88 protein-coding genes and 4 pseudogenes are annotated in these 86043 nt (G+C 62.3%); 52 read left to right on the forward strand and 40 right to left on the reverse strand.

Annotation, left to right across the window (positions count from 1 at the left end; translation table 11 throughout):
- Positions 1–87 precede the first annotated feature (87 nt).
- The 3 genes from AC0L15_RS09065 (at position 88) to AC0L15_RS09075 (ending at position 3254) form a co-directional block, all read left to right on the forward strand.
- Complete coding sequence (locus AC0L15_RS09065) at positions 88–1050, forward strand: L-threonylcarbamoyladenylate synthase (protein ID WP_473496258.1); 963 nt, start codon at positions 88–90, stop codon at positions 1048–1050.
- A 19-nt stretch (positions 1051–1069) separates the two neighbouring features.
- Entirely contained in the window at positions 1070–2500 is a 1431-nt protein-coding gene (locus AC0L15_RS09070; protein WP_473496259.1) for an FAD-binding oxidoreductase, read from the forward strand.
- Positions 2501–2684: 184 nt separating this feature from the next.
- Complete coding sequence (locus tag AC0L15_RS09075; RefSeq protein WP_023799370.1) at positions 2685–3254, forward strand: DUF6101 family protein; 570 nt, start codon at positions 2685–2687, stop codon at positions 3252–3254.
- Positions 3255–3454: 200 nt separating this feature from the next.
- Here the strand turns inward: AC0L15_RS09075 and ubiA are convergent, their stop codons facing one another.
- Complete coding sequence (gene ubiA / locus AC0L15_RS09080) at positions 3455–4438, reverse strand: 4-hydroxybenzoate octaprenyltransferase (RefSeq protein ID WP_473496278.1); 984 nt, start codon at positions 4436–4438, stop codon at positions 3455–3457.
- 162 nt (positions 4439–4600) lie between these two features.
- Between ubiA and purD the strand changes: the two genes are divergently transcribed.
- Positions 4601–5878 carry a phosphoribosylamine--glycine ligase gene (purD, locus tag AC0L15_RS09085; RefSeq protein WP_473496260.1) on the forward strand — a complete coding sequence of 426 codons (1278 nt, stop codon included), beginning with the start codon at positions 4601–4603 and terminating at the stop codon, positions 5876–5878.
- Between the two features lie 38 nt (positions 5879–5916).
- On the opposite strand, the gene AC0L15_RS09090 is transcribed toward purD, so the two are convergent.
- Together AC0L15_RS09090 and AC0L15_RS09095 are read right to left on the reverse strand one after the other, a co-directional pair.
- Positions 5917–7020 (reverse strand): glycoside hydrolase family 25 protein, encoded by a 1104-nt coding sequence (locus AC0L15_RS09090; protein ID WP_473496261.1) that lies wholly within the window; start codon positions 7018–7020, stop codon positions 5917–5919.
- A gap of 169 nt (positions 7021–7189) precedes the next feature.
- Entirely contained in the window at positions 7190–7420 is a 231-nt protein-coding gene (locus tag AC0L15_RS09095; RefSeq protein ID WP_128179850.1) for a hypothetical protein, read from the reverse strand.
- A gap of 204 nt (positions 7421–7624) precedes the next feature.
- Between AC0L15_RS09095 and AC0L15_RS09100 the strand changes: the two genes are divergently transcribed.
- From AC0L15_RS09100 to AC0L15_RS09110, 3 genes are all read left to right on the forward strand, one after another.
- Positions 7625–9394 carry an acyl-CoA dehydrogenase gene (locus AC0L15_RS09100; RefSeq protein WP_473496263.1) on the forward strand — a complete coding sequence of 590 codons (1770 nt, stop codon included), beginning with the start codon at positions 7625–7627 and terminating at the stop codon, positions 9392–9394.
- Positions 9395–9448: 54 nt separating this feature from the next.
- The gene (locus tag AC0L15_RS09105; RefSeq protein ID WP_473496264.1) at positions 9449–10201 is read left to right on the forward strand and encodes a crotonase/enoyl-CoA hydratase family protein; all 753 of its coding nucleotides are present in this window, start codon (positions 9449–9451) and stop codon (positions 10199–10201) included.
- A gap of 79 nt (positions 10202–10280) precedes the next feature.
- Positions 10281–10589 (forward strand): type II toxin-antitoxin system RelB/DinJ family antitoxin, encoded by a 309-nt coding sequence (locus AC0L15_RS09110; protein WP_473496265.1) that lies wholly within the window; start codon positions 10281–10283, stop codon positions 10587–10589.
- Between the two features lie 79 nt (positions 10590–10668).
- On the opposite strand, the gene pdxH is transcribed toward AC0L15_RS09110, so the two are convergent.
- Positions 10669–11286: a pyridoxamine 5'-phosphate oxidase gene (gene pdxH, locus AC0L15_RS09115; protein WP_023799362.1), complete on the reverse strand. Its 618-nt coding sequence runs from the start codon at positions 11284–11286 to the stop codon at positions 10669–10671.
- Positions 11287–11327: 41 nt separating this feature from the next.
- Here pdxH and AC0L15_RS09120 point away from each other — a divergent pair, with 41 nt between their 5' ends.
- The 6 genes from AC0L15_RS09120 to AC0L15_RS09145 all read left to right on the forward strand — a co-directional run bounded on the left by AC0L15_RS09120 (position 11328) and on the right by AC0L15_RS09145 (position 16423).
- Complete coding sequence (locus AC0L15_RS09120; protein ID WP_473496266.1) at positions 11328–11804, forward strand: RT0821/Lpp0805 family surface protein; 477 nt, start codon at positions 11328–11330, stop codon at positions 11802–11804.
- A gap of 97 nt (positions 11805–11901) precedes the next feature.
- A complete protein-coding gene (locus tag AC0L15_RS09125; protein ID WP_473496267.1) occupies positions 11902–12822 on the forward strand; it encodes a DnaJ C-terminal domain-containing protein in 921 nt (306 codons plus the stop codon).
- A 266-nt stretch (positions 12823–13088) separates the two neighbouring features.
- Positions 13089–13838 carry a hypothetical protein gene (locus AC0L15_RS09130; RefSeq protein WP_473496268.1) on the forward strand — a complete coding sequence of 250 codons (750 nt, stop codon included), beginning with the start codon at positions 13089–13091 and terminating at the stop codon, positions 13836–13838.
- A gap of 83 nt (positions 13839–13921) precedes the next feature.
- The gene (locus AC0L15_RS09135; RefSeq protein WP_473496269.1) at positions 13922–14806 is read left to right on the forward strand and encodes a DUF1194 domain-containing protein; all 885 of its coding nucleotides are present in this window, start codon (positions 13922–13924) and stop codon (positions 14804–14806) included.
- A 156-nt stretch (positions 14807–14962) separates the two neighbouring features.
- Positions 14963–15781, forward strand: a complete 819-nt coding sequence (fabI, locus tag AC0L15_RS09140; RefSeq protein WP_091596015.1) for an enoyl-ACP reductase FabI — start codon at positions 14963–14965, stop codon at positions 15779–15781.
- Between the two features lie 54 nt (positions 15782–15835).
- Positions 15836–16423 (forward strand): histidine phosphatase family protein, encoded by a 588-nt coding sequence (locus tag AC0L15_RS09145; protein WP_287245102.1) that lies wholly within the window; start codon positions 15836–15838, stop codon positions 16421–16423.
- Between the two features lie 38 nt (positions 16424–16461).
- On the opposite strand, the gene AC0L15_RS09150 is transcribed toward AC0L15_RS09145, so the two are convergent.
- The 5 genes from AC0L15_RS09150 to AC0L15_RS09170 form a co-directional block, all read right to left on the reverse strand.
- A complete protein-coding gene (locus tag AC0L15_RS09150) occupies positions 16462–17244 on the reverse strand; it encodes an anti-sigma factor family protein (protein WP_128245611.1) in 783 nt (260 codons plus the stop codon).
- Positions 17222–17857 (reverse strand): RNA polymerase sigma factor, encoded by a 636-nt coding sequence (locus AC0L15_RS09155; protein ID WP_473496270.1) that lies wholly within the window; start codon positions 17855–17857, stop codon positions 17222–17224. The genes AC0L15_RS09150 and AC0L15_RS09155 overlap by 23 nt, the downstream gene beginning before the upstream one ends.
- Before the next feature lie 144 nt (positions 17858–18001).
- A complete protein-coding gene (locus AC0L15_RS09160; protein ID WP_287245097.1) occupies positions 18002–18676 on the reverse strand; it encodes a response regulator transcription factor in 675 nt (224 codons plus the stop codon).
- 88 nt (positions 18677–18764) lie between these two features.
- Entirely contained in the window at positions 18765–20507 is a 1743-nt protein-coding gene (locus tag AC0L15_RS09165; protein ID WP_287245095.1) for a sensor histidine kinase, read from the reverse strand.
- A gap of 410 nt (positions 20508–20917) precedes the next feature.
- Complete coding sequence (locus tag AC0L15_RS09170; RefSeq protein WP_031254973.1) at positions 20918–21181, reverse strand: DUF1344 domain-containing protein; 264 nt, start codon at positions 21179–21181, stop codon at positions 20918–20920.
- 291 nt (positions 21182–21472) lie between these two features.
- Here AC0L15_RS09170 and aroC point away from each other — a divergent pair, with 291 nt between their 5' ends.
- Positions 21473–22597: a chorismate synthase gene (gene aroC / locus AC0L15_RS09175; protein ID WP_287245094.1), complete on the forward strand. Its 1125-nt coding sequence runs from the start codon at positions 21473–21475 to the stop codon at positions 22595–22597.
- Between the two features lie 114 nt (positions 22598–22711).
- Entirely contained in the window at positions 22712–23812 is a 1101-nt protein-coding gene (gene ribB, locus AC0L15_RS09180; protein ID WP_287245093.1) for a 3,4-dihydroxy-2-butanone-4-phosphate synthase, read from the forward strand.
- Positions 23813–23872: 60 nt separating this feature from the next.
- On the opposite strand, the gene AC0L15_RS09185 is transcribed toward ribB, so the two are convergent.
- On the reverse strand, positions 23873–25096 hold the full coding sequence (locus AC0L15_RS09185; protein ID WP_287245089.1) for an MFS transporter: 1224 nt from the start codon (positions 25094–25096) through the stop codon (positions 23873–23875).
- 120 nt (positions 25097–25216) lie between these two features.
- On the opposite strand from AC0L15_RS09185, the gene AC0L15_RS09190 reads away from it, so the two are divergent.
- The 6 genes from AC0L15_RS09190 to dxs all read left to right on the forward strand — a co-directional run bounded on the left by AC0L15_RS09190 (position 25217) and on the right by dxs (position 30579).
- On the forward strand, positions 25217–25861 hold the full coding sequence (locus AC0L15_RS09190) for a TetR/AcrR family transcriptional regulator (protein WP_287245087.1): 645 nt from the start codon (positions 25217–25219) through the stop codon (positions 25859–25861).
- 181 nt (positions 25862–26042) lie between these two features.
- Positions 26043–26969: a histone deacetylase family protein gene (locus AC0L15_RS09195; protein ID WP_128179928.1), complete on the forward strand. Its 927-nt coding sequence runs from the start codon at positions 26043–26045 to the stop codon at positions 26967–26969.
- Positions 26970–26972: 3 nt separating this feature from the next.
- Positions 26973–27224, forward strand: coding sequence for an exodeoxyribonuclease VII small subunit (locus AC0L15_RS09200; protein WP_023799340.1), 252 nt, complete (start codon positions 26973–26975; stop codon positions 27222–27224).
- Positions 27225–27334: 110 nt separating this feature from the next.
- Positions 27335–27601 (forward strand): DUF2277 domain-containing protein, encoded by a 267-nt coding sequence (locus tag AC0L15_RS09205; protein ID WP_023799339.1) that lies wholly within the window; start codon positions 27335–27337, stop codon positions 27599–27601.
- A 10-nt stretch (positions 27602–27611) separates the two neighbouring features.
- On the forward strand, positions 27612–28532 hold the full coding sequence (locus tag AC0L15_RS09210; RefSeq protein ID WP_287245084.1) for a pirin family protein: 921 nt from the start codon (positions 27612–27614) through the stop codon (positions 28530–28532).
- Between the two features lie 106 nt (positions 28533–28638).
- The gene (gene dxs, locus AC0L15_RS09215; protein WP_287245081.1) at positions 28639–30579 is read left to right on the forward strand and encodes a 1-deoxy-D-xylulose-5-phosphate synthase; all 1941 of its coding nucleotides are present in this window, start codon (positions 28639–28641) and stop codon (positions 30577–30579) included.
- A gap of 245 nt (positions 30580–30824) precedes the next feature.
- On the opposite strand, the gene AC0L15_RS09220 is transcribed toward dxs, so the two are convergent.
- From AC0L15_RS09220 to AC0L15_RS09260, 9 genes are all read right to left on the reverse strand, one after another.
- Positions 30825–31202, reverse strand: coding sequence for a DUF3307 domain-containing protein (locus tag AC0L15_RS09220; protein WP_287245079.1), 378 nt, complete (start codon positions 31200–31202; stop codon positions 30825–30827).
- Between the two features lie 28 nt (positions 31203–31230).
- The gene (locus AC0L15_RS09225) at positions 31231–33036 is read right to left on the reverse strand and encodes an adenylate/guanylate cyclase domain-containing protein (RefSeq protein WP_473496272.1); all 1806 of its coding nucleotides are present in this window, start codon (positions 33034–33036) and stop codon (positions 31231–31233) included.
- A gap of 34 nt (positions 33037–33070) precedes the next feature.
- Complete coding sequence (locus AC0L15_RS09230) at positions 33071–34372, reverse strand: NAD(P)/FAD-dependent oxidoreductase (RefSeq protein WP_287245662.1); 1302 nt, start codon at positions 34370–34372, stop codon at positions 33071–33073.
- Between the two features lie 30 nt (positions 34373–34402).
- Complete coding sequence (locus tag AC0L15_RS09235) at positions 34403–34858, reverse strand: DoxX family protein (protein WP_287179825.1); 456 nt, start codon at positions 34856–34858, stop codon at positions 34403–34405.
- 36 nt (positions 34859–34894) lie between these two features.
- The gene (locus AC0L15_RS09240) at positions 34895–35671 is read right to left on the reverse strand and encodes an HvfC/BufC N-terminal domain-containing protein (RefSeq protein ID WP_287245075.1); all 777 of its coding nucleotides are present in this window, start codon (positions 35669–35671) and stop codon (positions 34895–34897) included.
- Positions 35658–36686 (reverse strand): MNIO family bufferin maturase, encoded by a 1029-nt coding sequence (gene bufB / locus AC0L15_RS09245; RefSeq protein ID WP_287245072.1) that lies wholly within the window; start codon positions 36684–36686, stop codon positions 35658–35660. The genes AC0L15_RS09240 and bufB overlap by 14 nt, the downstream gene beginning before the upstream one ends.
- 32 nt (positions 36687–36718) lie before the next feature.
- Positions 36719–36988, reverse strand: a complete 270-nt coding sequence (locus AC0L15_RS09250; protein ID WP_091595987.1) for a BufA1 family periplasmic bufferin-type metallophore — start codon at positions 36986–36988, stop codon at positions 36719–36721.
- Between the two features lie 217 nt (positions 36989–37205).
- The gene (locus AC0L15_RS09255) at positions 37206–38291 is read right to left on the reverse strand and encodes a patatin-like phospholipase family protein (RefSeq protein ID WP_287245070.1); all 1086 of its coding nucleotides are present in this window, start codon (positions 38289–38291) and stop codon (positions 37206–37208) included.
- Between the two features lie 51 nt (positions 38292–38342).
- A complete protein-coding gene (locus tag AC0L15_RS09260) occupies positions 38343–39173 on the reverse strand; it encodes a 3-hydroxybutyrate dehydrogenase (RefSeq protein ID WP_287245068.1) in 831 nt (276 codons plus the stop codon).
- A gap of 147 nt (positions 39174–39320) precedes the next feature.
- On the opposite strand from AC0L15_RS09260, the gene AC0L15_RS09265 reads away from it, so the two are divergent.
- The 4 genes from AC0L15_RS09265 (at position 39321) to AC0L15_RS09280 (ending at position 42897) form a co-directional block, all read left to right on the forward strand.
- On the forward strand, positions 39321–40235 hold the full coding sequence (locus AC0L15_RS09265) for a LysR family transcriptional regulator (RefSeq protein ID WP_128172043.1): 915 nt from the start codon (positions 39321–39323) through the stop codon (positions 40233–40235).
- A gap of 202 nt (positions 40236–40437) precedes the next feature.
- Positions 40438–40938, forward strand: a complete 501-nt coding sequence (locus AC0L15_RS09270; RefSeq protein WP_287245066.1) for a cupin domain-containing protein — start codon at positions 40438–40440, stop codon at positions 40936–40938.
- Positions 40939–41030: 92 nt separating this feature from the next.
- On the forward strand, positions 41031–42233 hold the full coding sequence (locus tag AC0L15_RS09275; RefSeq protein ID WP_287245660.1) for an MFS transporter: 1203 nt from the start codon (positions 41031–41033) through the stop codon (positions 42231–42233).
- Positions 42234–42411: 178 nt separating this feature from the next.
- Positions 42412–42897: a DUF302 domain-containing protein gene (locus AC0L15_RS09280; RefSeq protein ID WP_287245063.1), complete on the forward strand. Its 486-nt coding sequence runs from the start codon at positions 42412–42414 to the stop codon at positions 42895–42897.
- 266 nt (positions 42898–43163) lie between these two features.
- Here AC0L15_RS09280 and AC0L15_RS09285 read toward each other — a convergent pair whose 3' ends face one another.
- A complete protein-coding gene (locus AC0L15_RS09285) occupies positions 43164–44027 on the reverse strand; it encodes a LysR family transcriptional regulator (protein WP_287245061.1) in 864 nt (287 codons plus the stop codon).
- Between the two features lie 98 nt (positions 44028–44125).
- Here AC0L15_RS09285 and AC0L15_RS09290 point away from each other — a divergent pair, with 98 nt between their 5' ends.
- The gene (locus AC0L15_RS09290; protein WP_287245059.1) at positions 44126–44788 is read left to right on the forward strand and encodes an FMN-dependent NADH-azoreductase; all 663 of its coding nucleotides are present in this window, start codon (positions 44126–44128) and stop codon (positions 44786–44788) included.
- Between the two features lie 120 nt (positions 44789–44908).
- Here the strand turns inward: AC0L15_RS09290 and AC0L15_RS09295 are convergent, their stop codons facing one another.
- A complete protein-coding gene (locus tag AC0L15_RS09295) occupies positions 44909–45310 on the reverse strand; it encodes a GFA family protein (protein ID WP_287245058.1) in 402 nt (133 codons plus the stop codon).
- A 172-nt stretch (positions 45311–45482) separates the two neighbouring features.
- Between AC0L15_RS09295 and AC0L15_RS09300 the strand changes: the two genes are divergently transcribed.
- The 4 genes from AC0L15_RS09300 to AC0L15_RS09315 all read left to right on the forward strand — a co-directional run bounded on the left by AC0L15_RS09300 (position 45483) and on the right by AC0L15_RS09315 (position 48471).
- Positions 45483–46277, forward strand: coding sequence for a TlyA family RNA methyltransferase (locus AC0L15_RS09300; protein ID WP_473496274.1), 795 nt, complete (start codon positions 45483–45485; stop codon positions 46275–46277).
- Entirely contained in the window at positions 46274–47515 is a 1242-nt protein-coding gene (locus AC0L15_RS09305) for a class I SAM-dependent RNA methyltransferase (protein ID WP_287245055.1), read from the forward strand. Before AC0L15_RS09300 ends, AC0L15_RS09305 begins: the two co-directional genes overlap by 4 nt.
- Before the next feature lie 85 nt (positions 47516–47600).
- Entirely contained in the window at positions 47601–47972 is a 372-nt protein-coding gene (locus tag AC0L15_RS09310) for an antitoxin Xre/MbcA/ParS toxin-binding domain-containing protein (protein ID WP_287245053.1), read from the forward strand.
- Positions 47965–48471, forward strand: coding sequence for an RES family NAD+ phosphorylase (locus AC0L15_RS09315; protein ID WP_287245051.1), 507 nt, complete (start codon positions 47965–47967; stop codon positions 48469–48471). The genes AC0L15_RS09310 and AC0L15_RS09315 overlap by 8 nt, the downstream gene beginning before the upstream one ends.
- Here the strand turns inward: AC0L15_RS09315 and AC0L15_RS09320 are convergent.
- The 3 genes and pseudogenes from AC0L15_RS09320 to AC0L15_RS09330 all read right to left on the reverse strand — a co-directional run bounded on the left by AC0L15_RS09320 (position 48468) and on the right by AC0L15_RS09330 (position 51056).
- Positions 48468–48736: pseudogene (locus tag AC0L15_RS09320) on the reverse strand (AbrB/MazE/SpoVT family DNA-binding domain-containing protein). The gene AC0L15_RS09315 and the pseudogene AC0L15_RS09320 sit on opposite strands and share 4 nt — an antisense overlap.
- Positions 48737–48779: 43 nt before the next feature.
- Complete coding sequence (gene tldD / locus AC0L15_RS09325; RefSeq protein ID WP_287245050.1) at positions 48780–50192, reverse strand: metalloprotease TldD; 1413 nt, start codon at positions 50190–50192, stop codon at positions 48780–48782.
- 243 nt (positions 50193–50435) lie between these two features.
- Positions 50436–51056: an invasion associated locus B family protein gene (locus tag AC0L15_RS09330; protein ID WP_287245048.1), complete on the reverse strand. Its 621-nt coding sequence runs from the start codon at positions 51054–51056 to the stop codon at positions 50436–50438.
- Between the two features lie 375 nt (positions 51057–51431).
- Here AC0L15_RS09330 and coxB point away from each other — a divergent pair, with 375 nt between their 5' ends.
- The 11 genes from coxB to rnhA all read left to right on the forward strand — a co-directional run bounded on the left by coxB (position 51432) and on the right by rnhA (position 60533).
- Positions 51432–52310, forward strand: coding sequence for a cytochrome c oxidase subunit II (gene coxB / locus AC0L15_RS09335; protein WP_236387989.1), 879 nt, complete (start codon positions 51432–51434; stop codon positions 52308–52310).
- A 37-nt stretch (positions 52311–52347) separates the two neighbouring features.
- A complete protein-coding gene (ctaD, locus tag AC0L15_RS09340) occupies positions 52348–53997 on the forward strand; it encodes a cytochrome c oxidase subunit I (protein WP_023799325.1) in 1650 nt (549 codons plus the stop codon).
- 76 nt (positions 53998–54073) lie between these two features.
- Positions 54074–55018, forward strand: coding sequence for a heme o synthase (locus tag AC0L15_RS09345; RefSeq protein WP_287245046.1), 945 nt, complete (start codon positions 54074–54076; stop codon positions 55016–55018).
- Positions 55019–55020: 2 nt separating this feature from the next.
- Positions 55021–55182 carry a hypothetical protein gene (locus AC0L15_RS09350; RefSeq protein WP_077381685.1) on the forward strand — a complete coding sequence of 54 codons (162 nt, stop codon included), beginning with the start codon at positions 55021–55023 and terminating at the stop codon, positions 55180–55182.
- A gap of 7 nt (positions 55183–55189) precedes the next feature.
- Entirely contained in the window at positions 55190–55831 is a 642-nt protein-coding gene (locus tag AC0L15_RS09355) for a cytochrome c oxidase assembly protein (RefSeq protein ID WP_287245044.1), read from the forward strand.
- 1 nt (position 55832) lies between these two features.
- The gene (locus AC0L15_RS09360) at positions 55833–56714 is read left to right on the forward strand and encodes a cytochrome c oxidase subunit 3 (RefSeq protein ID WP_287245043.1); all 882 of its coding nucleotides are present in this window, start codon (positions 55833–55835) and stop codon (positions 56712–56714) included.
- An 82-nt stretch (positions 56715–56796) separates the two neighbouring features.
- Positions 56797–57183, forward strand: coding sequence for a DUF983 domain-containing protein (locus AC0L15_RS09365; RefSeq protein WP_287245042.1), 387 nt, complete (start codon positions 56797–56799; stop codon positions 57181–57183).
- The gene (locus AC0L15_RS09370; RefSeq protein WP_287245040.1) at positions 57180–57935 is read left to right on the forward strand and encodes an SURF1 family protein; all 756 of its coding nucleotides are present in this window, start codon (positions 57180–57182) and stop codon (positions 57933–57935) included. Before AC0L15_RS09365 ends, AC0L15_RS09370 begins: the two co-directional genes overlap by 4 nt.
- A gap of 89 nt (positions 57936–58024) precedes the next feature.
- Complete coding sequence (gene ispH, locus AC0L15_RS09375) at positions 58025–59035, forward strand: 4-hydroxy-3-methylbut-2-enyl diphosphate reductase (RefSeq protein ID WP_287245038.1); 1011 nt, start codon at positions 58025–58027, stop codon at positions 59033–59035.
- Positions 59036–59040: 5 nt separating this feature from the next.
- Complete coding sequence (locus tag AC0L15_RS09380; RefSeq protein ID WP_287245036.1) at positions 59041–60003, forward strand: homoserine kinase; 963 nt, start codon at positions 59041–59043, stop codon at positions 60001–60003.
- Positions 60000–60533 (forward strand): ribonuclease HI, encoded by a 534-nt coding sequence (rnhA, locus tag AC0L15_RS09385; protein WP_287245035.1) that lies wholly within the window; start codon positions 60000–60002, stop codon positions 60531–60533. Before AC0L15_RS09380 ends, rnhA begins: the two co-directional genes overlap by 4 nt.
- 53 nt (positions 60534–60586) lie before the next feature.
- Here the strand turns inward: rnhA and AC0L15_RS09390 are convergent, their stop codons facing one another.
- From AC0L15_RS09390 to AC0L15_RS09400, 3 genes are all read right to left on the reverse strand, one after another.
- Positions 60587–61066, reverse strand: coding sequence for a DUF2938 domain-containing protein (locus AC0L15_RS09390; RefSeq protein ID WP_128245673.1), 480 nt, complete (start codon positions 61064–61066; stop codon positions 60587–60589).
- 117 nt (positions 61067–61183) lie between these two features.
- Positions 61184–61684 carry a peroxiredoxin gene (locus AC0L15_RS09395; protein ID WP_287245033.1) on the reverse strand — a complete coding sequence of 167 codons (501 nt, stop codon included), beginning with the start codon at positions 61682–61684 and terminating at the stop codon, positions 61184–61186.
- Between the two features lie 122 nt (positions 61685–61806).
- Positions 61807–62613 (reverse strand): protein-disulfide reductase DsbD domain-containing protein, encoded by an 807-nt coding sequence (locus tag AC0L15_RS09400; RefSeq protein ID WP_473496275.1) that lies wholly within the window; start codon positions 62611–62613, stop codon positions 61807–61809.
- Positions 62614–62825: 212 nt separating this feature from the next.
- Here AC0L15_RS09400 and AC0L15_RS09405 point away from each other — a divergent pair, with 212 nt between their 5' ends.
- The gene (locus AC0L15_RS09405) at positions 62826–63434 is read left to right on the forward strand and encodes a YqgE/AlgH family protein (RefSeq protein WP_287061465.1); all 609 of its coding nucleotides are present in this window, start codon (positions 62826–62828) and stop codon (positions 63432–63434) included.
- A 127-nt stretch (positions 63435–63561) separates the two neighbouring features.
- Here AC0L15_RS09405 and AC0L15_RS09410 read toward each other — a convergent pair whose 3' ends face one another.
- The 3 genes from AC0L15_RS09410 to AC0L15_RS09420 all read right to left on the reverse strand — a co-directional run bounded on the left by AC0L15_RS09410 (position 63562) and on the right by AC0L15_RS09420 (position 66575).
- A complete protein-coding gene (locus tag AC0L15_RS09410) occupies positions 63562–64587 on the reverse strand; it encodes a transglycosylase SLT domain-containing protein (RefSeq protein ID WP_287245027.1) in 1026 nt (341 codons plus the stop codon).
- A gap of 439 nt (positions 64588–65026) precedes the next feature.
- Positions 65027–65836, reverse strand: a complete 810-nt coding sequence (locus AC0L15_RS09415; protein ID WP_287245025.1) for a class I SAM-dependent methyltransferase — start codon at positions 65834–65836, stop codon at positions 65027–65029.
- 187 nt (positions 65837–66023) lie between these two features.
- The gene (locus AC0L15_RS09420) at positions 66024–66575 is read right to left on the reverse strand and encodes a nuclear transport factor 2 family protein (RefSeq protein WP_287245022.1); all 552 of its coding nucleotides are present in this window, start codon (positions 66573–66575) and stop codon (positions 66024–66026) included.
- Between the two features lie 109 nt (positions 66576–66684).
- Here AC0L15_RS09420 and AC0L15_RS09425 point away from each other — a divergent pair.
- Positions 66685–66795: pseudogene (locus tag AC0L15_RS09425) on the forward strand (LysR family transcriptional regulator); the annotation flags it as partial.
- Between the two features lie 39 nt (positions 66796–66834).
- Here AC0L15_RS09425 and AC0L15_RS09430 read toward each other — a convergent pair.
- The gene (locus AC0L15_RS09430; protein ID WP_287245019.1) at positions 66835–67713 is read right to left on the reverse strand and encodes a LysR family transcriptional regulator; all 879 of its coding nucleotides are present in this window, start codon (positions 67711–67713) and stop codon (positions 66835–66837) included.
- Between the two features lie 149 nt (positions 67714–67862).
- Here AC0L15_RS09430 and AC0L15_RS09435 point away from each other — a divergent pair, with 149 nt between their 5' ends.
- Positions 67863–68126 (forward strand): DUF4242 domain-containing protein, encoded by a 264-nt coding sequence (locus AC0L15_RS09435; RefSeq protein ID WP_128245646.1) that lies wholly within the window; start codon positions 67863–67865, stop codon positions 68124–68126.
- A gap of 148 nt (positions 68127–68274) precedes the next feature.
- Complete coding sequence (locus tag AC0L15_RS09440; RefSeq protein WP_287245016.1) at positions 68275–69297, forward strand: oxygenase MpaB family protein; 1023 nt, start codon at positions 68275–68277, stop codon at positions 69295–69297.
- Between the two features lie 145 nt (positions 69298–69442).
- Here the strand turns inward: AC0L15_RS09440 and AC0L15_RS09445 are convergent, their stop codons facing one another.
- The 5 genes from AC0L15_RS09445 to thrC form a co-directional block, all read right to left on the reverse strand.
- Positions 69443–69850, reverse strand: coding sequence for a DoxX family protein (locus tag AC0L15_RS09445; RefSeq protein ID WP_031254957.1), 408 nt, complete (start codon positions 69848–69850; stop codon positions 69443–69445).
- A 274-nt stretch (positions 69851–70124) separates the two neighbouring features.
- Positions 70125–73013 (reverse strand): EAL domain-containing protein, encoded by a 2889-nt coding sequence (locus AC0L15_RS09450; protein ID WP_287245014.1) that lies wholly within the window; start codon positions 73011–73013, stop codon positions 70125–70127.
- Between the two features lie 2 nt (positions 73014–73015).
- Positions 73016–73612: a GNAT family N-acetyltransferase gene (locus AC0L15_RS09455; RefSeq protein WP_287245011.1), complete on the reverse strand. Its 597-nt coding sequence runs from the start codon at positions 73610–73612 to the stop codon at positions 73016–73018.
- A 15-nt stretch (positions 73613–73627) separates the two neighbouring features.
- The gene (locus AC0L15_RS09460; protein ID WP_473496276.1) at positions 73628–74920 is read right to left on the reverse strand and encodes a M16 family metallopeptidase; all 1293 of its coding nucleotides are present in this window, start codon (positions 74918–74920) and stop codon (positions 73628–73630) included.
- Positions 74921–74934: 14 nt separating this feature from the next.
- On the reverse strand, positions 74935–76332 hold the full coding sequence (gene thrC, locus AC0L15_RS09465) for a threonine synthase (protein ID WP_473496277.1): 1398 nt from the start codon (positions 76330–76332) through the stop codon (positions 74935–74937).
- Positions 76333–76459: 127 nt separating this feature from the next.
- Between thrC and AC0L15_RS09470 the strand changes: the two genes are divergently transcribed.
- Positions 76460–77134: a hypothetical protein gene (locus AC0L15_RS09470; protein ID WP_027152380.1), complete on the forward strand. Its 675-nt coding sequence runs from the start codon at positions 76460–76462 to the stop codon at positions 77132–77134.
- Between the two features lie 39 nt (positions 77135–77173).
- Here AC0L15_RS09470 and AC0L15_RS09475 read toward each other — a convergent pair whose 3' ends face one another.
- Entirely contained in the window at positions 77174–77863 is a 690-nt protein-coding gene (locus AC0L15_RS09475) for an HAD family hydrolase (RefSeq protein ID WP_027152381.1), read from the reverse strand.
- Between the two features lie 175 nt (positions 77864–78038).
- Between AC0L15_RS09475 and AC0L15_RS09480 the strand changes: the two genes are divergently transcribed.
- A complete protein-coding gene (locus AC0L15_RS09480) occupies positions 78039–79172 on the forward strand; it encodes a site-specific DNA-methyltransferase (protein ID WP_023799298.1) in 1134 nt (377 codons plus the stop codon).
- A gap of 36 nt (positions 79173–79208) precedes the next feature.
- On the opposite strand, the pseudogene AC0L15_RS09485 reads toward AC0L15_RS09480, so the two are convergent.
- A pseudogene (locus AC0L15_RS09485) lies at positions 79209–79340 on the reverse strand (type II toxin-antitoxin system VapC family toxin); the annotation flags it as partial.
- A gap of 251 nt (positions 79341–79591) precedes the next feature.
- Between AC0L15_RS09485 and AC0L15_RS09490 the strand changes: the two are divergent.
- Positions 79592–80014, forward strand: coding sequence for a hypothetical protein (locus AC0L15_RS09490; protein ID WP_287245007.1), 423 nt, complete (start codon positions 79592–79594; stop codon positions 80012–80014).
- Positions 80015–80332: 318 nt separating this feature from the next.
- A complete protein-coding gene (locus AC0L15_RS09495; protein ID WP_287245006.1) occupies positions 80333–81124 on the forward strand; it encodes a transporter substrate-binding domain-containing protein in 792 nt (263 codons plus the stop codon).
- A gap of 73 nt (positions 81125–81197) precedes the next feature.
- On the opposite strand, the gene AC0L15_RS09500 is transcribed toward AC0L15_RS09495, so the two are convergent.
- Together AC0L15_RS09500 and mutY are read right to left on the reverse strand one after the other, a co-directional pair.
- A complete protein-coding gene (locus AC0L15_RS09500; RefSeq protein ID WP_236388011.1) occupies positions 81198–81809 on the reverse strand; it encodes an HAD family hydrolase in 612 nt (203 codons plus the stop codon).
- Positions 81810–81854: 45 nt separating this feature from the next.
- Entirely contained in the window at positions 81855–82991 is a 1137-nt protein-coding gene (gene mutY, locus AC0L15_RS09505; protein ID WP_287245003.1) for an A/G-specific adenine glycosylase, read from the reverse strand.
- A gap of 55 nt (positions 82992–83046) precedes the next feature.
- Here mutY and AC0L15_RS09510 point away from each other — a divergent pair, with 55 nt between their 5' ends.
- The 3 genes and pseudogenes from AC0L15_RS09510 to AC0L15_RS09520 form a co-directional block, all read left to right on the forward strand.
- Positions 83047–83547, forward strand: a complete 501-nt coding sequence (locus tag AC0L15_RS09510) for a DUF721 domain-containing protein (RefSeq protein ID WP_287245000.1) — start codon at positions 83047–83049, stop codon at positions 83545–83547.
- Between the two features lie 130 nt (positions 83548–83677).
- Positions 83678–84424, forward strand: coding sequence for a DsbA family protein (locus AC0L15_RS09515; RefSeq protein WP_287244999.1), 747 nt, complete (start codon positions 83678–83680; stop codon positions 84422–84424).
- Between the two features lie 117 nt (positions 84425–84541).
- Positions 84542–85954 (forward strand): annotated as a pseudogene (locus AC0L15_RS09520) (AAA family ATPase); the annotation flags it as partial.
- Positions 85955–86043 lie beyond the last annotated feature (89 nt).

Here is an 86043-nt window from a genome sequence, read left to right on the forward strand (position 1 = left end):
CAATTCGCTTCCGCCCGGACTTGCCCCGTGAACGTCACCGTATTACGCACCGACATCGTAAGGTCCCGCTTCTGTAAGGTGATGAGAGTGGCTGAGATACTTGCCGCCGGCGAGGCGATGGAGCGGGCGCTGGCGCTGCTCGAAGGGGGCGATGTCGTCGCCATTCCGACCGAAACCGTCTACGGGCTGGCCGCCGATGCCACCAATGGTGTTGGCGTGGCGCGCATCTTCGAGGTCAAGGGCCGGCCGCGCTTCAATCCGCTGATAGCTCATGTCGCCGATCTGGCGATGGCCGATCGCATCGCGCTGTTCGATCCCGTGTCGAAAAGGCTGGCGCAGACATTCTGGCCGGGACCGCTGACGCTGGTGCTGCCGCAGCGGCCCGGCAACGGCATTCATCCGCTGGTCACCGCCGGGCTCGATACGGTCGCGCTGCGCATGCCGAAAGGCTTTGGCGGCCAACTGATCGCCAGGCTCGGACGCCCGCTTGCAGCGCCCAGCGCCAATTCCTCAGGCAGGATCAGCGCAACGACGGCCGAGGCCGTGGCCGCCGATCTCGGTCCAAAAATCAAGCTGGTGGTCGATGGCGGCGCGACGTCGGTCGGGGTCGAATCGACAATCGTGAAGATAGAGGGCGGAAAGCTGCGGCTGCTGCGGCCGGGCGGCATTGCCGCCGAAGAGATCGAAGCGACCGCCGGCATGAAGCTGCTGCGCGGCGCGGCGGGCATCGAGGCCCCGGGCATGCTCGCCTCGCATTACGCGCCGGGTGCTGCAGTGCGGATCAACGCCGCAAAAGTCGCAAAGGGCGAAGCCTTGCTGGCGTTCGGCCCGCGCCGCGCCGAAGGCTGGCAAGGCGCAGCCGCCTTGCGCAACCTGTCAGAGACCGGCGACCTGCGCGAGGCCGCGGCCAACCTCTTTGCCCATATGCAGGATCTCGATCGCAGCGGCGCCAACACAATCGCCGTCGAGCCGATCCCCTCCGACGGGCTGGGCGAGGCGATCAACGACCGGCTTTCGCGTGCCGCCGCCCCTCGTGACAAGATCGATTGAGCACCATAGTTTCCCATCCATGAACGACATCTCAAGGGATATCGACCCCGCCCTCATCGACCGCTTTGCGGCAATCGTCGGCGACAAATATGCGCTTCGCGACCAGCAGGATATCGCGCCTTACCTCACGGAGAGGCGCGGTCTGTGGCATGGCCGGACGGCGCTGGTGCTGAGGCCCGGCAGTGTCGACGAGGTCAGCCGCATCATGCAGCTGGCAACCGAGACGGGAACGCCGGTCGTGCCGCAAAGCGGCAACACCGGGCTGGTCGGCGCGCAGGTGCCGGACTCGTCCGGCCGCCAGATCGTGCTGTCGCTGTCGCGGCTGAACCGCATCCGCGAGATCGACGTCCTCTCCAACACGGTCACCGTCGAGGCCGGAGTCATCCTGCAGACGCTGCAGGAAGCGGCCGATGCCGCCGACCGGCTGTTTCCGCTGTCGCTTGCCGCGCAAGGCTCCTGCCAGATCGGCGGCAATCTCTCTTCCAATGCCGGCGGCACCGGCGTTCTCGCCTATGGCAATGCGCGTGAGCTGTGCCTTGGCGTCGAGGTGGTGCTGCCGACCGGCGAGGTGTTCGACGATCTGCGCAAGCTGAAGAAGGACAACACCGGTTACGATCTAAAAAACCTGTTCATCGGTGCGGAAGGCACGCTCGGCGTCATCACCGCCGCCGTGCTCAAGCTTTTCCCAAAGCCCAAGGGACGCGAAGTGGCCTTTGCCGGCCTGTCGTCACCTGAGGCGGCACTGTCCCTGCTCAGCCTGGCGATGGATCGCGCCGGTGCGGCGCTCACTGCTTTCGAACTGATCGGCCAGCGGCCCCACGAATTTACGCTGCTGCACGCGCCAGGCGTCGTGCGGCCGCTGTCCGGGGATTGGCCGTGGTATGTGCTGATGCAGATCTCTTCGGGTCGCTCGGCGCAGGATGCGAGGGCCCTGATCGAGGAGGTGCTCTCAGCCGGCCTCGAGCAGGAGATCGTCGGCGATGCGGTGATTGCGGCGAGCATCGCGCAGGGCGATGCCTTCTGGAATTTCCGCGAGCTGCTGCCCGAGGCGCAGAAGCCCGAAGGCGCCTCGATCAAGCACGACATCTCTGTGCCGGTGGCGGCCATCCCGCAATTCATCGAAAAGGCAGCCGGCGCCGTTCAATCGGTCAGCCCCGGTGCGCGCGAGGTGTGTTTCGGCCACATGGGCGACGGCAATCTCCACTACAACATCTCCCGGCCGATCGGTGGCGATGACGAGGCGTTTCTCCGGCTCTATCACGCCATGAACAGGGCCGTGCACGATGTCGTGCGCAGCCTTCACGGCTCGATCTCGGCCGAGCACGGCATCGGCCAGCTGAAGCGGGATGAATTGATCGCGACAGCGCCGCCGATGGCGATCGAACTGATGCGCAGGGTGAAGACGGCCTTCGACCCGGCCGGCATCATGAATCCCGGTAAGGTTATCTGATCCTTTCGCCGTCTTGTGAATGGTTGCATTCCGATAACCATCCCCTCGAGATCAGCAAAATTTAACCGACTTTCTTAAGCGCTGCGATAAGAAGCCCGCGCTAATGTTTCCCCACAACGAGGCCGGAAAAACCGGCCCGGAGAACCGGAAGACCGGCTCTCAGGAGAGACAGGAAAGGCACGATATGAACACTGGACTGAAGCCAGTCTGGGCTGGGCGCAATATGCGCCTCGACCCACTCCGCCTGCCGCAGGTGGTGAGCTACGCGACGCGCGACGACTATGGCGACGTTACCTTCACCATCGACCATCGTGGCGCCGTCATTCGCCGCGTGCTGGAGATGAGCGGCCTGCCGGCGTTCATCGCTCTGCCCGCCAATGCGTTTCGTGGCGTGGCAGCCCGCGCAATGGAGGACCCGGACGGCAATGTCACGGTGACGCTGGAGCTTCTGCACAATGATCCGATGCTGTCGGTGCCGCTCCTGGTGGCCGACGATCTCGAGGATGTCGCCGCCGACTGGCGCGCCTGGGCCGATGCCTACCGTCTGCCGATGCTTCTGATCGAATCCGACGGCATCGCCCGCACCCTGGAGGAATCGCTTGGCGTCGCCATCAAGACATTACCCGCGCAGGACCGTCGCAGGGGTCGGCTTTCGACCATGCGTCGTCCGCGCTTCCTCGCCCGCCGCAGGGCCGGCGCCCTCGGCCTCAGGCTGGTGATCGGCGGCCAGGAGATTATTTCGCGCGACGAATAGAGCGAGCGCTTTCCCTTCTCCCCTTGTGGGAGAAGGTGGCCACGAAGCGGCCGAATGAGGGGTGTTCTAGGAAACGCGAACGCCTCATTTGTTCCAACACCCCTCAACTGTCTCGGCGCTACGCGCCGATCCACCGCCCGGGGCGAGTCACGCGCCTCGCCCGCCCTTCGGGCCCCACAAGGGGAGAAGGAAAAAAGCCGCTACACCAGCGGCTTCAGCGCCACCCACAACGCACCGCCGATCAGGCCGAGGAAGACCAGCCAGCCGACCTGGTTGTTCGACCTGAACAGAAGCATGCACTGGTCGGGATCGTCGATGTCGAGCACGGTGATCTGCCGCGCCATATGGGCGCCGGCGGCGACCAGCCCGGCCAGCGCCGGCACCGGCGCCTGCGCCGCCGCGAAGGCGACGGCGAAGCAGACCAGCGCTCCGCCATAAAACCCGACGAGCCAGGTCTTGGTGTTGTCGCCGAACAGGCGTGCGGTTGAGCGCACGCCGACGATGGCGTCGTCTTCCTTGTCCTGATGCGCATAGATCGTGTCGTAGCCGATCACCCACAGGATCGAGCCGATATAGAGCATGACGGCCGGGCCATCGAGATTGCCGAATTCCACCGCCCATCCCATCAGCGCACCCCAGGAAAAGGCAAGGCCGAGAACCAGTTGCGGCCAATTGGTCAATCGCTTCATGAACGGGTAGATGGCGACGACGGCGAGCGAGCCGATGCCGAGCAGGACGGCAAAGCTGTTGAACTGCAAAAGCACAGCGAGTCCAACCAGTGCCTGGATCGCGAGGAACGCCCAGGCCTGCCGGCGCGTGACCTTTCCCGCTGGCAGCGGCCGCGAGCGCGTGCGTTCCACCTGGTTGTCGATGTCCTGGTCGACCAGGTCGTTGTAGGTGCAGCCGGCGCCGCGCATGGCGACGGCGCCGATCAGGAACAGCACGAGATACCATGGCGCCGGCAGCAGCGAGAGCAGGGGATCAGCAGGGCGTGGATGGGCACTCGCGGCAAGGGCTGCCGACCACCAGCACGGCCACAGCAGCAACTGCCAGCCGATCGGCCGGTCCCACCGGGCAAGCTGCGCATAGGGCCAAAGCCAGCGTGGCAGGATGCGGTAGACCCAGTGGCCGCTCGGCGCATCGGCGACGCGGCCCTGGGCTGCTTTCGACTGGATGGGTTCCATCGTGCTGAAGTGGCAGCAGCGGCGAACGGCGTCAAGCGTCAAGCGGGCCGAACCATTCCCCGTTCCCGTGTGGAATTGCGCTCAAAGTCTTCCAAATGTCTTGACCCATCGTACGGGGCGCAATAGCGCAGTCCTGATCGTGGAATGGCAAGGGATCTGGGCATGCGCGTATTGTTGATCGGCTCCGGCGGCCGCGAACATGCCTTGGCCTGGAAGATCGCGGCCTCGCCGCTGCTGACCAAGCTTTACGCGGCGCCCGGCAACCCTGGCATCGGCCGCGAAGCCGAGTTGGTGACGCTCGACATTGACGATCATGCGGCGGTGGCCCGGTTCTGCACGGAGAAAAAGATCGACCTCGTCGTGGTCGGGCCGGAAGGGCCGCTGGTCGCCGGCATTGCAGACGACCTCCGCGCTGAAAACATTCGCGTCTTTGGCCCGTCCAGGGCGGCGGCGCGGCTGGAAGGCTCGAAGGGTTTCACCAAGGATCTTTGCGCGAAATACGACATCCCGACCGCCGCCTATGGCCGTTTCGGCGACCTGGCGTCGGCCAGGGCCTATGTCGAAAAGATGGGCGCGCCGATCGTCATCAAGGCCGACGGCCTCGCAGCCGGCAAGGGCGTCACCGTCGCCATGAATTTGGCCGAGGCGCTGGCAGCACTCGATGCCTGTTTCGACGGATCCTTCGGAGAGGCCGGCGCAAAGGTGGTGGTCGAGGAGTTTCTCACCGGCGAGGAGGCGAGTTTCTTTTGCCTGTGCGACGGCGTCACTGCGCTGCCGTTCGGCACCGCGCAGGACCACAAGCGCCTCAGTGACGGCGACGTCGGCCCGAACACCGGCGGCATGGGGGCCTATTCGCCGGCCCCGGTGATGACGCCGGAGATGATCGACCGCACCATGCGCGAGATCGTCGAGCCGACCATGCGCGGCATGGCCGAACTCGGCGCGCCGTTTTCGGGCGTGCTGTTTGCCGGGCTGATGATATCAGGCGAGGGGCCGAAGCTGATCGAATACAACACCCGTTTCGGCGATCCGGAATGCCAGGTGCTGATGATGCGGCTGAAGGACGATCTCCTGGTCCTGCTCAACGCTGCCGCCGACGGCCAGCTTGCACATACCTCAGTGCGCTGGCGCAACGAGGCGGCGCTCACCGTGGTGATGGCGGCAAGGGGTTACCCCGGCACGCCGGAAAAGGGCTCGGTCATACGCGGCGTCGAACAGGCCGCGGGCGAAGGCGTCGAGATCTTTCATGCCGGCACCGCCATCGACAGCGGCGCGCTGGTCGCCAATGGCGGCCGTGTGCTCGGTGTCACGGGGACCGGCGGCACGGTCGGCGAGGCGCAGCGACGAGCCTACGCAGCGCTCGACCGGATCGATTGGCCGCAAGGCTTCTGCCGCCGCGACATCGGCTGGCAGGCCGTGGCCCGCGAGCAGGCGCGCTGACGTGCAAGATCAGCCGGGGCAAGATCAGCGGGGCAAGATTAACGGGGGCGACGATCCAACTCGGTCGACGCAGTGCTGACCGGATCGGTGGGCGCGGCTTCAACGGCCGATGCGGAGGGCCTTTCCTTTCGCAGCCACCCCAGATAGTCGGCGATCCGGCGCGGAAGACGCAGCGCTGTCCCTATGGCAGGCATTTGCAAGCTGCCGCGGAACTTGGACCAGCCCGCGCCGAACATGGCGACCATTTCGGTGAAGCTCGGCGGCGGTGCCACGGTCGCATAGGTAAGGGTGACATTGCCGGCAAGGCCGGCCGCCCGCGAGAGAGGCAGCGGTATCGAGGCGAGGTAATCCGGCTGCGCATCGATCAGGCCGCCGAACGGCCATTGCGCGCGCAAGGTGGCGGCATCCATCGGTGCGACATTGACGTCGATGTCGTTCGGCGTGCCAGCCACCCGGTAGGGGCAGCGGAACCGGCCGCAATTGGCTTTTGCCGAAAACTGCCAGAGTGCGTAGCCTTGCCAGTTGCCCATCGGAAAATGCACGCCGATGTCGGGCTTGTAGCGCGCATACCAGAGCGGCAGCCGCGACAGGAGCCGGTATTTGTACCTGTTGTCGGCGATGTGCTTGGCGGTCTTGCCGTTGGTGTAGAGCACCGGAAAACGGCCAATCCGCCGATGCACATGGCGCACGAACTCCTCTGCATCGTCGAGCGACATCCATTTCGTCGGATCGTCATCCTCGATGTCGAGGGCGAGCAGGTCATCCGGGCCAGGTTTCGCGAAATTGATGAAATTATTGGCCTGTCCGACGGGGTTGCCGGGTCGGGCGAGGTGATAAGCGCCCCATTTCAAGCCGAGCGCCTTGGCCACCACCTTGCGTGTCTGGAACAGTTCCTGTGCCACCGCATGGCGCTTCCACAGCGCCTTGCAGAGCCGCGTCGCGGTCTCGTCGCCGAAACAGAAATACGCTGGTGGCATCCCGTCGGACGCCTTGTTGATGAAGCCGACGATGCGCTTGTCGGTGGCAAGCTCGGTCCAATCGATGGGATTGTATTCGTAGGCGTCGATCACCAGCGCCCGGTCGGCATTCTTCCAGGGCGCGGAGAAGTCCGAGGCTTGTGCCGGCGCCAACGCCATTGCCATCGCGGTCGCGACGGCGAGGAGTCCTGGGCGGCGAAGAGGGTGCGCCGGCGGCTTCAAACAGCAGATCCTTGCTGGCCAAAGCCTGATCCTGAACCGCCATGGTTAAGGAAATACTTTCGGCGGCCCGCGGCGACCGCCGCAATCGTGCCGGGGATGGCTTTGCTGGTCATCAACGCAGGGCGAGCGGGTGGAACGGGTCGGGCGCCGGCGCTTGCGGCAGCGTCCCCTCAGCCTGGCGCTTGCGGTGATGGGCCAGCGAGCATTGCGGCGAACACAGGATGCCGCGATCCGACCAATAGGCGGCGCCGTCCTCGATCTTGCCCCGATGGTGCCAAAAACCTGCCGCTCGATAGGGCAGGCCGCACTCGATGCAGCGATAAGCGTCAGGTCTAGCGAGCACGGGCGGTCCGATCCAGTTGATCCGTCGCCGGTCGAACTGCCCGGCTTTTGCCGAATTTAACCTGTGCTGCAGCAATTGCAAAATCTGCGTGACAAAATTTGACGTTTACGTAAAAAGAAGGCGGGGGAGGCGACCCAAAAGCGGATGGTCTTGTGTCGGCACGGACCTTAAGTTGACCTGCCGGACAGAGGAGGAGCGAGCGGCATGTACCGGGCACCAGTCGAGGAAATCGCCTTCACGCTGAAGCATGTGGCCGGCCTGAAGCCGGCGCTTGACGCCGGCACCTTTGGCGACCTTGGCGAAGACCTCGTCGACGCCATTCTGGCGGAAGCCGGCCGCTTTGCCGGCGAAGAGGTCGCGCCGCTCTACAAGGTCGGCGATGAACAAGGCGCGGTGCTGAGCGGCGCGGCCGTCACCATGCCGCCCGGCTGGAAGGAACTTTATCGCCGCTGGATCGACGGCGGCTGGAACGCGCTGTCAGCGCCGGAGGAGTTCGGCGGCCAGGCGCTGCCGACTATGCTGGGCGTCGCCGCGCTCGAAATGTGGAACTCCGCCGCCATGGCCTTCGGTATCGGCCCGACGCTGACCATGGGCGCGGTCGAAGCGCTCGACAAGCATGCCTCACCGGCGTTGAAGGCCAAATACCTGGAAAAGCTCGTCTCAGGCGAATGGATGGGCACGATGAACCTGACCGAGCCGCAGGCGGGCTCGGATCTGAATGCCTTGCGCGCCCGCGCCGAGCCGGCCGGCGACGGCACCTACCGCATCTTCGGCCAGAAGATTTTCATCACCTATGGCGAGCACGATCTTGCCGACAACATCATCCATCTGGTGCTGGCGCGGCTGCCGGACGCGCCGGCCGGCACGCGCGGCCTTTCGTTGTTCCTGGTGCCGAAATTCCTGGTCGGCGACGATGGCGCGCTTGGGGCACGCAACGACGTCTTCTGCTCCGGGCTGGAGCACAAATTGGGCATCCACGCCTCGCCGACCTGCACCATGATCTATGGCGACGGTTTCGAAGGGATCGCCCCAGGCGCGATCGGCTGGCTGATCGGCGAGGAAAACAAGGGCCTCGCCTGCATGTTCACCATGATGAACAATGCGCGGCTCGCCGTCGGCATGCAGGGCGTTGCGGTCGCCGAAACTGCCACGCAGAAGGCGCTCGCCTTCGCCAATGAACGCCGTCAAGGCAAGGCCGCGAGCTATAATGGCAACGGCATGGCGCCGATCGTTCATCACCTCGACGTGCAGCGCAATCTCCTGACCATGAAGGCGCTGACCCAGATTGCGCGCGCCATCAGCTATTCCTGCGCGCACGCCATCGACCACGCGCGCGTATCCGTCGGCGATGAAGCCATCCATTGGCAGGAGCGCGCCAATCTGCTGACGCCGCTGGCCAAGGCCTTTTCCACCGATGTCGGCGTCGAGGTCGCCTCGCTCGGGCTGCAGGTTCATGGCGGTATGGGATACATCGAGGAGACCGGTGCGGCAGCACTTTATCGCGACGCGCGCATCGCGCCGATCTACGAAGGCACCAATGGCATCCAGGCGATAGACCTGGTCGCGCGCAAGCTGCCGCTTGGCGGCGGCGAACATGTGCATGGCTACATCGCCGAACTGAAAGCCGTCGCCAATCAAGCGCGGACCTCGAACCTTCAAGGTTTTGGCCGCACCGCCGATGGCCTCGACCAGGCGGTCGACGATCTCAGCCAGGCGACGCGCTTCCTGCAAGGGCTGCTCGCAGACGGCCGCTCGGACGCGGCGCTGGCCGGCGCGACGCCGTATCTGCGGCTGATCTCGCTGGCGGCGGGCGGCGCCTATCTGGCGCGCGGCGCGCTTGCCGACCAAAGCCGCATCGCCGTTTGCCGCTTCTTCGCTGAAAACCTGCTTGGCGAGGCGGCCGCGCTGAAGGAGCGTGTCATCGGCGGCGCCGACAGCCTTGCCACTGCCGGCCAGACACTGATTCCTGCCTGACAGCCACCGGGTTGACGTTTCGCAAAAAGCCCGGCGTTTCACAAAGGATCACCCGTGACAGACCATATCCTCGTCGAGCGCCAGGGCGCCATCCAGATCATCCGCATGAACCGTCCGGACAAGAAGAACGCCTTGACGCGGGCCATGTATGCGAAAATGTCCAAAGCCCTTGCCGAGGGCGACGCCGATCCGGCGATCCGCGTCCATGTCTTCCTCGGTGTTCCAGGCGCCTTCTCATCCGGCAACGACCTTGCCGATTTCATGGTCGTCGCCACCGGCGGCGAGGGCGGCACCGAAGTCTGGGACTTCCTGATGGCGCTGGCCAGGACGGAAAAGCCGATGATCTCCGGCGTCGACGGCATCGCGGTCGGCATCGGCACCACGCTCAACCTGCATTGCGACCTGACTTTCGCCACGCCGCGCACACTATTCCGCACGCCCTTCGTCGATCTCGGCCTGGTCCCCGAGGCCGGGTCGAGCCTGCTTGCGCCGCAGATTCTCGGCCGGCAAGGCGCTTTCGCGCTGCTTGGCCTCGGCGAAGGATTTTCGGCCGAGCGGGCGAAGGCCGCCGGATTGATCTACGCAGTGGTCGAGGAGAACGAACTCGAAGCCTCCGTCCTGGCCGCGGCCAGCCAGATAGCGGCCAAGCCGCCGCAGGCGCTGAAGATCGCGCGCGACCTGATGCGCGGCTCGCGTGAAGACCTCGTTGACCGCATCGGCCAGGAAAGCGAGCATTTCCGCGAGCGGCTCAAATCCGACGAGGCCCGCGCCGCGCTGACGGCGTTCATGACCAGGAAGAAAGGGTAGCTGGGCACCAGACGCCGGCCAAGAGTCTGGCATATGTCATGCAAATGCATTACATTGTGTGCCAGCGAAGGAGACTGTCATGCCGTCGAACGCACTGGTCCAGACCCGTATTGACGCTGAAGTGAAGGAACGCGCCACGGCGGTTCTGGAAAACATGGGGCTCACGGTTTCCGATGCTGTCCGTATCTTGTTGACGCGGACCGCCAATGAGGGCGCCTTGCCGCTCGAACTTGTCAGCAACAGTGACGCCCATGATGCCTGGCTCCGGGCAAAAGTTCAGCAGGCGCTGGAGGATACGCGGCCGGATGTTGAAGACGCCGAAGCCGAATCCCATTTTTCTGGACGGCGGGCGGCAGCGCTTCGCAAGGCGGAGGCAGGCGAGTCTTGAGGCTGGTCTGGGCGCGGTTTGCGCTCGCCGATCGCGACGACATCTTCACGTATATCGAAGCCGAAATCCCAGGGACCACTCAGGGATAAAGCCTTGTCTTGTCCCAGCCGCCCTCAGCGTTGCGCGAGAAGACAATGCGATCGTGCAGCCGGAAAGGCCGGTCGTGCCAGAACTCGATCGTCTGCGGCACGATGCGAAAACCCGACCAGTGTTTCGGTCGTGGGATCTCGCCGATCGCATGGCGCGCTGTGTATTCGGCAACGGCTTTTTCCAGTGCGAAGCGGCTCTCCAGCGGCCGCGACTGTTTCGACGCCCATGCCCCGATGCGGCTGCCGCGCGGGCGCGTCGCGTAATACGCGTCCGCTTCCGCCTCGGTGACGATCTCCACCGGCCCGCGCGCACGCACCTGCCGGCGCAGCGATTTCCAGTGAAAGCACATCGCCGCCTTCATGCTGCCAAGAATCTCGCGGCCTTTGGCGCTCTCAAAATTCGTGTAGAACACAAATCCGCTTTCATCGAACCCCTTGAGCAGCACCATCCGCACATTCGGCATGCCTTCGGCATCGACGGTCGCCAGCGCCACGCTGTTGGGATCGTTGATCTCGCTCTTTGTCGCGTCGTCAAGCCATGCGGCAAACAGGCGGAATGGCTCGGCAGCCTCGGCAAAGTCACCGCTTGTTAACTCAGTTTCGCTCATAGTTTTTCCAAATTCTATTGCCGGCCGGGGGAGATTGCCGATTGTCGCGCATCGCGCAACTTTTTGACAGCAGGCAATGGAGCCTTATTGCTTCGGCCAACGCACAAAGTGCGGTCAAGGCCGCCGCGATTGTGCTGGTCGCCTTGCCGCTTGCCGCCTGCGGTGCCGGCGGCTTCAGTTTGGAGCAGGCGGAGGTCGACCGTACGATCCTGACCAGCAGCACGCCTGCCTCTGCCATGCCGATCGACCAGGATCGCGCCTCGGACCAGGCGACGATCCGCAACGCGGTGTCTTCAGCCGATATCCAGGAACTTGGCGGGCAGGCCGTTCCGTGGGCGAATTCCGATACCGGTTCGCGCGGCTCGATCACCGAACTGGCGGAATCCAGGAACAACGGCCAGCTTTGCCGCCGCTTCACCGCCTCACGCGAAAGCTTCGACGGCGTCGCCCTGTTCAAGGGCGAGGTGTGCCTGGCCGGCGCCGGCGCCTGGCGGATGCAGGACTTCAAAGCGCTCTGATTTTCCGCCATCATATGACCGCGCTACTGGAATTTCTTCCTATGCGAGCGCATATAGATGGCAATCGTGGACTCACTCCTTCTCCAGGACAGGAAGCATGCGCGACCCCTATGAGGTGCTGGGCGTTGCCAAGAACGCATCGGCCCAGGATATAAAATCGGCATACCGCAAACTCGCCAAGGAGTATCATCCGGACCAGAATCCGGATCCCAAGGCGAAGGAGCGGTTTGCTGCGGCCAACCAGGCTTACGAGATCGTCGGCGACGAGAAGAACCGTGCGGCTTTCGATCGCGGCGAGATCGATGCCGAGGGCAAGCCGCGCTTTCAAGGTTTCGAGGGCGCCGCCGGCGGCGCCGATCCGTTCGCCGGTTTTCGCCGGCAGCAAGGGCCGGGCGGCTCGCGTTTCGAGTTTCGCTCAGGCCGTCCGAGCGGCGATCCGTTCGACGGCAGCAGCGACATCTTCAGCCAGATTTTCGGCGAGACCTTCTCTCGCGGCGCCGGCATGGGCGCCGGCCGGCAGGCGCCGTCCGGCGCCGACCTGAACGTGACGCTCGACATCACCATCGAAGAAGCGGCGACTGCCGAGAAGGTAACGGCGATGTTCCCCGACGGGCGCAAGGTCGCCGTCAAGCTGCCAGCCTATGTCGAGGACGGCCAGACCATCCGGCTGAAAGGGCAGGGCGAGCAAGGGCCGGGGCAACCAGGCGATGCGCTGGTCAAGATCCGCTTCCGGCGGCATCCGCGCTACCGTGTCGAAGGCCGCGACCTCCACGCCGACCTGCCGATTGCGCTGGCGGATGCCGTGCTCGGTGCCAAGGTGGCGGTCGAAACGCCGACCGGCAAGGTTGCAGTCAATGTTCCCGCCTGGTCGAGCTCGGACAAGGTCCTGCGGCTGAAGGGCAGGGGCCTGCCGGAAAAAGTCGGCGGTCACGGCGATCTCTACGCGCATGTGCGGCTGATGCTGCCTGAGGGTGGCGACAGCGATCTCGAAGCGTTGATGCGCAACCGCAAACGCTAGCCTGGCGCGTCAAGGCGCGCTGCGCCGCAAACGCTCTCGTCTCTCACCTGTCCGTCTTGTTCGACTGCAGGGCTCAGCCGCATTCCGCGACATCGCTCGATGGCCGCCCGGAACATGTCCGGCTCGCGCCAGGCAGGTGAGTCGCTTGTCGCCGGAGCGTTTTCTTTTGCTCGGGCGGAATAAACCCGCGGCCGCCCCGTTTTCCAGACCATTGGTTGACTAACGAAATTGCCGTCAAACGAATAGCAACGAAGGAGCGCGTCGGATTGCTGGGTCATGCGTTATCGAGTTTGGAAAATGCGTTCGGGGAAATCCGGGCGATGTATCGAAACGACAGGCTCAGCAGGGTTTTCGCGCTGATAGTGATATGCCTGAATATCCTCGTCATCATCGTTCCATTCGCGATCGAGGCGCTTCGATCTGTCGGAATTTCACACTACGATCTGCCAGCGCGTCTCAACATCAGCAGGGATGGATCGCTGCCCGAGATGTTCAACTACGGGCAGGCCGCGCTTTGCGCCCTGTTTCTGTTCGGCATCTGGCTTCGAACCAGGGAGCATATGTTTCTTGCCTGGTCCCTGATTTTCAGTTTTGTGACGCTCGACGACGCCACCCGTTTCCATGAGCGCGGCGGCCTGCTGCTGGCAGCGACATTCGACCTCGTTTCGCTGCCGGGCATGCGGGCTCGCGACACCGGGGAAATCATCACCTGGTCGGCGGTCGCGCTCGGCCTGCTGGCGCCGCTGTTGTGGTCATTCTGGCAAAGCAGACCGAGGCAACAAGCCCTCGGATCGGTGTTTTTGCTGCTGTTCGCGTGTCTTGTGGGTTTTGCCGTGGTGGTTGACATGCTGCACTTCCTGACGGGCTCGAAGCTCGTTGGCTACGCTGAAGACGGCGGCGAGATGCTGTCGATTGCCGTCGCCTGTTGCTGTGCGTTCATCCTCTATCGCGGGCTGGGGCGTGATGCGGATCTTCACGCAATGGATCCGAGCCTGCCATTCTCAAAGCGGACATAACCGAATTGCGGAAACGGCCGCGCGAACAGGAGGAATAAGTTTGGCTCCGGCCCGTCACCCCGGGATCATTCCGGGAGGAGCCAATGCCGTCGCACCTGTTTCCGTCCGTTCCAACGCGCTGGTTCCGGCGTCGTTCAGAACACCAGGCGGTGAAGCCGAAGCCTGCTATGCCGGCGAAACCTTGCCGCTGGCGCGCCCTTCACCTCGCCCTGCCACTGATGGTCTTCCTGTGCGGCGCTTCGCCAGCGGCCAACGCGGTCGTGCCGGGCACCGACGCCAATGTCGTCACAGCAATCGACGTATCGGACTCGATCGGCCGATATGAGGAATGGCTCCAGCAGGCCGGGCTCGTGCGGGCGCTCGTCCACCCCGACTTCCTGCGCGCCGCCACCGCCGGTCCGCGGCGTCGGATCGGGTTCGCCGTCATCACATGGTCAAGCGATGGCAAGTTCGACCTGTTGGTGCCCTGGACCGTCATCGGCTCGGCCGAGGACGCCGCGCGCGTGTCTCAGGCGCTCGCTTCGGTGGCGCTCATCGACCGAACCCATTACGGAGGCGGCGATATGGAGCAGGACCGCGACGGCGACGCTGATCCCGCGGCGATGCACGATCGTCTGACAGACATGTCGGAGGCGATCGCCTTTGCTTCGCTCCTGTTGACGTCATCGCCGCACGCGACGCAGCGCGCGGTCATGAACATCTGCGCCAACGGAACCGACAATTTCGCGGGCGGAACAGAATCCTCGCGAGACGCGGCGCTGGCGCAAGGTTTTACGATTAACGGATTGGTCCTGGGGCAGGATGCGGAACTTGCGCAATATTTCCGCTCCAGCGTGATCGGCGGTCCCGGAGCGTTCGCCATGGACATCTCGGATGCGAAAGACGCCGGTGAATTCATGGCGAGGAAACTTGTTCGCGACCTATTGGCGTCGGCGCCGGCAGATGCGCCTCGTTTCAGGATCGAGTGACCTCTTCGACGCACAACTACGCTTGCAGAACTGCTGCATGGCATCCAGGTCGGAAGGTCAGCCGGGCGGGCACTGTCCGTTTTGAGCGCTTGAAGGGGCTCTGTGCCTGTGCGATAGCCACTTCACGAAGCAGCAAATCTTGCGGAGAGCGCTCACATGGCGGGTGGACAAGGCATTATGGCCGGCAAGCGCGGGCTTGTCCTGGGCGTCGCGAACAATCGGTCGATCGCCTATGGCATCGCCAAGGCCTGCGTCGACCATGGCGCCGAGATCGCGCTGACCTATCAGGGCGAGGCGTTCAAGAAGCGCGTCGAGCCACTGGCGGCGGAACTCAACGCCCATGTCGCCGGCCATTGCGATGTGACCGATCCGACAACGCTCGATGCTGTCTTCGACGACATCGCCAAGCGTTGGGGCAAGCTCGATTTCCTCGTCCACGCCATCGCCTTTTCCGACAAGGACGAACTGACTGGCCGCTATGTCGAGACGACGCGCGACAATTTCCTGCGCACGATGGACATTTCGGTGTTTTCCTTCACCACCATCGCCAAGCGCGCCGAGGCACTGATGACCGATGGCGGCTCGCTGCTGACGTTGACTTATTACGGTGCGGAAAAAGTGATGCCGCACTACAATGTCATGGGTGTTGCCAAGGCAGCGCTCGAGGCCAGCGTGCGCTATCTGGCCGTCGACCTTGGCGCCAAGAAAATCCGCGTCAACGCCATCTCCGCCGGTCCTATCAAGACGCTGGCAGCCTCCGGCATCGGCGATTTTCGCTACATCTTGAAGTGGAACGAATACAATTCGCCGCTAAAGCAGACGGTGACCCAAGAGGAGGTCGGCGATTCAGCGGTCTATTTCCTTTCAAACCTTTCACGCGGCGTCACCGGAGAGGTCCACCATGTCGATTCCGGCTACCATGTCGTCGGCATGAAGGCGGTCGACGCGCCTGATATTTCGACCGTCAAGGAATAGACCCGCCTCGAACATACTCTCCCGCCCGCTTTCGACCGCTCTCCGGATGACCTGATGTATCCGCTCGTCTACATCGCGCGCCATGGCCAGACGGTGTGGAACGCCGAGTCCCGGCTGCAAGGACAGGCCGACACCGATCTCAACCCGCTCGGCCGCGAGCAGGCGACCGGCAATGGCCATCGACTGGCCGAATTTGTTCATAACCCCGAAGATTTCGATTTTGTCGCCAGCCCGATGCGGCGAACGCGTGAGACCATGGAACGCATTCGCATGGCGATGGGGCTCGATCCCCAAGCTTACCGCACCGATCCCCGCCTTGTCGAAATGAGTTTCGGCGACTGGCAGGGTTTCACCTTTCCCGAACTCGAGGCCCGGCATTTCGGCTCGGCCAGGGCGAGGCGCCTCGACAAGTGGAATTTCCTGCCGCCCGGCGAGGGCGCCGAAAGCTATCAAATGCTGCTCGAACGGGTAAAGCCGTGGTTCGACGCGCTGGACCGCCAGACGGTCTGCGTGACCCATGGCGGCGTCGTGCGCGTCCTGTTCCGCATGGTGCTGGGAATGCCCGAGAAAGAAGCCGCCAGGCTGAATGTGCCGCACGATCGCTTGCTCAGGCTGGAGGGCCGACGCCTGGAGTGGCTCTAATGCATGTCGCCCAAAAGCATGCCCACGGGCCTGCCCTTCTACTGGCCCAACGATCTCAATGCCGCTGCCTCGTCTTCCCGTGACAGAGGCTCATGCGCTCCGGTTGCCGCGAGATAGGAATCGAGCGCTTCCGAAGACGAGGCCGGTGCATATCCGCCATCGCGCGCGGGCGCAACGACGGCAAAATTCACCGCCCAACCATGATCCGAGTGGCACGCCACGGATATGACGGTCGAGCGGTTGGCAGAATCGATTTCGAATTCGCGGCACAAGGAACCGGTTCCATCGCGAAACGTGGCTACGGCACGGATCCTGTCGGTGGAGCCTGCCAGCACGGCTTCTTCGCCGGACGCCACCTGCCCGAGCGCCTCTGAAAGAGGGCTGTCCTGCCCTGCCACCTCAAGTCCATGCGGCTGGTTTTGGCTGGCAAACCCAAAAAAATATCCGCCGAACCCAAAAACGACTGCAACCAGCGAAGCAGCCAGCGGCATGATCCAGGATGCCTGGGGGCGCCGCATCGCCTGATTGTCCCTCGCCCTGAAGGCAACGACACGCGCGCCCTCGCTAGCGTGCGATGGAACGCTGCGCCGCTCGGCCTCGTCGATCATTCGCTGCACCGACTGGCTGAGTCGGTCGGGAACGGGTTCATCGAGAACCGGCATCAGTGCCTCTTTGACCTGAATGCGGGTTTCCAGGAACAGGGCGACCCGGCTGGCGATATCCGGCTGCATGGCTTTCTCGATGGCTGCGGCAGTCGCGTCGTCAAGTTCGCCGTCTGCAAAGGCCATGAGCGTTTCGTCAGCAAACTCGCGTCTGATCATTTCTGTTCTCGCCCTTCATGACCGGTGAACGTGGCAAGCCGGGATTTATTCCGACTGCCTCGGCGAGATTTTTCCTGGCACGCGCCAGCCGGCTCATCACCGTTCCGATCGGTATGTCGAGTACGCCGGCCGCCTCCCTGTAGGAAAGGTCCTCGACGCAGACCAGGAGAATGATTTCGCGCTGATCCGGCAGATCGGTGATCGCCTGGGCAACGCTATTCAGGGTAAAGCGTGCTTCGACATCTCGCTCGCCACAGGCGCCGACAAGGTCCTGCCGTTGCTCGATGTCCTCCTGCGGGCCGGCCGTGCGCTGCCTTCTGATGTGGTCAATCCATAAATTTCGCACGATCCGGAACAACCACGCATCAAAACGGGTTCCAGGTTCAAAGCGCTCGGTGTTGGCAAGCGCGCGTTCGCAAGCCGCCTGCACCAGATCGTCGGCAAGATCGCGGGAACGGCAAAGGGAAATCGCAAAACGGCGCAGGTTCGGAAGAAAGGCAACAAGCTGCTTTCCGAATTGATCAGTCTCAATCACGTCGAAGTTTCCGGTTTCTTGAGGACCAGGCGAAGTCAGCCGCCTCCGCACGCATTCGGGGTGGGTCGGTATCTTCATATGGCAGCATATGACCACGGCGGCTAAACCAGCGTGGGAGTCCGGCTAGATTTCGGAAAGGCCAGGATTAGACTATGGCAAGCATCAGGTTAGAGCTTGGTGAGAGAACTGCCCATTTCCTGAAGACGTGGGTGACCGCTGGCTTCAAGCCGATATCACGTAGCCGAAGCCCCGCACGGTTTTTATGAGCGGCTTTTCGTCCACGCTTTCGATCTTGCTGCGAAGGTAGCGGATGTAGACATCGACCACCTTCGTTTCCGGGTCGAAACTCAGATCCCAAACATTGTTGAGCAGCCGGGTTCTGCTGATCACAGCGCCGGAGTGCGACATCAGATACGCGAGAAGCCTGAATTCCTTGGCCGTCAGGCTGATCTCGCGTTCGCCGCGCCAGACCTTCTTGCCGACCGGATCAAGCGCCAGATCGCCAACCCTGAGGACCGGGTCCGAGCCTGTGCTGGAGCCGCGACGAAGCAGCGCCTCCATGCGCGCGATCAGTTCGTCGAAGGCGAAAGGTTTGGTCAGGTAGTCGTCGGCGCCCCCCTTCAGCCCTTCGACCTTGTCCTGCAGGCTGTCTCTGGCCGTGAGCATCAGGACAAGATGCTGGTGCTGCTCGCGCCGCAGCATGCGACATACTTCGAGGCCGTCGATTCCTGGAAGCATACGGTCGAGAACGATCAGCGCATATGGCGTCTCCCGCACCATCGCCAGCGCATCCCCGCCACTGTCGGTCACGTCGACAACGTAACCCTCGGCTTCGAGTCCTCGCTTGATGAAGCCGACGATGCGAACGTCGTCCTCAACCAGCAGAATCCTTGACATTTACACCACCTTCTCCCTGGTCGTATTGCGGGGGGGTCAGAGAATTCCCCGCCTCGCGGTGGGCGCGATCATTCGCCAAGCTCCCGCCTCAACTATCGTAATCCAGGAAACGAAGGAGGTCGTTCTTTATTCCGAGCCGGTTTTCGCACGCAGCTTTTTTTTTCAGAACGACTACAGCGGCAGCCGCGTTCTCATCCTCGGATGCGGTTGCGTCAGCGCGTGGGAGGCGGACCACGACCTCGGTAAAAGACCCGACCTCGCTCGTGAGCGCAATCTCGCCACGATGCTTTTCGATGAGCCATTTCGCGATCGCCAGACCGAGGCCACTGCCGAGTTGGCGCGATGCCCTTGGGCTTCGGCCACGGTAAAATCGCTCGAACACCTTGGGTATTTCCTCGGCTGGAATGCCCAAACCCTTGTCGCATATCGCAATCTCTGCATGCCCGTCCATAACGGTCATGCTCAAGTTCACCGAGCGATCGCGCGGAGAATATTTTATGGCATTGTCCAGAATGATCACGAGAGCCTGTTTGAGCCGCTGCGCGTCGGCAGTGATCCAGACCGGGCGGGTGCTGTAGGCCGCCTTGATCGAGATGCCCTTGGCGCGCCCCAGAATTTCGCCCTCGTGGACCGCATCGGCGACGATGCTCACGAGGTCTGTTCGGCGGGGCTCGAAGCGTATTGTATCGGTTTCCGAACGAGACAGAAAAACGAGGTCGTCGACGAGGCGTCCCATCTCCAGGCTCTGAGTGACAATCCGTTCGAGCGCATCGCGGTAGACTGCCTCTGGCTTTGAGCCATGGCGCAGCGGAATTTCCGCTTCACCGCGAAGCGTCGTCAGTGGAGTGCGCAGTTCATGGCTGATGTCGGCGAGGAACTGGACGCGTAACCGGTCGAGCTCCGTCAACCGCTGGTTCGCCGCGGCAAGCTCTGCGGTCCGTGCGGCAACTTGCTGCTCGAGTTCTGCTTTGGCGTTGAGCAACCGGTCGCGCTGGTCTTGCTGGTGTGTGGCCATTTCGTTGAACCGCCTGGCGAGCGCACCAAGTTCGTCGCGGCGATCAAAGGCGATCCGGTGGTCGAGATCACCACGACTGATCGCCTCTGTGCCTTCGGTCAGAAGGCTGATCGGGCGCATCAATGATCGGGCGAGAAGGAAAGCAGCAACAAAGCAGAGAACCACAGCAGCCAACGCAAGCGCGGCCGTCATCCAGGTCAGGCGTCGCCACAGTGCTTCTGCCTGCAGCTCGGTTCGCACGACCTCTTCCTCTTCGTCGCGCCGCGCGGCTTCCAGGATGTTTTCGAACTCAGCATCGAAACGATTCTCGATGTCCCGGCGAAAAACGCTGACCGCGTCCTCCTGGCGCCCCTGGTTGCGAAGATTGATTGCGTCAGAGGTGGCTTTGGCGATTTCTCCGTAGAGCGTGCGCATCCGCGTGACGCGGAAGATCTCGTCACCGCCGTCCTCCTGTTCGCTGCTGCCCCCGAGAAACTCGGCTTCTCCCCTGGTCAGTTCCGCGAGCTTTTCGAAGCCTGCCTCAAGCTCGGCGCGGGCGCTCTCGTAGTCGGGACGCTCCGGTTCGCCAATTAACAGGAACTCGGCGATCTGCTCGGAATATCGGTTGGCGTTCACCGTAAGTGCGGTGACGGCTTCGAGTTGGTTGTTGGCCCATTGCACGCGCTGCGTGTAGTAGGTTGTCGAGCGAATGGTGATGTAGACGATAGCCGCCATCATTACGACTGCCCCCACGACAATGAGCTGAAATACAAGAATGCGAGACCTGATGCCCATCGGTGTCCATCGGCGTTGAGAACCCGAACCGATCGGATTCATGAATACTCACGTCCCCCTTCGCGGCAGAGAAGGCCACCGTTCGGGATGGCTCGCGGGGATCGGCGCAACATTCCGCGACGCGTTTCAGCACAGAGCAAACATAGAGGACCCGCTGTTAAGGATACGAGTGATTCAGGTTAGAAATTGGTGAGAATGCAGTCCTGCCGTCCGAATTTGGCGACTTCACCCCGTGAGAGGTTAAGTTCAGCCGGACGCCGCAAGCCGAGGCGAGCTGGCTTGTCGGGTTTCATCGGGCGCGGAGTTGAAGACCGTCGCGGATGATTTTGGAGTCACTTACGAAACCGCCAGGAATCACCTGAAAGCCGTCTTCGTCAAAACCGAGACCCATCGCAGCCGGAACTGGTCGCGTTGCTCGCGAGAATAGCCAGCACCGCCCAGACTGAATGAGTCTATTCGGTTGAATCGCTATCCGGCAATTGCATGTCGGTGATGATGTTCTCGCCGTTTGTCTCGTCGTAGGCGATCACGATGTCCATGCCGGGTTTCAGCGCTTCGAGATCGGTTTCGGCGTTCAGCTTGTAGGATTTGCCGTCGTCGAGTGTCAGCGTCAACGTCTCCTTGTCGATCTCTTTGATCAGGCCTTCGGTCTGGCCGGCAAAGGCGGCGGTGGAAATCAGCAACATGGCGGCAACGGCGCCGATCGGGATACGCATCATCGTCCTCTTATCATTGCGCCGGCACAGTGGCGGCGGGTGTTCAACAGACGGTGTTCAACAGACGGGTCGAGGGAAGCAGAAACCAACCGAATGTGTCAAAACTAAATCCGCCAGATCACAGTTTGACCGCTGCGGAAAACGCCAATAGAACGCAGCTACGGCGCCGCGCGTCCTGACGCAGAAACGACGCTGTGGCACTTTTGATTTTGCGCATGATCCTTCCCGAAAATCGCTCCGATTTTCGGGGTCATGCGCTAAGCCGGCTCGGTGCCGGCAGGGCTGGTTTTCATGTCTCACAATACGTTTGGCCATCTTTTCCGCGTCACCACCTGGGGCGAAAGCCATGGCCCAGCGCTCGGCTGCGTCGTCGACGGCTGTCCGCCCGGCCTCCGCTTCACGCGCGCCGAGGTCCAGGCCGAACTCGACAAGCGGCGCCCGGGTCAATCGCGTTTTGTGACGCAGCGTCGCGAACCAGACGAGGTCAAGATCCTGTCCGGCTTCATCCTGGATGACGACGGCGAGACCATGATCACCACCGGCACGCCGGTGTCGATGGTGATCGAGAACGTCGACCAGCGCTCCAAGGACTATGGCGAGATCGCCCGCCAGTACCGGCCGGGTCATGCCGATTATACCTACGACACCAAATACGGCCTGCGCGACTATCGCGGTGGTGGCCGTTCTTCGGCCCGCGAGACAGCGGCGCGGGTGGCGGCCGGAGCCTTGGCCCGCAAGGTCGTGCCCGGCATGATCGTGCGCGGCGCACTGGTCTCGATGGGGGAAAAATCGATCGACCGCGCCAACTGGAACTGGAATTTCGTTGGCGACGCCGAAAATCCATTCTTCACGCCCGATCCGGCATCGGTCGCCGTCTTCACCGCGTATCTTGACGGCATCCGCAAGGCGGGTTCCTCGGTCGGCGCGGTAATCGAGATCGTCGCCGACGGCGTTCCGGCAGGCCTGGGCGCACCGATCTACGCCAAGCTCGACCAGGACATTGCCTCGGGCCTGATGTCGATCAATGCCGTCAAGGGTGTCGAGATCGGCAACGGCTTCGAGGCCGCCCGCATCACCGGCGAAGAAAATGCCGACGAGATGCGTATCGGCAATGACGGCAAGCCGGTCTTCCTGTCCAACAATGCCGGCGGCATCCTCGGCGGCATCTCCACCGGCCAGGCGATCGTCGCACGCTTCGCCGTCAAGCCGACCTCGTCGATCCTGACCCCGCGAAAGTCGATCGACAAGGACGGCAACGACGTCGAGATCATGACCAAGGGCCGGCACGATCCGTGCGTCGGCATCCGCGCCGTGCCGATCGGCGAGGCGATGGTTGCCTGCGCGATCGCCGATCACTATCTGCGTCATCGGGGACAGACAGGGAGAGGAGAGGGCAGTAGGGCAGTAGGGCAGTAGGGCAGTATGTTATCCCGCCGAAGCAGCCAATTTTTTCCTTTTCCCTAATCCCTTACTGCCTTACTGCCCTACTGCCTTACTGCCCTATTCCCTGCGAGAGCGAAGCGAGCGTCCATGCCTTACGACCAGAAGAAGATCGTCGAAGCCCTGCGCGCCTTCGAACGCGGCGAGATTGTCGTCGTCATGGACGATGACGGGCGCGAGAACGAGGGCGACCTGATCGTCGCCGCCGTCCATTGCACGCCGGAAAAGATGGCGTTCATCGTCCGCAATACCTCTGGTATCGTCTGCACGCCGATGCCGCGCGAGGAGGCCAAGCGCCTCAACCTGTCGCCGATGGTCGCCGACAACGACTCGGCCCACACCACCGCCTTCACCGTCAGCGTCGATTTCAAGCACGGCACCACGACCGGCATTTCGGCCGACGACCGCACATTGACCGTGCGCAATCTTGCCAACGGCAATGTCGGCGCCTCCGATTTCGTCCGCCCCGGCCACATCTTTCCGCTGATTGCGCGCGAAGGCGGTGTGCTGATGCGTTCGGGCCATACCGAAGCCGCCGTCGACCTGTGCAAGCTTGCCGGCCTGCCGCCGGTCGGTGTCATTTCCGAGCTGGTCAATGATGACGGCACTGTGATGCGCGGCCCGCAGGTGCAGGCCTTCGCCGAAACGAACGGTTTGAAGCAGATTTCGGTCGCCGACCTCATCGCCTATCGCCAGCGTAAGGAAACGCTGGTCGAGCGCGTCGCCTGTTCGGAGATCGATACGCCCGGCGGCAAGGCGCAGGTCTTCACCTACACGCTGCCCTGGGACTCGATGCACCATGTGGCGATCGTCTTCGGCGACATCCGCGACGGCGAGGAGGTGCCGGTGCGACTGCATTCCGAGGATGTTGTGACGGACGTTTTCGGCACCGGCCACAGGCTGGACGGCATCATGAAATCGATGGGCGAGCGCCGGCGCGGCGTCATCGTCTATCTGCGCGAAGGTTCCGTCGGCGTCGCCCATCAGGAGCGCAACCGGCCGGCTGCCGGCGACCGCGAGGGCCATGAAGAGGCGCGCCGCCGCGAAAGCGAATGGCGCGAGATCGGCCTGGGCGCGCAAATCTTGAAGGATCTGGGCATTTCCTCGATCAACCTGATCGCCTCGCGCGAACGCCACTATGTCGGCCTTGAAGGTTTCGGCATCCACATCGCCAAGACCGAGATTCTCTAGGACTGGTTTAGCGGATCGCCGGCATGCGTCCGGTCCCGCTTGGCACCGGACGCATGGAGTCTATTCGGCAGGAACCGCGGCTGTGTCGCGCGCGGAGATGTCACTATCGCCCGTGGCAAGGCTGCGCTGGCCGGCGAGCACGGTGACCAGCGCGACAGTGCCCGCCGCCACCGACACCAGGAAGCCGCTCTGTGCACCGAAGGCGTCCACCACCCAACCGGCGGCGAAGGAGCCGAGCGCCATGCCGATGCCAATGCCGGTCATGACCCAGGTCACGCCCTCGGTCAGCATCGCCTCCGGCACGCGCCGCTCGATCAGGCCGAATGCCGTGATGAAGGTCGGCGAGATCGCCACACCGCTAACGAAGACAGCCAGCGCCAGAAGCGGCACCGTGTCTGCGACAAGCAACGGCAGCGTGGTGAGCGCGATGATGGCGATCGCGATGGCAAGCTGAATTTGCAGCGGTGTTTTCAAGTTCAGAGCGCCGAGGACGATGCCGACGACGAACGATCCGAGGGCATAGACGCCGATGACGAGGCTGGCGGCGCCCGGCTGGCCGAGCTCCTTGGTGATCGCCACGGTGCTCACCTCCGTGGTTGCGAAGGTCGCGCCGATGAAGATCAGGGCCAAGGTGATGATTTGGACCGGCCGCAGGCAGATTGCCGATCCGCGCGAACCCTGGTCGACCGATCGCACGCGCGGCTCGGTCGAGCGCTGCAGGATGAGGGCTGTCGAGCCGAAGGCGAGGAACAATGTGCTCGCCAGCATTCCCGCTTCCGGGAAAAGCGCGACGCTCAGGCCAACCGACAGCGAAGCCCCGGCGATGTAGACCAGCTCGTCCGCCGCCGATTCGAAGGCGAACGCCGTGTTCATCTCGGGGCGATCCCGGAAGAGCTCTGTCCAGCGCGCGCGCACCATCGCTGGGATGCTGGGCATTGCAGCGGCCAGCAGCGCTGACACGAACAGTGTCCATATCGGCAAGTCCTGATTGGCCGCCGTAATCAGCACTACGAAGGCGAGCACGGAAATAACGGTGGTGGGCGTCACAATCCGCGCCTGGCCGAGGCGGTCCACCAGCCGGGATATCTGCGGCGCGACAAAAGCATTGGCCAGCGCATATGTCGCGGAGACGGCGCCGGCCAGCCAGTACTCGCCATGCGTCTGCGATAGCATCGCGACGATTCCGATCGGAGCCATGGCCATCGGCATCCGGGCGACGAAGCCGGCTGCAGCGAAGCCCTTGGCTCCCCTTGCCTTGAATATTTCGCGATAGGGATTGGGCATGAGGAACACTCCTGGATTTCTAAGGCCGATCCACTTATATACGTGGCGTATGCAAATCAAATAATGACATACGACGCGTATGTCAATTGATATACGAGACGTATGTGAAGGAATGGGCGAATGGGGCACAAACCACGCAAGGAGATGATCGCCGAAACCCGCGCCAAACTGGTCGCCGCGGCGCGCCATGCCTTTGGCACTGTTGGGTATGCCGAGGCCTCGATGGACGACTTCACCGCATCGGCCGGGCTGACGCGCGGCGCGCTTTATCATCACTTCGGCGACAAGAAGGGCCTTCTCCAGGCGGTTATCGCCGAGATCGACGCGGAGATGTTGGCCCGGTTGAAGATCGTCTCAGTCAGGGCGGACACTCTCTGGCAGGGCTTTGTCGACGAATGCACCGCCTATATCGAGATGGCGCTGGAGCCGGAGATCCAGCGTATTGTCCTTCGCGACGGACCGGCGGTGCTCGGCGATCCTTCGCAATGGCCGAGCCAGAACGAATGCATCCGCTCGATGAGCGAGAACCTTCAAAAGCTGAGGGACGAGGGAACCATCGTTGCCGTTGATCCCGAAGCCGCAGCAAGGCTGGTCAGCGGCGCCTCGCTACATGCCGCGCAGTGGATCGCAAATTCGGAAAATCCAGAAGCGACGTCGAAAAAGGCGGTGAAGGCGTTCAACGTGCTTTTGGAGGGACTGCTCAGGCAAGGCCGCAGGATTGGCCGTCCACAAGCACCGGCTGAGGTGGACAAATCGCCGGCCTGAGCCTGTATCAAGACCACCAAAGGCAAGGCGCGACCTCGAATGGGACGGGCGAAGCGCGCCTCAAGATTCGGGCAGCTCGCGCCGGACCCAACCAGAACCAAACGATTAAACCCTGTTGAACGTCTGCCTTTGGCGGTTGCAAAACATGGTCAAAGCCGCTGGGCGCGCCTATATCGGGGGCATGGTCACAAGGCTTTATACCCACCCGATCTTCCTCGAGCATATAACGCCGCCCGGTCATCCGGAGCGGCCGGACCGCCTGCGCGCCATCGAGCGCGTGCTCGACGACGAGGCCTTTGCGGCCCTTGATCGTGCCGAGGCGCCGGAAGGCGACGAGGCCACCATCCTCTACGCACACCCGCAGGAATTCGTCGAACGGGTCCGCGCTTTGATGCCGGACACCGGTATCGCTCGTGTCGACGCCGACACCACCGCCAGCCCGAAAAGCTGGCAGGCGGCCGTCACGGCGATCGGCGCTGCCAACGCCGCCGTCGACGATGTCTTTCGGGGCGACGTGGCCAATGTCTTTGTCGCCGCCCGGCCGCCCGGCCACCACGCCGAAAAGACCACGTCCATGGGCTTTTGCCTGTTCAACACCGCGGCGATCGCGGCGCGCTACGCGCAAAGGCAGCACCAGGCCGAGCGCGTTGCCATCGTCGACTGGGACGTCCACCACGGCAATGGCACGCAGGATATTTTCTGGGACGATCCGTCGGTGCTCTATTGCTCGACGCACCAGATGCCGCTTTACCCAGGGACCGGGGCGGTGAGCGAAACCGGCGCCGGCAACATCGTCAACGCGCCGCTGGCGCCGCAGACCGGCAGCGAGGTTTTCCGCGACGCTTTCCTGTCGCGGATCTTGCCGGCGCTCGACAATTTCGCGCCCGACCTCATCATCATTTCCGCCGGCTTCGACGCGCACCACCGCGATCCGCTGGCCGAGATCAACCTGACCGAGGACGATTTCGACTGGGCAACCGGCCAGTTGATGCAGCGCGCCGGTCGCCACAGCGACAACCGGCTCGTCAGCCTGCTCGAGGGCGGCTACGATCTGCAGGGATTGGCATTTTCGGTCGCCGCCCATGTCGGGCGACTGATGAAAGGATAGACGATGGCTGGTGAGAGCAACGAAGACGTCAAAGCGATGAGCTTCGAGCAGGCGCTCGACGCGCTGGAGAAAATCGTCGACGATCTGGAGCGCGGCGACGTGCCGCTCGACCAGTCGATTCGCATCTATGAGCGCGGCGAGGCGCTAAAACTCCATTGCGACCGGCTGCTCAAGGCGGCCGAGGACAAGGTCGAGAAGATCAGGCTTTCGCGCGACGGCAAGCCGGTGGGGACCGAGCCGCTGGATGCGGAGTAAGGCACGGTCTCCAACGACAATTTCGCCGTGCGGCTTTTCGACATGATCATGATTGAGGATAATACTCATCCCGCTTGAAATGGCTCCAGGACGAGAGGAGACTGCGAACGATGTGCAGAAACATCAAGACCCTGTTCAATTTCGATCCGCCGGCAACCGATGACGAGGTCCGCGATGCCGCACTTCAGTTTGTCCGCAAGCTGAGCGGAACGACACGGCCGTCGAAACAGAACCAGCATGCGTTCGACCACGCCGTCGAGGCCATAGCCGCGTCTGCGCGCGAATTGCTGGACAGCCTCGAGACGACACAGCATCCGCGCAATCGCGACGAGGTGGCGGCCAAGGCGAAAGCCAGGTCTGCACTCCGCTTCGCCTGAGGAAGACCGCATGAGCTTCTTCCCCGGAAACGACCCTCTGCCCGGTGACGCCTTCGCCAGCGACCAGATCGAACTGATGGTTATTCCGAACGCCAAGGACATTGGCGGCTTTCAGGTTCGCCGTGCCTTGCCGACCGCCAGGCGTCGGCTGGTCGGTCCCTTTATCTTCTTCGATCGCATGGGACCGGCGATTTTGCGGGCCGGCCAGGCGCTCGATGTCCGCCCGCATCCCCATATCGGCCTGTCGACGGTCACTTACCTGTTCGACGGCAAGATCAGGCATCGCGATTCGCTCGGCACCGAAATGGTCATCCAGCCCGGCGACGTGAATTTGATGACCGCCGGTCGCGGCATCGTTCATTCCGAGCGTACGCCGCAGGAACTGCGCGGTGCGCCGATGTCGGTTTCCGGCCTGCAGACATGGCTGGCGCTGCCGGACGATAAAGAGGAGGTCGACCCGATCTTCGAGAATACGGCGGCCATGCGTCTGCCCGAGATCGACGCTGAAGGCGTCAGCGGACGCGTTGTCATTGGCGCGTTTTCCGGGCTGCGGTCACCGGTCGTGACCGTTTCGGACACGCTCTATGCAGACCTCAGCCTGGCGCCCGGCGCCAGCGTGAAAATCCCTGCCGATGCCGAGGAGCGCGCCATCTATACGTTGGAAGGCGAGGTTTCGATCTCCGGTGACCGCTTCCCGGCAGAGCGGCTGCTGGTGTTCCGGCCCGGCGACGAGATCGTCATGTCGTCGGAGGGTGGAGCGCATTTCATGCTGTTCGGCGGCGCCTCGCTCGGCTCCAAGCGCTACATCTGGTGGAATTTCGTGTCATCGTCGAAGGAACGCATCGAACAGGCGAAAGAAGAATGGAAGACAGGCCGTTTCGATATCGTTCCGGGGGATGAAGAAGAGTTCATTCCGCTGCCGGACAACTAGAGCGCCGCGCGTCCTTTTTGACGCGTAAACGAAACCCTAACAGTTTGAAGCTATGCCGCGTCACTCGCACGCATTTACATTCGCCGGCCAGCAGCCTATTTCGCAGATGAATAAAAAGCAGGCCCCAGCACCAGTGAACGCAAAGCTCCATACGCCACTTCTCGACAAGGTCCGCATCCCGGCCGACCTCAGGACGCTTGACGAACGTCATCTGCCGCAATTGGCATCGGAGCTTCGCACCGAGTTGATCGATGCCGTGTCGCATACCGGCGGACATCTCGGTGCCGGCCTTGGCGTGGTCGAACTGACGGTGGCATTGCACTATGTCTTCAACACGCCAGACGACCGGCTGATCTGGGATGTCGGTCACCAGGCCTATCCGCACAAGATCCTGACCGGCCGCCGCGACCGTATCCGCACGCTGCGGCAAGAGGGCGGCCTGTCCGGTTTCACCCAGCGCGCCGAGAGCGAATACGATCCGTTCGGCGCCGCCCACTCCTCGACCTCGATTTCCGCCGGCCTCGGCATGGCAATGGCACGCGATCTCTCCGGGGGCCGCAACAATGTCATTGCCGTTATCGGCGACGGCGCCATGTCGGCCGGCATGGCCTATGAGGCGATGAACAATGCCGGCGCGCTCGATGCCCGGCTGATCGTCATCCTCAACGACAACGACATGTCGATCGCTCCGCCGACCGGGGCGATGAGCGCCTATCTGGCCCGCCTGGCGTCGGGCAAGGCCTATCTGGGCTTGCGCGATTTCGGAAAGAAGCTGACCTCCTATCTCGGCGAGCGCGCCGATCGCGCCATCAAGCGGGCGGTCGAGCATGCGCGCGGTTACGTCACCGGCGGCACGCTGTTCGAGGAAATGGGTTTTTATCACATCGGCCCGATCGACGGTCACAATCTCGAGCACCTGATCCCGGTGCTGAAGAACGTCCGCGACAATGCCGACGGTCCGGTGCTGATCCACGTCGTGACCCAGAAGGGCAAGGGCTATGGACCGGCCGAGGCGGCCGCCGACAAATATCATGGCGTCAACAAATTCGACGTCATCACCGGCGCGCAGGCCAAGGCGCCGGCCAACGCGCCGAGCTACACGAAAGTCTTTGCCGACAGCCTGATCCAGGAAGGCCGCGAAGATGATCGCATCGTCGCCATCACCGCCGCCATGCCGAACGGCACCGGCCTCGACCTCTTCGGCGAGGCGTTCCCGTCGAGGACCTTCGATGTCGGTATCGCCGAGCAGCACGCGGTGACTTTTGCCGCCGGCCTTGCCACCGAAGGCTTCAAGCCTTTCGCGGCGATCTATTCGACCTTCCTGCAGCGTGCCTACGACCAGGTCGTCCACGACGTGGCGATCCAGAAACTGCCGGTGCGCTTCCCGATCGATCGCGCCGGCTTCGTCGGGGCCGACGGGGCGACCCATTGCGGCGCCTTCGACACGACCTTTTTGGCGACGCTGCCCGGTTTCGTCGTCATGGCCGCGGCAGATGAGGCGGAACTGCGACACATGGTGCGCACGGCGGCAAGCTACGATGACGGCCCCATCGCCTTCCGCTACCCGCGCGGCAACGGCGTCGGCGTCGACCTGCCGGAGCGTGGCTCGGTTCTCGAAATCGGCAAGGGCCGTGTCGTCAGGGAGGGTACCAAGGTTGCGCTGCTTTCCTTCGGCACGCGGCTGCAGGATTGCCTGGCTGCGGCCGAGGAACTCGGCGCGGCGGGGCTTTCCACCACGGTCGCCGATGCTCGTTTCGCCAAGCCGCTCGACGAGGACCTGATCCGGCGCCTAGCCCGTTCGCACGAGGTGTTGGTGACAGTGGAAGAGGGCGCGGTCGGCGGCTTCGCCAGCCACGTGCTGCAATTCCTGGCCCATGAAGGGCTGCTGGAAAACGGCCTGAAGGTACGCCCGCTTGTGTTGCCCGACACTTTTGTCGATCACGCCAAGCCCGAAAAGATGTATGCCGACGCCGGCCTTGATGCCGCCGGTATCGTGCGCACCGTCTTCGTGGCGCTGGGACACACCGCCAGCGCGCAAAGCGCCTGAATCAAGATCTCAACGGCTTGCATTAGTTTGCCCACCGGCGGTCGTAACTGACTGTTTGCGTTGTCATTTGGCATTCGGCTACGGTGTGGCTACGAATATGATGGAGCGGCGGACTTTTCCACGTCGATGCGGAGCGTGCCGCAATAACTTTCATCGCTTGTCGAAAGCTCGTGCCGCCGCATCAATGTTCGGCGTTCTCAGTATCTCCGAGGCATGCCTCGTTGTCCCGCCTCAAATTCCTCTCTCTAAGCGAGCGCAGCGAAGATCAGGCCGACATAGGTAAGCTGGTGCAAGAACTGGTCAGCCCCATGCATGGCCCAGTATGTCCGCGTGTCGGGGCCAGCATGGCTGCGCCCGGACAGCCCGGCTTTGGTATAGTCTGTCGCGTAGTGGACCGTGAATTCTGCGGCACAAAGCAGGACGATTGCGGTGGGTTCGAGCCCGGCGATGAGAAGGGCCGGCAAAGAGCCTAGCGCATGCAAGCCCGCGTGGACATAGCCGCCGACGCGGCGCAGATCGCCCTTTCCGCCCAACATCCAGCCGGGCTGGAGCAGATAGTCGGCAATGAAGTGCTTTAGCTGGAGGCAGAAAAGCATTGCGAGCGTCAAAGTCATTATTTCCATGACCATACTCCATGGCCGCAGCGGTTGTTCAGGTTGCGAGCGTGTGTATCAGGACCGGGACTGCCTTCCCGCGAACATTCGTGATGCCAAGTGGCTGCGCGGCGATCTGGCCGCTTGTCTGCGCAAGCGTCATGTCGCTGAGCACGATTTCGACGCCGTGTTCCTTGGCGACGCCAACGAGACGGCTTGCCAGGTTGACCGTATCGCCGATGGCCGTATAGCTCAGCCGCTCGGCCGATCCGACATTGCCGACGATCGCGGCGCCGGTATTGATGCCAATTCGCACCCGTATGTCGCTGTGGTCCGGCGAAACGGCGGGCAGCGCATGCATCGCGGCCCGGATCGCGGCTGCAGCGCTGCATGCGCGGCGTGCGTGATCCGGCACGGCTGTCGGTGCGTTCCAGATGGCCATAACGGCGTCGCCAATGAACTTGTCGACGGTGCCTCCTTCGGAATGAATGGCTTCGACTGCGAGCGTGAGAAAATTGGTGAGATGCGGCTGGACATCGGGCCCGAGCCGCTCGGTGAGTTCGGTGAAGCCCGGCAGATCGGCAAACATCACGGTCACTTCCACGAGCCTGCCGCCGGGCGCAGGCTCAAGCCCGCCCGCGACGAGGGGCCGGACGACGTCGAGGGGCATGTATTTGGCGAAAGCCGACAGGCCGCCCGCCATGCGCTTCAGCGCTTCCGAGAAATCATTGAGTTCGGCCAGGAATGTCGGAACATGCCGCACCTGGTCGAGCGAGAACCGTTCGATCTCACGGAGCTGCGCGGCAAGCTGGCGGATTGGCCTGGCGAAAAGCAGGTTCGAAAAGAGCACGGCAGTGGCCGCTGCCAGCACGACCAGCCCGGCGACCACCAGCAGCACCCGACGCGTGTTACGGTCGATCTCTTCCGCGAAGGAGGAGCGCGGTATCGCGGTCAGGAGCCGCCATTGTTCGAAGGGGAGCGTAAACGACGAGACGTAGACCGGGCCGATCTCGCCACCATCAACCAGCGTGCGAAATTCGTTCCCTTTCATCATCGAAATGGCGTCGCCCACCGCGGCGGCAAGCGCATCGCTTTTTGGAAAATCGCGAAGATGAGCAGGCATAGGACCGCCGGGCGCATCCGATGCAGCCAGTACTTTGTCGCTACCGCCCAGCACGAACGTCTTGCCGTGACCTGATACTTGCAGACCACTCAGCGCCTGCGACAAATTGGCGAAACTCACGGCCACCATGACCACGCCTTGGTACCTGCCATAGAGCTCGACCCGCTTTGAAACAACCGCCGAGGGCTCGAAGCCATTGGGCAGGACGTCGATCACGCTCCAGACAGGTTCCGTCGAGTCCATCGCCCGGCGATACCAGGGCGCACCGAGCGCTAGGTAAGCGGTCTCGCCATGGATGCGTTGTTCGAACATCACATCGCCGGGGATGGGATGATAGATATCACGACGCAACGGGCGCGGCTTTCCCGGCATGCCGGGGCCGATTTCAACCATCTCGATCTTGCCGCCGGCCGCCGCGTGCGAGCCGAAAAACCGTCCGTCGGGGAAGCCAATTCCGATCCAGCCGATCGCGCGCTGTTCACGCAGCAGCGACAGGAACAGGAACTCGCGTCTGACCTCGTCATCGGCCTTGATCGTGCCTTGGAACAGGATCGAGCGGATGATCTCGGCCGTGCCTGCCACGACGGCCAGCGTTGATGTCAATTCGCCGCGGACAGAATCGGCACTCTGGGCGCCAAGGCTGGCGACGATCTTCTCGACGTTTCGGGTTGCCGTGCGCTCCCAGATGATATGCACCGATGCAGCCGTCGACATGACCGCCATGAGCAGCAGCGCCGTCATCGCCCGCCCAAGCGCTATGCGCGGCAGGCGGCACCTACCGGTCGCGGCGTTCGGTGATGAGGCGCGCGCTGCGGTCAAATGTTGCATAGGCCCAAGCCCAATCGAGGAAGACAACGGTGCGGTTGCGGAAACCGACAAGGAACCACAGATGCGCGAAGCTCCAGAGCAGCCAGGCCAGGAAACCGCTCAGTTGGACGGGTCCCAAATCCGCGACGGCGGCCTTGCGGCCGATGGTGGCGAGATTTCCGTAGTCGGTGTAGCGGAAAGGTTCTGCCGTCCGCCCGGCAAGTCGCGCCTTGATGAGGTCTGCCACATAGCGGCCCATTTGCTTCGCGGCAGGGGCGACGCCCGGAACCGGACGGTCGTCCTTGCCCTTTACCGAAGCGGTATCACCGATGACATAGACGCCTTCGCGGCCAGGTACATGCAGATGTCCGTCGACAACGACGCGGCCGGCGCGATCGGCCGCGACGTCCAGCCATTTCGCCGCCCTCGAGGCCATGACGCCGGCAGCCCAGAGCACACAGGCTGAAGCGACGCATTGCCCATCCGCGAGCGCGACGCCATTGTCGTCGCACTCCGTAACCGCGGCGCCGAGCTTGACCTCGACGCCAAGCTTTTCGAGCTGTGATTCGGCCGATTGCGAGAGCTTCTCCGGAAATGCGGTGAGCAGCCGTTCGTCGGCCTCGACAAGTACAACCCTTGCGGTCGAGGAATCGATGTTGCGGAAATCGCGAACGATCGCTTTGCGCGCGAGTTCGATGATAGCGCCCGCGAGTTCGACCCCGGTGGGTCCGCCGCCGACCACCACAAAGGTAAGGAGTTTTTCACGAAGAGCCGGATCGTCGGTCACTTCTGCCTTTTCGAACGCGGTCAATATGCGGGCGCGAATTTCGGTGGCGTCGCCTATGGTCTTGAGGCCGGGAGCATTTGCTTCCCAGGCGTCGTGACCGAAATAGGCGTGGCGGGCGCCGGTGGCGATGATCAGGTAATCGTAGGGAATTCGCCTGCTGCCGGTCAGCACAGTCCGCGCAGCGGTGTCGACGCCCTCCACCTTTTCCATCAGGACGGTTGCATTCTTCTGGCTGGCGAGGACGCGGCGGATCGGCGTGGCGATCTGCGCCGGAGATAGGCCGGCCGTCGCCACCTGATAAAGCAGCGGCTGGAACAGATGATAATTGCGGCGGTCGACGACCGTAATATCGACCGGCGCGTTGCGCAACCCGAGCGCTGCGTTGAGGCCGCCGAAGCCCGCGCCGAGAATGACGACCCGCGGCCGGCGCGGTGGAAGCGCATCTGTTTTGGTCGGCGTCGCTTCCAACTCTGCCAAGTTCATCACTTCTTCGCTGGATTGCCGCAGCATTGTTCACGCTCCGCGACGGAAATAGCCGTCGACCAGATAGTCCAACGATACGACGCCTGCGCCGCGAGCCAAAATGAGCAGCAGCAGCGAACTCCACATGAGGTGTTCGCCCCAGTGTCCTGGATAGACGAAGATCTGGATCACCGCGACTACCCCGAGCAGCATCAGCGCGCCGAGGCGAGAGAACAGGCCGAGGAAAAGCAATGCGGCGCCGATGATTTCGGCGGCTGTCGCGAGCGGGGCCGCCAGCGCCGGGTCGATCAGCGGCAGATTATATTCAAACGCGAAAAGCTGTAGCGTTACCGGCCAGGAAGCGAGCTTGGTCTGCGCCGATTGCCAGAACACGTGGGCGACCGCGACGCGAGCCGCCAACTGAACGAGAGAAAGGGGTATGCTGCCCGCCAGGTTCAGAGCCCTGCGATAGGCGGCAGTTAGGCTGCGGCCACTGGTTGAAGGCATTTCGCGGGTCACGCTCATTGGTCTCTCCATTTTCGATTACTGCGGGTGGTCGAAGCCGATGCCGGTCACCAAGCCTTCGCCGAACAGGCTGACGAGGGCGCCGAGGACTTCGAACGTTGGTTCGTGCGTGAGGGCGCGTGAAACGGCCCTCTCCAGGCCGAGGCCCTTTTTCAGGGAATGGCGGAACGAGAACTGGGCGCTCGTGAGGCGCGCGAAGCGCACATTGTCGCCGTGCCTCCAGAGCGCGATGCGCTCGGCTTTTCGCTGCCGGACATCAGCTTGATCCGGAACGCCTCCGTTCTGATGCGCCGACCAGATCGATAGTACCGGCCAATGCGACATAACGAGGCGCAAGGATGGCTGGAGCATCAGTTCGGGGGTCGAGCTTGAGGCTTCGCCATCCAGTGCCGCCAGGTTCAGGGCCGGCAGTGATGCCGCATCAAGCGCCTCGGCGATCGCCCATTCAAGCCGCGCCGTTTCCGCGACGAAGGGCATTTCAGCCAGACCTTCGAAGGTCCCGAGGAAGCGCGGGAAGTCGGAGCCGTAGCGCACCAGCCTTGGCTCGCCGGGGGGATGCTGACGAATGAACTCGCTTGCGGCATAGCGGAAGAACCGCTCGTCGACCATGCGAACGACGACTGGGAATACGGCCATCAGCGTCGCTGTCAGCGAGGCGCGGGTATTGTTCTCATAGATGCGCAGCCGTCGGCATGGATCGGCGCGGCCCGCTGAAACGAGCGACGAAAGGCCGAATTGCGGGTTGCCAAGCACGGACTGCGCTATGATGTTCTGCAGATGCTCAAGCGGCAGCATGGCGGATCCTCCTGGCGTCACGGTCTGCAGCGAGGCGCGCGGGCTTGATCGCATCGAAAGCGGCAAGCACCGGCATCTGCCCGCGCGGTGCATCGCGTTCGAACGGAACGACAATGCCTGGAGCGGACTGCTTCGGCGCGGAAACAGGAAGGGAATCCTGCCGCTTGCGGAAGGCGATCGAAGCGGCAAGCATATCCGCCCACATTGCCTCGCCCAGCAGCACGTCGAGCACGGGCACGTCGGTATCCCATTCGATCAGGGTGGGGCGTGGGCCGAATTTCTCGATCGCGCCGGCATAGAGTGACCACACGGCGGGCGGCACGCGCGAGCCGTGGTCGTCGATCAGGACCGTGTCATCGCCAACGTCGTTGACGGCATGGCCTGCCAGATGGATCTCGCCGATCGCCTCGGCAGGCAGCACTTCGATGAACGCAGCCGCGTCGAAGCCGAGATTGTGGGCGGAAACGTAGACGTTGTTCACGTCGAGAAGCAGGCCGCATCCCGTGCGCTTCACAAGTTCGGCCAAGAACTCGGCCTCCGTCATCGTCGAACCGCTGAACTCGATATAGGCAGAGAGATTTTCAATCAGGATGCGGCGTTTCAGAGTGTCCTGAACGAGCTTGATATTGTTGGCGACGATCGCGAGCGCTGCTTCGTCGTAACGGAGTGGCAAAAGGTCGTTGAGGTAGGCGCCATCGGCGCCGCTCCAGGCGAGGTGTTCGGAAACAAGATCGGGTTCGAAGCGCACGCATACCTTGCGCATGCGTTCCAGATGGTCGCGGTCGACGCCGGAAGCGCTGCCGAGAGACAGGCCTACGCCGTGAACAGAAAGGGGGTAGGTCTCACGCAGTTTTTCGAGCGCGGCGACGGCAGCAGAACCGCCCATGTAGTTTTCGGCATGAACCTCCAGCCAACCCGCCGACGGGCGGCGGCTCAGCATTTCAGCAATGTGCGGCGAGCGAAGACCGATGCCCGCGGCTTGCGGAATTGGGAGGGTGGGAAGCTTATTGGGCATCAGTCGTCTCCATTGGGTTGCGTGGGGGTGGATCAGGCCTTGGGTTCGGTGCTGCCGCTGGCAAGCTTTCCGCAAGTGCCGGCCGGCACGTAGATCCATGCGTCGGACTGGTTGTCGGCCGTAGAGGTCCCGGCGCAAGAATGCGTGGCGGTCTGGCAATCGTTCTGGCCGGCCTTGACGACGCCGTAGCACTTTTCGAACGAGAACTCCGGCTGAGCGGCCGGACCGGCGAAGGCAGCGCTGGCGGCGAGCGTGGTAGCCGCGGCCAAAGCCGAGCCGATGAGCGATTTGGTATTGATCATGATTTCCGTCTCCTGGGTTTGTGTTTGGTTCAGACCGGCGATCAGCCCGTCTGAAGCCACTCTCTTCGATCGCAGCCATCAACTGAAATGCTGTCTTTGCATGGTTTCGATAGACGCGCTGTATGCGCCGGCGGCATGAAAAGAGCCCTCCGGGAGGGTTGCCGGAGGGCTCAGCAAACCGGCATCCAGAGGGGATAATGCCGGCCGGGAGTTGTTGTCAGAGATAGCGTTCGTGGATGTCCACCGTCGAACGCTGTCCGATATGGTTATAGTTGGCTTCGAGCCATTCCTCGACGCGTTCACGGCCGCGGTCGCGAAGATCCGTAAGCAGGCCCCAATCGGCATTGAGCTTGCTGGAGACGCCAAGCTTTTTCATGGTCTCGTCATCCGAAATGCCGTGGACGAAGATGCGCTTGAGGTCGAGCGTCTGGCCGGCCTCCGAGTCGATCAGTTGCGTGACGAAGGCGATCGCCCGCATTTCCCGCAAAAGCGAAGAGTTGAAGCTTATCTCGTTGATGCGATTAAGGATATCCGTCGCCGAGCGCGGCAGTTCGGCGCGTTCTATAGGATTGATGTGTACGATCAGCACGTCCGGCGTGTCGCAGGAATAGATCAGCGGGAAGATTGCCGGATTTCCCATATAACCGCCGTCCCAATAGGCCTCGCCGTCGATCTCGACTGCCTGGAACAGGAACGGCAGGCATGCCGACGCCATGATGGCGTCGATCGACAGCTCGTCATTGGAGAAAACCTTGACCTTCCCGGTCCGCACATTGGTCGCGCAGATGTTGAGTTTCAAAGGACAGCGCGACATGCGGACGGCATCGAGATCGAGAGACTGCTCGAGAACGTTTTTCAGCGGATTGAAATTCAAGGGATTGAACTGATAGGGCGACATCAACCGCGTCACCATATCGAGCATCAGGAAGGCCGGGGAGTATTCGAGCGAACGCGACCCGGTCATCTTGTCAAGCAGGCTCGGCTGCAGAGGGCTGAAGGCCGCCGCGTGGCTGACGCGGCGCCAGAAATTCGCAAGCGCCTTCTGCGCGCCGCGCCGTCCGCCTTCGGCGAGCCCGTAGGCAAGCACCGCCGCGTTCATGGCCCCGGCGCTGGTGGCGACTGCCCCTTCGAGGGACAAGTTCTCCTCGTCAAGGAGTCGATCGATGACACCCCATGTGAAGGCGCCGTGCGCGCCTCCGCCCTGAAGCGCGAGGTTGATCGTCCGCTTCCCGCGGACCACGCTGGGCGCGGCCGGTTCCGATTGGCTGGAGGCAAGCTTCACAACCTCGGCATGAGTGTTCATCGGGTATCCTCCTCGCGTAAAATTGCAGACGTTTTGACGATGACGGTGCGCTCAGTGCGCAGTCCAGCCGCCGTCGATCGGCAAGGCTGTGCCGGTGATCGAAGCTGCGCAGTCGCTGCAGAGAAACACCGCAAGCGCTCCCATCTCTTCCACAGACGCAAAGCGTCTGGTCGGCTGGTTCTTCAGAAAGATATCGCGGATAACGGCGTCGCGGGCGATGTGGTGCGACTTCGCCTGATCCTCGATTTGTCTCTCGACGAGCGGCGTCCAGACATAGCCTGGACAGATCGCGTTCGAAGTCACGCCGTACTCGGCGCCCTCGAGTGCGACCACCTTCGTCAACCCGACCATGCCGTGCTTGGCGGCGACATAGGCTGATTTGAACGGCGAGGCGATCAGCCCATGGGCGGAAGCGATGTTGATGATGCGGCCATAGCCGCGACCCTTCATCGGCTCGAAGGTCGCCTGGATCAGATGGAAAGCCGAACTCAGGTTGATCGCCAGGATCGAGTCCCATTTGGCGACGGGAAATTCGCTGACTGGCGCAACATGCTGTATGCCCGCGTTGTTGATCACGATGTCGATCTGGCCGAAGCGCGCAACGGCCCGTTCCACCATCATGTGGATAGCGTCGCGGTTCGACATGTCGGCGTTGTCGTAAGCGATGTCGACGTCATTTTCCTCGGCCAAGGCGGCACGCTGCGTTTCGATTTCCACCGGATCCCCGAAACCGTTCAGCATGACGGCAGCACCGTTCTGCGCCAGGGCGCGGGCGATGCCGAGGCCGATGCCGCTGGTCGAGCCGGTCACGATCGCGGTCCGGCCTTCCAGGGGGCGGCGCATCGCAAGCGTATCGGTTTCAGGTTTGCTGGCGTTGAGCATTTCGGTCTCCGTTGATGTGCCGCAACGCTGCGGCTGTTCTGCGGGACCTTGAGCGATGCGCGCTCAACAATAAAATGCCGCTGTGCTATCAAATCCATGCGTCCATTGCATTGGCTGGAGAAGGCTCGGGCGCGCTAGGGGATTGGCATGGACATCCACCACATCCGATATTTCCTCGCCGTCTGCGATACGCGGAACTTCACGCGCGCCGCCGAGAAATGCAACGTCACCCAGCCGGCGCTCAGCCGCGCGATCCAGCAGCTCGAGGACGAGGTCGGCGGCCTTTTGTTCCGGCGCGAGCGCAATCTGACCCACATCACCGATCTTGGCGCGCTGCTTCGGCCGCGTTTCCAACAGATATCAGATGAACTGAGCGGCGTGCGTCAGGAAGCCTCGCGCTTCCTTTGTCTCAAGGACGCGAATCTGAAGGTCGGCATCATGTGCACGATCGGCCCGCGCCGCTTCACCGGTTTGCTCACCGATTTCAACATGCGCCACAAGGGAATTCAGTTGCAGTTGGTTGAAGGGGTACCAAGCCGGCTCTCACAACTGCTCGAGGCGGGCGACATCGACGTCGCAATCATGTCATCGAGCGAAAAGTTCCCGGAACGCTTCGACGTGACGCCACTCTTTCGCGAACGCTTCATGCTGGCGTTCCCGACCGGCCATCGGCTGACGCAGCACGAGACCGTGCCAATCAGCGCGATCGATGGCGAGATTTATCTGAGACGCGTCAACTGCGAGTATTGGGACCATCTGTCTCATCTTTGCGTCGAGCGCGGAGTGAAGCTTCGCATCTCCTATTCCAGCGAGCGAGAGGACTGGATCCAGAACATGGTTGCCGGAGGGCTCGGCATCTGTTTCCTCCCCGAATACACCGCCGTGATTCCAGGGCTGCAGGTGCGGCCGGTGACAGAGCCGGAGGTGACCCGCGATGTGTGCCTCGTCACCGTCGCCGGCCGCCGCTTCTCGCCCGCGGTGTCGACATTTGTCGGTGCGGTCAAATCCTATGGCTGGGCAGAGGGCGCATCACCGGTTTCGATGCGCCGTACCGCCGCGTAATCGAAACTCCGTCGACTACGCAGGATTACGCCTGCGTGTTCGGGTGCGAGCCGGTACGACTGCGCCCAGGCTCACGCGATAGCTTCAGGCTATGGAATTCAGAAGTACCCGGCATTTCTCTTCGGAGCCGTGCTCGCCCAATCTCCACATCACGCCCCGCATGAATTCCCATTGCCGGGCTCGATAAAAGGAGAACCGCAAAATGTTTTTGAAAGTCATAGCACCTCGCAACCCGATCAAACTTGTTCTTGCGTTCGGCCTGCTCGCTTCGGTCGCGGCTTTCGCTGTAGCACCTGCCCACGCCGGCGAATGCCCGGTCGACCAGGTCGCCACCAATGCCGTTCAGTCGATGCCGAGCGCGCCGGAAGGTGTCACCGACGAGGTCATCAGCACGATCGACCTCAGCACGAAGGGCGACGCCTGGAAGGGCAATAGGTTCCGTCTGCGCAAGCTCGTCGTGCAGCCCGGCGGCGTCGTGCCGTGGCACGACCACTCCACGCGTCCGGCAAATATCCTGGTCGCTGAGGGCGCGATCAGCGAATATAGCAACACCTGCAAGGTGGCGATCGAGCACAAGGCCGGCGAAGCCACCGCCGAGTTCGGCCAACTCGCGCATTGGTGGAAGAACAACGGTTCGGTTCCTGCCGTGCTCTATTCGGCCGACATCCTGCCGCCGGACATGGAGGCCCACGACGCGATGTAACCGGACCTCAGCGTCCCGCTTATTGACCCTCAACCTCCATCGGCGTTCCCGGTCCCCTTCGGGAGCGTCGAACCATGCACGGAAAAATTCCGATGGCCAGCTATGACGAAGCCGTTGCCTCGAAGCTCCGCAGGGTGTCGACGGACAGCCTGCGCTTCGGCATCATTGCCTTGATCGCATTTCTGACGCTCGTCGACCTTTTCGCCGCGCAGGCGATCCTTCCCTCGCTCGTCGTCAAATTCGGCGTCAGCCGCGCGACGATGGGTTTCGCGGTGAATGCCAGCACCTTTGGAATGGCGATCGCCGGCGTCGCGGTGGCGCTGCTCGGCCGCAACATCGACCGGCGCAACGGGATATGGTTCAGCCTTGTCGTGCTCGCCATACCGACCGCGCTACTTTCGATGACCAACAGCATCGCAATGTTTGCCCTCCTGCGCGTCCTGCAGGGCCTGTGCATGTCGGCGGCCTTCACGTTGACGATCGCCTACCTCGCCGAGCATTTCTCACCCGGCCAGGCGGCAGGCGCGCTCGCCGCCTACGTCACCGGAAACGTCGCCAGCAACTTCTTCGGCCGCATCCTTTCGGCGGCTGTTGCGGACGGCTTTGGCATCTCCATCAACTTCCTGACCTTCGCTGCCCTAAATATTGCCGGCGCGTTGCTGGTCTGGCTGACTCTGAAGAAGACCGACCGCATGATGCGAATCGACGCCGACCACCCTCTCGTAGGTGGCGCCTGGAAAGCCCACTTTAAGAACCGAGAACTGCGCGGCAGCTTCGCGATCGGCTTCCTGATCCTGTTCGTCTTCATCGGCACGTTTACCTATGTGAATTTCCAACTGGCCGCAGCACCGCTGGCCCTGTCGCCGATGGCGCTCGGTCTTGTTTATTTCGTATTTCTGCCGTCGATGCTGACAACCCCGCTCGCCGGCCGCGTGGCAAGGCGGTTCGGCCCGGCCAGCGGCATCGTCCTGACGCTCTGGATTGCCATCGCCGGCCTTCTGGCGCTGCTCACTCCAAATCTGCCGATCGTTCTTGCGGGCATGGCGCTGATTGCCATCGGAACATTCTTGGCGCAGGCGATCACGACCGGCTATGTCAGCCGCGTCGCCGCCCGCGACAAGGCCGCTGCGAGCGGTATCTACCTTGCTTCATACTATTCCGGCGGATTGGTCGGCAGCTTTGTCCTCGGCCAGGTCTATGACCGGCTCGGCTGGACCACTTGTGTTGTTGTTCTCGTCGCCGCCCTGATCGCGGCAACGATAATCGCCCGCCCGCTGACGGCGCCACGCGTCTGATCCCGCTTCACCTCGACGTTTACCGCCGCTCATGAGCGGCGGCATTTCCATGGAACCTGCCAGCCATACGCCGCACTCATCAATTCAGGCAGCAAACGGCATTATCAATCCGCCGAGCCTTTCCGCATCCTTTCTTCCAGCCTGTCATCGGACCGGCTTCACTCACGGAGAAAGAAAAATGATCAATTCAGTCAAATCGACCCTCGCGTCGACGGCGCTTGTCCTGACGCTTGCCACCCCGGGGCTTCTGGCCCAGGCCAATGCTGAGACGGCGTCCGACGGCGTCGTTACAGTCAAGAGCGGCTATTCGGTTGCAGAGACCGTGTCGCGGATCAAGAAGGATGTCGCCGACAAGGGCATCACGTTGTTCGGTGTCATCGACCAGGCCAAGCTCGGCAACGCCGCCGGCAACGTCGTCAGCCCGTCGCGGCTCATCATGTTCGGCAACCCGGCACTCGGCACGACCTTCATCACCGCGAACCCGAAAGCCGGCCTCGACTGGCCGGTGCGCGTCGTCGTTTACCAGACGGCTGATGGCTCGGTCTACGCGGCCTACACCGACTTCGACTACATCGCCAGGCGCCACGGCATCGAAAGCCGCACCAGGGAATTCAAGATGGCGACCGAAGTGATCCAGTCCGTCACCTCCAGCATCGAGAAATGACCCTTGAAGCGGGGCCGGCTGCCGGCTGGACGTCCGGCCCCGAAAGTTTTGCGCCAGTTGTGTGTGTGTGTGTCAAGTTCTGCAAAACGGCGTGGCATTCAGCGGTGACGTTGGCGTGCCCGCGGCGTAGCCAACTCGCGGTTGGCGATGAGGGTCCATATTGCTGCGGTGAATTAAAGGACGCCTGAATCTTGGACGAACCCATCCGTGTGCTTTGGGGTTTTCCCACCGCATGCAACGGATCCCGCGTCGGTGCGAGGTCAGGGTCACTCCTCGCCAGCGTGCCTTCGAGGAACGGCGTTCATGATGGCCTCCGCCAGTTCTTCGAGGACGGAAGTATCGCCTTTCGATGCGGCAAATAGCCTGAACTGCGCTTCTGGCAACTCTGGCAGGCCGTAGCTTTCGGGTACACTGACCATGCCGTTTCTCAGCTGACTGACGATCATCGGCGCTACAGCGAAGCCTGAGAGGGCAGCCGCCCTCAGGCTGGCGTTGCTGGTGCAGATCATCACCATGCGCTGGCTGATCCCGGCCTTGGCAAGCCGTTCAAGAGCAACTTCCCTGTAGGGGCAAGGTTCCGGCAACACGGCCAATGGCAGCGGGTCCGGAAGTTCCACGCCGGTATGATCCGCCCATGCCCAGACAAGAGGCTCGCGCCACAGGAGGCGCCCCATCTCCTCACCCTCACACTGGGATCCGAGCACCAGTTCGATATTGCCCTCCTTCATCTTCGAGAGCAGCGCACCCGGAATCCCGACTTGCACCTCGATCTGCAATCCGCGGCGATCGGCGCCGAATGCCTGCAAGGCGCGAAGGATGGGGACCTGTGCGAAGTCTTCCGAGAGGCCGACGCGAACTCTGCCGTGAAAGGGTGCCTGCGCCAGATCGGCCAAAGCATCCCGGTTAAGGGCGAGCATCGCCCGGGCATAGGCGAGCAGGCGCTCGCCATCTTGTGTCATCTCCAGCGAGCGCGTCGTCCTTTTGAGTAACGGCTTTCCGACCTGCTCTTCGAGACGACGCAGGTGCCCACTGACGGCCGACTGCGTAAGGTTCAGTCGCGCCGCTGCCCGACTGAAGCCGCCTTCGTCGAACACGGCGACGAACGTCCTGAGCAGGACCAATTCCAGCATATATTCTGATCCATGATGAATATTGTCGATAATCTCAATTTTTATATCGAATTAAGATATGACGCAATACGGTTCATCATAATGAGCAAGGATGATCCATGACCAAGCTGCTGCATATCGTTTCCTCGCCCCGCAAAGAGCGTTCCGCCTCGCGTGAGGTCGCCGAGGCCTTTGTTCAAAGCTGTCGTGCTCGGCGACCCGACTTGGCGATTTCAACGCTCGACCTATGGGATGTCGACCTCCCCGAATTCGGTGAGGACGCGATGTTGGCCAAATATGCGGGGCTCAGCGGCACGCCGCTTACCCCTTCTCAACAGCAGGCATGGGCCACATTGCAAGAATTGGCGCAACAACTGCACTGGGCGGATATTGTCCTGCTGTCGACGCCCCTGTGGAATTTCAGCATTCCCTACAAACTCAAGCACTTCATCGACCTGGTATCGCAGAAGGACATCCTTTTCTCGTTCGACCCTGAACACGGGTTCGCAGGACTGCTCCGGGATAAGACCGCCGTGGTCGTCCATGCGCGAGGTCTCGACTATGCGGCGCAATCCATCACGCCGGCGCAGCGCTTCGACTTTCAAAAACCCTATGTAGAAGCGTGGTTGCGCTTCATCGGTATCGAAGATGTCCGCAGTCTAATCATCCAGAAAACCCTCTTTGGACCCGATATTGACCATGCGGCTCGCCAGGATGCACGGGAGGTCGCGTTACAGCTGGCGGAAGATCTGCTGTCGCAGACAACAGAGGCGATTGCATGATTACGAAGCGCCAGCTGCGGACAAGAAGGGCGGCTCTGGAGACTGGCCGGGAAGGTCGCCTTATGGTGCGACGGAGCACCCTCGGTTCAAGCCCGAGGGCATGTTTTTGAGCGACATGCATCAGAACCACATATCGCGCACGCAGCGACCATCGCGCGGCAGGTCCTCGAACGCGTGGAGACCATCGAAATGATCGATTGGCAAGTCGGCGACGGTGTCAGGCGGCGCAAGCCTCACATTGACGGCGATCCGAGTGCGACCGGCGGCACTGGCGCGCAAACCACGCCAGGCCAGCACAGAGGCGCATGTTGGACAGAACAGAATCTCGAGCGACGGGGCATCCTTTCCGGAGCGCGTGTAAGCACTTGTCGGTCCGGCAAGACGGATGCGTTCGTCAACATAATCGTAAGCCCACAGCGCGCCATAGCGGCGGCAAAGCGTGCAGTTGCAGGCTGTGATCGAGCCGGGATCGCCCTCCAAAGTCCAGTGGGCCGCGCCGCAATGGCAGGTTCCGGTCAGCATTCGTCCTCCTCACCTTCTGGCAGCAACAACGAGCATTGTTCCCAACATTGTGCCGGACCCAGTGCGATTTCAACAGGTTGTGGTGCGGCCTGAAGCGCTCGCCGCTTTCGCAAGATGTTCGTTGTCTTGCCAATATCCTTGCCTTCGTGACAGGCTTTCGCCATGAAGGCCGATGAACTCGCCTTTGCCAGCCAGCACACGCAAGCGGCTCGACGAACTCCTCGTCGCGCGGGGCCTGTTCCCCAGCCGCTCTCGCGCCCGCGACGCGATCGAGCGCGGCACCGTGACGGTTGACGGCGTCATCGCCCGCAAGCCCGGCCAGACGGTCCGGGCTGATTGCCTCATAGAAGTCGATGATCCGGCACAGGGCTATGTGTCGCGTGCTGCGCTGAAGCTGATCGCCGGGCTCGACTATTTCGGCCTCGATCCAGCCGGCAGCGAAGCGCTCGACGTCGGCGCCTCGACCGGAGGCTTCACTCAAGTGCTGCTCGGACGCGGCGCGGCGCATGTCACGGCGATCGATGTCGGGCATGGCCAGATACATCCGGATATCGCCGGCGATCCGCGTGTGACGGTCATCGAGGGATTGAACGCCCGTGATCTTTCGACCGCCGATCTTGCCGATCGCATTCCAGATTTTATCGTCTCCGACGTCAGCTTCATCTCGTTGAAACTGGCGCTGCCGCCGGCGCTCGCCATTGCCAGGAGCGGCGCCAAAGCAATATTTCTGGTCAAGCCGCAATTCGAGGCGGGCCGCGAGGCGATCGGCAAGGGCGGCTTGCTGAAAGATCCATACGATGCCGCGCGGGTTGCCGGCCTGCTGCAGGATTGGTTGGACGGCGTCCCCGGCTGGCGCTCGCTCGGACTGCATCTGTCGCCGATCGAAGGCGGCGACGGCAACCGCGAGTTCCTGCTCGCCGGGATCAAGGACGCCGTTATCGAGAACCGGGGGATCGGAGGCCGATGACCGCGCGCTTCACGATCACACGGCTGGGCTCCCAGGGCGACGGCGTCGCCGAGACCGAAACCGGCGAGCTTTTCATTCCGTTCACGCTGCCCGGTGAAACCGTCACCGCCGCGCGCGAAAGGGACCGTGCCACGCTGATGTCGGTGCTGGAGGCTTCGCCGCTTCGCATCGACCCTGCCTGTCGGCATTTCACCGAATGCGGCGGCTGCGCCATCCAGCATCTTGAGACCGAAGCCTATCATCGGTGGAAGCGTGACAAGGTTGCGCATGCGCTCAACAGCAAGGGCATCACTTGCGACATTGACGCGCTGGTGCCGTGCGCGCCGCAGACGCGCCGGCGCGTCGTGTTCACCACCCGGCGGAGCGAGGCCGGCATGCTGCTCGGCTTCGTTCGGGCGTTGTCGTCCGAGATCATTTCCATTGAGGAATGCCCGATCTCGCTCCCCGAGATCGTCGCAATGCTCGACCGTCTGAGAGCACTCGCCGAACTGGTTTGCGCAACGACGAAATCGTTCCGCATGACGGTCACGGTAACCGGTTCCGGCCTCGATGTCGCGGTTCACGAGTCCGGCAAGCTCGGCAAGAACCAGCGCCGCGTCGCTTCCAATTTCGTCATCGCTCAGGGGCTGGCAAGGCTTTCGATCGATGGCGAGATCATCATCGAGCCCAACAAGCCGGTGGTGCTGTTCGGCTGCGTCGCCGTCGCGGTGCCGCCGGGCGCCTTCCTGCAGGCGACCGAGGCCGCCGAGCAGGCGATGGCCGACATCGTCGGCCGGCACCTCGCGCGTGCCAGGAAGATAGCCGATCTCTTCGCCGGCTGCGGCAGCTTTGCGCTGCGCCTCGCCGCCAGGTCGGAGGTCCATGCGGTGGAGGGGGATGCGGCAGCGCTTTCGGCGCTCGACCGGGCATTCCGTTTCGCCAGCGGTCTGAAGCGCGTGACCAGCGAACGCCGCGACCTGTTCCGGCGGCCGCTCACTTCGAGGGAACTGAATGCCTTCGACGGCGTCGTCTTCGATCCGCCCCGCGCCGGCGCCGAAGACCAGTCGAAGCAGATCGCCCGTTCCGACGTGCCGCTGGTCGCCGCGGTTTCCTGCAATCCGGTGACGCTGGCGCGCGACTTGCGCATCCTCGTCGACGGCGGCTACGTCCTGAAAAGCGTGACGCCGATCGACCAGTTCCTGTGGTCGCCGCATGTCGAGGCCGTCGCGCTTCTGGAGAAGCCGAAGCGAAGGCGGTAACGGGTCCGCATTTGTTGAGCTTGAATTTCGCGTAAAATGAGCGTATTTTGAGCGTGTTCTGTTCAAAACGTGCTAGGAACCTGTTATGAATACCGCAGCTCTCGATATCAGAGCATCGCGCTTTGGCGACGAGCGGACGCCATTTCTTTCGGCAAGACGGGTGGCTGAACTGCTGGGCGTCAATCTGACCGAACTGGCGAGCCTGATCGGCGTCGCGCGCAACACGCTTGCCGCCAAGACCGGCGCGCGCAAGGTCGACGCCGCATTAAGTCCGATCGTCCGTATCCTTGCGATGGCAGGCGAGATGGCCGGCGATGAACAGCGTGCGGCAATCTGGTTCAAGCATCAGCCGATCCCCGGCTGGGCGGGAAAGACCGCCTACGATCTCGTTCGAGAGGGCAAGACGGAGAAGGTGCTTGCCTATCTGGAGGCAGTCCGCTCCGGCATCTATGCCTGAAAACAGACTGAGCCTATGGCGCGCCTTCGTGCCGCGTTGGGCGCATCTGCCGCTTTCCGGCGAAGGAGCAGCCCGCTTTGGCGGTCGCTGGAATCCAGTGGGCGCCACGACGATCTATGCCGCGGGCGAATTGTCCACTGCTTGGGCGGAGTACAATCAGGGCTTTGTCCAGCATCCGGCGCTAATTGCGCAACTCGCACTTTCAGGCGCGCGCCTGGCCGACCTTACGGACGCTGATGTGCTGACCAAGCTCGGCGTGACGGCGGACATTCACCGATGTGAATGGCGCGACATCATGGATCAAGGCCTTGTGCCTGAGACGCATACGCTGAGAGATCGCCTGATTGCCGACGGGCAACATGGCGTGATCTACCCCTCCTTCATGTCGCCCGGCGGCACATGCGTCGCGCTGTGGCGATGGAACGAGAGCAACACACCCCGTCTGAAGGTCATCGATCCCGACCATCGCTTGCCGAAAACGCCGGCTTCATGGCTTTAGGGCAGTTCGAGCCGGCCGCGCCGCCGCGCTTCGGCCAGCACACCCGCGTCCATTTCTTCCAACGTCTATGGGGCAGGGATCCAAACACGTCTTCTGGCCGTGTCTCGGCGAAGACTGGCGCAGGCTTCAGTAGCACGCCCTCCGGAGTATCTTCGACCAGAAGACGTGTGCCGGCGTCCCATTCCCTCCGCTTGCGGATCGCGCTGGGCAGGGTGACCTGCCCCTTGGTCGAGACAGTGGTTACGAGTCTTTCCGGGTTGGCCATCGCGGCGCATCCTCTGAATGTAAGACAAAAACCGCAGCTTCTATCAAACCCGCGTTCCGCCAACCGTCATCTGGTTCATCCTGAGGTGCGGCTGGCCAACGCCGACCGGCACACCCTGGCCGGCCTTGCCGCACATGCCGATGCCGGTGTCGAGCTTCATGTCGTCGCCGATCATCGAAACCCGATGCATGGCATCCGGCCCATTGCCGATCAGCATGGCGCCCTTGATCGGCTGCGTCACCTTGCCGTCCTCGATCATGTAGGCCTCGGTGCAGCCAAACACGAATTTTCCCGAGGTGATGTCGACCTGGCCGCCGCCGAAGGAGACGGCATAGATGCCGTTCTTGACCGAGGCGATGATTTCGTCCGGCTCCATGTCGCCTGAAGTCATATAGGTGTTGGTCATGCGCGGCATCGGCTGGTGCGCGTAGCCTTCGCGCCGTCCGTTGCCGGTGGCGTTCATGCCCATCAGCCGGGCGTTCTGGCGATCCTGCATATAGCCGACAAGCTTGCCGTCATCGATCAGCACGTTGCGGGCCGACGGCGTGCCTTCGTCATCGACGGTCAGCGAGCCACGCCGCTCGGCCATGGTGCCGTCGTCGACGACTGTGACGCCCTTGGCGGCCACCTGCTGGCCCATCAGCCCGGCGAAGGCCGATGTCTTCTTGCGGTTGAAGTCGCCTTCCAGCCCGTGGCCGACGGCCTCGTGCAGCATGACGCCCGGCCAGCCGCTGGACAGCACGATGTCGAACGTCCCGGCCGGCGCCGGGATGGCCTCGAGGTTGACCAGCGCTTGCCGCAGCGCTTCCTTGGCGGCGTGCTTCCAGCTCTCCTCGACCAGGAATTCGCCAAACCCTTTGCGTCCGCCCATGCCGAAGGAGCCGCTCTCCTGGCGGTCGCCGTTGCCGACCACCACCGACACGTTGATCCTGACCAGCGGGCGGATGTCGCGCACCATCTGGCCGTCGGCACGCACGATCTCGACATGCTGCCAGGAGGCGGCGAGCGACGCCGTCACCTGCCGCACGCGCGGATCCTCGGCTCGCAGCCACGCATCGATTTCCTGAAGGAGCTTGGCCTTGGCCTCGAAGGAGGGCGAGGGGATCGGGTTGTCGTCGCCATAGAGATGGCGGTTGGTGCGGGCGGGAGCCGCAGCAAGCGTGCCGGAATAGCCGCTCTTGACGGTCGACACAGCGTCGGCCGCGCGCAGCAGCGACGCTTCCGAAAGATCGCTGGAATGCGCGTAGCCGCTCGCTTCGCCGGCGACCGCGCGCAGGCCAAAGCCTTGGTCTGTGTTGAAATTGGCGGTCTTCAGCCGGCCATTGTCGAACATCAGCGCTTCGTTCTCGCTGTATTCGAGGAACAACTCGCCGTCGTCGGCGCCGTTGATGGTCTCGGCGACGATCTGCTTGATGCGATCGTCGGAAATGTCGAATTGGCCGATCAGGCTGTTCATGGCGCGGTCCGTCCGTGGAAAGAGATTGTCCTCACGATGTAGGCGCGAAGGTGCGTCCAGACAATCGGCAATGACCATTGTCTGTACATGACCCCGAAAAATCGGAATCGATTTTCGGAAAGGATCATGCGCAAAATCGAAGCGCTACAGCGTCCTTTGCGCGTCCGTGGATGCGCGGCGCTGTAGCCAAAGGCGGTCACAATCCCATTTTCGTCAGCAGGGTTTTGGGCCTCTCGCCCCGTCTCAAGGCAGCGCGGCGAAACCGTCGGCGAAACCCTTGAGCTCGACCGGGATGCCAATGCCTTCCTCCGGCGTCTGGAAGACGATGAAGGTGGCCGACGTTCCGGTCTTCAGCGTATCGAGCAACGGCTTTTCGAGAATGACCTCGGCATAGCAGCCGTCCTGGAAGCAACGCACGAAATAGGCCCGGCCGATGTCCTTGCCGTCGACATTGAGGCCGAGCCCGTTGGGCAACAGCACGCCGAGCGGCGCCAGCACGCGCAGGATTTCGGCCTTGTTGTCGGCAGTGCGCAGCACGACGACGGAAAGCCCCATCTCGGGACGGTCTTCGGCGACGACGTTCTGCATCATCACGCATTGTTCCGATGTGGCGCCAGCCGGCGTGTCGCAGATGATCGACCATGCGCCATGCGTCGTCCGCACCTTGCCGCTTGGCTGCGCGGCATTGGCCTGGCTGACCCCGAACGAGCCAACATAGGACAGGCCGATCCCAGACAAGCCAACGCCAGACAGGCCAACGCTAGACACGGCGGCGAGAAGGATGGCCTTCGCCAAGCTTCTCGAGAGCCCAAGTCTCGAAAGCCCAAGTCTCGAATGCCCAAGTCCCGAAAGCCAAGAGTTCATGACGGCTCCATTGCGAATCACGGCACTTTAAGCCGCGCCAAGGGCAAGTAAAGGATGAGACCACTGCCGGCCTGCCTCGACCAAGGCAATTGTGCGCTTTTCCGTGCCAAATTCGCCCGAATTGCGACGGCCCGGCGCATTTTGCCGGGACACTCCACCGCTCGGGCATTCGCGGGTCCGCCACCGCCGCGGCCGCCGCCACAAGGCGCAGCCGCGCTTGCGCGCAAAAATGCCGCACGGTTTCCCCCGCTCCTTTCTTGCAGAGGCAAATAGAGTATGGTTTGAACCAGCCTCGGGACTATCCGGGATTCCCCTCCCGGCGTTGGTCGATATTCTTGCGGTCCGATCGCGAGGAACTGGGAGTTAATGACGGCAATGAGAAAATTCCTAGCAGGCGCCAAACTCCTGGCAAGCGCTGCCGCCACACTGTTCACCGGTGCATCCGCCCATGCGGCCCAGCCTGCGCCGTGGGAGATGACCTTCCAGCCCGCAGCCACCGACATGATGCGGCAGATCGCCCGGTTCGAGCACTATACGCTGTGGTTCATCGTGCCGATCACCCTCTTCGTGCTCTTTCTCATCGCCTATTGCATCCTGAAGTTTCGCGCGAGCGTCAACCCTACCCCGTCGCGCACCAGCCACAACACGCTGATCGAGGTGATCTGGACGGTCGGGCCGGTCGTCGTCCTGCTCTTGCTCGCCATCCCCTCGTTCCAGCTCTTGACTGCGCAATACACGCCGCCGGAGGAAGCCAAGCTGACCGTCAAGGCGACGGGAAACCAGTGGAACTGGGATTACGAATACCAGACCGAAAACACGCTTTCCTTCAACTCGGCGATCCTGGCGGATTCTGACCGCGCCGCGGCCGGCAAGGAGGACCGCGGCGCTTATCCTCGCCTGCTCGCCGTCGACAACGAGATGGTGGTGCCGGTCAACACCATGACCCGTGTGCTGGTGACTGCGGCGGACGTGATCCACGCCTTTGCCATGCCGTCCTTCGGCATCAAGACCGACGCGGTTCCGGGGCGCATCAACGAGGTCTGGTTCAAGGCGGAAAAGGAAGGCCTCTATTACGGCCAGTGCTCGGAGCTCTGTGGCAAGGACCACGCCTTCATGCCGATCGCGATCCGCGTCGTCTCCGACGCCCAGTACAAGACCTGGCTGGCAGCAGCCGGCACCGACCTTCCCGGCGCCAACAAGGCGCTGATGGCCGAGGTCGACGGCAAAGACAAGGTAGCGGCCGCCGGCAACTGATGCCGCGACCAGAAAAGATCAGGGAACGGAGCCGAACATGGCAGACGCTGCAGCTCACGACCACGACCACAAGCCGTATCATGGCTGGGTGCGGTGGGTGTATTCGACCAACCACAAGGATATCGGCACACTCTACCTGATCTTCGCGATCATGGCGGGCTGCGTCGGCGGTGCGCTTTCGGTCGTCATGCGCATGGAACTGCAGGAGCCTGGGATCCAGATTTTCACCGGCCTGGCGCAGATGGTCTACGGCTTGAACGCCGACGCCGCGCTTGACGGCGGCAAGAACATGTACAATGCCTTCACCACCGCGCATGCGCTGATCATGATCTTCTTCATGGTCATGCCGGCGTTGATCGGCGGCTTCGCCAACTGGATGGTGCCGATCATGATCGGCGCGCCCGACATGGCATTCCCGCGCATGAACAACGTCTCGTTCTGGTTGCTGCCGCCGGCTTTCATCCTGCTGATCATCTCAGCTTTCGTGCCGAGCGCGCCTGGCGCCTACGGCGTCGGCGGCGGCTGGACGATCTATCCGCCGCTATCGACATCAGGCCAGCCCGGACCGGCGATGGATCTTGCGATCCTGTCGCTGCACATCGCCGGCGCCTCGTCGATCCTCGGCGCCATCAATTTCATCACCACCATTTTTAACATGCGCGCGCCTGGCATGACGCTGCACAAGATGCCGCTGTTCGCCTGGTCGGTGCTGATCACCGCTTTCCTGCTGCTGTTGTCGCTTCCGGTTCTGGCCGGCGGCATCACCATGCTTTTGACCGATCGCAACTTCGGCACGACCTTCTTCGCGCCGGACGGCGGCGGCGACCCTATCCTGTTCCAGCACCTGTTCTGGTTTTTCGGCCATCCGGAAGTCTACATCCTGATCCTGCCGGGCTTCGGCATCGTCAGCCACATCGTCTCGACCTTCTCCAGGAAGCCTATCTTCGGCTATCTCGGCATGGCCTATGCCATGGTCGCGATCGGTGCGGTCGGCTTCATCGTCTGGGCGCACCACATGTACACGACCGGCCTGTCGCTCGACACGCAGCGCTATTTCGTCTTCGCCACGATGGTTATCGCGGTGCCGACGGGCGTGAAGATCTTCTCGTGGATCGCCACCATGTGGGGCGGGTCGATTTCGCTCAAGACCCCGATGCTGTGGGCGATTGGCTTCATCTTCCTGTTCACCGTCGGCGGCGTTACCGGCGTCCAGCTTGCCAATGCCGGTCTCGACCGCCCGCTGCACGACACCTATTACGTGGTCGCGCATTTCCATTATGTGCTGTCGCTGGGCGCGGTGTTTGCCATCTTCGCCGGCTGGTACTACTGGTTCCCGAAGATGACCGGCTACATGTATTCGCCTGTCATCGCCAATACCCACTTCTGGGTCACCTTCGTCGGCGTCAACCTCGTCTTCTTCCCGCAGCATTTCCTCGGCCTCTCCGGCATGCCGCGCCGCTACATCGACTATCCGGATGCGTTTGCCGGCTGGAACATGGTGTCGTCCTACGGCTCGTATATTTCGGCCGTCGGCGTGGTCATCTTCCTCTATGGCGTGTTCGAGGCCTTCCAGAAGAAGCGGGTGGCCGGCGCCAACCCATGGGGCGAGGGTGCGACGACGCTTGAATGGCAGCTGCCTTCGCCGCCGCCCTTCCACCAGTGGGAACAACTGCCGAAGATCAAATAGGCTTCTGCCTGGGGGAAATACGGAACCGCCGGTCGCCGGCGGTTTTGGCCAACGGAATGATGGACTTTAAGTACGCATGGCCCTTGTCGACGACACATTGACTGACGAACCGGGCTTTCGCATGTCGGAAGCGACGGCGGGCGATTTCTTCGCCCTGTTGAAGCCGCGCGTCATGTCGCTGGTGGTGTTCACCGCCTTTGTCGGCCTGGTCGCAGCACCCGTGACCATCAATCCGCTTCTGGCGGTGATCGCGATCCTGGCCATTGCCATCGGGGCTGGCGCGTCCGGCGCGCTCAACATGTGGTACGACGCCGATATCGATGCGGTGATGACCAGGACGGCCGGCCGTCCGGTGCCGGCCGGCCGCATCCGGCCCGGCGAGGCACTGAGTTTCGGCCTGGTGCTGTCGGTGCTGTCGGTGATGACGCTCGGCGTGCTGGTCAACTGGCTGTCGGCGACGCTGCTGGCCTTCACCATCTTCTTTTATGCGGTCGTCTACACGATGTGGCTGAAGCGCTGGACGCCGCAGAACATTGTCATCGGCGGTGCTGCCGGCGCCATTCCGCCGGTGATCGGCTGGGCCGCGGTGACCGGAACGGTCAACCTGGAAAGCGTCGTCCTGTTCCTCATCATCTTTTTATGGACGCCGCCGCATTTCTGGGCGCTCGCCCTCTTCAAGTCCGAGGACTATGCCAGGGCCGGCATCCCGATGATGCCGAATGTCGCCGGCCAGGCTTCGACCCGACGCCAGATCTTTGCCTACGCGCTGATCCTTGCGCCGGTTGGCGTGCTGCCATGGGCGCTCGGCTTCACCACACCCGTCTATGGCGTCCTTGCGGTGCTGCTTGGCGCCGGCTTCGTCTGGTATGCGTGGCAGGTGCTGCGGATGGCGGATGACGACCATGTGATGAAGCCAGCCAAGGCATTGTTCGGCTACTCGCTGCTCTACCTCTTCGCCATCTTCGCCATCTACCTTGCCGAATGCGTTGTCGGGCGCGCGCTGGCCACGGGCGGAGCATGACCATGGCCGACAAGAAGCTTGAACTCGTCACGCTGACGGAGCGCCAGCAGAAGGCCCGGCGCAACCGCTCGGTAGCCATCGGCCTGGCGCTGGCGGTGCTTGTCGTCATCTTCTACATCGCGACCGTCGTGAAATTCGGTCACAACCTCACCGGAACGATGTGAGGCTCAGATGAACCGCCAAACGGTGACCCATCCTCAAAACAGGAACACCAACCGCATCGTCGCCGGCGTCTGCATTGCCTTTTTCGGCGGCATGATCGGCATGGCCTATGCGGCGGTGCCGCTCTACGCGATGTTCTGCCAGGCGACCGGTTACGGCGGCACCGTGAAACGCGCAACGCAGCAATATGCCGACCGCGTGCTCGACCGCGATATCACCATCCGTTTTGACGCCAACACAGCCGGCGTGCCCTGGCAGTTCGAGCCGGTCGCCCGCTCCGTCACCATCAAGATAGGCGAGACGGCCCAGGCGCATTATAGCGCCACCAACAAGTTCGTCCGCGCCACCACGGCCCGCGCGACCTTTAATGTGCAGCCGGAATTTGCGGGGTCTTACTTCAACAAGGTCGAGTGTTTCTGCTTTACCGATACGACGCTGAAGCCTGGCGAGACGCTGGACATGCCGGTCGTGTTCTATGTAGATCCCGACATCGTCAATGCGCCGGAATTGAAGGACCTGAAGACGATTACCCTGTCCTACACGATGTTCCCGGTCGAGAAGAACGAGAAGAAGAAGCCGGTCGTGTTGTCAGTGCCGGCCGAAGGCACAAGCAACAAAGTTTCACATACCGAACGAAGCCTCGGGGGTTGATATGGCAGACGCGCACGCAAAACCACAACATGATTACCATCTCGTCGACCCGAGCCCGTGGCCTTTCCTCGGCTCGGTCGGTGCGTTGGTCACCGCGATCGGCGGCGTCTGTTACATGCAGTATCTCAAGGGCGGCGATTTCCCGATCTTCGGCTTCAACATCGCCAATCCGTGGCTGTTCTTCATCGGCCTCTTGATCGTCATTTACACCATGTACGCCTGGTGGTCGGATACCATCAGGGAAGCGCATGAAGGCCACCACACGCGTGTTGTGTCGCTGCATCTGCGCTACGGCATGATCATGTTCATCGCTTCCGAGGTGATGTTCTTCGTCGCCTGGTTCTGGGCTTTCTTCGACGCCAGCCTGTTTCCCGGCGAGGCACAGCAATATGCCCGCGCCACCTTCACCGGCGGTGTCTGGCCGCCGAAGGGCGTTGAGGTCCTCGACCCCTTCCACCTGCCGCTCTACAACACCGTCATCCTGCTTCTGTCGGGCACTACGGTGACCTGGGCGCACCACGCGCTGCTTCATGGCGACCGCAAGGGTCTGATCAACGGCCTGGTGCTGACCGTCGGTCTCGGCATCCTGTTCACCATGGTGCAGGCTTACGAATACATGCACGCGCCGTTCGGCTTCAGGGATTCGATCTACGGCGCCACTTTCTTCATGGCGACCGGCTTCCACGGCTTCCACGTCATCATCGGCACCATCTTCCTGCTGGTCTGCCTGGTCCGCGCGATGAAGGGCGACTTCACGCCCAAGCACCATTTCGGCTTCGAGGCGGCCGCCTGGTACTGGCACTTCGTCGACGTAGTCTGGCTGTTCCTGTTCGCGTCGATCTATGTCTGGGCCTCGACCGGCGCGGTCATCGAAGGCCACTGAAATCTTCCTGAGGAAATCGATGAGGCGGCTGCGGCGACGTGGCCGCCTTACCTTTTGGAGTGAAGGGCACTAAAGTATCGCAATGAGCGACGACAAGGCGATCTGGCCAGCAATCGATCCGATTTCGGCTGGCCTGCACGGCCGCTGCCCGCGCTGCGGCGAGGGTCGGCTGTTTTCCGGCTTCCTCACCGTTGGCAAACGCTGCGCCAATTGCGGCCTCGACTATTCCTACGCCGATGCCGGCGACGGTCCGGCGGCGTTCGTCATCCTGATCATCGGCTTCATCGTCGTCGGGCTGGCGCTGTGGATGGAGGTGACGCTCAGTCCGCCGCTCTGGCTGCATTTCCTGCTTTGGATACCGCTGACGCTGGTGCTTTGCCTTGGCGCGCTCAGGCTGATCAAGGGTGTGCTGCTGACGCTGCAATACCGCAACAAGGCGGCAGAGGGCAGGCTGGACCTCGGCGAATGAGCACGACATCCGCTTCGATTGCAGGCCGTTCGCGGCCGAAGACGGCATTGCTGCTTGGCCTCGGCCTCGTGCTGTTCTTCATCCTGCTGGCGCTCGGCACCTGGCAACTCCAGCGCCTGTACTGGAAAGAGGGTCTTCTCCAGACCATCGACCAGCGCACGCACTCAGCGCCCGTGCCGTTGGCCGAGGTCGAAAAACGGTTTGCCGCCAGCGGCGATGTCGATTACACGCCGGTGACGGCATCAGGCACCTTCCTGCATCACGGCGAGCGACATTTCTTCGCGACCTGGGAAGGCCAGTCCGGTTTCGATGTCTTCACGCCCTTGCATCTGGAGGACGGGCGCTTCGTTCTGATCAATCGCGGCTTCGTGCGGTACGATCTCAAGGACGCTGCCAAGCGCCCGCAAAGCCAGGGTGCGGGCCAGGTGACGGTGACGGGGCTCGCCCGCAATCCGCTGCCGGCAAAGCCCTCGATGATGCTTCCCGACAATGATCCGCAGAAAAACATCTTCTACTGGAAGGATCGCGACGCCATGGCGGCCAGCGCCGGTCTGCCGGCCGGCGCAGGGCTGGTGCCATTCTTTATCGACGCGAACGCCACGCCGAACCCGGGTGGGCTGCCGGTCGGCGGTGTTACGATCATCGACCTGCCGAACAGCCATTTGCAATACGCCGTAACCTGGTACGGCCTTGCCGCTGCTCTTGCCGGCGTCCTCATCTTCAGGCTTCGCCGCCCGGCGAAAGAAGAATGATCGGCCCTTGACAGGGCAGGGGTGCGCACCTCATTTCGCGCCTTGAGTTCAAGACTTGAGTTCACGCTACGACCAACCGGCCGGGAATCATGCTTCACACGACCACAAGGCCACCGCTGACGATAAGGCTCTGCCAGCCGCGCGGCTTCTGCGCCGGCGTCGACCGCGCCATCCAGATCGTCGTGCTGGCGCTGAAGAAATATGGCGCGCCGGTCTATGTTCGCCACGAGATCGTCCATAATCGCTACGTCGTCGAGGGGCTGCAAAGCCTCGGTGCGGTGTTCATCGAGGAACTCTCCGAGATACCGGCTGAGCATCGTCAGAGCCCGGTCGTCTTTTCGGCGCATGGCGTGCCGAAGTCGGTGCCGGCGGACGCCCACGCGCGCAACCTCTTCTATCTCGACGCCACCTGCCCGCTGGTGTCGAAGGTCCACAAGCAGGCAATGCGCCATCAGCGGCTCGGCCGTCATGTGCTTCTGATCGGCCATGCCGGCCACCCGGAAGTGATCGGCACGATGGGGCAGTTGCCGGACGGCGCCGTCACCTTGATCGAGACCGAAGCCGACGCCGCGAATTTGGTGCCCGCCGACCCGCGGGCGCTCGGGTTCGTCACCCAGACGACGCTGTCGGTCGAGGACACCGCCGGCATCATTCGGGTGCTTAAGGATCGTTTTCCCGATTTGCATGCGGCGGCAGCGGAATCGATCTGCTACGCCACCACCAATCGCCAGGAAGCGGTCAAGGAGACCGCCGCGGGTGCCGATCTCTTCCTGATCGTCGGCGCTCCCAACTCCTCAAATTCCCGGCGTCTCGTCGAAGTGGCCGAACGCGCCGGCGCCTCGATGTCGCTTCTGGTGCAGCGCGCCTCTGAGATTCCATGGACCGAGATCGCCGGCATCTCGACGCTCGGTCTGTCGGCAGGTGCATCGGCGCCGGAAATCATCGTCGACGAGATCATCGATGCGTTCCGGCAGCGCTTCGACGTAACCATCGAGCTGGCGGTGACGGCGACGGAAACCGAGGATTTTCCGGTGATGCGGGTGCTGCGCGACGTCGAGCTGACGGCGGCCGACATGGCTTTCGTCAACGGGGCCGCGTAAGGTTCATGGCGGTCTACACAGACGTCAACGAAAGCGAGCTCGGCGCGTTCCTGAAGGCCTATCCGGTCGGCGATCTCCTGTCCTACAAGGGCATCGCCGAAGGCACCGAGAACTCGAATTTCCTGCTGCACACGACCAGCGGCTCCTACATCCTGACGCTCTACGAAAAGCGCGTCGACAAGGCCGATCTGCCGTTCTTCCTCGGCCTCATGAGCCATCTCGCCAGGAAGGGCATTTCCTGCCCGCTTCCGGTGACCGCGCATGATGGCGACGTCATCGGAACGCTTGCCGGCCGGCCGGCGGTCATCATCACCTTCCTCGAAGGCGTTTCGCTGCGGCGGCCGACCTCAGCGCATTGCAGCGAGGTCGGCAAGGCGCTGGCGGCGCTGCATCTGGCCGGCGCCGACTTTCCGATGACCCGTCCGAATGCCCTTGCCATCGATGGCTGGCGCAAGCTGTGGAGCGCCTCTCGCCCTCGCGCCGACGAGGTCGAGCCGGGACTGGCGGCCGAGGTCGATGCCGACTTCGCCGATTTCGAGAGGAACTGGCCGAACGGCCTGCCGGAAGGCATCATCCATGCCGATCTTTTCCCCGACAATGTCTTCTTCCTCGGCGAGAAACTGTCGGGGCTGATCGACTTCTATTTCGCCTGCAATGATCTCTACGCCTATGATGTCGCTACCTGCCTCAATGCCTGGTGCTTCGAGAAGGATTTTTCCTTCAACCTGACCAAGGGCACGGCGCTGCTTGCCGGCTACCAAAGCGTGCGGCCCTTGAGCGGCGAAGAGAAAGCTGCGCTGCCGATGCTGGCGCGCGGCTCGGCATTGCGCTTCATGCTGACCCGGCTCTACGACTGGCTGACCATTGCCAACGGCGGGCTGGTCGTGAAACGCGATCCGACCGAATATATCAGGCGCATGCGTTTCCACCGAGCGATCAAATCTCCTTCCGAATACGGACTGACATGACCAAACGCGTTGAAATCTTTACCGATGGTGCCTGTTCGGGCAATCCGGGGCCTGGCGGCTGGGGGGCTGTCCTGCGCTTCAACGGCGTCATGAAGGAACTGTCGGGCGGCGAGGCTGCTACCACCAACAACCGCATGGAACTTTTGGCCGCCATCTCGGCGCTCAATGCGCTGAAAGAACCCTGTTCGGTCGATCTTTATACCGACAGCAACTATGTCAAGGACGGCATTTTCAGCTGGATCGACGGCTGGAAGCGCAACGGCTGGAAGACCGCTGCCAGGCAACCGGTGAAGAATGCCGAACTGTGGCAGGCGCTCGACGAGGCGCGCAACCGTCATCAGGTGATCTGGCACTGGGTCAAGGGCCATGCCGGCCATCCGGAGAACGAGCGTGCCGACGAACTGGCGCGGCTCGGCATGGCGCCGTTCAAGAACAAGACGGCCAGGCCCGCGCCCGTTTCGGCTGGGGAAAACACCCAAGCCAAGCAGCCGGCAGCCAGGAAACTGCGCCGCTCGACCCAAAGCTACTGACCAGTCTGGGCTACTGACCAGTCTAGACTAGTGACCAGTCTGGTCCGCCATATTCAGCGGATCAGCAGCGCCGTGCCGAAAAGTCCGAGTGCGAACACAGTATGCGACACGAGGTTGAGGGCGCGGATCTGCATCGGGTTGGGGCGCTTTGACGCGGCCCAGCCGGCGCCCATGCCGGGCGCCAGCAGGAACCAGCCGGCGCCTACGGTGACGATGCCGAGGATGAAGGCCGGCAGGAAGGTCGGCGCGGCCAGCCACGCCGCTCCAGCCAAAACGGCGAGAATGATGCCGTAGACGATGCCGACAAAGTAGTGGAAGGCCCAGCCCAGCGCCGATTCATGCGCATAGGGTGCTGCCTCGCCGATATCGTCATGGAAGACCTTGCCGTCCCTCAGGTGCCAGACCCAGCGACCAACCAGTCCCCAGTTCGGCCGTGGCTGAGCAAACACCGTGTTCAGGAAAATCGCCCAGAGGTCCATGAGCGCCGTGGCGCCGATGCCGATCGCCACAGCGCGCCAGAAGTGGTCAAACATCATTGAGGTCCCCTAAAAGCAGGCAATTCCCGAACAGCGTTCTTTGCACGCCCAATTGGACGCGCCGCTGCCGAAACGAGCGCGATCGTCAGGCCGAAGGACCGCAGCAACCTCGGCCTATGCTGTCGCCAAAACGGAAAGCTGTCCGAGAATGTGAGCAGCACCGGATTCATCAACGCCAGGCTTTGTCTCGACATTGAGCGCGGCGACCTTGCCGTCGTCGACGATCATCGAAAACCGCTTCGAGCGCAGCCCCATGCCACCGCCGGAAAGGTCGGCGTCGAGACCGATCGACTTGACGAAATCGCCATTGCCGTCGGCAAGGTAGAGGATCTTGCCTTCACCGCTGCTGAAGCGGGCCCAGGCGCCCATCACGTGAACATCGTTGACGGAGACGACGGCGATGGTGTCGACGCCGCGCGCCAGGATGGCGTCGTAATTATCCAGAAAGCCGGGCAGATGGTTGTTGGAGCAGGTCGGCGTGAAAGCGCCGGGAACAGCGAACAGCACCACCTTCTTTCCCGAGAAAATCTCGGCCGTCGTGATCGCTTTTGCGCCGTCGGCAGTCATCGTCTTGAAGGTCGCTTGGGGCAGCTTGTCGCCAACGGCAATCATCATCGTGGTCCTCGTTTTGACAAATGGAAGGGAGTGTCCTTGCGATAGCGAATTCAGCCGTTTCCCGCAACTGTCGGGGGTGGCCGGAGCAAGGGATGTTCGATCTGAACATCCTTTGCTGGGGATCAAGGGAAGGGCAGCAGGCCTTCGACGGCGCCGGCCGCAGTTGTCAGCGTGTAGTAAAGTCCGCCATCCGTCGGCGTCGTCGTCGGCCTGTCGAGGATCGGCACGGTAAACACCAGCTTGCCGTCCTTTTCGCTGCGGGCCGGCACGCCGAACATGTAGTCGCGCTCACCGGCGACGAAGAAATCCGCTGCTTTGGGATTGCCCGGAAAGCTCGCCTCGACAATCAGTGTCTCGCGGTCACCCGGCAGGATATTGACGCCGAAATCGGGTCTTGCGGGAGCAGGCAGCGTTGCAAGCGCCGCCTTCACCAAAGCGGCGTCTTCGACGTTGTCCGGATCGGAGCCTGGATCGATGGTCAGCTTCGTTTGCACCGGGATGCAGATCGTCTCACAAATTCCGAGAAAGATATCGGCATCGATGACGGCCGGCTCGTTCGGCGCCGACAGCGTGAACGTTACCGGCAGCGAAACCGGATGGTCGTAGCCGGCCCATTTGCCGGAGCCGTCGTCGTGGCGCTGGGGTGGTGGAAACGAAAACGTCGCGTTGGCAATGTTGGTGCTGGCCGAGATATCGATTTGCGGCGGCACGCCCGCGTCGCCCGGATCGCGCCAGTAGGTTTTCCAGCCAGGCTTGAGCGAAATATCGAGGACGCCATGGATGCGTCCGGCTGTGTCGGGCTTGCCGCTGGTCACAAGGCGTACTTTGCCGCCTTCGCTTTCGTACCAGATCGACGAGGAGGCTGCGGCGGGAAGACCGGTTCCACATCCGACAGCGGCGCTGAGCAGCAGGACTTTCAAGCTTTGCATGGCGGTGATTTGAGCGTCCGTTCATGGCTGCGCAATGACTTCATGGCGTCGCTGCTATCATATTTGCGTGACCTCGGGCACAGCTTTGTGTGACCTCGGGCACAGCTTTGCGTGACCTCGGGCACAGCTTTGCGTGCCTTGGATGCACATCTGCGACCAAATCGCGCGCGGCGCATCTTTTCGGCGCTCCAGAAACGCGTTACGCTCCCCTCATGGACTTGTTGCGCCACAAGAAGATGGCTGCGGGACGCGGCTTTCTCGACGACCAGTTCCTGATTGCCATGCCTGGCATGAAGGACGACCGCTTCACGCGCTCCGTCATCTATATTTGCGCGCACAGCGACGAAGGCGCGATGGGCCTGGTCATCAACCAGACACAGCAGATGCTGTTTCCCGATTTGCTCGTGCAGCTCGGCATCATGAACGAACAGGAGGCGATCCGCTTGCCCGCGCAGGCCCGCGACTTCGTCGTCCGCAACGGCGGACCGGTGGACCGCAGCCGCGGCTTCGTCCTGCATTCGGGCGACTACCGCGTGGAATCGTCGCTGGCCGTCTCCGACGACATTTGCCTGACCGCGACCGTCGACATATTGCGCGCCATTTCGTCGGGCCGCGGGCCTCGGCACGCGCTGATGGCGCTCGGCTATTCGGGCTGGGGCGCCGGTCAGCTGGAAAGCGAAATCGCCGAGAACGGTTGGCTGACCTGCCCGGCAGATGCGGAGCTTCTGTTCGATACCGACATCGAGCGCAAATACGACCGGATACTCGCTTCGATCGGTATCGACCTTGCGCATCTCAGCCTGGCCGCCGGTCACGCCTAATGCATGTCGCGCAAAAGTGTGTAGCGGTTTTGCGATAGCGACATGCATAAAACGACAACCTAAAGCGCGTCGCGTGAGGCCGATCAACGCGACGCGCTTTAGAGGTGAAAACCCGATACCTGGCTGGTTACCGCCGCATTGCCATCGCCAGCCGTTTGCCCAGATCGTAGACGAGATTCTCGAAACCTGACGTCCAGGACAGGTCAGCCTGTTTCACGCGCGTTTCGACATCGCTGTATTTGCCGATGCGGGCTTCCAGGAAGGAGCGCAGGCGCTGGTGAAACTGGCCGACGGTGAGCTGTTTTCCCTCGGCCTTGAAGATCGCAATATTGAAGCGTGCCGCCTTGGGGAAGATTGTGCTGGCCGTGGCATTGGGCTTCTCATCGGCATTCGACAGGAGCGTTGCTGCCCCGTTGGTGCCAAGGAAATGGGGGAGGTAGAGATCCTTTTCATCCATGGCCTTCTCAAGACGAGCTTCGATGCGTTGCTTGGCCGCGAGAAGGTTCTTGGCCGCAAGTGCCGCCGCCAGATAGGGATCGCGCCTGAATTCAAGGATGCGCTGTTCCTCGGCCTTGTCCTCGACGAAATGGTATTCGCGTTTGCCCTCGGGGCGGGTCCGGATCAGTTCCGCTTCGTCGCCCAGGCCGAATTCTGCACCGTACTTCTTCACCGCCTCGAGCCATGTCTGGTCGAGGAATTGCATAAGACCAAGCGCCGACCCTTTAGACGGGCGATTGTTGATGTCGAAGGAGGATTCCTTTTCGGCGATCGCAAAAAGCGTATCGGCAGGAAATTGGGTGTCCTTGGCTGCACGAAGGATTTCGCTGGCGATGTGCTGCGACACCTTGTACTCGCCGAACTCGTGCATCGACATGCCGATGACGATCTGTTCCGCGCCTTCGGAAAGGATGGAGACGGTGCCCCTCAATGCCTCGGCCAGTGTGCGTTCTCCCTCGCGTCCAGAGGTCGATATGGTGTCTGGATCGATGATGTCGAACTCGGGCGCGGCCGAGGGGAAACTCAGAGCCGAGAACGGAACAGCAGTGGCAACCGCGGCTTCGGTCACGCCGTTGACCAGGACTCCCGAATAGACCGGCCATGGCATGGCTGCCACGGTCGCCGCCAGGCCAAGCCCCGCGATCCTTTTCGACAAAGGCCGTCCGCCCGAAAGGACGAAGGCTCCGCAAGCAAAGAATTCAAATGTTCTTTGGAGTGACGCCAGGTCCCCCTCCGTTCCTTGTCTAGCCGCCCAGATATTTTGGGGCAGGTCTATTTCCAACGTTGAGCCGTCAACGTCGAAAAAGACAAGAAGAACGGTCAGTGCTTCATTCAACTAGTCATGGATAATGGCGGCACAATGGCCACAGTGCGGCAAAATAATTCGAAATGTAAAACAAGCTGGTTTTAATCGAGGGCTGCGTAGCCGATGCGTTGCTTGTGAAGCCTCTCGATTGGCGAGCAGAAATTTCCCTGAGGTGGTCTGACCTCGACCGCAGCCGGGCAATCCTTTCGGTTCTCGAACGGCAGATTGTGAATGAGCAGCCATTCTCGGCACAATACTCGATCGAACGACTTCTCCGTTGGTGAGATCATTAGCCTTTGGCTGTCGCTAAATTGGTGCTGAGCTCGAAGGCCAGTCCCGACCCGATGGTGTATGGCTGCAGCACGGGCGCACTCTCGCTCACGATCGCCTCCACGACGCGCTTGCGTTCCTGATCACCCAATTCCTTGGCTAAGGAACTCATCCCGACCAGCGCCATTGTATTCAAATGCAGGAAAGGTACGCCTTCCCCGAAATGGATGGTGCGGGAAACAATCCTCGATCGGACCTCGTGGAAGCCGGCGTCTCGCAGCAGCGCCTCGAGTGGAGCCGCTTCCCCGAAGCTGTACCGTTGATCGGCGATGGCGCCCAAATGGCGCTCCGCGACGCGGCGCAGGTCGCGAAAGAACGGGATTTCGTCGTCCGGGCGCCACGTGGCGATCGCTAGCCTGCCGCCCTTCGTCAGCGCGCGACGCATCTGCGCCGCCGCCGCGGGTTTGTCAGGAAAGAACTGCAGTCCTTGCTGGCAGACGACCACGTCGAAGGTCTCACCACTACGCAGAGGCAACTCGCCGGCATTGCCCTGGCGCCAGTCGATGGCTGGTTCTACAGCCCGTGCCACCGCAAGCATGTCCGCGCTGACGTCGACACCGACGATATATCCGGCTCCACCGAGCCGCTCTCTCGCAACGCGCGCCACTAGTCCTGTTCCGCAAGCGATATCGAGTAGCCGATCGCCCGAAGACAATTCCAGTTCGTCAAGAGCCATCTCGGCCCATGGACGGAAGAGAGGGCCGACGAGCCACCGCTCGTACATCTCCGGGAAACTTACCTGGTTCATTGCGTAGCTGGGCAAGGTCATGATCGTCCTCCCTCAGGGCGCATGACTATGGCGGATCTACTTCACCGGCGCCAGCAGGTGCTCGCAAGGCGCGTCGGGCCACATTCGGCGCCATAGAATGACGTTTTGCAACGACGAGAAGCGAAAACCTTCGGCGGGCTTTGGACCAGCAGCCAGAGCGCTCCGTCGGGTGGCAACACTCTTCGCATCACGCGGCTTCGCCGCGTGCAAGGGCCGCCGCCTGCTCCAGACTCACGCCCTTGACCAGGGGGTCAGCGTGCCGATGCACTAGGCGCCATTCCGCCTCTTCGCGGCGAAAGACCAAGGTAACCCGCAGCGGCCAATCCTGGGCTGGCAGACCGCCGACCTCGACGTGCGGGCGTTCAATGATCGCGAGGACCACCATGTCGGCGGAACCATAGGCTTGAAGAAGTTCGTGCTTGAAGGTGCCGTTCTTGAAAAAGCGGCCCATCGCCTCGATCCGCTCGGCAGTCAGTTCAGACGCCCGCGTGGGATTTCCTCCGAATGGAGACATCAGCAGGAAGTCCTCGGTATGTGGGATCACCTCGTAGTATTTCGTTATCTCCCCGCGCATCAGCGCCGAATTTGCTTCCGCAGACCGCTCGACGAGATCGGCAACCGTCTGGTCTATCGCAGGCTCCGCAAGAGCCTGTGCCGAGGCTTTCGTTGATCTTGCAGTTTGTGACAATGCCACGCCAGCGCTTGCTGCGGCGAGAAGGGAACGTCGTGATACTGGCATGCGGGTGCTCCTGCATCTGTTTCCGATGCGAAGCGCGCCTTGCGCTGCTCCGCTCGCTCAGGAGATCGCACTTCGATGATGCTGAATCCAGTGATATGATTTCATCGACATGCTGAACAGAATTGACCTATCCCGCGCAGACCTCAACCTCCTCGTTCTGTTTGGGATCGTGCCCGACGAGCGCCACGTGGGCCGGGCGGCCGAAAAGTTGAATCTGACGCATCTCAAATCAGCAAAGCTCACGCCTCAGCGATAACACCTAGCCTGGCCAATCGAACGTCTGGGCAGCTCGGACCATTGCCGCCGTCGCCGGGCTATAGGGCCGGCCCGGAACGCTAGCCAGGGACACCGTGCGTGCCACCGCGGGTTCGATCAGCGGACGCTGCAAAAGTTCAGGCGATGTCACCGAATATTCAGGCATGAAGGCGAAGCCGATCCGCGCCAGCACCATTGATTGGATCCAATCCTCGCGTTCGGAACGAAAGCGGGCATAAAGGCTGACGTTTCTTTCCCGGCACGCACCCATCACCAGGTCCCGCATTTCGCAGGACAGACGATCGACATAGGGTTCTTGAGAGAGATCGACCAACTTGATTGCATTGAGGGTTGCAAGCCGGTGATCCGGCGCGAATACGACGACGTAACGCTCACTGTAGAGATCGTGGACGCGGAACGCCGCTCCCAATCCCTCCAGCGGATTGAGAACGGCAAGATCGAGATCGCCTTGCTCAAGCCTGTTTTTCAGTTCCTGAACGCTCGCCTCGCTAACTTCAAGCTCGACGCCATGATAGTCGCGCTGGAACTTTGCGAGGAACCGGGCGAGTTTCACATGGCCGATGGTCGACATGACGCCGAGGCGGATCGGCACCTGGTTGAGCAGCCTGAAATTGTCGGCAAGCGTTCTGGTTGCGTGGGCCTCCTGCATGATCTGCTGAAGATGCGGCAGAATGGAGCGTCCGAACTCACTCAGGAGGACGCGCCTTCCTTCGCGGTGGAACAAGGGCGCGCCAAGCTCATCCTCGAGCGTCTTGACCGCTTTGGTGAGCGCCGGCTGAGACACATTGCAATCGGTGGCGGCCTTGGTGAAGTTCAGCATCTTCGCGGCGGCAAGCACGTAGCGGACCTGAAACATCTCCATGGCGAGCCCTCCCGAGGCGGTTCCACGAAACGACATTGTAATCCTTTCATCGATAACTGTCGGCTATCGATCGATAGAAAAAATGTCGTTCTCTTTCGCCCGCCGCTGCATTCAACTCTTGGGGTCACTGTTCACAGGAGGAGAAGGAAATGACTGTCTACATGGTGGAACGCGATCTCAAGGGCATCAGCATGGAAGCGCTGGGAGATGCGCAGAAGGCGGCGATCAGCAAAGCCGCCGAGATGGCCTCCAACGGCACGGACATCAGCTACCTGCGCTCGACCTTCGCACCGGAGGACGGGCGCTGCATGTGCCTGTTTGACGCTGCCTCCGATGTCGACGTGAAGCGTCTAAACGACGAGGCGGGGCTGCCCTATCACAGAATCGTGCCGGCGCTCGATCTCACCCCATAGGGCCGGCGCGACCGGGCTCGTGATGACTGTACGGGCGGTGTTCTTGCGGAGTTATGCAGCGCGCCAGTTTGAATCTTTGGAACGACGGAAGGGCCAAGTCGTTCGTGCTGCATCCGCCAGCCACACGCGTTGCCAGGAGAGTCGGAGCATGTTTGGCAATTCGGGCACCCTTCCTCTGCCTCGCCTGCTTGAGCGTCGTGTGGACACCCTTGCGCAGTCGTTCATGCGCCAGCGGCTCGGATCGCAGATGGACTTCTCGACCCCGCAGGGCGAGCCGGCGCTGTTGCCGCCCAGCTCGGTGTCGTGGCGTATTTTCAAGAACCCGGTTGCGCTGTTCATCGGCGGGGTTACGGCGGTGCTGCTCGAATTGGCAGAGCCGCGGGTTCGCGACGCCATTTGGCAGCACAGCACATTCCGCTCCGACGCGCTCCGACGATTACGTCGCACGGGCCTCGCCGCCTTGGTCACGGTCTACGGTCCCCGGACCAAGGCCAAGGCCATGATCGAAGGTGTCGTCAGGAGGCATGGGCGCGTTTCAGGCCGAACCAGCGAAGGTGAGCCATACCACGCCACCGACCCGGAGTTGCTGGACTGGGTGCAAGCGACGGCCGGGTTTGGTTTCATGGAGGCCTATCACATCTATGTGCATCGACTGTATTTTTTCGAACGGGATGCGATGTTCGCCGAGGCTCGCCCCGTCGCGCTTCTCTATGGTGCGGTTGACGCGCCCACGTCGCAGGCCGAGCTTTACGCGCTGTTCGACGCGATGAGGCAAAGACTCGTCGCATCGCCGATCGTCCTGGAATTCCTGCAGATCATGGAAGACGTTCCCGTCTTGCCAGGAATGGCTCAACCGCTTCAGCGGCCATTTCTGAAGGCGGCTGTCGAGATCCTGCCCCGCTGGGTCCGCAAGCGGTTGGCACTCGGCGACCACTGGACGTTGAAGCCGTGGGAGCGTGCTTTTGTGAAGACGACGGCTGCAATCTGCGAGCGCATCGTGCTCCCTTCATCTCCGGCCGTCCAGTCGTGCCGTCGCCTCGGTCTTCCCGAGAACTATCTCTATCGCCGACAGAAGGCACCTAGACACGAGCAGCACAGTCGCGATCATGCAGGATTTGATGCCCGCATAAGGGAAAGCGACGGGTTAAAAGTGCGGCAATGGCCGCCCTAGTGCCCGTATCTCGCGTTGGGGAATGTCCAGCGAAGGGCCCGAAAGCGACGATCAGCGGAGCCGAAACTTTCTTATCATTTCCATCTGGCAGGCTGTCGGACATGCTCCGCTGGTAGCCGCCCAGCAAGTTCCCTCGCGATCCAGTTCAGGGCGTCGCGAGGCCGGTCCCGCGACGGGCCGCATCGACGCTCCACGCGCCGCCTCCCGCGAAAAAGAAGTACAGGAAAATGAAGCAGTAGAGGATTGACGAGTCGCCCTCGTTGACAACCGGAAAGAAGTTTTGCGGCGCATGCGCCATGAAATAGGCGACCGCCATGTTGCCGGACAGAATGAACGCGACGGGCCGGGTGAAGAGTCCGAGGGCAAGCAGCGCGCCTCCGATCAGCTCGATCAATGCCTGGATCACAATAAGCCCCGACAGTTGCATCGGCTCGGGAGCGGGCGGAAAATTGAAGAGCTTTTGAGTTCCGTGCTCCAGAAACAGCAGCGCCGACATGATCCTCACGACGCTTAACCACACCGGAGCCCAGGCAGAAATCTTGTCGAAATTCATCAGTTGGCCTCCATCATGACCCGGTGATTCCGGGCAGCAGGCTGAATTATCAGCGGGTCCGCTCTTCGCACCGATTTCGCGAAGTCGGTATGATGCACAGCGCGAGCCGTAAACCAATACTCCCAGTTCACAGTCGCGTGACCTCCGGTCGTACTTTTGATGAAGTGCCGAGCCGTGGAGCTGAGACCTTGCCGATGCGCTCCAGCGGGTGCCAATCGCCAGGCTCATGCCGCCCAAAAAGGGCAGCGATTTTGGGACAACGACATGAACAAGATCAAGCCCGGGTCAGCGGATACTGTTCCTTCAGCGTCCTCAGCACCTGATCACCGGGCATCGGCGCGCCGAACATGAAGCTCTGCACATATTCGCAGCCCATCTGGCGCAGTTCGAGCGCATCGCTTTCGTCCGAAATGCCCTCGGCCACGACCGAAAGGCCGAGTTCATGCGCCATGTTGACCATCGATTTGAGCAGCACCGCGCGCTTGGGTGTCGTGTCGTCGACAAAGCTCTTGTCGATCTTGATCGTGTCGAAGGGAAAGCGCGTCAGATAGGCCAGCGATGAGTAGCCGGTGCCGAAATCGTCCAGCGACAGGCCGATGCCAAGCTTCTTCAGCTTGTTCAGCACATGGGCTGTCTGCTCGGGATTGTCCATCACCAGCGATTCGGTGAGCTCGAGGCGGAAACAGCGCGGCTTCAGATTGGCCCGCGCGATCACCGAGCGAACGTCACTGACCAGATCGCGGCGGATGAGCTGTCGGCTGGACAGGTTGACCGAAACCGACAGCGGCGCGTCGCCGATCTGCTTTTGCCATGCCGCCAGATCTTCGGCGGCCTGTTGCATGGCGAACAAGCCAAGCTGCACGATCAGGCCGCAGCTCTCGGCGACCGGGATGAAATCGCCTGGCGGGATCATGCCGCGACGCGGATGATACCAGCGCAAAAGCGCCTCGAAGCCGGCAACGCTGCCGTCTTCCAGCCGCACGATAGGCTGGTAGGCGAGTGTGAATTCGCGCCGTTCGATGGCGCGGCGCAGGTCGGACTCGAACTGCAGCCGGTCGGTGCCGACGGTGCGGAATGCGGGTCGGAACGGTTCGATCCTGTCGCCGCCAAAACGCTTGGCCTGGTGCATGGCAAGCTCGGCGTCCTTGACCATGTCCTCGGCCGAACTCTGCGCCGAGGTCCAGGTGACCAGACCGATCGATGCGGTCAGCACGATCTCGCGCTTGGCAAAGGTAATCGGATTGTTGATGGCATGCTTGATGGCATCGGCAACGGCTGCGATGCGGGCCGGGTCCTGCTCGGAAAGCAGCATCAGCGCGAACTGGTCGCCGGCAAAGCGCGACAGCGAATCCTTCGGCTTGAGCAGCCGGTGCAGCCGGCGCGCAACAGTGAGCAGGATGGTATCGCCGGCCGAGATGCCGAGCCCGTCATTGACCTGCTTAAACCGGTCGATGTCGATGACGAAGACGGTGGGACGGACCTTCTCCTCCGTGCGCGCGATCGAGATGATCGCCTCCAGCCGGTTCATAAGCAATTCCCGGTTCGGCAGGCCGGTCAGATTGTCGTGCACGGCATCGTGCAACAGCCTCTCCTCGGACTTCTTCTGCTCCGTCACGTCAACCATGGTGCCGACGCAGCGGATGACCTCGCCGTCCGATCCGATCACCGGCCGGGCGCGCAGCGAAAACCAGTGATAGTGCCCGTCGGCGCCGCGCAGGCGGAAATTCTGCGACACCCGGCCGCGCCGGTGCTCGAGCACCACGTCGAGCGTCGTACGGAACGTGTCTCGGTCGTCGGCATGGAGTACCGGCAGCCAGTTGCGGGCAGCGCCGCCCAGGCTGTCGGGCGCAAGGCCAAGCTGGATGCTGACATCCGGCCTGGTGACGACGCGGTCACGCATCACGTCCCAGTCCCACACCGTGTCGCCCGATCCGGCTACGGCCAGCGCCTGCCGTTCGAGATCGGAGAACAGGCCCTGATGCAGCGCGCCGCCGGCAAAGGCGTGCTGCATGACGGTGAAGCCGATCAGCAGGATGATGAGGATCAGCCCGCCGCCCAGTGCCGGCTGGGCGATGTCGTTGTCGAGCATGCCGGTGATCGCCATCCACGACCCGCATAGCCACAACAGGACCATGACCCAACTGGGCACCAGCATGATGGCACGGTCGTAGCCGCGTATGCCGAGGAAGATGATCAGGCCGAGGCCGGTCAGCGCGGTGGCGGCGAAGGACAGCCTGGCGATGCCGGCGGCGACCGCCGGGTCGACGATTGCAACGCCGGCGATCAGCAGAAGCCCCAGAATCCAGACCAGAGCACCGTAGCTGAAATGGCCGTGCCATCGGTTAAGGTTGAGATAGGCGAACAGGAACACCACGAAGGTCGCTGCAAGCGCCACCTCCGTTCCGGCCCGCCACATCTGCTCGTTGCCGGGCGATATTTCCAGGACCTTGTTGAGAAAGCCGAAATCGATGCAGATATAGGCGAGCACCGCCCAGGCGAGCGCTGCGGTTGCCGGGAACATCGAGGTCCCCTTGACGACGAAAAGGATGGTCAGGAACAGCGCCAGGAGGCCGGCGATGCCGATGACGATGCCGCGAAACAGCGTGTAGGAATTGACCGAATCCTTGTAGGATTCCGGCTCCCAAAGATAGACCTGCGGCAGTTTGGGCGACGCCAGTTCGGCAATGAAGGTGATCACCGTTCCGGGGTTCAGCGTCACCCGGAACACATCAGCGTCGGGGCTGCTCTGGCGGTCGAGCGCGAAGCCCTCGCTGGGCGTGATCGCGGCAATGCGGGTCGAGCCGAGATCCGGCCAGAAGATACCGGAATTCACCAGCCGGAAATGCGGTGCGACGATCAGCCTGTCGAGCTGCTGGTCGGTGGTATTGGCAAGCGCGAACACCGCCCAGTCGCCGGTCGAGCGCGCGTCATTGGCCTCGACCTCGATGCGCCGCACGATGCCGTCCGGTCCCGGAGCAGTCGACACCTGAAAATTCTCGCCCTGGTTGCGGTAGATTTCGACGGCGCCCGAAAGGTCGAGCGCCACATCGTCGCGGGCAATCTTGATCGGTTCGACGGCGAAGGCCGAGGACGCCGCGCAGAGCACGACGATTGCCGTCAGCACAAAGGCGAACAACGACCCGATTCGCAGGAAATTCGTCAAAATCAGTCCTTCGTTTCCGCGCCCGGCGGATCGTCCTCGATCCGGGCGTAGAGGTAGTGGTCCTGCCAGATGCCGTTGATCCTGAGATAGGATCGGAGAAGTCCTTCGCGCCGGAATCCGGTTTTTTCAAGCACGCGGATCGACCGGGTGTTGTCGGGAATACAGGCAGCTTCGATCCGGTGCAACCTCAGCGTATCGAAGGCGAAGCGCGTCACCACCTTGACCGCGTCGGTCATCAGGCCACGGCCGCTGTAGCGCTCGCCGATCCAGTAGCCGATATGGCCGCTTTGCGCGACGCCGTGGCGGATATTGCCGAGGGTGATTCCACCGACAAGCTTGGCGTTGCTTTTGTCGAAGATGAAGAAGGCTATGGCCGTTCCCTGCGCATAGTCTTCGCGATAGCGGCTGAGGCGATGCCGCCAGGCCGTGCGGTCGAGCTCGTCGGGGTTCCAGCGCGGCTCCCACGGCTCCAGGAAGGCGCGGCTTTCCCCGCGCAGCACCGACCATTCACGATAGTCGTTGGTCAGCGGCACGCGCAGCGTGACCCGGTCACCCTTCAGTGCCGGCAGGTCACGGCGAAAGAAAGGGAGCGCGAACATGACGCTTTGATGGACTTAGCCGGCGAGCTTTAGGGCCGTGGTCTGCGTGCCCGAAAGCGACTCGAGGACCGCCTCATAGGGAGCGAGCGTGCCCACCGGTCCGACGGCAGTCAGCGTCGGCTTGGTCGAAAACAGCCGTGACGACAGGTCCGTCAACCGCTCGACCGTCAGCGCCGACAGCCGTTCCATCAGCTCTTCCTTGGCGATCGGCCGGCCGAACAGAAGCATTTGCCGGGCGATCTGCGAGGCGCGGCTGGCTGGGCTTTCGGCAGACATGATCAGGCCTGCACGGTACTGGGCGCGTGCCCGGTCGAGTTCCTCCTGCAGGATGGTCTCGCCGACCTTCTGCAACTCGCCGATGACCACCGGCACCAATTCGGCGATATCGCTCTGCCCGGTCGCGGCATGGACGCCGAATATGCCGGTATCGGAAAAACCCCAGTGGAAGGCATAGACCGAATAGCACAGCCCGCGCTTTTCGCGGACCTCCTGGAAAAGACGCGACGACATCCCGCCGCCAAGGATCATCGACAGGACCTGCGAGGCGTAGAAGTCGCGTACATGATAGGCGCGGCCCTCGAACCCCAGCACGATCTGGGCGTCCATCAGGTCGCGGTCCTCGCGGAAATCGCCGCCGACATATTGCGCATATTGCGGCATGGTGTTGTCGGACTTGCTGCGGAAACCGCCGAGATGCTTCTCGACCTCGCGCACGAAGTTGTCGTGCTTGATGTCGCCGGCGGCAACGATCACCATGCGCTCGGCGCCATATTGCCGTTCGATGAATTTGTGCAATTGCTTCGAGGTGAAGGACTTGACGGTTTCCGGCGTGCCGAGGATGGAGCGGCCGATCGTCTGGTGGCGGAAGGCCGTCTCGGTGAAGTGGTCGAAGACGACGTCGTCGGGTGTATCGTGTGCGGCGCCAATCTCCTGCAGGATCACATGCTGCTCGCGCTCCAACTCCTGCGGGTCGAACTCGGATTCCTGCAGGATGTCGGACAGGATATCGACGGCTAGGGGGACGTCGTCGCTCAGCACCCTGGCATAATAGGAGGTGGTCTCGACACTGGTGGCGGCATTGATCTCGCCGCCGACATCCTCGATTTCGGAGGCGATCTCGAAGGCGCTGCGCCTTCTGGTTCCCTTGAACGCCATGTGTTCAAGCAAGTGGGCCATTCCGTGCTCTTCGCTACGCTCATTGCGGGCGCCCGATTTGATCCAGGCGCCAAGAGCGACGGATTCGAGGCTTGGAAGGGTTTCGGTGGCGACTGTCAGGCCGTTCGACAGACGGCTTACCTCAACACCCATATAGCTGATACTCCCTAATTTGCCGCCCGCGTGTGGCGGCTAACATAATCTTCCACCATTTTCAGGTCGGATGGAAGTACCGTGTATTTTTCCTCTGAAGTCATCAACCCGCCTAGCCATGCGGGCAGGGCAGGCGACACGCCGCTGGACGCTTCGACGGCGGCCGGGAACTTTGCCGGATGGGCGGTGCCCAGCACCACCATCGGCACGGCATTGGTGGTTCTTGCAACCGCAACGTGCATGGCCGCGGCCGTGTGCGGGTCGAGCAGATAGTTGCTGGCTGCGAGCGTCGAGCGGATCGTGGCGGCGACTTCGTCCATGGTCGAGCGGCCGGCGTCGAATTCGGAGCGGATCCTGGCGATCTCGCCCGCTTCGATGGTGAAGGCGCCGGACTGCTTGAGGCCGCTCATGTAGCGCCGCACGGTCGAGGCGTCGCGGCCGGCCGCCTCGAACAGCAAGCGTTCGAAATTCGAAGAGACCTGGATGTCCATCGACGGCGACGTGGTCGAAAAGACGCCTTTCGTGCGGTACTCGCCGCTCGACAGCGTGCGCGCCAGAATGTCGTTGTCGTTGGTTGCAATGATCAGCCGCTCGATCGGCAGCCCCATCTTCTTGGCGGCGTAGCCTGCGAAGATGTCACCGAAATTGCCGGTCGGCACCGTGAACGAAATCGGCCGGTCGGGCGCGCCGAGCGACAGCGCCGATGAGAAGTAGTAGACGATCTGGGCCATGATGCGGGCCCAGTTGATCGAATTGACGCCGGACAGCGATACTCGGTCGCGAAAACCGTGATCGTTGAACATGTCCTTCACCAGGCCCTGACAATCGTCGAAATTGCCGTCGACCGCCAGTGCATGGACATTTGCGGCGATGGACGTCGTCATCTGCCGCTGCTGCACCGGCGAGACCCGGCCGTGCGGGAAAAGAACGAAGATGTCGGTGCGGTTGCGCCCGGCGAAGGCATCGATGGCGGCCCCGCCGGTATCGCCGGAGGTGGCGCCGACAATGCTGGCGCGCTGGTCGCGTTCGGCAAGCACATGGTCCATCAGCCGGGCGAGAAGCTGCATAGCGACGTCCTTGAAGGCAAGCGTCGGGCCATGGAAGAGTTCCAGAACGAACATGTTCGAGCCGGTCTGCACCAGCGGGCAGACCGCCTCGTGACGGAACGTCGCATAGGCTTCGCGCACCAGGCGTTCAAACACCGGCATCGCGATCTCGCCGCCGAGAAACGGCGACAGCACGCGGATGGCGAGGTCGGGATAGGCAAGGCCGCGCATCGCGCGGATCTCAGCTGCCGAAAACTGCGGCCAGGTTTCAGGGACATAAAGTCCGCCATCGCGCGCCAAACCCGCCAGCACAGCGTCGGAAAATCCAAGCACGGGCGCTTCCCCGCGGGTACTCACATAGCGCATCGTCATGTTCCATTGCTGCCGGGCGGTATTGTCCGCGGCAAAGTGGTTAATTTCCGTACTTGCTCAGTCGCATTTTTGCCGCGCGGTTGATATACGTCACCCGCTTTGCGAGAGGGAAGTGCAGTTCATGGCGTTTCATACATTTAACGGTCGTTTTGTCGCGGGTCTGGCGCTCGCCGGCTTTATGCTTACCGCCGCCGGCTGCCAATCAGGCGGCAGCAGCATGCTGGGCTTCGGAAAGAAGGACACGACACCGCCACCACCGCCGGACCCCAAGGTTCTCGCCAGCCAATTGCTGGCCTATTGTCCGAAAGTGACGCTGCGCGACGGCACCGCCTTCTTCAACACCTATGCCAAGGGCAGTCAAAAGCCCAAGAAAAAAGCCGCCACCCTGGATGCAGAAGCTGCCGCGCTTGACGCGAGCAGCGGCCAGCAGGATGATTCCGCCAAGATCGTCTATCAGGCCTCGATCACCGATGTGACCCGCGACTGCATCCGCGCCAACGGCTCGCTGACGATGAAGATCGCCGTCGCCGGCAAGGTCGTTCCGGGACCGATGTTCAGCCCTGGCACCATCACCATGCCGATCCGTATCGCTGTGATGCATGGCAAGGAGGTCCTTTACTCGCAGCTTCACCAACATCAGGTCCAGGTTACCAATCCCTCGAGTGCCACCCAGTTCGTCTTCACCGATTCGAACGTTGTCGTTCCCGAGCCCACCGCGCGGGACTATCAGGTGTTCGCCGGCTATGACGAAGGCCCGCCGAAGAAGACCGACAAGAAGGTTGCCGCAGCCGAATAGCCGCGGCTTTGGATCTGCGCGTCCATTTGGACGCCTGCTTCACGCATCCGCCGACCACTCCGACAGGGCGGAGATCACGCTTTTCAGTTCCGCCCAGCGGCGGATGACCGTTTCGGCGCCCGCCTCGGTCAGCGCGTCGGCATGCCCGGGATAGCTGTGCGCCGCTCCGGTGAAGCCGATCACACGCATGCCGGCTGTCCTGGCGCCGGTCACGCCATGCACGGAATCCTCGATGACGAAGGTGTTCGCCGGATCGGCCTGGAGCTTTGCCGCGGCAAAGAGAAACACGTCGGGCGCCGGCTTGGATTTCCCACTTGGTGTTTCCAGCGAGGAAAAAATCCGGCCGCTGAAAAACGGCAGCAGATGCACCTTCTCCAGCATGAATTCGATCCGCTCGGTGCGCGAATTCGAGCAGATGCAGCGCGGCGCCGTCACCGCGGCGACCGCCTCGTGCACCCCGTCGACGGCGCGCACGTCGCTGCGCAGGCGGCGGTCGACCAGGTCTTCGGCGCGATCGATCAGCGAGGCCTGGAACGGGACGCGGGATTTTTCCTCAACCCGCATCATGATGTCCTTGAAGGTCAGCCCGGCATAGGTTTCGGAAATCTCCTCAGCCGAAATCTCGTAACCGGCCGACGTCAACAGCTCGGCTTCGATGCGCGCGGCGATGATCTCGGAGTCGACGAGCACGCCGTCGCAATCGAAGATGACAAGGTCTGGCTGGGGCATAGCGATCCGAAAAGCGGGAGGGAGGAGGCTGGGACGGTTCAGGCGGCGCGGCATACACCAACAGGCCGATCTTCGCAAATTACCCGGGGTCCGCACCCCAGGCCTTCACCGAATATTTACGCTGATCGGTAACCATAACAGGGAGTAAACAGTAACGCGTGCTTTGGGTGTAACAATGTCTGCCGTGCGTCTTCTCGACGAGCTTTCCCATGCTCCCCAGCAATCCGAATGGCTCGATACGATCCTGAAGGGCGATTGCGTCGCCGCGCTCGACCGGCTGCCCGAAAAATCCATCGACGTGATCTTTGCCGATCCGCCCTACAATCTGCAGCTCGACGGCGATCTGCACCGGCCCGACCAGTCCAAGGTCGATGCCGTCGACGACGACTGGGACCAGTTCGCAAGTTTTGAGGTCTACGACGCCTTCACCCGGGCCTGGCTGCTGGCGGCGCGCCGCGTGTTGAAGCCCAACGGCACCATCTGGGTCATTGGCTCCTACCACAACATTTTCAGGGTCGGCGCCAAGATGCAGGATCTGGGGTACTGGATCCTCAATGATGTCGTCTGGCGCAAGACCAATCCGATGCCGAATTTCCGCGGCCGCCGCTTCCAGAACGCCCATGAGACGATGATCTGGGCCTCGCGCGATCAGAAGGGGAAGGGTTACACCTTCAACTACGAAGCGCTGAAGGCGTCGAACGACGACATTCAGATGCGGTCCGACTGGCTGTTTCCGATCTGCACCGGCGCTGAGCGCCTCAAGAACGAAAATGGCGACAAACTGCATCCGACGCAGAAGCCCGAAGCGCTGCTCGCCCGCATCATGATGGCCTCGACGAAGCCCGGCGATATCGTGCTCGATCCCTTTTTCGGCTCCGGCACCACCGGCGCGGTGGCCAAGCGCCTCGGCCGCCATTTCGTTGGCATCGAGCGCGAGCAGGCCTATATCGACGCCGCCAACGAGCGCATCGATGCAGTCCGGCCGCTGGACGGCGCTGCTCTTACCGTGCTTACCGGCAAACGCGCCGAGCCGCGCGTCGCTTTCGTCAGCCTCATCGACACCGGGCTGATGCTGCCGGGCGCCACGCTCTACGACGCCAAGAAGCGCTGGGCGGCCAGGGTGCGCGCCGACGGCACTGTGGCGGTCGGTGGCAGCGCCGGATCGATCCACAAGATCGGCGCGGAAGTGCAGGGGCTGGATGCCTGCAACGGCTGGACCTTCTGGCACTATGAGCGCAGCGGCGGCCTGACCCCGATCGACGAGCTTCGCCGCATCGCCCGCCTCGGTATGGAGCGGGCAGGGGCCTGACGATAACCGCTACAGAGGTCTCGTTGCACATCGTTCTCACGCGGCGCGCAGGCCGAGGTAACGAACCATCGGGTCGAAGTCTCGGTCATCATGCAACAGCGCGTGTCCGCCCAGGATGCAGAATGTGCCGATAATCATATCGACTGTCCTGCGGATGGTGATGCCCCGCGGAGCAACGCGACTTCGCTACGGAGTGGCGGAGCTAACCGAAATCGTGCCCGGAACGGGTCTTCGGCTCACGCGTTGCAACGTGGAGGTGACGGCAGGCGTGCATCACCGACGCGCTGGTGGGTTCCCATCCAATTGTTGCCGCGATCGGACATGCGAAGCGCGCCGCAGTCATCGAAGAAAACGCCCATACATTCGTTATGTCCGCGGCGATGGGAGTGCTGGCACGACGTCGATCCAAAGGAAAGTAGATGAGTGCGTTCTCTCTTTCATCGGACGGGAAACTTGCGATAACGGCGAGCGAGACGTCGTCCAAAAATGATTTCGACTATTTGGTGGGCAACTGGAACATCAGGAATCGTACGTTGAAGGAACCACTGGCCGGCAGCGACGAGTGGGAGGAATTCGACGCGACCCAGGAGTTCCGCCAAATCCTAGTGGGTTTGGGCAACTTCGACATTTTTCATACGGAGTTGGGAGGAAAGCCGTTCGAGGGCCTCACCGTGCGATTGTTCGATCCAAAGACGCGTCTCTGGACGATCTACTGGGCCGACAGCAACGCGGGCAAACTCGACGACGGAAAGGTGGGCTCGTTCAATGGCGACGAAGGCGAATTCTTCGGCCGTGAGGTTGTGGCCGGCAAGGACGTTATCGTGAAATTCCAACTGGGATAAGCGCAACCCGAAAACCCCGATTTACAGCCGTGCGTTCTCCGCTGATGCAGGCAGTACGTGGGAATGGAATTGGTACTCGAAGTTTTCACGACGGTGACTGACTGAGTTGGCCCAAACTAAATGCCGCTCCTTCGCGTGCAGCCAAGAGGAATCCCGAGCCGGACTCTTATGTCAGGTGGGTACCACTAGCGCGGGTAGCCGGTTCGGGTTTTCGGCGCCGCCGGAGGATCACGGTGAGCGATTCCCCAGGAAGAGTCATTGACCTTTGCCCACCGTTTCTCGAATGCTCGATTCTCTTATCCATCGGAGACCAGATCTATGAAAGCTCTTGCCTCGCCGTTTGTCGTCGCCCTCGTCATGGGTTTGTTGGCCTCTCCGGCGATTGCGCAGAACACCGGCGCAGAAAACCAGCTTGATGCGGTTATCAAGAACGGCAAGCTGCGCGTCTGTACGACCGGCGACTACAAGCCCTTCACCTTTCATGACAAGCCCGCGAACAACTACCAGGGCATCGATATCGATCTCGCAAAATCTCTGGCAAGCTCACTAGGGGTCGAGGCGGACTTCGTGGCGACTACCTGGAAAAAATTGCTTGCCGATTTTACGACCGGCAAGTGTGACATCGCGATGGGCGGTATTTCGGTGACCTTGGAACGCCAGAAGCAGGTGTTCTTCAGCGAGCCCTATCTCGTCAATGGCAAGGCACCGATTGCGCGCTGCGAGGACGAGGCGAAATTCCAATCGATTGCCGACATCAACAAGCCGGATGTGACTGTGATTGTTAATCCCGGCGGGACCAATGAGAAATTCGTGCGTGAAAAACTCAGTGACGCTAAAATTGAGATCTACCCGGACAACGTCACGATCTTCCGCCAAATCCTTGACGGCAAAGCCGATATCATGATCGCCGAATCGGTCGAAACCGAGTTGCAGGAGAAACTTCACCCTGGCCTTTGCGCGATCAACCCCGAGAAGCCGCTCCAATATGGCGAAATGGGTTATATGCTTCCTGAGGGTGCCGTTGTCTTCAAGGCCTATGTCGACCAATGGTTGCATCTTGCCAAGGCGACGGGTGAGTTCGATCGCATCTACGCTTCTCACGTCAAGTAGCGCCCGAGACGGATCCAATGGCAGCGCCGTGGACCGCGCGTCTCAGCGACTGCGGTCAGGCCCGTCACAGTGATCACACTCTGACCCCCAGGCGATCGAGGTCCGCCTCGAGTGTCTTTGCGTCGGTGAACAGCACCGACTGCCAGCCGGCCGCCTTGGCGCCGTCGACATTCTTTTGGCTGTCGTCGATAAACAGCGTGGCCGCGGGCTCGAGGCCGAACGCGGCGACGTGATGGTCGTAAATGCCGCGATCCGGCTTGATCATGCCGATCTCGCCCGAAATGGTCACACCGCGCGGGCGGTTGAGGAAGTCGAAACGCTGCCGGGCTTCGGCAAGCGTGTCGGACGCAAAATTGGTCAGCATGGTGACGTCGTGGCCGCTCTCGATCAGCTTGTCCATGAGTTGGACGCTGTCATCGTAAGCGTGCGGAACCATCTCGTGCCAGAGGCGGCGGAAGTTGCGGATGTTTTCGGCGTGGTCCGGGTATTCGGCGATCAGCAACGCCTCGGCCTCTTCCCAGGTGCGGCCGCGGTCCTGCTCGATGTTCCAGTCATGCGTGCAGACATTGTCGAAAAACCACTTTCTCTCCTCGGCATCCGGAATGATACGGCTGAACGGCAGGTTCGGATCGTAGTGGATCAGCACTCTGCCGATGTCGAAAACGATGTGGCGGATTTCGGTCATTCTTGTCCTCGTTCAACGCAGTTCAAATGGGGCGACGTGGGCGATTCAATGTGCGCGCTGCTTCTTCGTCGCGCCCGGTATCGCTGCTTCGATTACCTTTTTCATGACGGTGGGCAGTGCTTCGCCGGAAATTTCGTCGGCCAGCGACCAGAAATGACCCGCTGGGGCGGCGACATCGGCCATCGCTTTGAAGATTTCGAGTTCGAGCGCGAAATGGGTGAAGACATGGCCAATCCGGCCGGCTGGCCTCCAGTTGCCGGGGAAGGGCGCCGCCGCGTCCGTGGTGGCGCCGTCGATCCGCGCGGTCCAGCCGGTTGTCGGCACTTCGGTCATGCCGCCGAGCAGGCCCTTATCCCCACGTTTGCGCAAAAGGACGGCGCCATCGCCGCGTACGGCAACGAAAGCAGCCCCGCGCCGCAATGGTTTCTCGCCCTTCGGCAGGCGGACAGGGAAGCGTTCGGCATCGCCGGAAATAATGGCGCTGCAATCCTCGCGCAGCGGGCACAGCATGCAGCGCGGCCGGCGCGGCGTGCAGATCGTCGCGCCAAGATCCATCATCGCCTGGGCGAAATCGCCCGGCCTGGTCGCTGGAACCATGCGCTCGACATAGGTGCGTATGTCGCCCTTGGCCTCGCTCAGCGGCGTGACGATCGAAAACAGCCGGGAAACCACCCGCTCGACATTGCCGTCGACGACCGCGGCGGGCTGGTCGAAGGCGATCGCGGCGATCGCCGCCGCTGTGTAGGCGCCGATGCCGGGCAGCTCTCTCAAGCCAGCTTGCGTATCCGGAAACCTGCCGCCTTGCCGCGCGACGAGATTGGCGCAGGCCTTGAGATTGCGCGCGCGGGAATAATAGCCGAGTCCAGCCCAGGCCTTCATGACATCTTCGGTCGCTGAAGCGGCCAACGCCTCGATATCGGGCCATTTCTCGACAAAGGCCCGGAAATAGGATTTTACCGCTTCGACCGTGGTCTGCTGCAGCATGACTTCGGAAAGCCAGACCCGGTAGGGATCGGGCCGCATGCCGCGTGCCAACTCGCGCGGCGCAATGCGCCACGGCAAGTCGCGATGATGCGCGTCGTACCAGGCGAGCAGGCGGGACGCGATCTCGCCACTTTCTCCGGATGCGGCTTTGCCGCTGTCTCCGGATGCGGTCTTGCGGGTCTGGTCGTGCAGTGCCATTGATCGAGGACTGGCCTAACCGATGCATGGTGAAGGTCGTGACTGGAGAACGCACATGGCAGGGAAAAGGCCCTTCGGCAATCCCGTTCCGGTGAGTGATCTCGCAACCCGGATCCTCGATCCGGTGCTGCGCAAGCGAGCCGGCATGTCGATCGGGCTCGTCCAGTCGTGGGAGGAGATTGCCGGGCCGCGGCTTGCCAGCCGTTCGCGCCCCGAAAAGATCCAGTGGCCGCGCCGCATGCATGAAGATGATCCGTTCGAGCCGGCGGTGCTGGTCATCGCCTGCGAAGGCATGGCGGCGCTCCATCTGCAGCACGAGACCGGCGAGATCATCAACCGGGTCAACGCCTTCCTCGGCTTCAACGCTATCGGTCGGATCAGAATCGTGCAAAAGCCGGTCACGGTTGACAAAGGCCGGCTTAAATCAAGCATCCGGCCGCTGACCGCGGCCGAGAAGGTGAAGCTGTCAGGCACTGTCGGAATGATCGAGGATGATGGGCTGCGCGCCTCGCTGGAGCGGCTCGGCGCCACCATTCTCGGTCAAAAGAAAACATAATCTCGCGCTTTCGTGATCGCGCAGCCAAGTTTTGGCGATTGGAATGGGGACGGCGATGCCTTAATTCGCGCCAACTCTCGCCTTTTCTAGCCTTTGCATTGCAAAATCCAACCATTGTCAGGTGATTCGTATGCCCCGTCTTTTGTCCCGCAGAAACCTCCTGTCGTCACTGGCCGCCATTCCGGCGGTGGCTCTGCTCGCCGCCTGCAGCGACTCGGGCGAGAAAGCCGTGGCGGAGGATGTGAAGCCTGCGGCCCCCGCCGATGCGATGACGCCGGCCGATCCGGCAAAGCCGGCCGCTCCGGCCGCGGCCAAGGCGCCTGAGGCCCAGGGCACGGTGGACATGGCTGCCTTGCTGAAGCCCGGCGCACTGCCCGACATGCAGCTCGGCAAGGACGACGCGAAGGTCGCCATCGTCGAATATGCCTCGATGACCTGCCCGCACTGCGCGCATTTCCATGAAACCACCCTCCCGGCGCTGAAAACGAAATACATCGGTACCGGCAAGGCCCGCCTTATCCTGCGCGAGTTCCCCTTCGATCCCAGCGCCGAGGCCGGTTTCATGCTGGCGCGCTGCTCCAAGGACAATTATTTCCCAATGGTGGACGTTCTGTTCAAGCAGCAGGCAAACTGGGCAGGTGTCGCCAATACCAAGGACGCCCTGCTACAAATCTCCAAGATGGCCGGTTTTACACAGGAGTCGTTCGAGGCCTGCTTGACGGACCAGAAACTTCTGGACGATGTGAGGTCGGTCCAGAAGCGCGGCGCCGATGAATTCAAGGTCGACTCGACGCCGACCTTCTTTATCAACGGGAAGACCTACAAGGGGGCGCTGTCGATTGAGGAAATCTCGGCCATTATCGACCCTCTGCTCTGACGTCTCGGCAGCGCCGAAGCGGCTGCGCTTCGGCGTGCGCAACTTTTTGTTGCGCCGCGAGTTCTTGTCGCCAAACCGCGGAACACTTTTGCAGAACCCGCTTTTGGGGCGGCGCGAATGAAATTCTCGCGCCTTCGCCTGCTCGGTTTCAAGTCGTTCGTCGAACCCGGTGAGTTCGTCATCGAACGCGGCCTGACCGGCATCGTCGGCCCCAACGGCTGCGGCAAGTCGAACCTTGTCGAGGCGCTGCGCTGGGTGATGGGCGAAAGCTCGTACAAGAACATGCGCGCGTCCGGCATGGACGACGTCATCTTTTCCGGTTCCGGAACGCGTCCGGCCCGCAACACCGCCGAAGTCACGCTTTTCCTCGACAACAGCGACCGTAGCGCGCCCTCGGCCTTCAACGACGCAGACGAGTTGCAGGTTTCGCGTCGCATCGAGCGCGAGGCGGGTTCGCTCTACCGCATCAACGGCAAGGAAGCCCGCGCCAAGGACGTGCAGCTGCTTTTCGCCGACCAGTCGACCGGCGCCCGTTCGCCCTCGATGGTCGGGCAGGGCCGCATCGGCGAGCTGATCCAGGCCAAGCCGCAGGCGCGTCGCGCGCTACTGGAAGAGGCGGCCGGCATTTCGGGCCTGCACACACGTCGCCACGAGGCCGAACTGCGTCTGAAAGCGGCCGAACAGAATCTGGAACGGCTGGACGACGTCGTCGGCGAGCTGGAAAGCCAGATCGAAAGCCTGAAGCGCCAGGCTCGCCAGGCCTCGCGCTTCAAGAACCTGTCGGCCGATATCCGCAAGGCTGAAGCGACGCTGCTGCATCTGCGCTGGACGCTGGCCAAGACGCAGGAAGGCGAGGCGCGCTCGGCGCTGGCGATCGCCACGGCACTGGTCGGCGACCGCGCCGCCGCCCAGATGGCTGCCGCCAGGGAGCAAGGGATCGGCGCCCATCGGTTGCCGGACCTGCGCGACGCGGAAGCCGCCGCCGCTGCCGCCTTCCAGCGCCTGTCGATCGCCAAGACGCAGATCGAGGAAGAAGCGGGCCGTATCCGTGCCCGCCAACTGGAGCTCGACCGCCGGCTCCAGCAGCTCGACGGCGACATCGTCCGCGAGGAGCGGATGGTCCGCGACAATGCGGATATTCTTGATCGCCTCGCCGCCGAAGAAGCCGCGCTCAACACCGAGAACGCCGGCGCCGCCGACCGCGATGCCAGCACCCGCGCGGCGGTCGAACAGGCGGCTTCGACGCTTGCCGCCAGTGAAGCCAAACTCGCCGGGTTGACCGCCGAACGGGCCGAGGCCGCCGCCTCCCGCAACCAGATCGAACGAACGCTGCGCGACACCGCGGAGCGCCGCGACCGTTTCGCCCGCCAACTCGCCGATGTCGACCGGGAATTGTCCGATATCGCCTCCAGGGTCGCCGGCCTGGCCGATCCCGCCGAGAAGCAACTTCTGGTTGAACAGGCGCTGGCGCTGCTCGAGGAAACCGAAGCCGCGGCGATTGCCGCCGAACAGGCTGTCGCCGAGGCGCGCGCGGGTTGAACAGGCGCTGGCGGTGAAACCATCCCAACGCCAGAGCGCCCCTTCGCGGCTGACCAGCCGCTGCCCGGGAGCAAGCTGCG

This window comes from Mesorhizobium sp. WSM4846 (genome assembly GCF_055811415.1).

Bases quoted from the DNA above. Each gene is read 5' to 3' on its own strand.
- AC0L15_RS09440 (WP_287245016.1), top strand. From the start codon at position 68,275: ATGTTTGGCAATTCGGGCACCCTTCCTCTGCCTCGCCTGCTTGAGCGT.
- AC0L15_RS09370 (WP_287245040.1), top strand. From the start codon at position 57,180: ATGAGCACGACATCCGCTTCGATTGCAGGCCGTTCGCGGCCGAAGACG.
- aroC (WP_287245094.1), top strand. From the start codon at position 21,473: ATGTCTCACAATACGTTTGGCCATCTTTTCCGCGTCACCACCTGGGGC.
- AC0L15_RS09360 (WP_287245043.1), top strand. From the start codon at position 55,833: ATGGCAGACGCGCACGCAAAACCACAACATGATTACCATCTCGTCGAC.
- AC0L15_RS09205 (WP_023799339.1), top strand. From the start codon at position 27,335: ATGTGCAGAAACATCAAGACCCTGTTCAATTTCGATCCGCCGGCAACC.
- AC0L15_RS09155 (WP_473496270.1), bottom strand. From the start codon at position 17,857: ATGAAGATACCGACCCACCCCGAATGCGTGCGGAGGCGGCTGACTTCG.
- AC0L15_RS09365 (WP_287245042.1), top strand. From the start codon at position 56,797: ATGAGCGACGACAAGGCGATCTGGCCAGCAATCGATCCGATTTCGGCT.
- AC0L15_RS09500 (WP_236388011.1), bottom strand. From the start codon at position 81,809: ATGACCGAAATCCGCCACATCGTTTTCGACATCGGCAGAGTGCTGATC.
- thrC (WP_473496277.1), bottom strand. From the start codon at position 76,332: ATGCGCTATGTGAGTACCCGCGGGGAAGCGCCCGTGCTTGGATTTTCC.
- AC0L15_RS09295 (WP_287245058.1), bottom strand. From the start codon at position 45,310: ATGCTGACCGGAACCTGCCATTGCGGCGCGGCCCACTGGACTTTGGAG.
- AC0L15_RS09420 (WP_287245022.1), bottom strand. From the start codon at position 66,575: ATGCCAGTATCACGACGTTCCCTTCTCGCCGCAGCAAGCGCTGGCGTG.
- AC0L15_RS09355 (WP_287245044.1), top strand. From the start codon at position 55,190: ATGAACCGCCAAACGGTGACCCATCCTCAAAACAGGAACACCAACCGC.
- AC0L15_RS09405 (WP_287061465.1), top strand. From the start codon at position 62,826: ATGGACTTGTTGCGCCACAAGAAGATGGCTGCGGGACGCGGCTTTCTC.
- AC0L15_RS09185 (WP_287245089.1), bottom strand. From the start codon at position 25,096: ATGCCCAATCCCTATCGCGAAATATTCAAGGCAAGGGGAGCCAAGGGC.
- AC0L15_RS09350 (WP_077381685.1), top strand. From the start codon at position 55,021: ATGGCCGACAAGAAGCTTGAACTCGTCACGCTGACGGAGCGCCAGCAG.
- AC0L15_RS09260 (WP_287245068.1), bottom strand. From the start codon at position 39,173: ATGCTCAACGCCAGCAAACCTGAAACCGATACGCTTGCGATGCGCCGC.
- AC0L15_RS09235 (WP_287179825.1), bottom strand. From the start codon at position 34,858: ATGCCTTCAACCAGTGGCCGCAGCCTAACTGCCGCCTATCGCAGGGCT.
- AC0L15_RS09280 (WP_287245063.1), top strand. From the start codon at position 42,412: ATGATCAATTCAGTCAAATCGACCCTCGCGTCGACGGCGCTTGTCCTG.
- AC0L15_RS09220 (WP_287245079.1), bottom strand. From the start codon at position 31,202: ATGGAAATAATGACTTTGACGCTCGCAATGCTTTTCTGCCTCCAGCTA.
- AC0L15_RS09380 (WP_287245036.1), top strand. From the start codon at position 59,041: ATGGCGGTCTACACAGACGTCAACGAAAGCGAGCTCGGCGCGTTCCTG.
- AC0L15_RS09225 (WP_473496272.1), bottom strand. From the start codon at position 33,036: ATGACGGCGCTGCTGCTCATGGCGGTCATGTCGACGGCTGCATCGGTG.
- coxB (WP_236387989.1), top strand. From the start codon at position 51,432: ATGAGAAAATTCCTAGCAGGCGCCAAACTCCTGGCAAGCGCTGCCGCC.
- pdxH (WP_023799362.1), bottom strand. From the start codon at position 11,286: ATGAGCGAAACTGAGTTAACAAGCGGTGACTTTGCCGAGGCTGCCGAG.
- AC0L15_RS09255 (WP_287245070.1), bottom strand. From the start codon at position 38,291: ATGAACACTCATGCCGAGGTTGTGAAGCTTGCCTCCAGCCAATCGGAA.
- AC0L15_RS09200 (WP_023799340.1), top strand. From the start codon at position 26,973: ATGGCTGGTGAGAGCAACGAAGACGTCAAAGCGATGAGCTTCGAGCAG.
- AC0L15_RS09150 (WP_128245611.1), bottom strand. From the start codon at position 17,244: ATGATCAGACGCGAGTTTGCTGACGAAACGCTCATGGCCTTTGCAGAC.
- AC0L15_RS09230 (WP_287245662.1), bottom strand. From the start codon at position 34,372: ATGAACTTGGCAGAGTTGGAAGCGACGCCGACCAAAACAGATGCGCTT.
- AC0L15_RS09125 (WP_473496267.1), top strand. From the start codon at position 11,902: ATGCGCGACCCCTATGAGGTGCTGGGCGTTGCCAAGAACGCATCGGCC.
- ctaD (WP_023799325.1), top strand. From the start codon at position 52,348: ATGGCAGACGCTGCAGCTCACGACCACGACCACAAGCCGTATCATGGC.
- AC0L15_RS09240 (WP_287245075.1), bottom strand. From the start codon at position 35,671: ATGCTGCCGCTTGAGCATCTGCAGAACATCATAGCGCAGTCCGTGCTT.
- AC0L15_RS09445 (WP_031254957.1), bottom strand. From the start codon at position 69,850: ATGAATTTCGACAAGATTTCTGCCTGGGCTCCGGTGTGGTTAAGCGTC.
- AC0L15_RS09305 (WP_287245055.1), top strand. From the start codon at position 46,274: ATGACCGCGCGCTTCACGATCACACGGCTGGGCTCCCAGGGCGACGGC.
- AC0L15_RS09285 (WP_287245061.1), bottom strand. From the start codon at position 44,027: ATGCTGGAATTGGTCCTGCTCAGGACGTTCGTCGCCGTGTTCGACGAA.
- purD (WP_473496260.1), top strand. From the start codon at position 4,601: ATGCGCGTATTGTTGATCGGCTCCGGCGGCCGCGAACATGCCTTGGCC.
- ribB (WP_287245093.1), top strand. From the start codon at position 22,712: ATGCCTTACGACCAGAAGAAGATCGTCGAAGCCCTGCGCGCCTTCGAA.
- rnhA (WP_287245035.1), top strand. From the start codon at position 60,000: ATGACCAAACGCGTTGAAATCTTTACCGATGGTGCCTGTTCGGGCAAT.
- AC0L15_RS09515 (WP_287244999.1), top strand. From the start codon at position 83,678: ATGCCCCGTCTTTTGTCCCGCAGAAACCTCCTGTCGTCACTGGCCGCC.
- AC0L15_RS09400 (WP_473496275.1), bottom strand. From the start codon at position 62,613: ATGCAAAGCTTGAAAGTCCTGCTGCTCAGCGCCGCTGTCGGATGTGGA.
- bufB (WP_287245072.1), bottom strand. From the start codon at position 36,686: ATGCCCAATAAGCTTCCCACCCTCCCAATTCCGCAAGCCGCGGGCATC.
- AC0L15_RS09270 (WP_287245066.1), top strand. From the start codon at position 40,438: ATGTTTTTGAAAGTCATAGCACCTCGCAACCCGATCAAACTTGTTCTT.
- AC0L15_RS09310 (WP_287245053.1), top strand. From the start codon at position 47,601: ATGAATACCGCAGCTCTCGATATCAGAGCATCGCGCTTTGGCGACGAG.
- AC0L15_RS09145 (WP_287245102.1), top strand. From the start codon at position 15,836: ATGTATCCGCTCGTCTACATCGCGCGCCATGGCCAGACGGTGTGGAAC.
- AC0L15_RS09090 (WP_473496261.1), bottom strand. From the start codon at position 7,020: ATGGCAATGGCGTTGGCGCCGGCACAAGCCTCGGACTTCTCCGCGCCC.
- AC0L15_RS09430 (WP_287245019.1), bottom strand. From the start codon at position 67,713: ATGGAGATGTTTCAGGTCCGCTACGTGCTTGCCGCCGCGAAGATGCTG.
- AC0L15_RS09290 (WP_287245059.1), top strand. From the start codon at position 44,126: ATGACCAAGCTGCTGCATATCGTTTCCTCGCCCCGCAAAGAGCGTTCC.
- AC0L15_RS09250 (WP_091595987.1), bottom strand. From the start codon at position 36,988: ATGATCAATACCAAATCGCTCATCGGCTCGGCTTTGGCCGCGGCTACC.
- AC0L15_RS09165 (WP_287245095.1), bottom strand. From the start codon at position 20,507: ATGAATCCGATCGGTTCGGGTTCTCAACGCCGATGGACACCGATGGGC.
- AC0L15_RS09195 (WP_128179928.1), top strand. From the start codon at position 26,043: ATGGTCACAAGGCTTTATACCCACCCGATCTTCCTCGAGCATATAACG.
- AC0L15_RS09480 (WP_023799298.1), top strand. From the start codon at position 78,039: ATGTCTGCCGTGCGTCTTCTCGACGAGCTTTCCCATGCTCCCCAGCAA.
- AC0L15_RS09275 (WP_287245660.1), top strand. From the start codon at position 41,031: ATGGCCAGCTATGACGAAGCCGTTGCCTCGAAGCTCCGCAGGGTGTCG.
- AC0L15_RS09070 (WP_473496259.1), top strand. From the start codon at position 1,070: ATGAACGACATCTCAAGGGATATCGACCCCGCCCTCATCGACCGCTTT.
- AC0L15_RS09490 (WP_287245007.1), top strand. From the start codon at position 79,592: ATGAGTGCGTTCTCTCTTTCATCGGACGGGAAACTTGCGATAACGGCG.
- AC0L15_RS09075 (WP_023799370.1), top strand. From the start codon at position 2,685: ATGAACACTGGACTGAAGCCAGTCTGGGCTGGGCGCAATATGCGCCTC.
- AC0L15_RS09135 (WP_473496269.1), top strand. From the start codon at position 13,922: ATGCCGTCGCACCTGTTTCCGTCCGTTCCAACGCGCTGGTTCCGGCGT.
- tldD (WP_287245050.1), bottom strand. From the start codon at position 50,192: ATGAACAGCCTGATCGGCCAATTCGACATTTCCGACGATCGCATCAAG.
- AC0L15_RS09110 (WP_473496265.1), top strand. From the start codon at position 10,281: ATGCCGTCGAACGCACTGGTCCAGACCCGTATTGACGCTGAAGTGAAG.
- AC0L15_RS09435 (WP_128245646.1), top strand. From the start codon at position 67,863: ATGACTGTCTACATGGTGGAACGCGATCTCAAGGGCATCAGCATGGAA.
- ubiA (WP_473496278.1), bottom strand. From the start codon at position 4,438: ATGGAACCCATCCAGTCGAAAGCAGCCCAGGGCCGCGTCGCCGATGCG.
- AC0L15_RS09330 (WP_287245048.1), bottom strand. From the start codon at position 51,056: ATGAACTCTTGGCTTTCGGGACTTGGGCATTCGAGACTTGGGCTTTCG.
- AC0L15_RS09265 (WP_128172043.1), top strand. From the start codon at position 39,321: ATGGACATCCACCACATCCGATATTTCCTCGCCGTCTGCGATACGCGG.
- AC0L15_RS09345 (WP_287245046.1), top strand. From the start codon at position 54,074: ATGGCCCTTGTCGACGACACATTGACTGACGAACCGGGCTTTCGCATG.
- ispH (WP_287245038.1), top strand. From the start codon at position 58,025: ATGCTTCACACGACCACAAGGCCACCGCTGACGATAAGGCTCTGCCAG.
- AC0L15_RS09415 (WP_287245025.1), bottom strand. From the start codon at position 65,836: ATGACCTTGCCCAGCTACGCAATGAACCAGGTAAGTTTCCCGGAGATG.
- AC0L15_RS09475 (WP_027152381.1), bottom strand. From the start codon at position 77,863: ATGCCCCAGCCAGACCTTGTCATCTTCGATTGCGACGGCGTGCTCGTC.
- AC0L15_RS09190 (WP_287245087.1), top strand. From the start codon at position 25,217: ATGGGGCACAAACCACGCAAGGAGATGATCGCCGAAACCCGCGCCAAA.
- AC0L15_RS09455 (WP_287245011.1), bottom strand. From the start codon at position 73,612: ATGTTCGCGCTCCCTTTCTTTCGCCGTGACCTGCCGGCACTGAAGGGT.
- AC0L15_RS09210 (WP_287245084.1), top strand. From the start codon at position 27,612: ATGAGCTTCTTCCCCGGAAACGACCCTCTGCCCGGTGACGCCTTCGCC.
- AC0L15_RS09390 (WP_128245673.1), bottom strand. From the start codon at position 61,066: ATGTTTGACCACTTCTGGCGCGCTGTGGCGATCGGCATCGGCGCCACG.
- AC0L15_RS09495 (WP_287245006.1), top strand. From the start codon at position 80,333: ATGAAAGCTCTTGCCTCGCCGTTTGTCGTCGCCCTCGTCATGGGTTTG.
- AC0L15_RS09300 (WP_473496274.1), top strand. From the start codon at position 45,483: ATGAACTCGCCTTTGCCAGCCAGCACACGCAAGCGGCTCGACGAACTC.
- fabI (WP_091596015.1), top strand. From the start codon at position 14,963: ATGGCGGGTGGACAAGGCATTATGGCCGGCAAGCGCGGGCTTGTCCTG.
- mutY (WP_287245003.1), bottom strand. From the start codon at position 82,991: ATGGCACTGCACGACCAGACCCGCAAGACCGCATCCGGAGACAGCGGC.
- AC0L15_RS09470 (WP_027152380.1), top strand. From the start codon at position 76,460: ATGGCGTTTCATACATTTAACGGTCGTTTTGTCGCGGGTCTGGCGCTC.
- AC0L15_RS09510 (WP_287245000.1), top strand. From the start codon at position 83,047: ATGGCAGGGAAAAGGCCCTTCGGCAATCCCGTTCCGGTGAGTGATCTC.
- AC0L15_RS09170 (WP_031254973.1), bottom strand. From the start codon at position 21,181: ATGCGTATCCCGATCGGCGCCGTTGCCGCCATGTTGCTGATTTCCACC.
- dxs (WP_287245081.1), top strand. From the start codon at position 28,639: ATGAATAAAAAGCAGGCCCCAGCACCAGTGAACGCAAAGCTCCATACG.
- AC0L15_RS09315 (WP_287245051.1), top strand. From the start codon at position 47,965: ATGCCTGAAAACAGACTGAGCCTATGGCGCGCCTTCGTGCCGCGTTGG.
- AC0L15_RS09395 (WP_287245033.1), bottom strand. From the start codon at position 61,684: ATGATGATTGCCGTTGGCGACAAGCTGCCCCAAGCGACCTTCAAGACG.
- AC0L15_RS09160 (WP_287245097.1), bottom strand. From the start codon at position 18,676: ATGTCAAGGATTCTGCTGGTTGAGGACGACGTTCGCATCGTCGGCTTC.
- AC0L15_RS09100 (WP_473496263.1), top strand. From the start codon at position 7,625: ATGTACCGGGCACCAGTCGAGGAAATCGCCTTCACGCTGAAGCATGTG.
- AC0L15_RS09460 (WP_473496276.1), bottom strand. From the start codon at position 74,920: ATGGGTGTTGAGGTAAGCCGTCTGTCGAACGGCCTGACAGTCGCCACC.